We start from the raw sequence: 86,434 nt of genomic DNA on the forward strand, positions 1-86,434 counted from the left end.
TCGCGGAGTCCGGTTGCCAGATCTATCGGCCACAATTCCCCAACTCCACGGTGCAATGCCGTGGGGTTCTTTTTGTGCTGACTCAGACGAAGCCGCGGCGGATGCCGTACTGGTCGAGCTTGCGATAAAGCGTCGGCCGCGAAATGCCGAGCCTGCGCGCAACACGGCTGAGATTGCCACCCTCCGCTGCCAGCGCGTTCTTCATCGCCTGGCGCTCTGCGTCAACGAGTGTGCTGCCGAGCTGCTCGGTCCCGGTGGTTGGACGATCGGCAGGCATGTTGGTGCGCTCAGGAACGGGCGTCGTGATTTCCTTGGGGAGGTCCCGGAGCCCAACGTTTCGGCCCCGCGCCAGCACATGCAGCCTTTCGATGAGGTTCTTCAGTTCGCGCACATTGCCCGGCCAACGATAGGCGAGCAGGGCATCGAGCGCATCGTGCGAGAATTCCAGCGGGTCTTCGCCTGCTGCAGCCGCGATCTGCCGGTTGAAATGCTCGGTCAGCAACAGCACGTCCTCGCCCCGGTCTCGCAACGGCGGGACATGGATAGAGACAGCACCGATGCGGTAGTAGAGGTCGCTGCGGAAGCGTCCGGCCGCGACTTCCTGTTTCAGGTCGCGGTTTGTCGAGGCGATGAGGCGGACGTCCACCGGGCGGCCCCTTGCGTCGCCGATGCGATGGACCACGCGCTCTTCCAGAATGCGCAGCAGGAACGGCTGAATCTCGAGCGGCAGCTCACCGATCTCATCGAGGCTGAGCACGCCGCCATTGGCAAGTTCGAAGACACCCGGCTTGCCTTCGCGTGAAGCACCGGTAAAGGCGCCGGCCACGTGACCGAACAACTCGCTTCCGAACAGCTCCTTGGTGATCGCTCCGCAATTTATCGCGATGAAAGGGTCGTTCGAAGTGCGCCGGCTGCCGGCATGAACGAGCCGCGCAAACAGCTCCTTGCCTACACCCGTTTCGCCCTCGATCAACAACGATGTGACGCCGCTCGACCGCGCAACGCGAGAAGCGATATCGACGGCTGCCAGCAGCTCTTCGCTTTCGCCGACGATCTTCGTCGTGGCCGCTTGCAGGTGCCTGTTCACCTCCCTGTCTATGACGGCTACGGTTGAGATGGCCGGTCCCGAGGGGAAGACAAGGGCTGCGCCGCGGAGATTTCCGTCCAGCTTCAGCGGCGTGATGTGGCAGGATCGCAGATGCGGCGGCAGCGCCTTGGCGAGCTCGTCTTCGGAGCCGCTCGGCGGCAGGTTCATGAGCCAGCGGCCGCGACCCGGTTCCATCGGGCCATCCCGCATTTCGGTTGTCTCGCCATCGGGCACGTTGTTGCAGAAGATCGCTCGTCCCCGGTGATCCATGATCACCAATCCGTCTTTGCTGCGATAGCTGGGGGCTGATGAAATGAAGGCTTCGAGCAGGCGAGTGCGTTGTTCCTGCTGTTGTTCGGCGAGCGCCTTTTCGATCTGCCTTGCCGTCGCGGCGACGAGCGCGGTGTTGTGCGGGCGGAAGATCGGCGAATAGCCCGACAGGTCGACAACGCCGATGATCTTTCCATCCAGCGGATCACGGATCGGCGCGCCGGCGCAGGTCCAGGATTTGATGCCAGCGCAGAAATGTTCGGCTGCATGCACGAAAATCGGCTTGCCCGTCCAGAGCGCGGTGCCGATGCCGTTGGTACCGACGGCGTCCTCGTTCCATTTGCCGCCGATGCCAAGATGAATATCCATGCCGTCATGGAGGGTTTTCTTGTCGCCGATGGCGTCGATCAGCACACCGTCGCTGTCAGCGAGGACCAGCATTGCGCCCGTCCCGTCGAGCAATTGTCCGAGCGACGCGAATGATCGCTGCGCTGCCGAAAGCAGTTCGGCGTTTGTGCGGGTCAGATATTCGATCTCGTCGCGGTCACTGCTTAACGGCGCTTCTATGCTCTGGGCGTTGATGCCGCCGGTGGCGCTGCGATACCAGGATTCATGGATCAGGGAGCGGACGTGAACCGGATCGCGGGCGCATTTTGGCTCGTCGGCCAGAAAATTTTCCCAGGCGCGCATCGTGGCACGCTCGTCATAGTCCGCGTCGTTCAGAGCCAACTGGCCGGTGCCAATCGATGTACGGGCCGGAAGGGTATCGGTCTTGATCTGGTTGGGGCCGCTCGCGTGTTTCATTCAGTCATCACAGAACCTTTGAGGTATGCCATTTCTGTATGCTGTCGGATTGGGCGTGCAGAAGGACGACCAGATGTGCGATCGTCAATCGATGCCGAGTTTCGCGCCGATGTCGGCGGCAAGCTGCTCTTCGGTGTAAGCCGCGGTCAGGCGGGATCCGTCCATGCCGGCGAGCGCTTCGGCGACGGTTGCGTCGACCGGCGAGAAAAATCCATTCTGCTTCGTTGCCATGACGAAGACATGGTCCCCATCACGGTTGCGGATATCGCCGATATGATGAAGTTGGCGTCCCGTGTTCTGATCTTTCGAGATCACACGGCCGTTCAAGGTGACGTGGATGGACGGCATGGCTTCAGCCGCAGGTGCCGATCCTCCGCCGACATGGATGATCAGGCCTTCGGCCTTCGGTTCCTGGCGTGGTTTCCTTGATGCCGAGTAACCGCCGCCGCTGATCTGGTCGGCAAGCTTGACGATGGTCGAACGGTTCTGCTCGATCAGTCGCTTGACCTGAACATCCTCGCGTCGCGGGCCGTCCCGCTTGGAGATGATCTCGACCATGAATCCTCCCAGATTCGCTCGGCAGTGACCTTGGTGCGGCTCAATTTCTTACTTTGAGTGAACTCTACACCGCCTCGGTGAACTTCGCCATTTATATCAGATAGCGTCAAAATTCGTGGCGTAGGTAGCAGGTGGCTGCTACACGGAATTTCGTGCGGCTCTGTCGCGGACCGGAGAGAGCGCCGGCTCGCATGTCTCCACGATTCGGGACCACCCGACTAACCTATGTAACTGCTCAAACGCACGCTCAGCCTTGGATGCCAGAGACAAGAGCGGCAGCGGCTGAAATGGCGTCCTGCTGCCATGGCCGCAGGTCTTGCCCGCGATAATTCTGGAAGACCGGCAGGAAGGGGTCGTCGATATGGGTCTTGATGCCGGACAGCTGCTCCATGACGGCGAGGCCGCAATAGGGCACGTAGGCTGCGGAATAGCCGCCTTCGTGTGACATCACGAGACGTCCGCCGCACAGTTCGTCCGCCGTTTCCATCAGCATGCGTGTCATCTCGCGATAGGTATCGCTGTGCAGCATCATGCGGCCGAGCGGATCGGCGCCCGACCCGTCGAAACCGGAGGGCACGACGATGAGGTCCGGTTTGTAGGCTTTCAGCGCCGGCAACACCACCTGTTCAAACGCTGCAACATAGGCGCCATGGCCGCAGCCGGCCGGTAGAGGGATGTTGAGATTGTAGCCGTAGCCGGCATCAGCACCCCGTTCCTCGCGGTCGCCGCTGTCGTGCGGATAGAGCCGTTCCTGGTGCAGTGAGATGGTCAGAACGCTGGGGTCCATCCAGAAGGCGGCCTGCGTGCCGTTGCCGTGGTGCACGTCCCAGTCGACTGTCGCGACACGCTCGAAGCCATGCTTCTTGCGGTTCTTCAGGATCGCCACCGGGACGTTGCCGAAGAGGCAGAAGCCCATGCCCTTGTCGCTTTCGGCATGATGGCCCGGCGGGCGCACGAGCGCATAGCCGTTATCGATCTCGCCGGAGAGAACCTCGTCCATCAGCGCCGAGGTGCCGCCGGCGGCAAGGCAGGCGATCTCGTAGCTGCCGCGGCCGAAGGGCGTGAGATAACTCGCATCGCCGCCGCGATCATCGCTCAGCGCCTTGATGCGGCGGATGTAGTCGCGCGTGTGGAAGAGGGCGAGATCGTCCTCGTCCACGGGGATGGACTTGACGCTGACAAGCTGCTCCGTGAGGCCGGAGACCTCCATGAGATTGCGGAAGCGCCGTTTGGTCTCGGCGTTTTCCGCATGCTCTCCGGGCTCAACGGTAAGCCCCGCCGGAAAGAACTGCGCGGCGGCACCCGTATCGTGCCATAGATAGAGCTCGTGGAAGTTCCAGCCCGTTTTCATTGTCTGCTCCATATCAATATCAATTGCCGCCGGCGAGGATCATCCGGGCCGCGCGCTCGGCAACCATGATCGTCGGTGCGTTGAGGTTGCCGGAAACCATTTTCGGGATGACGGATGCGTCGGCGACACGGATGCCTTCGAGGCCGTGGACCTTCAGCGTCGCGGGATCGGTGACGGCCATCGCGTCGTTGCCCATGCGGCAGCTCGACGACGGGTGGTAGAGCGTCGTCATATGGCCACGGACATAATTGGCGATCTCGTCGTCCGTCCTGCACTCTGCGCTGGGGCTTACTTCATAGTCGACGAGCTCCCGGATCGGCGACTGGTCCATGATGCGGCGGTTGATCTTGATGCCTTCCACCATGGTGGCGAGGTCGAGGCCTTCCGGATCGCTGACGAAATATTTCGGGTCGATCGACGGATATTCGATCGGGTTCGCCGAGCGCAATTTGATCTCGCCGCGGCTGTTTGGCCGCTGGAGAGTGGAATGCGTCGTGATGCCCGACTGGCCACCGAGAAAGCGGGCGTAGTCGCGATGCGGGCTGATTGCGCCGTAGAGCTGGAGGTCGGGCTCGATGCCGGGGCGGCTGCACACATGGCCGCCGGACGCGACCCAGGGCGAGGTACGGATCCCAGTGCGCCGGTCGCGCCATTCCGTAAAACTGTCGGCGATAATCTCATCCGTCCAGGCGCCGATGCCGAGCGCTTCCTTCGTGTAGAAGGTGATCGGGATGTTGAGGTGGTCCTGCAAATCCTTGCCGACGCCCGGAAGGTCGTGAACGGGATTGACGCCGACGGCCTTCAGCTCGTCGGCAGGGCCGATGCCCGATAGCATGAGGAGCTGGCACGACCCGATGGCGCCGGAGGAGAGAACGACCTCATTGTCCGCATAAGCCGTTTCCGGCACGCCGTCGACGAGATACCTGACGCCCTTGACGCGGCCGTTCTCGACGATGAGCCCGGTGACGAGCACGCCGGGCTTCATCGTCAGGTTGGGGCGTTCCAGTGCCGGGCGCAGATAGGCCTTCCCCGTGCCCCAGCGTTCTCCGTTTTTGATGGTGAACTGAAAGAGGCCGACGCCTTCCTGCGTCTCGCCATTGTAGTCGGGATTGTGGGGATAGCCTGCGGCTTCCGCCGCCTCGATCCACATCCGCTCGTACTTATCGACGTAGGGCACGTTGCCGATGTGCAGCGGGCCGTCATTGCCGTGATAGGGACTGTCCTTGATATCGGCATTGGCTTCCGACTGGAGGAAGACAGGAAAGACGTCTTTCCAGCCCCACCCGGCGCACCCCATCGCTTCCCATGCTTCATAGTCGGAGGCCAGGCCGCGAATATAGATCATCGCGTTGAGGGCGCCCGAGCCGCCGATCATCTTGCCGCGCGGCCAGAAGATGCGGCGCCCCCGGCAGCCGGCCTGCGGCTCCGTGTAATAGCCCCAGTCCGAGCCCGTGTTGAACATGGTCACCCAGTCGGACGGGATGTCGGAGGCTATGGGTGCCGCCCGTCCCGCCTCGAGCACGAGGACCTTGCGGTCAGGGTCGGCACTCAGCCGGTTTGCGAGCACGCAGCCGGCCGAGCCGGCGCCGATGATGATCGTGTCGAACATAATACTCCTCACTCCCCGGCCGCGGCCCGATTTTCCTGAAGCTTGGTCTTGGGCCCCGCAGCATTGCGATGACGCAGCCAGCGCACGAGATCGCCGACCCGGCCGACGAGGCCCTTCGGCATGAGCAGAATCGACAACGCTATGATGAGACCGAGGCCGAGCGTGCGGAACTCGCCCATTTCGCGCATCAACTCATCCGCGCCGACCAGCACGATGGTGCCGACGAGCGGTCCCCAGAACGTGCCCACGCCGCCGACGACCGTGATCGCGATGATGAACATTAGCTGCGACATCGAAAGGATGCCCGGGCCGATGGCCTGGAAATGCGCTGCGTAGAAGCCGCCGGCAAGGCCGGTGAAGAAGGCCGAGATGCCGAACACCAGAAGCTGCGCCTGGAAGCGGTTGACGCCGCGCGCTACCGCATAGCCTGGATTGTCCTTCAATGCCTTGAAGGCGAGCCCGATTGGGCTTTTGACGATGACGTAGGTGACGATCATCGTAACTGTGAAGAGGGTGGCGATGATCGCGTAGTTGCCGACCAGCCATTGGCCTTTCAAAAGCGCCCTTGTGCCGAGATCACCGAAGCGCGCGAAGCCGACCGCGCCGCCGGTGAACTGCCGGCATATCGAACCCACCATGGTGAAGCATTCGGTATCGGTGACGATCAGCAGATACATGGTCTGCGCGATCGCAAGGGTGAGCAGCGCGACGTAGACGCCAGTGAGACGAAGGCAGGCAAGCCCGACGACCAGAGAGAAGACGACGGTCGCAAGCGCGCCCGGCAGCAGTGCCGCCCAAACATTCCAGCCGAAGTAGAAGCAGATCATCGCGGTGACGTAGCCGCCGAAAGCGAACATCGCCATCTGGGCAAGCGAGAAGACGCCGGCAAAGCCGAACAGCAGGTTCCACTGCGAGGCGATGGTGGCATAGAACAGCGCCAGCACGATCTGGCCGAGCACGTAGCGGCTGTCGACCATGAAGGGCAGCGCTATCGCCGCCGCGATCAGCAGCAGGCTGACGAGAAGGTCGAGACGGGCGGAACCGGAAATGCCTTTGGATCTTGAAATCTGAGTCATGGCGGCCTCACATACGACGGATCTGGACCCGGCCGAAGAGGCCGGCGGGCCGCCAGATCAGGACGGCGATGACGACGAAGAGCAGTGTCGGGAAACCCCAGCGCGCGCCCGCGACATACTGGACGAAGGCTTCGAACAGCGCGAGGCCGAAGGCGGCGGCCACCGCACCCGGCAGGTTGCCGAGACCGGCCACCACGCACATGATGAAGGCCTTCAGCATCGGGTCGTTGCCAAGCGGCGGCGACAGTTGGGTCATGGAACTCACCATCACGCCGCACACACCTGCGATGGCGCCCGACAGCACGAGCACCTGGAAATAGACGCGGTTGACGGCGACGCCCATCAGCTGCGCGGCTTCGCGGTTCTGCGCCGTCGCGCGGATGGCGCGGCCCATGCGCGTTCGGCCCAAAAGCAGCGCAATGACCGCCATCAGCACGATGACGACGAAGACGATCAGCATGTTCTGGTAGGGCAGGCTGAGCGGCCCGAGGACGAGCGATCCGGTTGCCGAGATCGGCTGCTTCAGCGGCTGGCCGCCATAGGTGAGCAGGATGGTGTTTTCGAGCGCGATGCCGATGCCGACGGTGGCGATCATCACATTGGATTCGAACGTCGCCTTGTCGTTCTTCAACAGGTTGCGCACGATCAGGATGTAGAGCAGTCCGCCGGCAATGGCGCCGACGACGATGGCGCCGAGGAACCCGACAAAGGCTGGCAGACCAAGGGCCGTGGAGAATGTATAGGCCGAATAGCCTCCGAGCGTCAGCATGGCAGCATGCGCCATGTTCAGCATGCCCATCGAGCCCCAGACGAGGGAGAGGCCGACGGTGGCGAGCGCATAGAGCGCGCCGGTCGTGAGGCCGGCGATGAGGATGGCGGTCAGGATGTCGAGCATGATCGTCAGCCTCCGAGATAGGTTGCGAGGAGCTCGTCACGGGCGAGAAGCTCGGCGGGCGGGCCGGACCACACGATCACGCCATCGTCGAGCAGGTGGAGGTGGTTCGCGAGATCGGCGACGCGGGCGGGGTTTTCCTCCACGAGTAGGATGGTCCGCCCGCTCCTCGAGAGTTCCGCGATGACGCCGTAGATCTGCTCGATGATGAGGGGGGCGAGCCCCAGCGAGGGTTCGTCGATGAGCAGGATCTGCCCGCCCATCATCAGGCCGCGCCCGATGCCGACCATGCGGCGCTCGCCGCCGGATAGCGACGAGGCAACCTGGTTGCGCCGGTCGGATAGCTTGGGGAGCAGCGTGAAGACTTCATCGAGCCGGCGGTCGATCTCTGCCTTCGATGGCGCGAGGTAAGCACCCATCAGCAGGTTTTCCAGCACGCTCATTTCCGGGAACAGCATGTCGCCTTGCGGCACATGGGCAATGCCGAGCGCGGCGATCGCGTGCGGCTTGGCGAGCGTCGGCCCGCCATTGATGCTGATCGTGCCGGAGGTCAGCGGCACGAGGCCGGAAATCGTCTTGAGCAGCGTCGACTTGCCATGCCCGTTGGGGCCGACCACGGTAATGAAATCGCCGGCTTCAATGTCGAAGGAGATGCCCTTGAGGACTTTCAGCTCACTGTAGCCGGAGACCACGTTGGCGAGCCTGAGAAGGGGCGGTTTGGCGGCATTGTTCATGCCTGCACCTCGCCTTCCGAGAAAAACGTCTTGAGGCGTTTGCGCGTGCCCTCGCCGAGATAGGTCTCGACGACGACCGCGTCTTCCGCAACCTCGTTCGGAAGCCCTTCGAAGATCTTCTTGCCGTGATGCATGATGAGGACGCGGCTGGAGAGTGCGAGCAGGAAGCGCATGACATGTTCGATGAGCACGACGGTGAGGCCGCCTGCCTTCAGCCGTTCTACGAGGCCGATGATATGGTCGATCTCGGTCGTGTTGAGACCGCCGACCGGCTCGTCGAGGAAGAGCAGCTTCGGCTTGGTGGCGATCGCGCCGGCAATCATCAGCAGCTTGCGGTCGAGCACCGGCAGCTGTGCCACTGTCGCATCCGCCTTGTCGGCAAGCCCGACAAAGGCGAGCGCCTCATCCGTCTGCTCGCGCACGTCCTTGCCGAGTTTCAGGCCGGGAATTGTGCGGCGGCTGCGGCCGAAATAAGCGGCGATGTCGATATTCTCGCGGACCGTCAGGCTTTCGAAGGCTGCGTTGAGCTGGAAGGTGCGGGCGATGCCGTACTGGCATATCCTGTCCGCCCCGAGCCCGGAAATATCGTGGCCATCGAAGACGATCCGGCCTTCCGTAGCCGGCGTCACGCCCGTCACCACGTCGAAGAAGGTCGTCTTGCCGGCGCCGTTCGGGCCGCCGATGCCAACGATCTCGCCTGGGGTTACCGTCAGCGACATGCCGTCGACCGCCGAAAGCGAGCCGAAGCGCTTCACGACGTTTTCGCATTCCAGCAAGGGTGTCCTGCCGTTTTCCATGATCCGCTCCTTCCGTCGTCGGCATCGGCCGGTTGTTCAGGCCGATGCGCAGATCCAGCGTCCTGGTTGTCCGCCTACTTGATCCAGGGCGGCAGCAGGAACTCGTCGGTCGCATAGAGCACCGGGGCGATGAGCTTGGGATCGGTCTTGTAGTCCTGGTGCTGCAGGAACTGGTGCGGCATGCCGAGCGACGGGTCGGCGACCTGCGTCGGGTAGCAATAGGCCGACTGGCCCGCCGGGTCGGCGCGGTAGGTGCCGTTGACGCCGCGATAGACATTGCGCCGCATCACGGCGGCAACCTTGCCCACCTGCTCCTTGTTGAAGGGCTCGCCAGGACCGCCGGCGATCGCCGCAGCGGTAGCCCACATCCAGAGACCGTCATAGGTCTGTGAGCCGGTGATGTAGGCCGAATTCGGTCCGAATTTCGCGCGATAGGATTCGCGATACGGCTTCGAAAACTCGTCCGGCAGGCAGCCGACAACGGTCGAATATATGACGCCATTGATATTCTGGCCGCCGATCTCGCGGAAGGCGGGAAGCGACGGGCCGTACTGCATGTAGACGAGGCTGTTTGTCGGCTGCGCGAGGAACTGCACCATGAACTGGGCCAAATCCTGCGGCAGGAAGTGGGTGACGATAATCGCGGCCGGCGGGTCCTGGCGCAGCTTTGCGAGCGTTGGGCCCCATTGGTTCGTCGGGAAGGGCACGGTCTCGAACAGGCTCACTTCGAAGCCGAAATCCTTGGCCTGATCGCGGATCGCGTTGGCGATCACGATCGAATATTCGTTGGCCGAGGGAATGATGGCGATCTTCTTGTTCGGCGCGGTCCACTTGCCGCCTTCCGAAAGCGTCTTGAGGAAGTTGAGGCAGCCGGGGCCATACCAGAACTCCGGCGGATCGCCCTGGAAGGAGCCGTAGTACCGCTCCGGATCGGTCTTGAACTTCTCATTGTGTGAGATGAGCGTGTTGTAGTGCATCATGATGATGTCGTTGTCGGCAGCGACATCCATCTCGATCATGTTGGTGCCGAGGTTGTAGCCGTTGATGATCGCCGGCGTGTTGTAGCGATCGATCAGGCGCTGCATCGCCTGCGAAACCAGGTCGGCGCCTTGCTCCTTGGTGTCCTCGATGTGAAGCTCTATCTGTCGGCCGAGAATGCCGCCCGCGGCGTTGATTTCAGCTGCGGCCAGTTCGAGCCCGTTCTTGAATTCGATGCCGTCTGCAGCGGCGAACCCGGACATCGGCAGCGCCGCGCCGACATGGATGGTCTCGCCGCCCTGCGCCATGGCGGACTTGTTCATGTCTGCAAGGAGCATCCCGCCGGCTGCGCCGGCTCCCAGAGCTCCCTGAAGCATTGCACGTCTATTCATCATAACGGTTACCCCTTTTATGGTTGGTTGTTGTTCGTCATGCGTCGATCGGTGCTTACCTGGAGAAAATTACCTCCAGGCTGGCAGCTGCTGAAAGAACGCGGGCGTCATCGCCGCGCGCTCCAATGATCTGGAAGCCGATAGGAAGGCCCGCTGCGGTGAGGCCGCAGGGCACGACGCAGGCTGGTTGCTGGCTGAGGTTGATAGGGAAGGCGAACCCGGCCCATTCCGTCCAGCGGCCGAACGCGCTTTCTGCCGGAACCTCAAGCCCCGCATCGAACGCCGGCAGTGCCGTTCCGGGCGAAACGAGGAAATCGTATTCGGCGAGCAGGAGATCCATTGCCGCGCCGTATTCCCCTCGTCTTAGCTGCGCCAGAACGAGATCCGTCGAGCTGTAGGCGGCACCGGCGCGAGCAACCTCCAGAAAACCGGGATCGATGGCCGAGCGGTCGGCGTTGGGGATCGAGGAGAGGCGAGCGGCCGCCCCCGTAAACCAATGATGGTGAAAGAGGTCGAGAAGATTGTCCGCCGGCAGGTCGACCGGCTCCACGATTGCGCCTGTGGCCGACAATCTGGCGACTGCGGCATCGACGACGCCAGCAACCTCCGGATCGAGCGCTCCGGAGGCCGGCTTCGACCAGTAGCCGATACGCTTGCCTGAGAGGTTGATCGGCGCTTCGTGGTCAAGTGGTGCCAGTTTTCCAGCACCTTGGCTCCAGTCCCGCAGATCCCGACCGGACATGGTCTTCAGCATGGCCGCGGCATCGGCCGCACTTCTAGCCATCGGCCCGATATGGGCGACCGTGCCGAAGGCGCTCAGTGGGTGGGCCGGAACCCGGCCGAAGGTCGGCTTGTGGCCAACAATGCCGGTAAAGGACGCCGGAATGCGGATCGATCCGCCGCCATCTGTGCCGAGATGAAAAACACCGGCGCCGACGGCAGCGGCAACAGCCGCCCCACCGGAGGAACCGCCTGGTGTCTTCGCCTTATTCCAGGGATTGCGGGTTACGCCGAAGAGCGCGCTGTCGGTGATTGCCTTCCAGCCGAATTCCGGAGTGGTGGTCTGCGCGATGAAGACCGCGCCCGCCTTGCGCAGGCGGGCGACGGAGGGTGCGTCTTCCGCGTAAGGCTGCGCCGGCGTGGTGGTGCTGCCGTAGCGCACGCTCCAGCCTTCCACCCAGACGATATCCTTCAGTGTGGTCGGAACGCCGTCGACCTCGGAAAGGGATGCGCCATCCTTCCAGCGCCGTTCGGAGGCGGCAGCGGCGGCAAGCGCGCCATCGCGGTCGATATGGGTAAAGGCGTTGAGATCGGTATTGATCTCTTCCGCGCGGTCCATAGCGGCCTTGGCGACCTCGACCGGCGAAAGGGAGCGCGTGCGATAGGCCTTTGCCAGCGCAGCGGCATCCATACGGCACAGCTCGCCCGCTCCTTCGAGAGGGTTGTGAAAAGGCATTCTGTCGTTCCCCTGGCCTTGCCCGATCTGCGGCAGGCCTTCTTTGTTGGGGAGCAGACTGGACCTTTCCTTCGCTTTCACAAAATGTATTCTCTCACATAAGTTTCTACATTTTATGGAAAAAATGCCGATGAACCTGACGATCCGGCAACTGCGCTATGTCTGCGAAGTGGCAAGTCTCGGCAGCGTGCAGGCCGCGTCGAAGGCGCTGCACATCTCCCAGTCGTCGATCCTTGCCGCCATCACGCTTGCCGAAGGAGAAATGGGTGCACGCATCTTCGAGCGGCGGCCGGCGCGCGGCGTCCAGATCACACCTGCCGGCGAACGCTTCATCAGCGCCGCCCGCATCATGCTGTCAGCTTCCACGGAATTCGACCGGGCGATCGGTGACCTTGCGGACCGCGTGCCAAAGGTTCTGCGCATCGGCTGTTTCGAGCCGTTCGGCGCACTCTTCATGCCCGAAATGCTGCGCATGTATGTCGACAATGTCGGCGACGTCGAGATCGACCTTCTCGAGGGCGATCAGGTGCGGTTACAGGCGTGGCTTGCGGAAGGCATCATCGATCTTGCGATCCTCTACGACATCGGCGCGATCACCACCGGCACGATGACGAAGATATGCAAGGTTCCGGCCCATGCAGTGCTGCATGTCGACGATCCGCTCGCGACGCGGGAGGCGGTCTGGCTTTCCGACATCGCGACACGGCCCTTCGTGCTGCTCGACATGCCGCAGACGGCGACATACCTGCTCACGCTCTTCGATATCCTTGCAAAGCGGCCCGAGGTGCGCTTTCACACACGGTCCTATGAAACCGTACGCTCGGCAGTCGCCTCCGGCTTCGGCATGTCCATCCTCAACATGCGCCCCATTGGTCGGGCGACCGTGGACGGTCAGACGATCATTCGCCGCCCGATCCTCGATGAATTGCCACCGCCGACATTGATTGTCCTCGATCTGTACGGAAACTCCAAACCCCTTTTCGTTCGACTTTTTATTGAAATATTCCGTCGATTTTTCAAAGAGGTTGGGCCATCGCGCTTTTCCGTGACGATAAAGGAACGCGAAGGCGCGTTGTTGTTCGGCTAGCTGTGAACGACGGTAGGTCGTCAGTTTGAGCGCACGAGACGCTGCAAAAGCTCTGGATCGGATGGCAGGTTTTCGAGATTGATCAACATGATCGTATCTACCCAAACTGCTATGGCTTCCACTTCATGCCAGCTCGCAATCCGGACAAAGGTATCTCAGCCATTGGGCCGGCCCTCAATACATGACTGTGTTGAGTGTGACATAGACGGGCGAGCCCACCTCGAGCTGTGCGCTGCCCCGCGCGACCAGCCAGCCATCCACGCGCTCCAGGCGCGCAACGATCTGTAGCTTTGGCGAAGCAGCCGAGCTTTCAGGCAAGGACAAGGAGAACGTTATCGTCTTTGAGCTGCCGTCGCTTTTAACGAGCGTTTTGGCGGCGCGACGTAGCGCCTTGTCCTGAATGGCAGCGTCCTCGAGATAAATCTCGAGTTGACCTTTCGGAATAACCGCGCCGCCCTCGAACGTGACTGCGCCGCGAATATCTGTCGATTGCGCAGAGACCCTCCCGGCGGCCGCGGCGACAGCTGCAGCTCCGGCGGCTATTAATATTGTGCGGCGGTCGGTCGGGCGCTTCATCACACACTCTCCCTTGTCGTTGCGGTGTCCATGCCGGCTCCGATGCATGGGTGACCCAGCGCCGTACCAGGAGGGGCGCCTGAAAGCGCCCCTCCTGTAACCAGCTAGGCAATAATGAAGTCCGCTGCCGAAAGGTTCAGATTTGTGCTTAGTCGCGCAAACTGAATAGCTGCAGTTTGTCCGGAGCCATCGGCATCATAAGACAATGTTCCATTATCGGTGTCATAGATGATGCGGTCGTCGGCATCATGAGCAACACCGGCTGCACTCTTGAAAAATGCGCTCAGGGCGAGATTGCCTTCGCCGCCCACGTTGGCAAAGATGAGGTTGTCCAGCAGGATTGAATCGTCGGCGACGTTGAAGTCCTTGATCCAGTCAATATTGCCGTTTCCAAGCGCCGTCGAGAAGCGGAAGGAATCCTCGCCTGAGCCGCCGGTCAGCGTGTCGGCGGCCAGCCCGCCGTCCAGCAGGTCGCTGCCGCGGCCACCGTCAAGCGTATCGGCCCCCGCAACGCCCGGCTGAGCCGGGGCGGGCGGGAATTCGACCGATACGTTCACCTCATATGTCGAGCCTTCCGGCACGGCTTCCGCCCAGCCGTCGCCCGGAGCGGTCTCCGACCAGCTGCCTTCCAGAATATAGTAGGTTCCGGTTTCCTGGACGACGAAGACCGCGCTCGAATCCCGGCTGCTTGTGGAGCCGGGGTCGCCGCCGCCATCGTCGTTCTGGGCAACGATATTGCCGTCGCTGTCCAGCAGCCTGACCCAGCTGTCATGGACGTTGGGATCGGCAATTCCATCGATGTCGACCGTGATGACGGTGCCGGCCGCCAGGTTGACGCTGTAATATCCGCCCTGGCCGTTTCCGGTGGCGTTGACGGTCGTGTGAAGGACGGTCGTCGAATCGAAGATGTCCGGGTCGGCGGCCAGCGAGAAGTTGTTAGAGATGTCAAAGGCGGTCGCGATCGAATTGTTCGTCGCATCCGGTCCGAGCGTGGCGTAGCCGGTGCCCATGCCCGGTCGTGGTGGAGCATCGCCCTGATAGGCGAAATCGCCCAGCAGGATGTCATCGCCGCCACCGCCGTCGATCCTGTCGTTCCCGCCCTGGCCGGTCAGGACATTGGCCGCGCCGTTGCCGGTCAGTCGGTCACTGAATCCCGAACCTGCAAGGTTTTCGATGGAGACATATGTATCTCCGCCGGATTTGCCTCCAGTGAGCGCAAGCCTGACGCCGCTTGTTGCGTCGGCGTAGTCTGCGGTGTCACTGCCGGCGCCGCCGTTCAATCTGTCTGCGCCGCCTCCGCCGGTCAGCGTGTCGTCGCCCGCGCCGCCGGAGAGTTCGTTGGCTTTGGCGTCGCCGATGAGATGATCATCGAAAGATGATCCGATGGCGTTTTCGAAGCCAGCGAGGATGTCGTGCCGGATAGCAGTGCCGCGTCCGACGATCTGCACGGGGCCATCACCGTCGCCGCCGTTGGCCGTGCCGTTGGCGAGATCGATCGTCACACCGCCGGAGCTGCCGGCGTAGACGACCGTATCGGTACCGGCTCCGCCGTCCAGATAGTCTTGGCCAGCACCGCCGATGATGGTGTCGTTGCCGCCCTCACCGTAAAGGATGTCGCCATCGTTGCCGCCATCCAGTATGTCGTTGCCGCCGCCACCATTGAAATAATCACCGCCGCCCTGGCCCCAGAAATGATTTGCTGCGGAGGTGCCGATGAAACGGTCGATGCGGTCATCTGACCCGATCAGGTTCTCGATGCTGTAGAAGGTGTCACCCGAGGCGGTGCCGCCGCTGGCGACGTTCGTGGCGAGGTTTACCAGCAGCTGGAAGGGGCTTTCCTTGCTGTAGTCGACCGTATCGATTCCCGCACCGCCTCTGAAAATATCTACTCCGTCCTGGCCGCTCAACGTATCGTCGCCGCTTCCGCCATCGAGAATATCGTTGCCCTGGCCGCCAAGAATGGTGTCGTTTCCGGCACCGCCATAGAGCGTGTCGTTGCCGTCATCGCTTTCGGTCTGGTCTTCAAGATCCGCGACATCGATCGTGTTGTTAATGTCGCGGCTGGCAAGCGAGTCGCGGCCGCCGACGATCAGGTCGTCACCGCCCTGGCCGAAGATCGTGTCGTTTCCGGCACCGCCGTCAAGCGTATTATTTCCGTTGTCGCCGAAGATGATGCTGGTCATCGTGTTGTCGCCGACACTGGGCGCGGTTCCGCCGCCGCCACCTCCCGGTTGGAGTGTCGACTCGTCGGCGTAGATGATGTGCTCGACGTTGGCGATTTTCCGGATATTCAGGTCTCTGGACAGCAGGACGACCGTGTCGTTCCCGCCGTTCGCTAGTTCGCGCACGATATCGTCGCGGGAATCGACGAAGTAGATATCGTCGCCGCCGTTACCAGCCATGCGGTCGTCGCCGCCCCGGCCGTCAAGGACGTTGGCTCCGTCATTGCCGATCAGGATGTCGTCATAGCTGCTGCCGATGCCGTTCTCGATGTAATAGTCGGTTCCATCGGCGTTATGCCCGTCGAAGATCGACACATTGTTGCTATGGCCGTTGACGCTGGAGAACTGCCCGGGGCGCAGGTCAAGGATTGTGCCTGCCGTGGAGCCGGAGAAGTCAACCGTGTCGGTTCCGCCAGTGTCATGGATCACAAAGCCGATATCGTGCTGCATGCCCGAGGAGGTGAGCTGGTAGCCATACTTCGTGCTGCCGAAGCCATAGACATCATCGCCTGTGTTGAGGTCGATATGCTGATAGGTGCGCACGCCATTATCGTCGAGCGTCGAGAAAAAGCGGCGGATGACCGCCTCGATATCGGCCATGAGCGGCGTCGACGCCGACCAGCGGCTGGTTTCGCCCACGTCGATCCCGTCGAAATAGGACATGACGCTGTATTGCTGGCGGTCGTAGGTCCAGGTCGCATTGTTCAGATAGTTGATCTGCACACCGCCGGGGCCGCTGTAATTGTAGAGACCGGGATGGTTCAGGCCGAACTCATGGCCGAATTCATGGATGAAGGAATCGAACACATAGCCGCCAATATCGGTCTTGTTCGGCTCCGTGTCGTGGAAACGCTGGCCTATGCTGACATAACGATTGCTTGAATAAGCGCTGCCATCGTCCTCCTCGCCGAGTTCAGGGCTGACAACCTCCATCCAGTCCGTATCGGGATTGAATGGCGCATCGTCGACGATTTCGAACTTCAGCGGCGTGACAGACGACCACATCTCCAGAGCGCCGATCGCGGCGGCCTTGTATTCGGGGTGGTCATTGAGGTCAGAAACGTTGATCCTCAGCGTTCCCGCCGCGATCTCCGGCGTCAGGCTGCGGCCCAGCGCTCCGAGATAGTCGAGGAAGGCATCATAATCTTCGCTTTTGCCGTACGGATTGTCCGGCGTCTGGTCGTTGATCCACCATTGGTCGCTAGTTTGGCTTGGGTTCGGCATCGTTGGGACTCCTCTTCTACAACCGTGGATAAGTACGGCCGTACGGTTTGCTGTTTCCAACTACCAACAGGCATCGCTTGTTTGCCTGTTAAGCCCCGTCACCTTCACCAATAATGCTATTGGAATTTTCGACTTGTCTACCCTATCGGGCAGTGTTTTCGATCTTGGCGTGCCCGAGCAGATTTGCACGCGCGGAGATTGCCGGTCGCGATGATCAAAAAACAGGCAACAAGAATGTCGCTGTCAGGAAAAGACAATGTTTCAACAGATAGTGGATTTCAGCTAGGCCTCGGCGGGCGGCGCCCTCAGACTGCGTTATGACCTCTTCATGCGCCTCAGACCGCTTCAACCGTGAGCGGCGCGTCCAGAGAGAGGCAGACCGCAGCGCTTGAGAAGATCGATCGCGCCATTGCCGGCATCATGGCGGCTATCGAGCATGGCATGGATCAGCCGTTCATGAAGGCGCGCATGGAGGAACTGGAACGACAGAAGACGGAGATCGCTGCACGCTTGACTGGCTCCTGCCGACGTGCATCCGAACGTCGCGAATATCTACCGGACTCGAGTCGTCACCTTCACGGAGGCGCTCAATGATCTCGACGGCAGCCGGGAAGTGACCGAAACTCTACGTTCAGTACCTGTGGGGGCGGAGCGTATTGCATTGTCCGAAGGCAACGCCGCCAGTTCGTCATTGAGTGCGCTCGATTATTCCAAAGGCCGACTTATATCTGACCAGCGGTAAGATGAGTACAGTATCTGGAAAATGATGAATCCAGATTCTGGAATCTGCTCTCCCCCCGATAACAAGGCATCACCGCCAATCGGCTTGGGCGGAGCCCCGAATGCGGAATTAAGTCATTGTTATATCTTGAATATTCCGATGGTCCCGAAAATTTCCATTATTGGCACGCATCTTGCGCCGGCATTTGCATGATCCCTCATGCCTTTGCGGAGAACATAATTGTCACTGCCCCTCCTGCTGATCCCGCCACTCGAACTGCTGTTGCGATTTAGCATCGACATTATCGCCGTGCTTTTGCTGGTCTTTGGCATGTATTACCGCCGCCGTTACGACAAGGAACTCGCGACGACGGCGGTGATGTTCAACGTCGCGACATTTTCAGTCCTCATCATCCTGTCCTCGGTCGAGTTCGGCGTCGCCGCCGCCGGCTTTGGCCTCTTTGCGATCCTGGCGTTGTTCCGGCTGCGGTCGGAGCAGTTCGACAAAGTCGAAATAAGCTATTTCTTCGCATCCATCGCCATCGCGCTGGTCTGATCGGTAACGGGTACGACGCTCTGGCTGGTTGGCGCTGTGGTGGTGTTTCTGCTGCTCAGCGCGTTCATTCTCGATCATCCGCGCTTCCTGCATGCCATCAGCGGCGTCAAGATAGTGCTCGACGAAATCGACCATCGCGCTCTCACAGACGAACCGGCGATGCGGGCGGACCTCGGCAAACGCCTCGGCGTGGAGGTGATCTACTATGAAACCAAGGCGTTCGACTATGTCAACGAAACGGCATTGATCAACGTCTTCTTCCGTAACAAGTGACATTCCGGCCGCGTCGATCGTCGTCTACCTCGCGACGTGCGCTCCACTCAATCAGCGCTGACGGCCGATCGCGTGCGAATCCAGTTTGCGCCGCCAGTCACTCCAGCTGCGACTGCCATGGCCGCAAGAAGCAGGGCGGTGCCACGGAACAGCCCTTCATAGTCGTGGTTTGCAATCAAGGGCGTGCTGACAAGGGGCGAGCAGAATTGCCCAATGAAGATGGAGGCGGTCAAAACACCTCCGCTCAGCCCCCTGTATTGCTGCGGCGTGAGGTTTAAGGCGAGGGCGATGAAGCTCGGTGACACGAGTGCGTAGCCAGCGCCGATTGCCGCGGCTGCCGCAAACAAGAGTAGCGTCGTCGCAGCGAAAACCAGCAACACAAATCCGAGCGCCATCGCTGCATAGCCCAGGAAGAAGATGCCCGCGTAACCGGTTGCTCGCTGGATTCGAGGATAGAGGAGCGCGAAGCCACCCCCCGAGAGCATCAGGATGCCGAGGACCGCGCCTGTCATGACAGTGCTTTCAAATCCCCTGGCCTCCAGGAAGAACGACATCTGGGTCGGCATCACGAAAAAGATCATGTTGGTGGTCGCTTGGAGAAACACCAGCAGCAGCATCGGGATGGCCCAAGAATGCCATTCACCGCCACCCGCCGGATTTGCATCAGACGCCGGGGAACGTCGGGGCAGATCGACGATCGCCTTCCACATCAAAGGCAGGAAGACGGCGGCGAGCCCATAAATGGCAAAGGGCAAACGAGGCGAGATTGCCGCTATCCATCCAGCGAGCGAGATAAAGATCAAGCCGCCGAAATTCCGGGCCGAAATCTGCAGCCCTGTCAGCGCGTTCCGGTCGTTGCCAGTGAAGTAGTCCCCGATCAGGGCGGTCTGCGCCGTCATGATGAGAGCGACGGCGACCCCGAGGACGAGACGACTGGCGAAAATCGCGGGAAGGTTCGGAAGAAAGAGCCCGGCGCATCCAGCGATTACGAACAGGATCACACCGGCGAGCAGCGGCAGGCGCCGTCCATACCTGTCTATCACGAGCCCGGCGAGAGGGGCGCACAGGGCGACGCTGAGCGAGGGTGCCGGAACCAAAAGGCGTGTCAGCATCGCTGCGTTCGGATCGTCCGCGAACAGCCGCTCGAGTCCGGGAAGCGCTGGGCTGATCGTTGCATTCGCCATAGTGGTGAGGGACGCGGCCATCAGGAGTGCGACTGCCCGCCCGTCCAACCAGACCGGTCTTACTCTTGTATCGTGCACGCTCTTCATGACTTTTCCCTTGCTGAAATCGGCAGTTCGGAAGAGCATACGAATTCAAGTCAACTTGAGGTCAAGCATGAAATTCCTGGATATTGGAAAGGTCGCGGAACACTCGGGCGTGCCGCCGTCGACATTGCGCTATTACGAGGAGATCGGTCTGATCCGTTCCCTTTGGCGACACGGTCTGCGGCGGCAGTTCGACGGAGACGTTCTCTTGAAGTTGTCGCTCATCAGCCTCGGGAAGGCGGCTGGCTTCTCCCTGACTGAGATCGCAGGCATGTTCGGCCGTGACGGCCGGCCTGATATTCCTCGTGCGCAGTTGCACGCCAGGGCCGACGAGCTGGAACGGCAAATCCTGGATTTGCGGATGCTGCGAGACGCCCTCCGCCACGTTGCCGATTGTCCCGCTTCGACGCATCTGGAATGCCCAAGCTTCCGTAAGCTTCTGAAGTCGACGACGCGCAGCCGCGCTGTTGATCATTCCCGTAGCCACGCGGCAACCACAGCCGTCACACGGAAGCGGTCGGTTCGAGGACCACTATGAGATTTTGATACAGCAGGCTTTTGGGTCCTCTCAATTCTCCTGACCGGCTTTGCCGCGACAGCCATCGTGCCAGCCTAGCTGAACCTTGCCGTCAGTTTTGAGACCCAAATATCACGCCTGGAATACAGAAAGGCTCTGTCCTTCAAAGCATTACCTTGAAACTTTTCGACACCCCGCCTATCTCCCAGAGGCGGACCGGGCCCTCTGGCTGTTGCCCAAGCAATAGTGATGTCGGATCGCATCAAGGGCCCGACTATGCATTCTGGAGCGGGTCCAGTTTCCTTGGGTCTGTCCGGAGGTTCCGCATGAATTCCCCCGTCGCCGGTTTGAATTGTCCATCCTGCCGAGTGGCTCTGTTACGGGCGAACGGCAGGGCATCGAGATCGGCTGTTGTCCGCAATGTCGAGGCTCCTGTTCTCACGGCCAGGGCTACCCCAAGCAAGAAATCGTCCTTTGAGGGCATGTTCGACTGATCGTTCGGACAACTGCAAGAATAACCAAGGCGCCTCCAGCGCAACCAACACCAATGCCTTTGGAGCAAGTTTCATGTTGAATTCCCGCGCGAGCCGACTCTACGTCCTGATTGCAGGTCTGTTCCTGACTTTTTCGATCGTTGCGATCGACCACGCGGAAGCGCGCCGTGGCGGTAGCTTCGGCAGCCGCGGTGCTCGCACACTCCAGGCGCCGCCGGCGACCCGCACGGCGCCAGAGACGGCAGCGCCGATCGAACGCTCCATGACGCCCAACGCCGGAACGAGTGCTTCCGCCCGGCAGCCTCAATCCGGCCTTCAACGCCCGGGCTTCATGAATGGGTTTGGTGGCTCCATGATGAAGGGCCTGTTGCTGGGCGGCCTGATCGGCCTGTTTCTGGGGCAGGGGTTCGGCGGTCTGGCAGGCATGCTTGGCCTTCTGCTTCAGGTCGTATTGATCGGGGGTGCGGTCATGCTGGCAATTCGTTTCTTTCGTTCCCAGTCTACGCGTGCCCATGCGCCGGCGACGGCCGGTGGCCCACGCGATGCAAGCAGCTTCAAGTATGACGAGGCGGAACGGCGCGACGGAAACACAAGCAGGTCGTTCAATTTTCCGGGGATCGGGTCGGGCAGTGGGGCAAAGACCCAGGCTTCTGGTTCTGACGAGATTTCCTTGACGCAGACGGATGTCGATACCTTCCAGCAGCTTTTGAGCGATGTGCAGGAGGCTTTCGGACGAGAAGACCACGCTGCCTTGCGCAAACTGGTCACGCCCGAGATCGTTTCATACCTGTCTGAAGAACTTGCGGACAACGCAAAGAACGGGGTCAGGAATGATGTTTCCGACATTGTGCTGCTGCAAGCCGATGTTGCGGAATCGTGGCGCGAAGGCGACCGCGATTATGCGACGGCCGCCCTGCGCTATGAATCGCTCGATGTAACCCGAGAACGCAACAGCGGCCGCGTTGTCGAAGGCACTCCCGACCAGCCGACTGAAACAACGGAGCTTTGGACCTTCACGCGCCAGCGAGGCGCCGACTGGCAGCTAGCCGCGATCCAGGAGGCGCGCCAGTAACGTTGGATCTCATTCCAGCGATTGCCTGGATGGCAGCAGACAGGTCACTTTCTGCTCCGTCAGGCCGGCTTTTCGGCGCAGATCGCGTAGCGGTGCTGGATACCACGGGCGAGACCTTTCAGCACATTCCAGTGTTTGGCCTGAGTCCTATGTATCGTGCGAAGATCGGTATCGACGATGATGCGTTCAAACCCCGTTTCCCGAAGCATCGCCGCGACAGCCTCGGCCCGCGCGCCGTCGGAAAAATAGACTCTCGAGACAATGCTGTTATGCGCCGCCATAAGTTCTTTCGGCGCATGCAGCGGATCCGGTTTGAGCAGGCCGATTTTCTGCAGCCTGTCGGCTAGACCCTTCAGCAGCTTCTCTGCGAGGCCAACATTGACGAAATCGCCGTCGATGATCAACAACCGTCCGCCCGGTTTCAAGACGCGCATCCACTCGGCGAAGGCCGCCTTCGGATCGACCAGCGTCCACACCAGATGACGGTTTACGATCACGTCATAGGCGTTGTCATTTTCCATCGTGTTTTCAGCATCGCCCAGCCGGAAGCTGATCGAACGCTGGCGCTGCCCGACTTTCGCTTTCGCCCGTTCAAGCATAGGCTCCGCCCAGTCGAGACCGGTCACGCGGTAACCGAGATCGTCCAGCAGATGGGAGACGACGCCGGTGCCGCTGGCGAGATCGAGGGCGCTGCGTCCCGCTCCGTCGCCGAGATGCTTCAATACCAGTTCGTGCCATGCCTCCCGCTCGTCCTCGGAAAAAATCTCATGCCCCGGAGACAGATCGAAGGTTGCGGCACGCGCGGACCAATAGGCCTTGATCTCGTCGCGCAGACCGTAGTTGTTCCCGTTTTCATTGATGTCGGCCATCGCCTTCAACCCTTGATGCTTTTCACCTTGGAACAGCTCTAAAAGATAAAACTTGACTGTTCTACTCACAAAATCATAGAGCGCTTCCACTTCCCACTGGAGAGAAACTGCGATGCGCTTTACCGGCAGATCAGCCGTCCTTGCAATGGCCCTTGTTGTCTCGGCGGCCTGGCCCGCGCTGGCGGACAAAATCACGGTCAAGGACGTGACCGGCCGTGACGTTCAGGTCGAAGCGCCAGTGCAGCACATCATCCTCGGCGAAGGGCGGCAGATTTATTTCCTTGCCGCCCTCGAGAAGGACGCGCCCTTCAAGCACGTCGTCGGCTGGCGCGACGATCTGCCGAAAGCCGACCCTGAGTCCTATGCGGCCTATCTCGCGAAATATCCGGACATCGCCAAGCTGCCGACCTTCGGCGGCATGAAGGACGGCACCTTCGACATCGAACAGGCCGTGGCGCTCAAGCCCGACGTCATCCTGATGAACATCGATGCCAAGACGGCAACCGAAGAGGGCGGCTATATCGAAAAGCTCGCCAAGGTTGGCATTCCGCTGGTCTATGTCGACTTCCGCGAAAAGCCGATGGAAAATACCGAGCCGAGCATGCGCATCATGGGCAAGCTGATGGGCAAGGAGGATGTGGCTGAAGACTTCATCAAGTTCCGCGCCGACAGCATCAAGCGCGTGAGCGATGTTCTGGAAAAGGAGAACCCCAGCAGGCCGCTCGTCTTTGTCGAGCGCGCGGGCGGCTACTCGGACGATTGCTGCATGTCCTTTGGCAACGAGAACTTCGGCAAGATGGTTGAGCTTGCCGGCGGCATCAACATGGCCAAGGACATCATTCCCGGTACCTTCGGTACCGTCAATCCCGAGCAGGTCATCGCTTCAAACCCGGATCAGATCATAATCACCGGGGGCAATTGGGACGGCTATGTTCCCGGCGGCGATTGGGTCGGCGTCGGTTATGGCGCTGATATCAAGGAGGCGCGCCGCAAGCTCGAGAATCTCACCAAGCGTCCGGCCTTTACCGGCGTGAAAGCAGTGAAGGACGGCAACGTCCACGCCATCTGGCACCAGTTCTACAACAACCCTTATCAGTTCGTCGCGATCCAGGAGATCGCCAAGTGGCTGCATCCGGAGTTGTTCAGGGATCTCGACCCGGAAGCGACATTCAAGGAACTGCATGCCCGGTTCCTGCCGCTGGAATACAAGCCGGGATATTTCGTCTCCCTGAAGGACGAATAGGGCATGGCCGCAGAGGTCACTCTCCCGACGGTAACAGGGCGCGATCAATATCGCGCCCTTGCCTTTAAGCGCATCCTGATTCTTGCGGCGCTGACCGTCGCGCTGGCGGTCAGCATTGCCGTCGACATGGCTCTGGGGCCAGCCAATTACCGGTTGACTGAGGTCCTGTCCGCGCTGATGGATCCGGCCGCTGCCGGCGATCAGCTCAGGGTCGTCATCTGGGACATCCGCATGCCGATCGCGCTCATGGCCGTTACCGTGGGAGCGTCGCTCTCCGTTGCCGGCGCGCAGATGCAGACCATCCTCTCCAACCCGCTCGCCAGCCCCTTCACGCTCGGCATTTCCGCCGCAGCAAGCTTCGGTGCAGCGCTGGCCCTCGTGGGAGGAGTCGCGCTCTTTCCCGGCGCCGTGCAGTATATGGTGCCGATCAACGCCTTCTTGATGGCGATGGCGGCGGCGATGTTCATCCATTTTGCCTCCACCATGCGGGGTGTCAGCGTCGAGACCATCGTGCTGCTCGGCATCGCCCTCGTCTTCACCTTCAATGCAGCACTTTCCCTGCTCGAATATCTCGCTTCCGAACAGGCGCTGGCCGCCGTCGTGTTCTGGACCATGGGCAGCCTTACCAAGGCGACCTGGCCGAAGGTCTGGATCACCGGCGCAATCCTCGTCGTGGTGGTGCCGCTGTTCATGCGCAATGCCTGGGCCTTGACCGCGCTTCGCCTGGGTGACGACAAGGCTGCCAGCATGGGTGTGAAGGTTCGCCGCCTGCGGCTCGAAACAATGCTTTTTGTTTCGCTGCTGGCCGCAATCCCGGTGTCATTCGTCGGAACCATCGGCTTTGTCGGCCTCGTCGGCCCGCATATCGCCCGCATGGTGGTTGGCGAGGACCAGCGCTTCTTCCTGCCGGGTTCCGTCATCTGTGGGGCACTTCTGCTGTCGACGACTTCAGTCGTCAGCAAGATGCTGATACCGGGCGCTATTCTGCCGATCGGCGTTATCACGGCGCTTGTCGGCGTGCCTTTCTTCTTCATCTTGATCTTCTCCAGCAGGAGGCGGGCATGGTAGCGCTTGCCCTGAAGGATGTTGGCGCCAGCTATGGCCGCGTCACGGTCCTTGCCAATGTCAGCGTGGATATGCTGATGGCCGGCAGCATCACCGCCGTCGTCGGGCCGAATGCCGCGGGGAAGTCGACCCTTTTCAAGCGTATTGCCGGACTGATCTCCGGACCCGGTATCGTTACGCTTTCGCAGACAGAGCAGGGGCCACGCACCATCTGCTATATGCCGCAGGACACCGGCGCCAATGCGGTACTGACGGTCTATGAATCGGTTCTCCTGTCAGCCAAGCAGGGCAGCAGCTGGAAGGTTCGCGACGAAGAACTGGCTGAAATAGACGATATCCTGAAGGTGCTGCGCATCGAGGACCTTGCCTTTCGCGGCCTCGGCGAACTTTCGGGCGGACAGCGGCAATTGGTGTCTCTCGCGCAGGCGCTGGTTCGCAAGCCGGAAGTTCTGCTGATGGACGAACCAACTTCCGCGCTCGATCTGCATCGCCAGGTCGAGGTTCTCGACTTCGTCTCGAAGCTGGCGCGCCGGCAGCACATGATCGTACTGATCGCCTTGCACGACCTCAATCACGCCCTGCGCTACTGCGAAAACACCATAGTCATCGCCGATGGCGCGATGATCACCAGCGGTCCGAGCGGAACGGTGATCACGCCTGACATGCTGCGTGACATCTACAAGGTGAGCGCTCGCATCGAGACCTGTTCCAGGGGCAATCCCTTCATCCTTGTCGATGGGACTGCCTGAAGCGGCTTGGCTTTCGGTAGCAAGAGGCGTTCGTCCCCCGGTGCTGCTGGCCTTTGGCGGAACTGCGTTCCCGACATATGGAATGACTGCTTTGCGCACCTGCTGGCCTTTGGCGCAAGAAACCTTGCCGATCAAGAATTGCTGGCCAATCGCCTGAAAAGGCTGCAACCAACGCCTCAGCTGCGCGCGATACATCATCGTGGTCGGTCAAATATGCGAACGCCTGTGGAGCATTTGCCGTGTCGCGCCACGGCTGCACACCGGCATGTCCTTCATTGGAGGAGCTCAACTTCTTTCTGAGGCGCGGCGTCGTGCGGCCTGATCTTCGCAACGATGCCGAACTGGAACAGCTTCACTGGTCGACAAACAGGCACGGCGACTGGCCGGAAATGCGGGTCTTTGCCTTTGACCACCGGATGCAGCTCGAGGCGATGGCAGGGTACACGCTTTCCAAAGGCGGAGTATTCAAGGACCTATGCCTTCAGGCGGCATTGCGTGTGCAGAACGGGCAGCCGGGCTATGGAATCTTGTGCAATGACCGGATCGGAAGACGGGCGCTACGCGGCCTCGCGCCGAAACAGGATGGAGTTCCTGCTGGAGATCATTCCTTCAAAAGTAGGGACCGTTTCAACAGACATAGTCACCTTGTTGATACGGCGTTTCTATGCGGAGGGTATCTATCCCGATTGGTGGAAACTGGAGCCGATGGAAGAGGAACGCGCATGGGCGCAGACCTGTGCCGCCATTATCGAGCATGACCCCTCACGATACGCCCGACTCTGCGCCGTATGGGATGAACTATCTCGAAAACCTGATCGAGCTGAACAAGTCTGCGCGATGAGCTGGCATTGGGACGAGACCACGCTTGCGGCCCTTGAGAGATTTCTGAGGGAAAGAGCCTGTTCGAACGGACGCCTGAACCGCACGTGGTCACCGATACCTTGCCTACCAGCTTCGATGCAGGCCGCGATGGCGAAGCCATGGCGTTCGCACTGGTCGACGGCCTGGCACGCCTCCATGCTGTCGACTGGCAGGTCTGCGGGCTCGGCGATTTCGGTCAGCCGCTGAATTTCAATGCGCGTCATCTCAAGCGTCTCGAAACATTGATGACCTTGCGCGATGACGCTGTTCCGTCCTTTCTTGCCGACATGGCAGCGCATCTGAAGGCGCATCTACCCAGGGAAAGTGGCGCGGCCATCGTCCACAACGACTATCGCCCGGGGAATGTGATCTGGTCGCAAAAAGGGCCGCCACGCCTGCTCGCGATCCTTGACTGGGAACTTGCGACGATCGGCGATCCGCTTCTCGATCTTGGTTACATGGCCTGCTGCTATCCGGTGAAGGGTGAGGAATTGACGCCGACACAGGAGCTTTCGGCAGCATTGCTTGCCGAGGGCTTCCCCTCGCGCGAAGCGATGATCGCGCGCTATGCCGAAGTTACCAAGCGCGATATTTCCGGCCTCGGCTGGTATGCTGCAATGGCCTCCTGGAAGCTTGCGGTATTGTACGACTATCAGCACAGGCTCGGCCGCGATGGCTATTACGAAGACGCAACGCAGGCGCCACGCTTCATCGCAGCGGCGGAACGATTTACCCGCTGGAACTGACCGGTTCGGGGAGGAAAAGTTGGACGACAAACCGCTGCTGATCGAGATTGCTGACGGCGTCGCCATACTGAGGCTCAATCGGCCTGCAGCACTGAATTCACTCAACCGGACGCTGCGGGCGATGTTGATCGAGGCGTTGGCTGAAATGGACGCTCGCAATGACGTCTCAGCCATCATCCTTACGGGCACGGGCAGGGCGTTCTGTGCCGGGCTCGACGTCAAGGAACTTGGCGCCTCGGGCAGTACGGTGGCGGAGAATATCGACAATGACGATCTGGGTTCGGCACTTTCGCGCGTGAAGACCCCGCTGATTGCCGCGATCAACGGCCTCGCGGTGACTGGTGGCTTTGAGATTACGTTGGCATGCGACATCGTGCTTGCCGCCGAATCGGCCTGGTTCCAGGACACCCATGCCAAGATCGGTCTTCTGCCCGGATGGGGACTGTCACAGCGTCTGCCCCGCGTCGTAGGACCCTATCGCGCAAAAGAGATTTCGCTGTCGGCGCGCAAAGTTACTGCCGAAGAGGCCACACACCTCGGCTTCGTCAACAGCGTCGTGCCGGATATACAGCTTATGCCTGAGGCGCTTGGGCTCGCACGCTCGATCGCTCAATGGCCGGGTGAACACACGCGGCGTATCAAGACACTCATCGACGACGGCTATGCCATAACGCTTGCCGACGCACTGAAATTCGAAGCGCGGGAAGCACATGCGCTGAATGTGCAGGTTCAGATCGAAGCAAAGAACTCGTGAGGACAGGCTATTGCGCTGTGACTGGCCTAAGAGAAGTGTTTGAGAATTAAGGATTTTGGCGTTTCTTGTCGACTGGTTTGAAAATCGGCTGGACCGGTTGGAGCATGTTTTGATCAGTGAGAGATCGTGCGATCAACGGGCGCCAGATTCGCTCGGCTCTAGCATGGCGCGTTGTAAAGGTACGCCGGTTGTTACGACCTGCCTTCCTTCGAAGCGTCTTCCCTTGATTGTTAGATGGGCCACCTCAACACTGCCTGCTGACGTTGCGTGTTGGTTGCGCCGAGATTCTCCAAAAGATGCGTGCGTAGAAGATAGAGATGTGCGTCGCATTCAGCACTGAAGCCGATACCGCCATGCACCTGAATGCTGCTGCGGCAGTTTTCCAGAGTATAGCGGCATGCCAGCAGCCAGCATGCCTCAATCTGGAAGAGGGCGTCTGGCCAGCCGTCACGTTCGGCAATCGCAGCGAACAGGAGCTGGGCCGAGAGGACATCGGCATTGATCGCCATATTTGCGCAGCGATGCTTGACCGCCTGAAACGAGCCGATCGGTTGACCGAATTGGGTCCGCACCTTCGCGTATTCGACGGACATATCGCGGACCGCTTCGCACATGCCGAGCAGCTGCGCCGAAATGAGCAGCCTTGCCATGCGTGCGGCAGATGAGGTGGTGGCATCGCGGAACTCGAGCGCGTGATCTGTCCCCAGGACAGCGCGCGAAAGACTTATCGTGCGATCGGTTGAGGCGACGTGCGTATGAGTGATCGAAGACACGTCTAGAAGCGCTACCCCGCGCGGTCCCAACACGAGAGCAAGGTCCGCATCGCCCACATCATAGAGGTGAAGATGCTCGCCATTAGCGCTTCCCGTCTGAGATTGGGCGGATTCGCCAAGGTGATTTGCCAGACACGCCTTTCTCGTTCCATCGAGAAGTGCTGCAACAAGCTCTGTCTGTCCGGTCTCGCCTGCAAATCGGACCGCGATCGTCCTTGCCAGGGCGGAGGGCGAAACGATATGCCGCCCAAGTTCCGTATGAAGCAACACATCCTCGACCACGGAAAGTCCCGCCCCGCCATCATCTTCGGGGAGCGACATTGTGAAGCCGCCGAATTGTGCAATCACGTCGAGATTGTCGACTGCAGATCTGCTGCCTTCCCGGAGCCGGGCAACAGGATAGGACTCTGCCAGCATCGCGCGAACCGAATCCACGATCTGTGTCTGCTCGACCGAGTTGTTAAGATCGATCATCGGGCACCTCCGCGCGGAAGACCGAGAATCCGCTCGCCTATGATGTTGCGCTGGATCTCGGCGGTCCCACCGGCGATGGTTTCGCTGAACGCCTCCAGATAGGAATACACCCACTCCTGATCCTGCTCTGCCTCGGCATTGCGGGGGCCAAGCACCTCCATCGCTATGCCGTAAATTCTCTGGCTGAGTTCGGCAAAGAATAGACGGACGATCGAGCCGTCGAATGCAGTAGCAGGGTCCTTGAAGAGGGTCCGGTAGGTCAGTGCGCGCAATGCTGCAGCTTCCGCGCGTGCGATCGCTATGTCGCGGCCAATCGACGAGCAGGCTGCGTCGCCGCCTCGCGAAAGAAACAGGGTGGCGAGAGACTCGATCTTCTGCTCCATCATCAATTGCAAGGTGATCGCAGCGGTCCGGCGTTCGAAGCCCAGCGTGGTCATCGCCACGTTCCAGCCGTCATGCAGGGCTCCGACAACATTCGACAAGGGGATGCGAACGTTGTCGTAGAAGACCTCGGCGAAATGCGTGGCGCCGGCAAGGTTCTTGATGGGGCGCACGGTGATGCCTGGCAGGGTCATGTCGCAGATGACCCAGCTCAAACCCTTGTGACGCTGAGAGCCGGGGTCGGTGCGGATCAGCAGTTCCTGATAGTCGGCGATATCGGCGAAACTCGTCCATATCTTCTGGCCATTCACGACGAGGTCCTCGCCGTCGATCCTGCCGCTGGTCCTGATGCCGGCAAGATCGGAGCCGGCACCCGGCTCGGAAAAGCCCTGGCACCAGATGGAGTTGCCCGAGAGGATGCGCGGGAGATGAAAGGTCTTCTGCTCTTCGGTCCCGCATTCCATCACCGTCGGTCCGGCATGGTTCAGCGCCACGAATGTCGAGTCGAGCGGCGTCGGCGCACCGGAGCGTACATACTCTTCGTGCCAGATGATCTGCCGTTCGAACGAAAGCCCGCGCCCGCCGAATTCCGCCGGCCAGGAGATGCCGGACCACCCGCCGGCATGGCGCTTGCGTAGCCATGCGAGGGCGAATTCGCGCGCTTCGATACCGCTGTGAGGAGGTGTTTCAGTGGGCACATTCTCAAGCAGCCATCGCCTGGCCGACTTCCGGAACGACACGTCCTCTTCGGAGAATTCAAACTGCATATCCGATGTTCCGTTTAAGTCTCGATGCTGCTGGTGTTCATCGCTGCGATCAGAGCGGCTTGAATATTGCCGCGAGTTTTTCCAGCGCCATGGCGCTGGAAAGGACCATCGCATCCGTGCCGGCGCGCTTGCCGATCTCGTCGGAGACGGATTTCAGGTCGTCGGTCTCGATCTCATAGATGGCGAGATAGCGGTAGGGCAGGGGCAACGCACTGCGCTGAACTTCGGCCAGTTCGAACCGCTCAGCTTTCACGATACCCGGAACCGCCAGAACGTCGGGAACGTGGGTGCTGGAATACCAATCGTTGAACTCGCCATCCCTGCCTTCAACGGCGTTGGTCAGGACGACGAATTTATAGGCTTTCTTTTCCATGGATCGCTCCTCCCCTGTGAACGTCAGGCCTGAGACATCAGAGCCCGGCCAATGACCATCCGCTGAATGTCGCTGGTGCCTTCGTAGATCTGGCAGACGCGAACATCGCGGTAGATCTTCTCGACTGGGTAGTCCGCCACATAGCCGTATCCGCCATGGATCTGGATCGCATCGGAGCAGATTTTTTCGGCCATCTCGGAAGCGAACAGTTTGGCCATCGAGGCCTCTTTCAGGACAGGTTGCCCCGCTTCCTTCAGCGCTGCGGCGTGCAGAACCAATTGCCGTGCTGCCTCAAGCCGCGTCGCCATGTCGGCAAGCCGGAAGGAGACGGCCTGGTGCTCGGCGATCCTGACGCCAAAACTGCGCCGCTCTCCGGCGTAAGCTATCGCAGCGTCCAGTGCTGCCCGCGCCATCCCGACAGACTGGGCGGCAATCCCGATGCGCCCGCTCTCCAGATTGGACAGCGCGATTCTGTAGCCCTGGCCTTCTTCGCCCAGCAGCAGATCCGGCGTCAGTTCCATATCGTCAAAGGCGATCTGGGCAGTATCCGAAAGGTGTTGGCCAAGCTTGTGCTCGATGCTGGCTACACGATATCCGGGCGTGTTCGTGGGAACGATGAAGGCGCTGATGCCCTTCTTTCCCGCAGCAGGATCGGTGACGGCGAAGACGATCGCCACGTCGGCATTCTTTCCGGACGTGATGAACTGCTTGACGCCGTTGACGATGTATCGATCGCCAATCTTTTTCGCGCGCGTCGTGATTGCGGAAGCGTCCGATCCAGCCTGTGGTTCGGTCAGGCAGAACGCACCCAGCCATTCGCCGCGCGCCATGGGCTGTAGGAAGCGCTCTTGCTGGGCCGGAGTTCCAAAACTCAGGATCGGTCCGCAGCCGACCGAATTATGAACGCTCATCACCGTTGATAAAGCGCCGTCGCCTGCAGCGATTTCCTCGATTGCCAAGGCATAGGATACGAAATCTGTCTTCGAGCCGCCCAGCGTTTCGGGCACGAGCATGCCCATCAGGCCAAGCTCGCCCATCTCCTGTATGCGGTCGCGCGGAAATGTCTTCGTACGATCCCATTCGGCGGAGAATGGCTTCAGCCTCTCCTGCGCGAAACGGCGCGCCATATCGCGCACCATGGCTTGTTCTTCCGTTAGCAGCATCGCAACGATCTCCGGTTCTTCAAATCAGTTCGACTGCAATGGTTCGGGTGGAGGCAGTAATGGCGAGATCCATATCGAGACGCATGTGAAGGCCTGTCGAGAAATTCGCCGACGGCGATTGACGGTTATTTACTTCTCAGTATATGACCTACTGACAAGAAGAAATCAATCTTGCCTTTTCACGACAGAACCAATGAACGCAAGCCCGCAGAAATCGCCCTGGCCAAATGCCGCCGACCGCGAACGCGAGCGTGGCGAGAAACGCAATGCGCTTCTCAGTGCGGCAGTCCGTTCCTTCAACGAGCGTGGTTTCCATGCCACCTCGCTCGACGATGTGGCGGCTTCGCTGAACGTCACGAAGCCGACAATCTATTATTACTTCGCCAACAAGGATGAGATCCTCTTCGAGTGCGTCCGGCTCGGGCTGGATGGGATTCGGCAGATCGCCGAGGCGGTCGAAAATGCCGGCGGCAGCGGGCTGGACCGGCTTACGGCTTTGATGCGCGGGTATGCAGTCATCATGACAAAGGATTTCGGCATGTGCGTGACCCGCACTGCCGATCACGAACTGTCCGAGGAAAGCCGGTCCCGCTTCCGTGCGCTCAAGCGCGAAATCGACATCACCGTTCGGCGCGTCGTTGAGGATGGAATTGCCGACGGCTCGATCGCATCCGACGATGCGCGTCTCACGACATTTACGCTGGCGGGCGCATTGAATTGGATCGCCAGATGGTACGAGCCGAACGGGCCTTTGACCGCTGAGCAGATCGCCGATTCATGCGTAAAGACCCTTGTGCAGGGCCTGGCTCCGCGATCCTAAGGACAGTCTCATGCCGGTTCCCCAGAATTTCGAAGGCCGCCTCAAGCTTCCCGCAATCGCGGCGCCGATGTTCCTGGCTTCCGGGCCCGATCTCGTGGTGGAAGTCTGCCGCTCGGGTCTGGTCGGCACCTTTCCAGCGTTGAACCAGCGCAGCAGCGCCGGCTACGCGGAATGGCTCGAAGAGATTGAAGCGCGGCTGGCTCCGGCCCCGCACGCCGCGCCGCATGGCGTCAATCTCATCGTTCACAAATCAAATCCACGCCTTGCCGCCGACCTTGAGGTGACCATCCGCCACAAGGTGCCGCTGGTGATCACGTCGTTGGGCGCGGTGAAGGATATTGTCGAGGCAGTGCATTCCTATGGCGGGTTGGTGTTCCACGACGTCGTCAACCTGCGGCACGCGCAAAAGGCGGCGGAAGCGGGTGTCGATGGCATAATCGCCGTCAGCGCCGGTGCGGGCGGCCATGCCGGAACGCTAAGTCCTTTCGCCCTGGTGTCGGAGATTGCGTCGTTCTTCGACGGCACCATCATTCTTTCGGGCGCATTGAGCAATGGCAGGCAGATCGCGGCGGTGCGCGCTATGGGCGCCGACATGGCATATCTGGGCACGCGGTTCCTTGCCACCAAGGAGTCGATGACAGCTGATGCGCAGAAGCAGATGATGGTCGAAAGCCGGGCGAGCGACATCCTGTACACGCCAAACATTTCAGGCATTCACGCCAATTTCCTGCGGCAGAGCATCGTTTCCGCTGGCCTGGATCCTGACAATCTGCCCGCGCATGGAAAGCTCGACATGAGCAATGAAGCCAGAGCCTGGAAGACTGTCTGGTCTGCCGGGCAGGGTGTCGGCGGCGTTGCCGACATTCCGGGGGCAGCCGATCTCTGCGAGCGGCTCATCGCGGAGTACGATGCCGCAATCGGCCAGTTCCGCAACGACCCCTTTTCACGCCGTCGCGAAAAAATGGCTATCGGCTGAATGGAGCTGAAATGACAAAGCCTGTCCTGCTGTCGGTCGAAGCCGGAATCGCCGAGATACGTTTCAACCGTCCCGAGCGGTTGAATGCACTGGACCGGGATTTGGCAGACGGTTTTGCCGATGCGGTCATTGCGACGCTTGCCGAGCCGTCGGTGCGTGTCATCGTCGTATCGGCGGAAGGCCGCGGCTTCGTCGCAGGCGGAGACCTGGGCCATTTCCAAGCCGCGGATGACAAGAGCAGGGCGGCTGATGAACTTATCAGCTCCATGCACGGGGCGATCAAGATGTTGGCGGCGGCCCCACAGATCGTCATCGGCAGTCTGAAAGGCGCGGTCGCGGGCGGCGGCATGTCTCTGGCACTCAGTCTCGATCTGCTCGTAGCCGCCGACGATACGGCGTTCAATCTTGCCTATGCGCGGCTCGGAACATCACCGGACTGCGGGGGGTCATGGAGTTTGCCCCGGCTGATAGGGTATCGGCGCGCGTTGGAAATCGCGCTGCTGTCTGAAACCATCAGTGCCGACGAGGCGCTAAGGCTCGGCCTCGTGAACCGCGTTATGCCCCGCGCAGAGCTCGAAACCGCGACCAGGCAGCTGGCGGAAAAACTGGCGGCAGGCGCACCAGCGGCGCAGGCGCATATCAAGCGGCTGTTCCGTTCAAGCCTGGAAAGCAGTTTTGCCGAACAACTCGATGCCGAGGCGGACGCATTCGCGGCTTGCGCATCGACGGCGGATTTCGCCGAAGGAATCGATGCGTTTTTCGCAAAGCGCAAGCCTGTCTTTACCGGACGCTAGCACACGGGATCAAATTCATGACCAAACACGCCTTTATCGCCGGCTATGTCCGCACGCCCTTCACTTTTGCAAACAAGGGCGCGCTTTCGTCGGTGCGCCCGGACGATCTCGGTGCGCATGCCGTTCGCGAATTGCTGAAACGAACCGGTGCGCCCGGCGAAGAGATCGAGGATGTGATTTGGGGCTGCGCCTTTCCCGAGGGCGAACAGGGCCTGAATATGGGCCGGATCGTCGGTATGCTCGCGGGCTTACCCGAACAGGTCGCCGGCGCGACCGTCAACCGCTGGTGCGGCTCGTCGATCCAGGCGGTGCAGATGGCTGCCGGCATGCTGGCAATGAATGCGGGTGAGGCCTTCATCTGCGGAGGCTCGGAAAGCATGTCGCGCGTGCCGATGATGGGTTTCAACCCACAGCCTCACCCGAGCTGGGATCAGCAAGCGACAGAAGCCTACATGAATGTCGGCCTCACGGCCGAGCGCGTGGCGCGGCAATTCGCGGTGTCGCGTGAACAGCAGGACAGCTTCGCCTTTGCGAGCCATTCCAAGGCGCTCGCGGCGCAGCGGGACGGGCGGCTTGCTGCAGAGATTTCTGCGGTGGGCGAGGTCACGCAGGACGGTTGCGTGCGCGAAACATCGATGGAGCGCCTTGCTCAACTCAAGACGGTGTTCATGGAAGAGGGGAGTGTAACCGCAGGTTCGTCTTCGCCAATGACCGATGGCGCTACGGCGGTGCTCGTCTGCAGCGAGGAATTCGCGCTGCGGCATGGTCTTGAGTTGCTGGCGCGCGTCGAAGCATTCGCGGTTTCGGGCTGCGCGCCTGGCATCATGGGGATGGGGCCTGTCGAATCCTCGCGCAAGGCGATGGCACGCGCCGGCATTTCAATGCGCGATATCGATCTCGTTGAGATGAACGAGGCGTTTGCCGCGCAGGCCGAAGCCTGCCGCCGTGAACTCGGCATAGCCGAGGAAAAGCTCAACATCGATGGCGGGGCCATTGCGCTCGGCCATCCGCTCGGTGCGACGGGAGGTCGGCTGGTGGGCAAATCCGCGATGCTGCTGAAGCGCGAGAAGGCAAAGCGCGCGCTTGCCACGCAATGTATCGGCGGCGGCATGGGGATCGCGATGATCCTGGAAGCTGCCTAGTCGCCGGTTTCGCGTTCTCAGGCTCGCAAAAGCACTTTTATATCCGGGGTTGAGAGCTCCGGGGGACGCCTGTGTTCGCCCGCAGGAAGGATGTTCATATAGTGGGACAATTGGAGCGCTGTAACTTCTTCTCTTGGCCGTGAGATCGCGCGTTCGAGGCATGATTCGGCAAAATACCGTTGACGGAATAGATGAATTGATGCAGATTTGCTTTTCAGTCGTACCATATATTGGAACAAACTGACGCTACGACTTTTGGGAGGGAGTGCAGGTGAAGTTATCTCGTCGGTCTTTTATCGCGACGTCAGTCGGGGCCTTGGCAGTCGCGCGCGGGTTTCCTGCGATCGCGCAATCCGGGCCCATTCGTATCGGCTGCATAACCACGCTTTCGGGTGCTGCCAGCATTCTCGGCAAGCCCCAGCATATGGGCATGGAGATTGCCGCCAGGAAGTTGAATGAGGCGGGCGGCATTCTCGGACGCCAGGTCGAGATCGTCGTTCGTGACGATCAGTCGAAGCCGGATATTGCGGTTGCAGCCGTTCGTGAACTCGCTGGCGATGGCGTCAACATCTTCGCCGGTGTTCTGGCAAGTCCGGTGGCTTTGGCCATTAGCGGCATCGCTGAAGAGCTGGACGTCGTGTTCCTCAACGCGGCCTCTCACGGAAACAACCTTACGCATGAGAATTTCCGCAAGAATTACTTCCGCGTGACCGATTATTCGGCAATGCGCATCTCCGCTGCATCGCGCCTCATGGCGGAGAAATATCCCCATGTGACGAAATGGGGTGCGATCATCCCGGACGCCGAGATCGGACGTTCGACGATGGCTACCTTCCAATATGGATTGCCGAAATATCACAAGGAACTGAACAACCAGGAGGTCTCGATCAACGACCCTGTGGTGGTCAAGTTCGGAGCGACGGATTTCCGCAACGCCGTTTCCACGCTGATGAGTTCCGATGTCGACGGAATTTTCATTGGTGTCGGCGGGGGTGACGAGGTCGGCTTCCTTCAGCAGGCCGGGCAGCTTGGCCTGTCGAAGAAGGTAAAGGTCTACGTGAGCTCCGGCAGCGATTTTCAGGTTGCCAAGGCCTTGGGCAAGCGCACTCCGGAAAACTACTGGAGCGGGCACCATTGGTATTTCGGTGCGTATCAGGACAACCCTGTTTCCAAGGCTCTCTACGATCAGTATGTGGCCGACACCGGCGACAAATTCCCCGACGGCTTCATCGGCATGGGTCATACCGCGATCACGGCGGTCGCTACCGCTGCTGCCAAGGCCAAAGATCTTTCCACCAAAGCACTGGTCGGTGCGCTAGAAGGGCTGACCTTCGAGGGCGTCAAAGGCAAGGTGACGCTTCGTGCCGAGGATCACCAGGCGCTCTGTGATGTCAACTATGTCAAGCTCGGCCCGGATGACGGCGAATTGGGTTGGAAAGTGTCCGACTTCTACAAGACGGACGGCACCGATCTCGCAGGTCCGGCGACGCCGGGTGTGGCAATCAAGTTCCAATAGACAGAGCTGGATAGCGGGCCTTGACCAGGCCTGCTATCCGTCCTGCACACGGGTAAGTGACCCTTCATGCTGAGACGAACCGATACTGGCTGGGTGCTGCCGGAGGCTGGCGCGCGTGCGCAGGAATATCTCTCTTCCGGCGAATGGAGTTCTGAAAGCCTCCATGACATCGTGCTCAGGCGCCTCGGTGAAGATCCCGATCATCTGGCGGTGATCGACGATCGCGTCAGAATGACCAGAAGCGCGCTCTATTCCGATGCACTTCGTCTTGGCAGCGCTCTTGTCGGGCGGGGGCTCGGGCCTGGCTCGGTGGTGTCGTTTCAGCTGCCGAACTGGCACGAGGCCTGCGTTATCGGCCTGGCGAGCGCACTTTACGGGTTTGTTCTCAACCCCTTGCTGCCAATGTATCGCGAGCACGAGTTGAGCTTCATCCTGTCGCAATGCCGTTGCGACGCGCTTTTTATTCCGGCCAGTTTTCGAAACACGGATTTCGAAGCGCTGTTAGCGCGGGTCGATTTCGAGACGAAGCGCGAGGATCGCATATTCCGGGTCAGGAGCGGGCGGGAGGACGTCCCCACCTTCGAGGCTCTGCTGAGCGAAGGTGATGATATTATCGAGCCGCCCGCAGTGGACAATGCGGATGTGAAGATAGTCATCTACACATCCGGCAGCACCGGCCGGCCGAAAGGCGTGCTGCACAGTCACCATACGCTGCACGCGTTCGTGCAGGAGGGCGCGCGCTTCTGGGGCATCGATGGCAACGATCGCATGTTCATACCTTCGCCGGTGGGCCATGTCGGCGGATCGATCTACGCTTTCGAAATGCCGTGGTTCACCGGAGCAACCGCCATACTGGCGGATACGTGGGACGCGGACCAAGCGGTCGATGTCATCGACGCTGAAGGTGCGACTTTCTTTGCTGGGGCCACGCCCTTCCTGCAAGGATTGCTGGATGCCGCGTCATCTCGGGGCAGCCATCTTCCCACTCTCAGGCGTTTCGTCTGCGGCGGCGCGAGCGTGCCGGTTTCCCTGATCGCCCGCGCGCAGGACCACTTCCGCAATGCGGTCATCTCGCGCGCCTACGGCTCGTCCGAAGTCCCCATCATCTGCCCGGGCATATTTACGCGTAACGATGCGGTCCATGGCCAAACAACGGATGGAGAGATCAGGGTCGAGCTGGTGATCGTGGACTCCGACGGCAGGCCTGTCAAGGCGGGCGACAGCGGCGACATTCTCGCGCGATCGTCGCGGATGTTTCTCGGATATATCGATACCGACGATGAGGCGGGACAGTTCACCCCGGACGGTTATTTCGTCATGGGCGATGTCGGGCGCAGGATCGACGGCCGGTTTCTCGAGATCACCGGCCGCAAGAAAGAAATCATCATTCGGCACGGCGAGAACATCAGCCCTCGCGAAATCGAAAACGCGCTGCTCTCACATGAGGCGATCTCAAGTGCTGCCGTCGTCGGCGTGCCGGATGCCAGAACCGGCGAGCGCGCCGTGGCGTTCGTTGCGCTTAAGCCGGAGAAGGCGTTTTCGATGGAAGCGATGCGGTCGTTTCTTTCCGAGTTTGGCATGGCCCGCCAGAAATTCCCGGAGGAACTTCACATCATGGATCGCCTGCCGACGAATTCGATTGGAAAGATCCTCAAGGAGCAGTTGAAGGCGAGTCTGGTCCGGCCTGCTCGGCCTGATGTGGGCAGCTGGGAGGCATCACAGTGACTGCGCAGATCGCGTTCGCCGCAGCCAACGGCATTGTCCTTGGCATGGCGGTATTCCTCGTCGCCGCCGGCCTCACGCTGGTCTTCGGAATTCTGAAGGTCTTCAATTTCGCTCATGGAAGCTTTTTCATGATTGGTGCCTATATCGCACATGCGATTACCGGCCAGGATCCTTCCTCGCTACCGTATTTTCTTTTTGCGGCTTTCGTTGCAGCGCTTGCCGTTGGTGCGATGGGGATCGCTACCGACACCTTGGTGCTGCGCCGCCTCTCCAGCGTCGCGAACGACTATACGCTGATTGCGACCTTCGCCATTCTTCTTCTGTGCGACGGCGCCACGAAAATGGTCTTCGGCCAGGATATCTATGCTGTCTATCCCCCAGCGGTACTCGATCAGACGATGGATGTCGGAATCCTGCTGACCTATTATTCCGTATTCATCGTCGCCTGCGGGATAATCGTGTTCGTGCTGCTGGAACTGGGGCTCAACAGGCTGTGGTTCGGCAAGCTCGTTCAGACGGTGGCGCGAGACCCGTGGATGGCTGGTGTGATCGGGCTGCGCGTGCAGCGCCTGAAGCTCGTCAGCGTCGGCGTCAGCTTTGCGCTGGCCGGTCTTGCCGGTGGTCTTCTGGTAGCCAACCAGAGCCTTTCGCTTAGCCTTGGACACTCATACCTTCTGCTCGCCTTCAACTCGGTCATCGTCGGCGGGCTTGGAAGCATACGCGGCGCCTTTGTTGCCGCACTGATTTTCGGCCTGTTCGAAAGCTTCAACTCGCTCCTTCTTCCGTCGATGCCGGGAACCGTGTCCTACATGGTTCTCATCGCGGTGATCCTGTTGAAGCCCGAAGGCCTTTTCCCGGAGCGGACATAATGAACGGCAGCTCATTCATGCGTCCAGCCGTTATCTTGCTCTTCGTTGCCGCTCTCGCTGCCGCCCCATTTGCGGTTAATCAGGGGCTATTGTTCCTCATTGGCATCGCGATGCTGCAGGCGATGTTTGCGCTCTCGTGGAATCTCATGTTCCGCTATGCCGGCCTGGCATCGTTCGGGCATGCGATGTTCTATGGCATCGGTGGCTATGCGGTCGCGGCCATCATCTTTCATGGGTTCCCGCTGCCGTTTCTTCTCGCAATCCTGCTCTCGACGGCAATCGGGGCCGTCGTTGCGTTTGTTGTCGCGCTGATCGTTCTCCAGCGAGCGGCGGGAATTCAGCTCGCGGTTCTTACATTGGCGCTGTCGCAGCTGGTACTTCTCTTCGTCAGCTACACCGACTTCCTCGGACGCGATGACGGCCTTTCGGGCCTTGCGCGCCCGGTTCTCGATTTCGGTTTTTTCACTCTCGATCTCCGGTCCCCGACCGCATTCTACTACTTCATCATGGTTGCATTCGCCCTGGTGACTGCCGGCCTGTTGTGGTTCGTCTCGGGGCGCTTCGGGCGCGTTCTGCTTGCCGTTCGCATCGACAGCGAGCGCGCCGCATTCCTGGGCGTGGATGTTCGGCGCAAACGTATTTTCGTCTTTACACTGGCAGGCGCCATCGCCTCCTTTGCCGGCGCGCTGGCCGCTCCGTGGGCGCAGATCATATCCACCGACAGCATGTCGTGGTTCAATTCCGCGCAGCCCATGCTCGCCACGCTGCTTGGTGGCGCTGGCTCCTATTGGGGGCCGGTGATAGGGGCCTTCGGCCTGATCCTCGTGAACTACTTCACGAGGACTTTTGTCGGCCTGTCCGAGTTCATGGTCGGTGGCATTCTTCTCTTCGTCGTGTTGCTCGCCCCGTCGGGTATTGCCGGGTTCTTTGAAATGCTCCGCAGGATGCGCAATCGAACCCGCACCGCCAGTGCCCGGGAGCACAACCAATGAGCGTTCTGGTCGCGAAGGGCATTCGCAAGACCTATGGCAGTCTGGAAGTGCTCAAGGGTGTCGATCTTTCGGTCGGGGCCGGGGAAACCTTTGCCATCATCGGGCCAAACGGTGCCGGCAAGACGACCTTGTTCAAGGTGCTGACGGGAGAGGTCAGCGCGCAGGGTGGATCGGTCAGTTTTGACGGCAAGGATGTCACCAGGCTGCCGGCATTCGTTCGCGCCCGCATGGGGTTTGGCCGGACGTTTCAGGTCGCTCGCGTGTTCGGGGAGCTGTCGATCTTTACCAACGTCGTACTGGCCATCGAAGCGCGCAAGGTGAACGGCGGCGAGTCGTGCGGCCGCTGGTGGGATTGGCGCCCATCGGCAGATACAAGCGACGAAGCACGTTCACTGCTTGAGAGTGTCGGCCTGGGTCGTCAGGGCGACGAGGAAGCGGGCCTGCTGTCACATGGCGATAAAAAGCGCCTCGAATTTGCCGTCACTCTTGCCGGCAAGCCGCGCATTCTCATGCTTGATGAGCCCACGGCGGGCATGTCGGCTGCTGATCGCAAAAGCACGACCAATCTGCTTCGCGACCTGAAGGCGAAGGGGATAACGATCATTATGACCGAGCATGACATGGACGTCATTTTCGATCTCGCCGACCGTCTCATGGTCTTGAACTACGGTGCGGTGGTCAGCCAGGGCGATCCGGTCACGGTGCGCGAGGACGAGATGGTCAAGCAGGTCTACCTCGGGAAAGGTGTCGGGCATGCTTGAACTGGAAGGCGTGAACGCATTCTACGACCAGAGCCATATTCTGCACGACATCGGTTTCTCGATGGAGGAGGGCGGCCGCGTTGCCATTCTCGGCCGCAATGGCGCCGGCAAGACCACGCTTCTGAAGAGCATCATGAATGCCGGGCCTCGGGTGCAGGGGGGAATCCGCTTCAAGTCCAGGGCGCTGGCGAATGCTTCGCCGGATGAGCGGGCGCGTCTCGGGCTGGCTTTCGTTCCGGAAGATCGGCGCGTGTTCGGACACCTGACCTCCTACGAAAACCTGAAGATCGCGCAGTATGGTGCATCGCCCGAACGCGAGAAGGTGCCGATCGACGATTTGATTGGCCGCTTCCCCATGCTTGTGCCGCTCAGGAATCGCCCAGGATCGCAGATGAGTGGCGGGCAACAGCAGATGCTTGCGGTTGCGCGGGGAATTGCGGCACGTCCGCACATAATGCTACTGGATGAGCCTACGGAAGGGTTGGCGCCTGTTATCGTGGCGGAACTTGCACATGAGGTGGCCGCCTGTTGCCGGGACTACGGAATTGGTCTCCTGCTCGCTGAACAGAGTATCTGGTTTTCGCGGCAATGTACCGAGCGGGTTTTGGTTATAGACACGGGGCGGATTGTCTTTTCGGGCAGCTGGCAGGACTTCGATGAAAATGCAGAGAGGGTGCAGCGGCATCTTGCGATTTAGCGCAGACAACAAGAGCAATCATGTTCATTGCGCCGGCATGGCAGTGTGGTGCGACCGGTGACCAAAACGGATGTCCCTAATGATGGCACGCAGGCGATACGCCGCGCTGCCTCGATCCTGAAGCAGATTGCCAAAACGCCCCAGACCGGGTCCACCCTGCGCGAGCTTTCGGAAGCGATGGAACTCTCGCGTTCGACGACGCACCGAATTCTGAAATGTCTTGTCAGCGAAAAGCTCGTAGCCCAGAGCGACGACGCCAAGCGTTACTCGATCGGTGAATTGGCGGCCGAGCTTGGCCTGGCCGTGAGGGGACGAAAAGACGTTATCCTGACGTGGCGGCCCGCCATTGAAGCGCTGGCAAGAGATACCGGGGCGACCACCTATCTCATGGGACGCAGCGGCAGCGAGTCCGTGTGCCTGGACAAGGCGGAAGGCTCTTCGGTGATAAGGGTCATTCCGGTCGAGGTCGGCCAGCGCCGCCCGCTCGGCCTCGGTGCCGGCGCGACGGCCATTCTGGCGGCAATGCCCGAAGCCGAATGCGAAGCCACGATCGCCGCAATCGAGCCCCATCTGCATCGATATGGGCGTGCCACTGCCGACGATTTGCGAAAGGCCGTCGCAGACGCGCGGGCCAGCGGTGTCGCAGAGAGCTGGGGAAAGGTGGTCGAAGGGGTCTATGGCCTCGGCATCGCCGTACCGTCGGACAAAGGCGGCATGCTGGCTCTCAGCATCGCCACCCATCAGTCGCTTGCTACGGAAGAGAATATCCAGAAGTGGAAGCGCCTTCTGAAAGCCGCTGCTTCCCTTCAGTGATCAGGTTCCTCATCGGGATTTGATGTCAACCGTGAACCACGGGCTTTCCCGAATGGCTGAAATCCGGCTGCACTTCGGTGCGGGTGGCAACGAGCGCCGTCTCTGAAAGAAACTTGGTAGCCGACCAGCCTCCGTCGATTGCGATGCACTGACCGTTGATCCAGCCGGCGGCGTCCGAACACAGGAAGGCAATCGTGTTGGCGACGTCATCGGCAGTGCCCAGGCGCGGCGACGGCGTCATATCGTTGTTCATGCGCTTGAACCGCTCGTCCTCGAAGCGGCCTTCCGTCATTTCCGTCGGAATGACTCCCGGGGCGATGGCGTTGCAGCGAATACCGCTGCTGCCATACTGGCAGGCGACATGCGACGTCAGGCCAAGCAGACCTGCCTTGGCAGCCGAATAGGCTCCACCCCGAAGCCCGCCGACCAAAGCGTATGTCGAGGATACGTTCACGATAGCCGAGCCCGGCTGCATGACGGTCAAGGCTTCGCGAATGAACCGGAACGGCGCGCGCAGCATCAGGTTCAGGCTGGCGTCGAGCGTAGCGTCGTCGGTTTCATGCACCGGCTTTGGCCGGCCACTGCCTGCATTGTTGACGAGGTAGTCGAGGCGGCCGAAGCGCGACATGGCCAGCTGAACGGCGCGGGATGGAGTGTCGTCCAGGGTGGCGTCTGCGGCCAGCACAGCGACCAGGTCGCGCCGTTCGCCGGCGGCCGAAACCAGCGCGTCAAGCTTCTCGCTGCGACGGCCCAAACCAACGACGGCAATGCCGGAATTCACAAAGGCCAGCGCGGTTGTCAGGCCAATGCCGCTTCCCGCTCCCGTTATGAGTGCCACTTTCATATTCCAGAACCTCCCTCTTGAAGCTGTCTGTCTAACGCTGGTTGCTTCGCACCGCCAACTTGTAGCGCTTTGTATGGATCATCCCGTATAGTAGGACAAATATATGATGATTGTTTTCGCCTGATTGATATTGCTAGCAGAAGTTCTATTGACATAGAAGCAAATTATGCTGATTTTCGAGTTCAATCCGTTGATTGGCGATGTACCATTATATGAGACAGGTTTTGAGTTATGGACTTTTCCTGGTCTGGTCCGCAAAGCGCATTTCGCGCGCGTGTCGTTGACTTTCTGAAGTCGGAACTGCCCGACGACTGGAGCGAGATCGCGCGGCACGGACCGGGATCGCGTCAGCAGACGGATTTCTCCCTCCGCTTCTGCCCCAAGCTTGCCGAGGCCGGCTTGCTGGTTCCGCACTGGCCAAAGGAATTCGGCGGTGAAGGCGCAACCGTTTGGGAGCACTTCATTCTTGGCGAAGAGATGTGGGCGGCCGGCGAGCCGCGCGGGCCGCAATATATGAACGTCAACTGGATCGGCCCGACGATCATGCGCTTCGGTACCGATGAGCAGAAAGAGTTGCATCTGCCGCGTGCGGCCAAGGGTCAAGCCATCTGGTGTCAGGGCTTCTCGGAACCTTCGGCGGGATCCGACCTCGTGTCGCTGCGAACATCAGCCGAGCGCGACGGGGACAACTTCGTCGTCAACGGCTCGAAGATCTGGACGTCTTATGCGGGCCTGGCGGATCACTGCTTCCTGCTCGCGCGTACATCGGGCAAGCGCAAGGACGGCATCTGCATCTTCATCGTGCCGATGGACACGCCTGGCATTTCCGTACGGCCGATCCCCAGTCTCGTCGGCGAAGGCGATATCCATGAGGTGTTCTTCAACGATGTGACTGTTCCGGCATCGGCGATGCTCGGCGAAGAGGGCAAGGCCTGGTCGATCATCACCTACTCTTTGGGCAATGAGCGCGTCGGCATTCCTCGTTATGAGTTTTCACGCCGCACCCTCGACGCGCTTGTCGCGCGATTGAAGGAAGAAGGTCGGTGGAACGACGAATATATCCGCTACCGCGCGGGGCAGGCGCTTTCGGCATGCGAAGCAGCACGCCTGCTTGTCTACCGGGTGGTGGATGAGCGGTCCCGGGGCGCGCCGCCGAGCGCGGAGTCGAGCCTCGCCCGCTTTGCCGTCATTACCGCCGATCATGCCGTCTCGAATTTCGGTCTCGAGTTCCTGCCGGCTTCATATTCGAACGACGACATACCCTCGCTGAAGCCCCACCATGAACGCGCGATCGCATCGGGGATCGCCTCGGGGGCAGCGGAAATCCAGCTTGGCATTGTCGCTCAATCTTACCTGGAACTTCCTTGGGAGCCTCGCGCGTGAATTTTGCTGTCCCGGAGGAGTGTACCGCGCTCATCAGCGCTCTTGAGAAGCTGCTTATGCAGGCGGAAGCGACAGCTGCGCCTGTCGACGGAAGCAGGTCGTTCTTTAGTCGCGATCTTGATTCGGCACTTGAGGACTCAGGCTTCCTCGATGCGGCGGGGCTCGAAGAGTTCGGGCCGATGGCCGCCGCCATGGTCGTTCAGGAGATTTCCTCAAGGCCTGTGATTGTCGAGGCCGCCCATTCTTCGTTCTTGCGGGCGCTGGCATTGCCCGAGTGGCCGCGTCCGGTCGCCGTGTTGACGGGTAAGTTCGACCAGGCGACCAGATTTCTCGGTGTGGCGCGATCGGTCGTCCTGCTCGGCGAAAACGAGGCGCGGGTTTGCCGGATCGAAGGCAAGGACACGATCGCCACCGCGCCGTTCTTCGCATACCCGATGGCGCGGCTGGCGGACCCTGCCGCATGCCTGGCGCGGTCCGAGGTGGTGGCGGACGCAGCGCTCGTGCGGCGGTTGCTGCTTGTGGCGACGGCATGCGAACTGAGTGGCATCCTCAAAGGCGCTTTGTTCAGTGTCACAGACTACGTCAAGAACCGCCGCCAGTTCGGTCGCGCGATCGGGTCGTTTCAGGCAGTCCAGCATCGGCTTGCAATGTGTGCGAGCACGATTGCGGCAGGCGAGTGGCTCGCACGCAGGGCCGCTGTTTCCGGTTCCTTGGAGGATGCTGTCATGGCCGCCGGCTATCTTCAGGAAAGCACCAGCCGCATACTCTACGATCTGCATCAGTTCATGGGAGCAATGGGGCTGACGCTTGAACACCCACTATACCGGTGGTCGTATCGGGCAAAGCTGCTTCTGTCCGATCTGGGTGGGGCATCGCGGCAGTTGCGTGATGTCGCGGCAATAACCTGGCCAGAGACCGCCTAGTCAATCGCACGGCTGGTTGAATACATTTTTGAGCAGGAGCATTGTATGTCGGAGAACTGGCAGGACAAGTACGCCGCGATTGCATTTTCGCGTCGCGGCCGGATCCTCACCATACAGTTGAACAATCCGGACAGCCTGAACGCCGTCGGCAAGCAGATGCACGATGAACTCGGTTGCGTGTTTGCCGACGCGGCGGCTGACGAGGAAAGTGATATCATCGTCTTGACCGGAGCGGGCCGCGCATTCTCCGCCGGAGGGGACATCGCCCATATGCAGGCCGTCGTCGATAAGCCAGAGCTCTTTCTCCACGAGGCCGAAATTGCCAAGCGGATCATCTTTTCGCTGCTCGACCTGGAGAAGCCGATCATAGCGAAGATCAACGGCCACGCCGTCGGTCTCGGCGCCACGCTTGCCTTGATGTGCGATGTAACCTTCATGTCGCGAAAAGCCAAAATCGGCGACCCTCACGTCGGCATTGGCCTCGTGGCAGGCGACGGCGGGGCCGTCGTCTGGCCTCATCTTGTCGGGTTTTCGCGCGCCAAGGAATTCCTGATGACCGGTGATCTGCTTGACGCTGCGCGCGCTGCCGAGATCGGTCTCGTCAATCATGCGGTGGACGCTGACAGGTTGGATGAAGCGATCGACACCTTCTGCGACCGTCTCGCCGCCGGTTCTACCCAAGCCATTCGCTGGACGAAGACCATCGTCAACATCGAACTCAAGCGGATTGCCGCCGCGGTGATGCAGGCCGGCATGGCCTATGAGACGGTCACGGCCTACTCCGCCGATCACGCCGCCGCCGTTGCCGCCTTCCGGGAGAAGCGGCCTCCTGTGTTCAAGTGAATGGCATTGATAGCGTCCTTCTCAGGCCTACACCCGGCCTGGTGGAAACGCCTCGAACGTCTTGCCGACATTTCCCGTCTCGCTCAACGGCTTGACAGCCACGCTCAATTGGATCTGGACCTTTAACGCGATCGACGCGACTATTGTCCCTTACCGGGCGAACTGCCTTCCCCCTCGATCCGCCCTCAGGACGCCCTTCCATCCGCGTTGCCCGCAGACAATGACGCGCTGCCGGGAGGTTGTCCCAGTACTGAAATAAACTGCTCCGGATCGTTGGTCGGCTTGTCATCTGAACGAGGCAGCCTGATCCATGACGAACGATCTGTCTTTCGAAGAGGCCGCCGCCTATCTAGCGAGACAGCATCGTTCCGGAATCGCCAATCCCGACGTGGGATTTAAGATTAATTCATCTCGAGTTGCATAATATGCAGGATGGAGATGTGAGAATAGAGTCTCTAAAAGTCGAATTTTTATTTCCAGAACAGCGATTCAATATTGGGCTGACATTTCTTGTCATCGGCGTATCCAAAGGAGCCATATCAGATAGGGACCACCAATAAAGGTCGTAACGAGTCCGAGAGGTATCTGGTATGGAAACATCAAATACCGGCCAAACCAGTCGGCGAGTACCATAATCATCATGCCGACGGCAGCCGACCCGGCAAGTTGCTGGAGAGACCCTCGTAATCCAAGAAGGCGCGCGATCTGAGGCGCCATCAGCCCAATGAAGCTGATCGGGCCGACCAGCAAGGTAGCGCCCGTGGACAGTACCGACGAAATAAGAAGAATAGCGATCCGGGTCCCTGAGATTCTCACTCCCAGGGCGGAAGCGGTCGGCACGCCAAGCGGCAGGATATCCAGCCAGCGAAAGCAAAGGACAACGCCGAACATTGCGGGGAAAGCCACCGCCGATACCGCAAGAAGCTGATCCCATGTCGTCTGATAGGTCGAGCCGGCCAACAAGCCTCTGATCGACCACAATCGTGGATCACCGGAAGCCATGAGGGCTGTGAGCACAGCGCCGCACACTGTCGTTGTGGCAACCCCTGCGAGCAGCATGCGCTCCGGAGCGAATTTGCTGCGCGCACCGAGAAGGAGCATCATCGCCAAGGGAATGACCGCACCGGCTACGCCGCCGCCAAGCTGTAATTGGTATTCCGCCGAGGGAACCAGCAGCAGGACCAGCACCATGCCCATAGCGGCGCCTGACGACACACCAAGAAGCTCGGGGCTGGCCATGGAGTTGCTGAACAAGCGCTGTAGCGCGGTGCCGGCGAAAGGCAGCAGCATTCCGGCCAGCAGTGCCGCGAACAAGCGTGGCGCACGCCATTCGAAAAGATCGCCGAAGACCGGGTCGAAGACAAACCCGAAACTTGCAGGCACCCAATTTGCCGACAGGCCGAACAGAATCGCAGGAACGAGCAGGGTGAGGATGCTCGCGATCCATAGCCAAGGATGGGGCAGCTTTCTGACGAGATTCGAACCTTCGCTTTCGACGGACTGCTCCCTCTTGAGCCTCGACAGGAGAACGAGAAGGATCGGTGCGCCCAGAAAGGCGGTAATAATGCCGGTAGGAACTTCGTAGTGCCCACCGCCGGCCAGTTGGGCGGCCTGATCGGCAACCCACAAGAATACTGCACCGATAGCAGGAGACCAGAGCAACTGGCTCGACGCCGTCCGGGCTCCGGTCAGACGGGCGAGCCAGGGCGCGAGCAGCCCGACAAAACCGACCACGCCGACGACACTGACCACCAGCCCGGTGAGCACCGTTGCGACAAGCAGCAGGGCGAGCCGGACTGTCCGGACCGAGATGCCGAGGCTATGCGCGCTGTCATCCCCAAGCCCGATCAGCGCTAGTGGACGAAGGAATATCGCAGTGACAAGAGCGGCAACGAGAAAAGCCGGTGTCAGAATGATTGCTCCCGACCAACCATTCTGAAGGAGAGAACCGGCGCTCCAGATATAGACGCTCAACGCTTCCTCTTGCCGGAACAAGCTAAGGGCATATTGAGCCGAACCGCAGTACAAGTTGATGAGAAGCCCTGCCAGGATCAATACGACAGGGGAGAAACCTCGACGTGAGGCCAGCCCAAAGGCAAGCGCGGTCGCGGCGGCCGCGCCGGCGAATGCAATCAACGGGCTGCCATAGGAAAGGGCGGAAGGCGCGAATGTGAATGCAAGGGTGAGAGCTAGTTGCGCGCCGGAGGCCGTCCCGAGCGTTGTCGGAGAGGCCAGCGGATTTCGCAAGGCCATCTGAGAAATCGCACCGGCTAAAGCAAGCGATGCGCCGGCAAGCAAGCTGACGAAAAACCGTGGGAGATCGCTATAATAAAACAAGACCCGCTCATACTCGCCTTGCACGGCTGTTCCAGCGGCCCAGTTCGCTAAATTTGGCCCGTTGAGAGTGGTAAGAAACGCCGCCAATCCGCCGAAAAATACGGTGAGAAAAGCTGGCCCTCCAAACCCGAAGCTTCGCCATTGGGCCCGTTGCCGGTACGCCACCTCACCCGGCATGGGGAATGCCCCGCAAAATATCTGTCAGCGACCAGGAAAAGCGAACTGCACTTGGAAGCGCCCCAAAAGTCCAGAGCGACGGGATGGTATGAAACTGTCCTCTTCGATTGAAAGGAAGGCTGCTCCACAATCGGCTGGATTTCAGCGCGATCTGAACATGGGCCGGAACCGGTCCCAGATTGATGACCAGTGCGTCCGGTTCGCTCTTTAGCCGCTCGATGCCGGCGTTGGAGTAGCCCCAGATATTTCCCGCCTGGTCCCATGCATTGCGCAAACCCGCGACATCAAGGACATGCTGAAACAGCCCGTTGTTGCCATGGATCATTAAGTGGCGTTCGTCGATCATCGTGACAAGATATACCGGCCGACCCCTAAAATCGTTGGCGGAAGCCTTCAGTTGTTCAAGCGCAACTGTCGTCTCCTCTAGATAGAGCCGCGCCTGCTCGGACCGTCCGGTAACGGTGGCTATTTGCACAAGCGCCTTGCGGGCGTTGTCGAATGGCTTTCCGCTCCCGTCAAAGATCGAATAGGTTTCGACAGAGGCAATGCGGCCCAGAATGTCTGCGATACCGGCATAACCGGGATTAACGAGGATAAGGTCCGGATCGAGCCGGCGCATCAGTTCGAGGTTGGGCTCCGTACGCAGGCCGATATCCTGAACTGTCTCCGGCAGGTCTGGATCGACGAGGTTCCGATAGCCACGGACCTCGGGGATCGCCAGTGGTTTGACACCCAGTGCGAGCAGCGTTTCCGCGAGCCCCCAATCGAGCGCGATGATACGCTGTGGACCGCTCGCCTGCTCGACGCAAAACCCGGATGCGGGTGCAAGAACGGCGGAGGCTGCCATGATACCTGCAGCGATGAAATCGCGGCGGGTCTGCGTTGATGACATGGCGTGCCCGCTATGTTTGCCGGCCTTCATACCGCTACCAGCGACGTGTCAGCGTGCCCAGAATGGTGCGTCCCTCCTGCCAGTAGCAATAGCCAAAGGAGCAGGTGGCCACTTGCTTGTCGAAGAGATTGGTTGCGTTAACAGCCAATCGCAGTCCGTCGCGCTCGTAGTGGATCGACGCATCGACGAATGCCGAGGAGTCGTTCTTCTGGGTGTTTTGTGCATCCGCGTAGGTCTTGCCGGTAAACCGTACGCCGGCACCAAAGCCAAGGCCGTCGAACATGCCTTCGTTCACCGTGTAATCGGCCCAGAGCGATGCCTGATTGGCGGGAACGCTGACCGGCCATTTTCCGACATCGCCGTCCGTGCTCTCGACAACCTTCATGTCCTGGTAGGTGTACGACGCCTTGAGCCGCAGATTTTCTGTCAGGTTGGCTGCTCCTTCGAGCTCAACGCCGCGCGAACGTACCTTTCCTGTCTGGATTTTCTGATTGGCATCATCTGGGTCGGACGACAGCATGTTGCCTTGCGTCAAAGAGAATACCGAAAGTGTCACGAGACTATCGGCTGTCGGCTCATACTTGATGCCGGCCTCGTACTGTTCTCCCGTCGTCGGCTCGAACGGCTTGCTGCCCCGGGCGGCAGATGTCGTTCCGACCTGGGGCAGGAACGAGGTCGAGTAGCTGACGTAAGGTGCCAGTCCGATATCGGACAGATAGGTAAGGCCAACGCGGCCGGTAAACGCGCTGTCTGTCGTTTTCAAAGTCTCGGATGTGAGAAAATTGCTGGTGTCGAGATCGGCCCAGTCATGACGGCCGCCCAGCGTCAGCACCCAACGATCCTGGTATTTGATCTGATCCTGCAAATAGATGCCGACTTGACTCAGCTTCTGCCGGGTATTTGCCATCTCGATCGAGAAGTCGGTTGAGACCGGTTGTCCGTAAACCGGATTGTCCAGATCAAGCGACGGCCCATAGCCATTATGGACATTCGATTTTCCATCCATCCGCTGGTAGTCGAGACCCAGAAGAACTTTGTGGCTGAGACTTGCGGTATCGAAGGTGGCGATCGCCTGATTATCGACCGTGAAGGAGGTAAGGTTCTCCTCGCGGTGCTCCCAGAAGCGGTTGAGCGTGTGCCCGTCGCTTGCGAGCGGGCCGGGAACTACATACCGGCCGTCGAAATCTATGCGTCCCCATCGCAGATTCTGTTTGACTTGCCAGACCTCACTGAACCGGTGTTCAAACTCATATCCACCGGAGTATTGTTCCTGGGCGTATCGGTCGAATGACGGTTCGCCCACAAATATGTGCGTTGGCGTTCCGTCCGGTCGCGTATGATAAAAATTCCAGCCGACATTATCCTTCATGTAGTCGCCAAGAATCGTCAGTTTCGTATCGCTGGAAGGCTGCCACGAAAGTGAAGGCGCGATGTAACGGCGGTCATCGGGCATATCGCCGTGTTGAAAACTATCGGCATCTCGCAAGACGCCTGTCAGCCGGTAGAGGAACTCCTTGTTCGCGTCGACCGGGCCGCTGAAATCAAATGCCCCCTGATACCGGTCGTTGCTGCCGATCTGCCCCTGCACTTCGCGGATCACCTCTTCAGTCGGCTTCTTGGTGACGCGGTCAACGACGCCGCCGGGAGCACCTTGCCCGTAGAGGACAGAGGATGGGCCTTTCAGGACGTCGATGCGTTCAAGCCCGTAGGCTTCGGTCTTGAAATAGGAGAAGGAATAGGTTGGCTGCCGCAAACCGTTCTTGAAATCGCCTGAAGGATGCGAATTGAAACCGCGCAGCATCATCTGGTCGAAACGCGGGTCGGTTCCAAACAATCCGGTTGTCACACCGGCCGTATAGCGCAGTGCTTCCGAAACCGTCTGTGCTCCCTGGTCGCGAATCTGGTCCTTGGTAACGATGGAAATCGCTTGCGGCACCTCGACCAAAGGGGTGTCCGTCTTGCTGCCGGTCGAACTGCTGCCTGCGACATAACCGTTTGTTCCCGAACCCTGCCCGCTGATCGTGACCGCATCGAGCAGTATCGAGCCATCTTGGCTGATGCCGGCGCCGCTCTCTTGCGCCCGGCTGGTAATTGTTACCGTGTTGTCGTTGACAAAGGAGTAACTGAGGTTCGTGCCTGCAAGAAGCGTAGCGATAGCCTGTCCGGTAGTCATTGAACCGCGCACCGGTTTGCCCGTCGACGATGCTGCGGAGGTTTCCGGGAAAACAACATCGATGCCGGAAATGCGGACGATATCGTTCATTGCCTGACGAACCGGTTTTGCCGGAATATTGAAATTATGGGTCTTCTGTTTGGCGGTCTGGGCGAATGCTTTCTGGCCAATGCCCCTGTCGCCAGCGATCCCCACAAACACCGTTGTTGCCAGCAGAAAAACCATTCTGCCGCTCATAAGCCTGCCCTTCATCGGACGCCCCTTTTTCCTCGAAAACCTGTGGAAGGAACCGTTCCGAAGAAGCGTCCTTGCCCTCTCACTTTCCTTATCGTTCGAGGAACGGGGCTACCCTCACATCGCCGGTAAAAATTTATGCAATGACGGTTTCAAGGGCCGATGACGGTCACCATCCCGCCGATTGCCGTCATCCGAAACCCAACGGAGGATTGTACCGCGGCCAGGGCGGCATCGGTATTTTCGAGAGAGATATTTCCGCTGACGCGCGTTTCGCCGACGGAAGAACCTAGAACGACGATGCGCCCGCTGCGATACCTTCCGATCTTCGCCAGAACGTCCCCTAAGCGGGCATTGGTGAAAATCAGCCGGCCTGAGTGCCAGGCGGTGCTCTCGTCTATGCTGACCGAACGGATTTCCCCCAACCCGGTTCGACCATAATCGACGCTTTCTCCCGGCTTGAGAACGGTCTCCTGTTGCTTGTTGAGGAGACTGACTTCAAGACTGCCGCTGGCAAGAGTGATCGTAACCTCGCGTTCGCCGCCAAGGGCGACATCGAACTCGGTTCCGAGCACGCGAGCTTCGCCATTTTCGGCTTCGACGATGAATGGGACGTCCGCTCGATTGACGCGGAAATAGGCCGTTCCCCGCAAGAGATGCACCCGGCGTTCGCTCCCGGTCATCTCGACTTCAAGAGCGGTGTCGGCGTCCATAAGCACCTCGGAGCCGTCCGAAAGCGCGATGCTGCGTCTTTCAGCGCGTGCCGTTACATAGTCCGCTTCCAGGTCCTCAAGTATATGCGGGTGCTCCAGCCAGACCCAGGACCCAACGAGAAGCGTGGCAAGACCGACAACGACCGCCGCACCGGCCTTGTTTACCCGGTGTCCTTCCCGCAATTTTCTGATTTTTTCGAGCGGTTCAGCCAAATTGTCATCCGGCCTGCGCCCAACGATATCGGCGACAGGCCCGAGAGCCGACCAAAGCGTCCGAACCTCTTCGAACGCTTGTTCGTGCTGTGTCGAGGCCTTGATCCATGTCCTGAAATCACGCTCCTCGCGGCCCGACGGCTTGCCGTTCAGGCGAGTGAACCAAGCCACCGCTTCCTTTTCGATGAGCGCCTTGTCTCGCGATGCGGGTTCGCCGCCGGTCATCATTCGGATCGTTCCGGATATGCGATAAAATGAACTCTCAATGGTGTGAAGCGGTTACTGGCAAGCTTTGCACGCGACAATCGCCCGGGCTATTTCGCGCTCGACTGTACTATAAGACAGGCCAAGACTTTCAGCGATCTCGTCATAGGTGCAATTGTGCAATCGGTTCAGAATGAAAATCTGGCGCGTGCGTGCCGGCAATGTGTGGATGGTCTCTGCAAGCCGCTGCAAATCCTGCCGCGCAGACACTATCTGGTCGGGCGTTGCCACAGGCACTGAATATTGCTCTTCGGTAATCGCACCAAAGAACTTCCTTTTCCGCTGCTCGGCTCGAAAGTGGCTTATGGCGCCATATTTTGTCGCTCGGGAAAGATAGGCGGGCGTTAGTGTGATGTGCTCGACCGCACGCGACCAAAGAGCGGCAAAGACGTCCTGAACGATATCCGCCGCGTGGGCTTCGCCGACCCTGCGAAGGGCGACGCGTTCAAGGCGACTTCGCTCCGAAATATATAGATGCTCGATATCTTCACGGCTGCTGGTCAACGGTGCTGGCTCCATGCACCCGTCTTTCGTAGAGGTGCCGATTCCCGTTTAGTGACCCCGGCGCGCTCCTTCAACTGCTATCTTTTGGAAGAATTCTAATGATTTCAATCCCCTATGATAAACTTGTGTTAAATACTCAGCAATTATGTGAAATCGCTCACGTTTCTGATTTTGACCGGAGCGGAGCGCACCACGAGACACTCGAGCCGGGTGAATTATCAAGCGGAGTGTTGCATTTGGGAGACGCCTTCCTTTGCCGCAAGTGCACGCGTTGATCCGAGCGGTAGATGGTGGAGCCTTCCACACGGTAAGTAGAAGAATGCCAGCAAGCGCAAGGGCAAAATCGTGCGGTCCAAGGACGGCGCTGGTCCAGACCGAATAAAGCGTCCCGGCGCTGAGCTTGTAACCATGCCGCGCAAGTTCCTCTATCATCCACTGGCCGTAGAGTTCTTCTTGCGCCGTCGGCGGATGTGTCAAATGTCTCCTCCCACTCGTCTGATGCATATCAGAAGGTCTCAGTCACGCATCCGCAAGCTTCCCATTTGGAGCGTGCATCACGCTGCGTAGAGAGCCTTGGCAAGTTCGTCGGGAAAGCGACCGCCGGGAGATTGCCCCTCCAGGCCCGCATTGGTGAAGGCCACCATCGTAAGCTTCCGGTCTGGATCGACAAACCATGAGTGGCCATAGGCCCCGCCGAGACGCCACGTCCCCGCGGTTTCCGCCGAGTGCGCGATCCCTGGGTTGCGCAGGATTGTGAAACCGAGACCGAAGCCGCGTCCGGGCCAGGGCAACAGGTCCATTCCAACTGTGTGATCGGTTGTCATCTCATCGATCAGCGCACCAGTCAGCAAAGGCTCGCCGCCGGTGCGAAGCACTTCAAGCAAAAGCAGCAGATCGCCGGCCGTGCCGATCATTCCGGCTCCACCCGAAGGGAAAGCCTTGCTATCGAACGCCCGGTCGAGAGCCATCCGCAGCCCCTCGGCTTCCGGCATGAAGGGTAGCGGAACGATCTCCATGCCCGCCATTCGGCGCGGTCTCGAAGGTTCGCTGACATAGCCGGTCGCCAGCCGGGTGGGATCGGCAGCCGTGAAGCCGGTATCCGCAATGCCGAGCGGTCCGGTGACGAGAATTTTGACCGCCTCGTCGAGCGGCAGGCCGCTGACGCGCTCCACCAGGGCCCCGAGCACATCCGTTGCAAGCGAATAGCCCCAGGATGTCCCCGGTTCGAACAGCAGCGGCACTGTGCCGATGCGCCGGACATTCTCGGCTAGCGTGACTTCGGCTCGATCCATGCCATCCGAAACGCCAGCGCGATGATAAGGGCCGTCGGCGGGCTCGAGAAAGCCATAGCCGAGACCGGCAGTGTGACTGAGCAGATGGCGCACAGTGATTGAAGGCACAGTGCCGCTCGGTCCCTCGGGCGTGAACTCCGGAAGCCAGGCCGTGACGGGCGCGTCCAATGTGAGGCGCCCCTGCCGGACGAGTACCAGAGCGGCGACAGAGACATACACTTTCGATACCGAGGACAGCCTGAACAGGGTGTCGAGACGCATGGGACGTTGCTCTTCCCGGTCGGCAAGGCCGGCCGCGCGGGCATAGATACTCTGGCTGTCGAGAGCCACGAGGACAGTCGCTCCGACGATCCGCTGTTCCGCCAACGCTGCGTCGATTACAGCATTTATACGCTCCGAAATGGGCTGCGGATCGCTAGTCGGGTTGAGGAGGGCAAGCGTCTTTGCGTCGTGAGACATGAGGGTTTCCTTCTGGTCATTGTTGGAGTTGCGGTGATTACTTCGGCATTGCTGCTGGAGAACCGTGGCCGCTCGCGGCCCACGCAACCACGAGCGTTGCAGCCAGCAACGTCAGCAGCGCCCACGGGAAGGAAGCGACGCCGAGGGTTTCAAGGAGAACGCCGCCAACCAGACCGCCACCGGCAATCGCAGTATTCCAGGCAGTAACGAGCATGGACTGTGCCACATCGGCTGCATCGCCCGCAGTCTTGGCCGAAGCAGTCTGGAATAGTGTTGCAGCGCCGCCGAATGCGAGACCCCATACACCCACCGCGCCATAGACGACTGCTGGGACGGTATTCCAAAACCCCAGCGCCAGCGCCGCGAGCCCAAAGAGAAGCGTACTGACCAGCACCAGCTCGCGCAGCCAACGATCGATAAGTACACCGACACCCCAGATGCCGAGTAACGCCGTCACGCCGAAGACAAGCAGGACTGCGTCGACCCTGTCTGCGAGACCGGCCGGAACGAGAAAGGGGGCGATGTAGGTGTAGAGGATGTTGTGTGCGAGCACGAAGGCCAGCGTGACGAACAGCACTGGCCGGATACCCGGCAGGGTGAAGGCTTTGCCGAGCGACCAGCGCTTGTTTTTCGCCTGTCCGGGGAAGTCCGGCACCTTCGCCAACACCCAGACGATAAGCACCGCGGTCAGGACACTCATGATGCCGAAGGTGAGGCGCCAGCCGACGGTGCCGCCGAGCAACGTGCCCGCTGGGATGCCGAGCGACAGGGCCATCGGCGTCCCGACCATTGCAACCGCGATGGCGCGTCCCTTCAGGTGGTCCGCAACCATGCGGCTTGCGTAACCAGCCAGTAGTGCCCAAAGCAGGCCAGCGAAGACGCCGGCGAAGAAGCGTGCGACTAGAGTCAGCACATAGCTGTCGGATATCGTCGTTACCGTATTTACAACGGCAAAACCACCGATAGCAATCAACAGGAGGGGGCGCCGCCGCCACCCTTGCGTGGCTGCAGTCAATGGGATTGCCGCCACCAGCGATCCAGTCGCGTATATCGTGATGAGTTGACCGACCAGCGCCTCCGAGACTTGGAGATCCGCGCTCATCATCGGAAGCAGTCCGGCCGGAAGGGCCTCTGTCAGGATGGTGATGAACCCAGCCATCGCCAGCGCAAGGAGGCCCGACATCGGTAGGCGTTCGGTTACCGCCGGACCGGAGGATTTAGCGGGCCCAAGTGATGGAGAATTGGCGCAAATCGGGTCGCTGGTAGAAGTCATGAGGCCGTCCAGGATAAAGGTGAATGTTCGCCTGCAACCGAAATTCCACATCACTCAACGATGAGAGAGTTCCGGCTACAGCATTGACCGGCAGGATAAATTCACTATCGATGAAAGAGAATTGTGCTAGAATTCATAACTAGCTGGACATTTTTGACCATAATCTGAGGTGTAAATTGGAGAGCCTGGGCTCACTGAGAGCGTTCGTGCTCACAGCCGAAGCGCGCAGTTTCACCATCGCCGGCCGGCATCTCGGCATCTCGCCCTCAGCGGCCGGAAAGGCCGTCGCGCGGCTGGAGGAACATCTCGGCGTTCGGCTGTTCCACCGCAGCACCCGATCGATCGCGCTTACACCGGAGGGCAGCCTCTTCCTGGAACGTTGCCGGCGGATCTTCGGCGAGATCGAGGCTGCCGAACTCGAACTTTCACAGACCCGAGGTGCGCCAAAGGGCAAGCTGCGCGTCAGCCTGCCCATCGTGGGAATGTTGATGATGCCGACGATCAGCGCTTTCGTACGGACTTATACCGAGATCGAACTCGATCTCGACTTCAACGATCGTCTGGTGAACGTTGTTGAGGAAGGCTTCGATGCGGTCGTGCGGACCGGTGACGCCACTGACTCGCGCTTAATGACACGCGTTCTCGGGGCCTCGCCCTATCTGTTGGCGGGCTCGCCCGGCTATTTCGATCAACGTGGCTTTCCCGCAAATCCGGCCGATCTTAAGAATCACATCGGCTTGCGGCACCGTTATCCGAGCACCGGGCTCATCGAGCCGTGGCCGTTGGGAAGCAAACGGCGGAAGGCGGAGGTCGAGATATCGACGGCCGCCGTCTCAAGCGGTCTCGAGCCTCTGATCTTTATGGCCGAGCAGGACCTGGGCCTGATCTATGTTCCCGAGTTTGCGATCCACCGCCAGCTTGCCGACGGCACGCTCGTGAGTGTGCTGGAGGATTATATCGACCACTCCGTCACGTTCCGGATGCTATGGCCGTCAACAAGGCAGCTTTCTCCCAAGCTTCGCGTATTCGTCGACTTCCTGGCCGATAATCTTTTTTCGCTGCCAAGCGCCGTGGCTGACATGGAGGTCGCCCACATATAAGCCGGTTTGCCATCAATCGGCCGCGGCCGGACAGCATCAGCATCCGACTCTTACTCCACAATTTTCCAGTATGAGTCCTTGCGGATCACCTTGCCGTTTCGAAAGGTGTAGAAGTCACAACCTCGGACTTCCACCGTCGTCCCGTCGCGGGTCGTGCCGGTGAGGGTCCATTTCGAGATACCAGTATCGGCAGCCGAATCCACAAAATGCTCGTCAGTGCCATAATGGACATCAGGCAGGCCTTCAAAGCGTGCTGCCAGCGCTTCCCGTACGGTGCGTTTGCCCTCGAACCGAGATCCCCAAGGCTTGTTTCCCCTCGGCATCTCGAGGACACAATCGTCGGAAAAGAACGCCATAATACGATCAAGATCGTGCGCGTTGAAGGCCTCACTTAGCTCCTTCAGTGTCGATCGAATGTCCATTTGCGCTGTCCAGCCATTGTCCGTGAGCGTTCGATCTCCGAAATAGGTCAAAGTCGAAGCTTCCTGTAAAGGGGTCCGCTGTCATGCGGGCATGCCGCTGGGTCGCAACGGTCTGACCTGGATTGGCGGTCTTAGTGCAAGTAGTCGAGATGAAGGGCGTCGTTCTCCCGTCGGTCGAATCCGAAAAATCGTCAGACCTTGATGAAACGCCACGATTTCCCCTTTCACGGTTGAGCGAAAGTCAGAACAGCTTCGGCGTAAGTGCTTATTGGGCCAGATTGCTCAATGGCGAGGAGCCTCCGTCCGAAAAGCCCCTATACCGGAGGTGGCTGCGGTTCAGATGCGCGCGCATCGCTTCGCGCGCCTCGCCGGAATTTCCACTGCTGATCGCTTCACAGATGGCCCTGTGCTCTCTTACCGTGTTCTGAATGTATTCGGGGGTGATGAGCGCTGGATTGAGCTCTTTCGAGAAGGCGGGCTGGGGAATTATCTGAAGGCTCATCAAGTTGAAGAACTCGATGAAGGCGCCGTTATTCGTCGCTTCTGCGATCGCGCGATGAAAGACAAAGTCGAGATGGTCAAGCGCAGCTTCGTCATCGATCGATGCTTCGAACTGGCGAGCGGCGTTCCAGATATTCGATTCCTGCGCCCAAGAGCGCCGGGTCGCGGCAAGACCGGCGGCGTGCACCTCGAACGCCATCCGCAGCTCCAGGAGGTCCATGAACGAAGTCTTCAGCTGGCGTAGCGGTGCCAGCGTAAGCTCGGAATCATAACCGCTCGAATCTTCCGGCTGCGGCACATCGTGTACGAACACGCCAACGCCATGGCGTGCTTCGACGACCCCATCGGACCGCAGTGCGGAGATTGCCTCGCGAATAACAGTACGGCTCACGCCGAACTGCTGGGATAATTCATTCAGCGACCCAAGCTTGTGTCCCTTGTCGAGTTGACCCTCGATAATAAGGGCTTTCAGTGCCTGTATTGTCCGGCTTGTCAGTGTGTCCAAGGTTCACCCGTTTAACTAGTGCCGCCGTCTCCTTGACCTTCATTCGATTGATAAGGATTCGCGACTTCTCTGACAAGGTATCACTACCTGGATAAGAGATGCTACCTCTGATATGTGGATTTTTCCCACGTGTGCGCACACCTGTTGAGATCGCCTCTCTGACGGCACGCACACTTCAGATTTTTTACACTAAGCCGCAAATTAATTTTTTTCCGTAAGGAGGCGTTTAGTTCTGTCGGCGCCGATCTACTTTCGTACATATAATTGAAAATAAAGGGGTTTTTCAGATGGCGACTCTTGGTAATCTCAAGAGGTAGTATCTCTAAATTTCATATTGACAAGAGATACTATTTCAATAATCTTTGGTGTCAGAAAAGAGGGCCTGTGACGCAGTTCGACCGGTAGGGCGACTGTGATGAATGGTTCCGGGAACGATATTTGCGCCGTGTCGCGCGCACAAAACAGGTGGAAAACTGCTATGGGTGTCGTCTCTGCGCGCCTCTCCGAGCTCGGCATCGTGTTGCCTTCGATTGCCCCGGCCTCTGGCAACTACATTGCTCACCGGATCGCCGGGTCCCTTCTGTTCGTATCGGGCCAGATCCCGCGTATCGATGGCGTCGAGCATTTCGTCGGCGTGGTCGGGCAGGACGTGTCGCCCGAAGACGGCTACCGAGCTGCACGCCTTTGCGCATTGAATCTGGTGGCACGGGTGAATGCGGCGCTCGACGGAAACCTCGATCGAGTGCTCGCCTGCGTGCAGCTTCGCGGTTTCGTGAATGCGCTGCCGGATTTTAAGGGGCATCCGGCGGTAATTGACGGCGCTTCCGATCTGCTCGTCGAAATCTTTGGAGAAAGCGGTCGCCATGTGCGCACGGCGCTCGGCGCCGGGTCACTCCCACGCGGCTCATCCGTAGAGGTCGACGGCGTGTTTGAAGTCGCAACGCAATCCTGATGATAACAGGAAGGGGAACTGGCCATGAGCGAGATCGCGAAGTCCGAAAAAGCCATCGATATGATCGGCGTCAACAAGTGGTATGGCTCCCTGCAGGTATTGAAGGGCATAAACCTGAACGTCGCGCGCGGCGAGCATATCGTTTTGTGTGGTCCGTCGGGTTCCGGAAAGTCGACGCTGATCCGGTGCATCAATCACCTGGAGGAAATTCAGGAAGGCACCATCTTCGTCAATGGCACGCAGCTCAGCCAGAGCGGCGCGAATGCCGACCATATCCGGCGCGACGTCGGCATGGTGTTTCAGCAGTTCAACCTCTTTCCCCATCTGACCGTACTCGAAAACTGCATGCTGGCTCAGCGGCGTGTGCGCAAGGTCTCCGTCGCCGAGGCCAGGGAAAAGGCGATGCGCCACCTGGAGCGCGTCCATATCGCCGAACAGGCCTTGAAATATCCCGCGCAACTCTCCGGTGGTCAGCAGCAGCGCGTGGCGATTGCGCGGGCGCTCTGCATGGATCCGAAGATCATGCTGTTCGATGAGCCCACCTCGGCGCTTGATCCGGAAATGGTCAAGGAGGTGTTGGACACCATGATCTCCCTTGCCGACGACGGGATCACTATGATCTGCGTCACGCACGAAATGGGTTTCGCCCGTGCGGTGGCCCACCGTGTCATTTTCATGGACCGTGGCGAGATCATCGAAAGCGCCGAGCCCGCCGCGTTCTTCGGCAATCCGAGCCATGAACGCACCAGGGCGTTCCTCAGCCAGATCCTCGATCATTGAGGAGCGGGCGATGAACTACACATTCGACTTCAGCCCGGTTCTTGCTGCATGGCCAACACTTCTGGAAGGCGTCATCGGGACGCTGAGGATGTCGTCGCTCTCCATGGTCTTTGGATTGAGCCTCGGTATCGTGTTCATGCTGATGCGCCTGAGCAATCAGAAAGTCCTGCGCATCATTGCCATCGGTTACATCGAGCTGATCCGCAACACGCCGATCCTCGTCCAGGTCTTTTTCGTCTTCTTCGGCATGCCGGCGATAGGCATCCGGCTCAGCGGAGAGCAAGCGGCGATCCTTGCAATGACGCTGAACTGCGCGGCCTACGCGGCGGAGATCGTGCGCGGCGGGGTTCAATCCATCCGGCCCGGCCAGATCGAAGCGGGCAGGGCACTCGGCATGCATACGGCCGACATCTACCGCTTCATCGTTTTCAGGCCGGCGATCCGGGCCGTTTATCCCGCGCTTTGCAGCCAGTTCATCCTGATGATGCTGAATTCCAGCCTCGTCTCATCGGTCTCCGCGGAAGAGTTGACCTACTTTGCTCAAACCCTGGATTCACAGACCTTCCGAAGCTTCGAGATCTATCTCACGCTCGGTGTCATCTATCTCGTTCTGTCCCAGTTCTTCTCTGCCGCTCTGAGCATGATCGGCAGGGTCTATTTCTCCTACCCGGCAAAGTGAGGCACTGCGATGATCCGTCAATTTGGTTGGGGAGAATTCGTCTTCCTGCTCGAAGGAGCGCGGTGGACCATCGTTCTCTCGCTTCTCGCCTTTACCGTCGGCGGCGCGCTCGGGCTGGCCGTGGCGCTCGGCCGCACCAGCAAGTGGAAGATATTGCGCGTCCTGATGGCGACGTACATTCAGATTTTCCAGGGCACGCCGCTGCTGGTCCAGCTGTTCTTCGTCTATTTCGGGCTGCCCATGCTGGGCATGAAGGTGGATGTCTGGGTGGCGCTGACCATCGGTCTGTCGCTCCATACCAGCGCGTTTCTCGGCGAGATCTGGCGCGGCAGCATCCAGGCGGTGCCAGACGGCCAAAGCGAAGCTGCCCGCGCTCTGGGCATCGGTTATGTGCACAGGATGGTCGATGTCGTTCTGCCGCAAGCCTTCCGTATTGGTCTTCCGGCGACCATCAGCTTCCTCGTCAACCTGATCAAGGGCACCGCACTCGCCGCTCTGCTTGGCCTGACGGAACTCACGCGCTCCGGTCAGTTGATGGCGAACATCACGTTTCAGCCGCTGCAGGTCTACGGCGCAGTTGCGCTCATCTACTTCTTCATCTGCCTGCCCCTGACCTACTGCAGTGCACGCATCGAACGGCGCCTCCACGCCGTGCGGTAAACAAGAACGCATCACAAAAACCAACCAGAGGTGACTACATGTTGAATACAGCATTGATCCTTTCGCGTTCGAAAGTGCTGGGCGGGTTTGCCGCCGTGCTTCTCGCGGCGTCCTCCTTCGTAACGACGGCGCTGGCCGTAACGCCCGAAGAACTCAAGGCCAAGGGTACCGCCACCATCGGCGTGCAGATGGATCAGTTTCCATGGGGCTTCATCGACCAGAACGGTCAGAATGACGGCTTCGACATCGAGATCGCCAGGATGATCGCCAAGGAGCTCGGCGTTGACGCGAAGTTCGAGCGCATCACCGGCCAGAACCGCATTCCTCTCCTCATCAACGGCAATGTCGATTTCCTGGTGCCGTCGATGACGATCACCGAAGAGCGTGCCAAGGTCATCCAGTATGTCATTCCCTATTCGTCGAACGATATCACGGTCTGGGGCAAGACGGATGCCGCCATCAAGGGGAACGACGATCTTGAGAAATATGTCATCGGCGTCAATCGCGGCAGTGCCTTCGAACCGCTGCTCGTGAAGGTCGCGCCGCCGAACACGAAGATCAAGCGGTTCGACGACGATGCGACGACCGTCCAGGCGCTTCTTTCCGGCCAGGTCGATGCGATCCTGGGCAGTGTGACCTACGGGCTCGTCATCAAGCAGACCGGAAACGATGCCCAGTTCGAGCGCAAGTACAAGGTTGCCGACAATTTCCAAGGCATGGCAGTGCGCAAGGGCGATCAGGAGATGCTCGACCTTCTCACGGATTTCGTGACCCGTCATACCGCTGATGGTTCGCTGGACGCGCTCTACAAGAAGTGGATCGGTGTCGACCGCGCGAAGCTTCCCACCACGCTGCCGGGGGTCGATTTCACCGGCAAGCAGTAACGCTGGAGCCCTGCGCGACCGCGAGGACTGCCGCGCAGGGCACCAGATACATCAACCACTGAAGAGTTTTTGGCCCCCGCCTGTTGGTGCGGGCGGGGGTAGGCCGCTGCACGTCGAAACTAAGCCTTCACGGGCGCGGCGCAACAAAAGCTCGCTTACGGAGCATGAGCAAGAAAATGGCGAAAGATGGCAAGCAGATCAGGGTCGGTGTCGATATCGGCGGCACCTTCACCGACGTTGCAATGGAGGTAGGCGTCACGCTCCATTCGATCAAAGTGCTGACGGACTATTCCTTCCCTGAAAATGCGATCGTCAAGGGGATACATCAGGTTGCCGAGGTCGCGGGAGTGGAGCTCTCCGAAATCGACACGATCATCCACGGCACGACGCTCGCCACCAATGCTCTGATAGAGCGGCGCGGCGCCAGGACCGCCTTCATCACCACCAAGGGTTTTCGCGACGTCATCGAGATGCGGACCGAAAGCCGCTTCGAGCAGTACGACCTCAACATCGTCCTGCCGGCGCCTCTGGTTTCGCGAGATGAGCGCTTCGTGCTCGACGAGCGTATCGGGGCCGACGGATCAGTGTTGAAGGCACTGGACCTCCTCGAGGTCGATGCCCTTTGCGACCGCATCATCGCCGCCGGCTACGAAAGCGTGGCGATCGGTTTCATCCATTCTTACCTCAACGGCGCTCACGAAAAGGTGGTGCGCGAGCGGCTGCTGGCCAGGAAACCGGACATTTCCGTCTCCATCTCCTCGGAAGTCTCGCCGCAGATGCGCGAATTCCAGCGTTTCAACACGGTCTGCGCTAACGCCTTCGTCAAGCCGTTGATGGCATCTTACCTCAATCGCCTCGTCGGGCGGTTGACCGAAGAAGGCACGCGCTGCCAGGTCTTCATGATCCATTCCGGTGGCGGCATCATCAGTATCGAGAGCGCTGTCGAATTTCCGGTTCGCCTGCTCGAATCCGGCCCGGCCGGCGGCGCGATCTTCGCGGCCCACATCGCTAACAGCTATGGTCTCGACCAGGTGCTCTCCTATGACATGGGCGGAACGACCGCCAAGATCTGCCTGATCGAGAAGCAGACGCCGAAGACATCGAAGACGTTTGAGGTCGCCCGAACCTGGCGCTTCAAGAAGGGCAGCGGTATGCCGATCTCCATCCCGGTCATCGAGATGGTCGAGATCGGCGCTGGTGGAGGCTCGATCGCGACGGTCGACAGCATGCGCCAGATCCGCGTCGGTCCACACAGCGCTGGCTCCGAACCGGGCCCCGCCTGCTATGGCCGCGGCGGTGCGAACCCGACGGTTACCGATGCGGACCTGATCCTCGGCCGTCTTGATGCCGAGGAATTTGCCGGTGGCGCAATGAAGCTCGACCGGCCCGCTTCCGACCAGGCCATGCGCGCTGGCCTGGCGGTCAAACTCGACATGGATGAGGTGACGGCCGCTTACGGCCTCAGCGAGGTGGTCGACGAGAACATGAGCAATGCCGCCCGCATGCATGCGGTGGAAAACGGCAAGGAACTCTCCGAATTCACCATGATTGCTTTCGGCGGTGCCGCACCCATTCATGCCGCCCGCCTTTGCGAAAAGCTCGGCATATCGGAACTGCTGATCCCGCCGGGCGCAGGCGTGGGTTCCGCAATCGGCTTCCTGCGTGCCCCCTTCGGTTTCGAATCCGTCCGCAGCGCCTATAGCCGCCTTAGCCGTTTCGATGCGGCAGGTATCAACCAGACGATCGCGGACCTGATTGCGGAAGCAACATCCTTCGTGCGCTCCGGCGCGCCGGATGCCGATCCCGATCTCGAATGCACGGCCTACATGCGTTACGTCGGGCAGGGCTGGGAGGTGCCGGTCACGATCGCGGTGCGTGACTACGTAGATGGCGACGGCGCATTGTTCCGCGAGCTGTTCGATGAACAGTACGAACATTTCTTCGGCCGCGTTATCGATGGTCTCGACGTCGAAATCGTCAGCTGGTCGCTGCGCGCGGCCTCCAAGGTGACCGCGCCGCAACGGATCGGCAAGACTGCCGGGAGAGCCGCGGCGGCCGTCCGCGGCAACCGTGAAATCTTCGATGTCCAGGAGGGCAAGTTCCAGAAGGCCTCGATCGTCTCCCGTAACGAAATGCAGCCGGGCGACTGGGTCTCGGGTCCCGCCGTCATCACCGAACGCGAGACCTCGACCATCATCACGGCGAGCCGCGAAGTCATCATGCAGGCCGATGGCTGCCTGCTGTTACGCGTCAAGCAGACAGCTTGAACGGAGGATTACCCATGAAAACCAACGTACTTTCCGACGTTCACATGCAGATCATGTGGAACCGGTTGATCTCCGTGGTCGAGGAGCAGGCCGTCACCCTCATCCGCACCGCCTTCAGCACCAGCGTGCGTGAATCGGGGGATCTTTCGGCCGGCGTCTTCAACCGCGGCGGCAAGATGATCGCCCAAGCCGTGACCGGCACGCCCGGCCACGTCAACGCCATGGCCGAGGCAGTCGGCCACTTCATCCGTGACATCGGCCCTGAAAACATCTTCGAAGGTGACGTCTACATCACCAACGACCCTTGGAAGGGCACCGGCCACCTGCACGACTTCACCGTCGTCTCGCCCAGCTTCCGCAATGGAGCGCTGGTCGGCTACTTCGCCTGCACGGCGCATGTCGTCGATGTCGGTGGCCGTGGTTTCGGCCCGGATGCCAACGAGGTGTATGAAGAGGGCATCTTCGTTCCGATTATGAAGTTCGCGGAGCGCGGCAAGGTCAACAAGGACCTGGTCAACATCCTGCGCAACAATGTGCGCGAGAGCCACCAGGTGGTCGGCGACGTCTATTCGCTCGCTGCCTGCAACGAGATCGGCCATCGCCGCTTGATGGACATGATGGGCGAGTTCGATCTTGCGGATCTGGAGACGCTGGGCGAATTTATCTTCAAGCGCAGCTACGATGCCACGCTGGAACTGATCGCAGCGCTGCCGAAGGGCACCTATTCGAACGTCATGCGCGTCGACGGCTACGGTTCGCCGATCGATATCGCGGTTCGCCTCGACGTGGCAGAGGACCACATCCTCGCCGATTTCGAGGGAACCTCGCCGCCAAGCCCGAAGGGTATCAACTGCCCGATCATCTATTCCGCGGCCTATGCCTGCTATGGCCTGAAGTGCTCGATCGCACCGGAAATCCCGAACAACCACGCGTCCTTGCTGCCGTTTCGCGTAACCGCGCCTGAAAACTGCATTCTGAACGCGCAGCATCCGGCACCGGTGTCGGTGCGCCACGTGCTCGGTCACCTCGTTCCCGACGCCGTGCTGGGCGCCGTGCACAAGATGCTGCCCGGTCGCGTGCCGGCGGAAGGGGCGGGCGCGCTCTGGAACCTGCATGTCAGCGTTCGCCCGCTGCATGGCGAGCAGGCGCCGGCCGACGGCGGCCAGCGCGCAGAGGTCCTGTTGTTCAACAGCGGCGGCGCGGGTGCCCGTCCGGCGCTCGACGGTCTGAGCGCCACGGCTTTCCCTAGCGGCGTGCATTCGATGTCGATCGAAGCGACGGAGCATGTCGGCCCGGTCATCTTCTGGCGCAAGGAGCTGCGTGACGGTTCCGGTGGCGCCGGCCAGTTCCGCGGTGGGCTCGGCCAGGTGGTGGAAATCTCGCCGACCAAAGGCCACGAAATGCATTTCAATGCCATGTTCGACCGCGTCGAGCATCCGGCATGCGGTCGCGAGGGCGGAGAAAGCGGCGCAGCCGGTGCCGTACTGCTTGACGACGGGACCCGTCTTGCATCCAAGGGGCGCCAGCATGTGCCCGCCGGACGCAGGCTGATCCTGCAGCTGCCGGGTGGCGGCGGCTATGGCCCAGCCGAAAAGCGCGATCCGGATGCTGCCCGGCGTGACAGAGATTTCGACTACGTCATCGCCAAGTAAGACCTTCCGGAGGCCGGGAGGAGCGCAGGCTTCGCCCGGTCCCAGATACCGGAATAACTAGGGGAACCGGAGATGAAATTCGAGAACAAGCGTGCAGCGGGCATAAAGTCGTCGCCAAGCATGGCAATCGCCATGGCCGCCAAGAAACTGGCGGCTGAAGGCCACGACATTATCGATCTGTCTCTGGGCGAGCCGGATTTCGAGCCGCCGGTCCATGTTACCGAAGCAGCCTGCGAAGCCATTCGCAGGGGCAGGGTGCGCTACGGCGCGCCGGCAGGCATGGAGAGCCTGCGCCAGGCGATCGTCGGTAAATTCAAGACCGAGAATGACCTTGATTACACGGTCGACGAGGTCACGGTGGCTAACGGTGCCAAGCAGATACTGTTTGACGTGTTTCTGGCCACGCTGGAGCCGGGCGACGAGGTCATCATTCCCACGCCGTGCTGGGTATCCTACGGCGACATCGTCTCCCTGCATGGTGGCGAGCCGGTCTATATCAATTGCGGACCTGATGCCGGCTTCAAGCTCACCGCCGAGAAACTCGACGCAGCGATCACGCCAAAGACCCGCTGGCTGATGCTGAATTCGCCGTCCAACCCGACCGGTGCGATCTATACGGCTGATGAATACCGGGCACTTGCCGGCGTTCTGGAACGCCATCCTCAGGTGCTGGTGGTCTCGGATGAGATATACGAGCACATCCTTCTCAAGGACGTCCCGTTCGTTTCTTTCGGCCAAGCCTGCCCGGAGTTGCGGGAACGTACGCTGATCGTCAACGGCGTTTCCAAGGCCTATGCGATGACCGGATGGCGCGTCGGCTATGCCGCAGGCCCGAAGGCCTTGATCGCAGCGCTCAACAAGATGCAATCGCAGAGCGTCTCATCGGTTTCGACCGTAGCGCAGGCGGCTGCCCTGGCGGCGATCACCGGTGATCAGGCATTTGTCGGCAAGGCCGCAGAAACCTTCGCCAAACGGGCGAAAATCATTGTCGGACATCTAAGCAAGATCGAAGAGCTCGACTTTACCCCGCCGGACGGTGCCTTTTACGCTTTCATCGGCGTCGAAAGGCTGCTCGGCAAGAAGACGGCGAATGGAGAGATCATCGCCGACGACACGGCGTTCGCCTCGCATCTTCTGCATCGTTTCGGCCTGTCGAGCGTGCCCGGTGCCGCGTTCGGCGCACCGGGGTTCATACGCCTCTCGATCGCGGCCTCCGACCCTGAATTGGAGAGCGCCTGCGCGCGCCTTGCCACCATGGTGCGTTCACTCGAGGGCTGAGCAAAGTCGACAACAACCAGTTTCAATCAGGCCGCATCGGCATTCTTCGCTGCGGCCTCTAACGGAGGGTTACATCCATGAAAACCGAAGACCTGAAGCACGCGCTGGGCGCCGGCCTTCTCTCATTCCCGGTAACGCATTTCGATGCCGAGGGAAACTTCAACGCCAAAAGCTATGCGGAGCATGTCAATTGGCTTTCCGGCTTCGAGGCGGCCACGCTGTTTGCCGCCGGCGGGACGGGCGAGTTCTTTTCGCTGACGCCGGAGGAAATTCCGCAGATCGTACGTGTCGCCAAGGAAGCAGCCGGCAAGACGCCAATCGTATCCGGCTGTGGCTACGGCACCAATATTGCTGTCTCGATTGCCAAATCCGTCGAAAAGGCGGGTGCAGATGGCATCTTGCTGCTGCCGCACTATCTCATCGATGCGCCGCAAGAAGGTCTTTACCGGCATATCAAGGCGGTGTGCCAGGCCACCGGCATGGGTGTGATGGTCTACAACCGCGACAATTCCGTTCTTCAGGCCGATACCCTTGCTCGGCTTTGCGATGAATGCCCGAACCTCGTCGGCTTCAAAGACGGCACTGGCGACATCGGCCTCGTCCGCCAGATTACCGCGAAGATGGGTGATCGCCTGACCTATCTGGGCGGCATGCCGACGGCTGAACTCTTTGCCGAAGCCTATCTCGGAGCCGGCTTCACCACTTATTCTTCCGCCGTCTTCAACTTCGTCCCGGGCCTGGCGCTGGAATTCTACAAGGCACTGCGTGCCGGTGAGCGCGCCAGATGCGAGGAAATCTTGAACGGCTTCTTCTACCCGTTTATGGCGATCCGCAACCGTGCGAAGGGTTATGCCGTGTCCGCCATCAAGGCCGGCGTACGCCTTCAGGGCTTTGATGCAGGTCCCGTTCGCTCGCCGCTGCAGGATCTGACAGCCGAGGAAATTTCGATGATGGAAGCCTTGATTGAGCAACACAAGCGCTAGCCAGGAAAGGGCCATCCATGTCATTGACAGGGGCGGCTCGGCCTGCCGCTATGCGCCAGTTCACCCAGCAGTCGGAGATAACATGACGATCCACCAGAACCTGATTGCCGGCGAATGGGTCGGCAGCGATGCGACCAAAAACATCAACCCGTCCAATACCGGCGACGTAGTGGGCGAGTACGCTCGGGGCTCTGTTGAAGATACCAAGGCGGCAATCGCGGCGGCCAAGGCTGCCTTCCCATCCTGGTCGCGCTCCGGCATCCTCGAGCGCCATGCCATCCTGCGCAAGACCGCCGACGAGATTCTCGCTCGCAGGGACGAAATCGGTCGCCTGCTGTCGCGAGAAGAAGGCAAGACGCTCGCTGAAGGAATCGGCGAGACCGTGCGCGCCGGCCAGATCTTTGATTTTTTCGCAGGCGAGTGCCTGCGCCTTGCCGGCGAGTTGCTGCCCTCGGTGCGCCCGAACATCGGCGTCGAGATTACCCGTGAGCCGGTCGGCGTCGTCGGCGTCATTACGCCGTGGAACTTCCCGATCGCCATCCCCGCCTGGAAGATCGCGCCCGCGCTCTGCTACGGCAACACGGTCGTCTTCAAGCCGGCTGAACTCGTCCCGGGCTGCTCTTGGGCGATCGTCGACATTTTGGTCCGCGCCGGCCTGCCGAAGGGGGTGCTGAACCTTGTCATGGGCAAGGGCTCCGTCGTCGGCCAGACGATGCTCGACAGTCCAGACGTCCATGCCGTCACGTTCACCGGCTCTACCGGTACCGGCAAGCGCGTCGCCACTGCCTCCGTAGAACATAACCGCAAGTACCAGCTCGAAATGGGCGGCAAGAATCCTTTCGTCGTGCTCGACGATGCGGATCTCAATGTCGCGGTCGAAGCTGCCGTCAACTCGGCCTTTTTCTCGACCGGCCAGCGTTGCACGGCCTCCTCGCGAATCATCGTCACGGAAGCTATCCATGACCGGTTCGTTGCCGCCGCGGGCGAGCGCCTGAAAAGCGTCGTAATCGACGATGCCCTGAAGGCAGGCACCCATATCGGTCCGGTCGTCGATGAGACGCAGTTGAAACAGGACACGGATTACATCGAAATCGGCAGACAAGAAGGCGCAAAGCTTGCCTTCGGCGGCGAGCTTCTGAAGCGCGATACGCCTGGCTTCTACCTTCAGCCGGCACTCTTCACTGAGGCGACGAACGACATGCGTATCTCGCGCGAAGAGATTTTTGGCCCAGTTGCCGCGGTCATCCGCGTCAAGGATTATGAGGAGGCGCTGGCCGTCGCCAACGACACGCCATTCGGCCTTTCCTCCGGCATCGCCACGACGAGCCTCAAGCATGCGACGCATTTCAAACGCAATGCGGAAGCCGGCATGGTGATGGTTAACCTGCCGACGGCGGGGGTCGACTTCCATGTGCCGTTCGGGGGCCGCAAAGGCTCGTCGTACGGGTCGCGCGAGCAGGGCAAAAACGCCAACGAGTTCTATACAACCATCAAGACCGCCTACACTTTGGCGTGAAGCCTGAGCAGGCGCAGAAGCAGAGCAAAAGCGAAACTCGCTTAGCCATCCCGGTGCCAAGTAATCCTAGTGGCCGTTCGATTCCGTTGAAGGTGCTAGGCCCGCTTGGCTGCTGTCGGGCTCCAAGCTAACTTAAGTGGCGAATTGGAATCCAACCCATCACGCCTTCCGTGCTCGTGATTTGCACTCGAAAGTCGCATAAAATGCAGTGTGGAAGGCAATCTTCGCTACAGAAATCTCCCGCGATCTGATCAGCATGCTGGGTGCGCCGCAGTTCGCAGCCAAGCATCTTTTCTCTATTTCCCGACGCGAGGTCAGTAAGCTGTATGGCTTTTTGGTGCGGTATCAGCTCTCTGCGAAAATCAACATCGAAAGGCCCCGCCGATGGATGGGGCCTCCGATCTTTAGAACCCGTATTTCGGCGGTGTCGATCCTTCCTTGTAGATCACTGCGGCGTCCGTGGCGCCGTAGGCTGTGTCGGTTTTCTCAAGGATTTTCGTATAGTCGCTTGTCTTGATGAGGTGATCGTAGGCTGCTTTGAGAGCTTCGAGCATCTTTTCCGAATCGAGATTATCCCGATGGCTACTGCTACTCAGAAAATCGTCCTGCCGTCCTCGCGCGACATCCGCTTCAACCAGCAGCCCCGTTACGATGCGTCCGAACCGCTTGAAGCAGTTCTTGCGATAGCGCTGCATCATTTGAGGTGCGGGACAGCAAGACCGCGCCTACCATCTCAGAGAGGGTCCGGAGGGCTTGTGAACGACTGTCCTTTGTCTGCTCTTCGGATGGCGCGTCCAGCAAGCTGGCATAGGCTTGAATCGCCTGCGTGAATACACTGCGGATGTTTTCCGGCTGTCGGGCTGCCTCGCCTGCCAGCGCCGGCAGAAGACATCCCTGAGCTACATTGTCGCGGTGCCTGTCCGACAGGTAAGCGTGGATGAACGCGGCGCGACGATCCGCAGTGTCCTCCAGATAGTCTTCCCAGAAGCCAAATGTCTGCGCAAGCGCAGCCGTACAAGCCTCCTCAACGAGTTGCGCTTTGGAATTGAACTGCTTGTAGAAGCCGCCATGGGTCAGTCCGGCCTCGCTCATCAGATCATTGATAGCCACGCCATCCATGCCCTTCTCGCGAAAGAGGGCGCTGGACATAGATACAACTCGTTCCCGGTTCTGGCGGGCTTGTTCACGGCTCACGCGCATGGCCTTGCTCCAAAAAGATGTTGACTGACATCTAACAGATATTTAGATGTCAAACAACATCTTTAAGGATGCTTGTGGTCCCCGCAGGTGCTGAAGCGGGGCACCCATTCAACATGCGTGGAGAACGAGAATGCCACTTTGGAAAGTTTATCATCCGGTCGGCGCCTATTCGCAGAAAGACAAGAAGGCGATCTCGCAGTCGCTGTCTGACCTCTATGGCCGCATGATGCCGCGCTTCTATGTCGGCGTGATCTTCCAGGAGGTCAATGCCGACAATTTCTACATTGGGGGAGAGCCTAACGCACAGTTTGTCCGTATCTGGGTCGATCATGTTGCCCGGACCTTCACATCCGATGCAATGAAGGTCGGCTTCTTCAACAGGATCAACGAAATCCTGGCTCCCTGGATCTCGCAACGCGGTTACGACTGGGAAATCCACATCGATGAAACGCCGTTCGATCTCTGGACCATCCAGGGGCATTTTCCACCACGGGAAGGCACCGAAGATGAAAAGCGCTGGATGAGCGAGAACCGCGCTTCTCCCCGCACCCACGCATAGTTCTTCTGGGAGACACAGATGTCTATCATACCAAAAGACGGTCGCATTCTCATCACCGGCGCATCTTCCGGGATCGGAGAAGCGTACGCCATAAAACTTGCCGGACGCGGGCACAAACTGAGCCTTCTCGCGCGGAGAAAGGATCGCCTTGAAGCGCTGGCACAAAGGCTGAGGTCCGATTTCAGCGCTGATGCGGAAACCATTGTCGCTGACCTCGAAGACGCCGTTCATCTCGGCCGCCTAGAAGAGCGCCTTACCCGCGACGACTTCTCTGGCGTTATAAACAATGCCGGTGCTGGTGGTCTCGGTTTCCTTGCAGACTCGTCCACGCAAAGTGTCGAGCGAACCGTTACGTTGAATATCGTTGCTCTTACGCGGTTGTCACGGGCCGCTCTGATTGCTTTCAAACGCAAGAACGCAGGGTTGCTCGTAAATATCGGCTCAGTGCTTGCGCATGCGCCGTCTCCAGGCGGTGCCATCTACAGCGGCTCGAAAGCATTTGTGCTGAACTTCACACGTTCCCTGCAAATGGAATTTGCCGAGACGGATGTGAGTATCCAGCTTGTCATGCCGGGGCCTGTCCGGACTGAATTCTTTTCCAGTCAGGGAATGGACGGATCTGTCTTTCCCGCCGCCGCCTACCTCAGTGCTGATGAACTCGTCGAAGCGGCGTTGGCGGGTCTGGAGAATCGGGAGCTTGTTACCGTACCGTCTCTTCCTGACCTGCAAAGCTGGGAACGCCTGGAGACCATTCGACGGGAATTCCTGGCCGCGACGATGTCAGGCAAAGTCGCTGACCGATATGGGGCTGGAGACCCAGCTTTGGAATAAGTGACAGTTAGCTTGCAAAACGATCGCTACGGGTTTGAGTGGCGACAAACCCGCCCCGGCGGCCCGGTGCTCGGATGCGCAACTTCGAAAGCGCTCTGAAACTCTATTGTATAGGCGCAGGGCGTTATCCGACCACGAGCAGAGGATATTTTGGGGTGCACGGCTTTTTCGTCGTTCCCTCGCTGCGAACGTCAGGACAGTCGTCGCACGCGGCCGGATCGTCCTTTGCTCCTGGAATCGTGCCTCAAACTACGCATTCGCAAGCCGACTGTGGTCTGCGAAGCGTCCTTACTGAATCGATCAGTCCATCTTGTCGTCGAAATTCGTACTATGACCCAAATGCCGCAGTGATATTTTCACTCAGACGATCTCGTAAGGTATTGCACCTCGACTGTGTGGAGTGACCATGATCTTGCGTTTCAATGGTGGTACGGCACGCTGCTGGCAGTTGGTGCGCTCGCAGATGCGGCAGGAGATGCCGATCGGATCGAACGCTGCCCGGTTTCCGAGGTCGATCTTGTCGGCGTAGACGAAGGCGCCGGCATAGGCGATCTCGCATCCGAGCGCGATGGCGTAGCGGCGCTGCGGCGCGTTGAAGCCGCCACCGGCCTTGGCCAGTTCGGTCGCGACGCTGAGATAGCGCACGCCGTCCGGGGTCTCGGCCAATTGACGGATGAGGCGGCCCGGAGTTTCGAATGCCTGATGGACATTCCATAGGGGACAGGCTCCGCCGAAACGGGCGAACTGCAATTTCGCAGCACTGTGACGCTTGGTTATGTTGCCGGCCCGGTCGATGCGGGCGAAGAAGACCGGAACGCCTTTCAGTTCCGGTCGCTGCAGGGTCGAAAGGCGATGTGCGACCTGTTCGATGCTTGCGCCGAAGCGCGCGGCCAGAAGTTCCAGATCATGACGCAGTTCCTTGGCCTCAGAAAGGAACAACTGGTATGGCAGGATCAGTGCGCCGGCAAAATAGTTGTAGAGGCCAATCCTGCATATCTCGAAAGCTTCAGCGGAGCGGAAGTTCGCCTTTCGCGCTAATGCCGTCACTTCTTCACCCATTTCCAACTCGGCGATCTGGAAAGCTATTTGGAAATTGCGGGTTGCAGTTGGCGAATAAGGGTTCAGGAAGAGCAGCTTTGACCTGGCATCGAAGCGCCGGATGATATCCTCGTCTGCCGCCGCGCGTGCCACACGTACCCCGTGCCGGCTTTCAAGATGGGCGCCAAGGGCAGCTCCGGTCTCCCGTTCGCCGATGCCCAATTCGCCGGCCAGCCGCTCGGCTGCGATATCGAGCTCGTGAATATAATTGTCGACGAAATGGAAGAAGTCGCGCACCTCCTCGTAAGGGGTCGGCTCGTTGAATGCGCTCGATTGGCCGAAACGATCATCGAGGCTTGCAAGCTGCTCGCTGCTTCGCCGAAAGGCCTGATGACAGGCAATCAGCGCGCGCGCCAACCCCGGCGCATTCTGGGTGATCAGCTTCAATTCCTGGAGATTGGGCTTGTAGTTGTCGAATACGGGATCGGCCAGCGCCTCGGTGACTGCCGAAAGCAGCCGGTCGTCGTCTCCCAGTGAGATGGCGCCGATATCGATCTGGAAGTTCTCGGCTAAAGCTAGGAGCACTGCCGCCGAAACCGGCCGCTGATTATTCTCGATCTGGTTGAGGTAGCTGGTCGAGATGCCGATGCGCTCGGCAAAGACGGCTTGCGTAACCTTATGAGATTCGCGGATTTCCCGGATCTTGCGGCCTACATAAAGTTTTCGAGTCGCCATGTTTGCAATTTCGCAATTTACAATTTTCAAAACTTTACATTACACAAGCATACCTCTTCAACCATTTCCGCCTAGCCGACCGCGATTTATGGAAGCCACTCGGTGGCCAATCCTATCTCGGGGAGCGAAACGATGACCCTCTACACCGCAATCACGGCGAAATCCGGCGCCCGCCTCACTGCGACCAATGTTCTTGTCGTTGTGGCGGGATCGCTTCTCCTTGCGCTTTCAGCCAAGATTCAGGTGCCGTTCTATCCAATCCCCATGTCCATGCAGACATTCGTCGTCATCGGCCTTGGTTTGGCTCTTGGTTCAAGCCTGGGGTGGTGCACCGTGCTGCTCTATCTTGCCGAAGGTGCGGCTGGTCTGCCGGTTTTCGCCGGCACACCGGAGAAAGGTCTGGGCCTTGCCTATATGACGGGACCGACAGGCGGCTTCCTGATCGGTTTTCTGCTGGCAGCCGCCCTGGCCGGCTGGCTTGCTGAGCGGGGATGGGATCGCAACCCTTTGACCGCAATGGCTGCTGCTCTTCTGGCTGCCGCTGTCATCTATGTGCCGGGCCTGATCTGGCTGGGCAGTGTAATCGGTTTCGACAGGCCGGTTATGCAATTCGGCCTTATCCCTTTCATCCCCGGCGACATCGCCAAGGCATTGCTGGCAGCTCTCGTATTTCCGGTCGCCTGGAAGTGGCTCGACGCGCGGGGCAACCGCTGATGCGCGCCGTTCTCGAACAGCTTGAAGACCGCCGTTCAGAAGCCCGGTTCGGCGGCGGGCAAAAGCGAATCGATGCACAGCATGCCAAGGGCAAGCTGACCGCACGCGAACGCCTCGACGTTCTCCTCGATGAGGGATCGTTCGAGGAATACGACATGTACGTCACCCACCGCGCCACCGATTTCGGCATGGCCGGCCAGAAGGTCGCCGGCGACGGTGTGGTCACCGGCTGGGGAACGATCAACGGCCGTCTGGTCTATGTCTTCTCCCAGGATTTCACCGTTCTCGGCGGCTCGCTGTCGGAAACCCACGCCCAGAAGATATGCAAGATCATGGACATGGCCGTGCGCAACGGCGCGCCGGTGATCGGACTGAACGACAGCGGCGGCGCCCGCATCCAGGAAGGCGTGGCTTCGCTCGCCGGCTATGCCGACGTGTTCAAGCGCAATGTCGATGCCTCGGGCGTCGTGCCGCAGATCTCGGTCATCATGGGACCATGTGCGGGCGGTGCGGTCTACTCGCCCGCCATGACCGATTTCATCTTCATGGTGCGTGACAGTTCCTACATGTTCGTCACCGGTCCGGACGTGGTGAAGACGGTCACCAACGAGATCGTGACGGCCGAAGAGCTCGGCGGCGCACGCACCCATACGGCAAAATCGTCGGTCGCCGACGGCGCCTACGACAACGACATCGAGGCGCTGGAGCAGGTGCGCGCGCTGTTCGATTTCCTGCCGCTCAACAACCGTGAAAAGCCGCCGCTTCGCCCATTCTACGACGACCCGTCGCGGCTGGAAATGCGGCTCGATACGCTCGTGCCGGACAGCGCCAACAAGCCTTACGACATGCGCGAGCTTATTCTGGCGCTGGCCGACGAGAGCGATTTCTTCGAAATCCAGGAAGCATTCGCCAGAAACATCATCACCGGCTTCCTGCGCATCGAAGGCCAGACGGTCGGCGTTGTCGCCAACCAGCCGATGGTACTCGCCGGTTGCCTCGACATCGACAGTTCGCGCAAGGCAGCACGCTTCGTGCGCTTTTGCGACGCCTTCTCCATCCCGATCCTGACGCTGGTCGACGTGCCGGGTTTCCTGCCGGGAACGGCACAGGAATATGGCGGCGTCATAAAGCATGGGGCGAAGCTGCTCTTCGCTTATAGCCAAGCGACCGTGCCGATGGTGACGCTGATCACGCGCAAAGCCTATGGCGGCGCTTACGACGTCATGGCCTCGAAACACATCGGCGCCGACGTCAACTACGCCTGGCCAACCGCAGAAATCGCGGTGATGGGCGCCAAGGGCGCGACCGAAATCCTCTATCGCTCCGAACTTGGCGACAAGGACAAGATCGCCGCCCGTACCAGGGAATATGAAGAGCGTTTCGCCAATCCTTTCGTCGCCGCCGAACGCGGCTTCATCGATGAGGTGATCATGCCGCATTCCTCGCGCCGACGCATCGCCCGCGCCTTTGCTGCGCTACGCGGCAAAAGCGTCGAGACGCGCTGGAAGAAGCACGACACGATACCGCTGTGAGGCCGCAGATGTTCAAGAAAATCCTCATCGCCAATCGCGGCGAAATCGCCTGCCGGGTCATCAAGACGGCGCAGAAGCTCGGCATCGCCACCGTCGCCGTCTATTCGGATGCCGACCGCGAGGCGCTGCATGTGAAGATGGCCGACGAGGCCGTGCATATCGGCCCGCCGCCGTCCAACCAATCCTACATCGTCATCGGCAAGATCCTTGATGCGGTGAAGGCAACCGGGGCGGATGCCGTGCATCCGGGCTACGGCTTCCTGTCGGAGAACGCCAATTTCGCCGAGGCACTGAAGGCTGAAGGCGTTGCCTTCATCGGCCCGCCGCCGGTGGCGATCGAGGCGATGGGCGACAAGATCACCTCCAAGAAGATCGCCGCATCGGCCGGTGTCTCGACGGTGCCCGGCCATATGGGCCTGATCGCGGACGCCGATGAAGCCGTGAAGATCGCCGGCAAGATCGGCTATCCCGTGATGATCAAGGCCTCCGCCGGCGGCGGCGGCAAGGGCATGCGTATTGCCTGGAACGACGCCGAGGCCCGTGAAGGTTTCCAGTCGTCGAAAAATGAGGCGAAATCTTCCTTCGGCGACGATCGCATCTTCATCGAAAAGTTCGTCACCCAGCCGCGCCATATCGAGATTCAGGTGTTGGGCGACCAGCATGGTAATCTCATCTATCTCGGCGAGCGTGAATGCTCGATCCAGCGGCGCAACCAGAAGGTCATCGAGGAAGCTCCCTCGCCATTTCTGGATGCTGCAACACGCAAAGCCATGGGCGAGCAGGCGGTGGCGCTGGCCAAGGCTGTCGGCTATTTCTCGGCAGGCACGGTCGAGTTCATCGTCGATGCCGATAAGAAATTCTACTTCCTCGAAATGAACACACGGCTTCAGGTCGAGCATCCGGTGACGGAGCTGATCACCGGCATCGATCTGGTCGAAGAGATGATCCGCGTTGCCGCTGGCGAAAAGCTGCGCCTCACCCAGTCTGATGTGAAGCTGAATGGCTGGGCGATGGAAAGCCGGCTCTATGCGGAGGATCCCTATCGCAATTTCCTGCCGTCGATCGGACGGCTGAGCCGCTATCGTCCGCCTGCGGAGGGTATTCGCGAAAATAGCATCGTCGTGCGCAACGACACCGGCGTCTTCGAAGGCGGCGAGATATCGATGTACTACGACCCGATGATCGCCAAGCTGTGCACATGGGCGCCCGACAGGCTGACAGCCATCAACGCCATGGGCAAGGCTCTCGACGATTTCGAGGTCGAAGGCATCGGCCACAATCTGCCATTCCTGTCGGCAGTCATGGACCATCCGCGTTTTCGCGAAGGCCGGCTCACCACCGCCTTCATCGCCGAGGAATATCCGGACGGCTTTGCAGGCGTCGAGCCGTCATCGGACGATGCAAGGAAGCTCGCGGCAATCGCTGCTTTCATCAATCTCAGGGCTCAGAAGCGCAGCGTGCTGATTTCCGGGTCAATGGATAATCACCGCCGCATCATTGGCAGCGACTGGGTGGCGACGCTGGCCGGCGACAGCTTTGCAATCACGGTCAGGGAAGAAGGCGGCAAGACCATCGTCAGTTTCGGCGACGGCCCTTCGATCTCGGTCGCCAGCGATTGGCTTCCCGGCCGCAGCCACGCGCAATTCACCGTCGATAATGAGACGATCGGTGTGAAGACCGTGCCTGCTGCAACAGGTATGCGCCTGCGCTGGCGCGGCATGGATGTCGTGGCCTATGTGCGCACCCCGCGCGTTGCCGAACTGGCGTTGCTGATGCCGGAAAAGCTGCCGCCGGATACGTCGAAGATGCTGCTTTGTCCGATGCCCGGCGTGATCACCGCAGTCACCGTAAAGGCTGGAGACCAGGTCGAGGCCGGGCAAGCACTTGCCACTGTGGAAGCCATGAAAATGGAGAACGTGCTGCGCGCCGAGCGTCGGGGCGTCGTGGCGCGCATTGCGGCGGAGGCCGGCGCCAGCCTGGCGGTTGACGAACTCATCATGGAATTCGAGTGAGAGCAAATCGATGAGCGACCGCGTAACCTATGATGACTGGCAGAAACTCGCCGAGCGCGAGTTGAAAGCCTCGCCGGAGAGCATTGTCTGGCAGACGCCGGAAGGCATCGCGGTCAAGCCGCTCTACACGGCCGACGATCTCGAAGGCATAAACCAGCTTGACTCCCTGCCCGGCCTGAAGCCGTTCCTGCGCGGCCCGCGTGCCACCATGTATGCCGGCCGCCCGTGGACGATCCGGCAATATGCCGGCTTTTCGACAGCCGAAGAATCCAATGCCTTCTACCGCAAGGCGCTCGCTGCCGGACAGAAGGGCCTCTCCGTCGCCTTCGATCTCGCCACTCACCGCGGCTACGATTCGGACCATCCGCGCGTCGAAGGCGATGTTGGCAAGGCAGGTGTCGCGATCGACTCGGTCGAGGATATGAAGATCCTGTTCGACGGCATTCCGCTCGAGGAGATGTCGGTTTCGATGACAATGAACGGCGCGGTGATCCCGATCCTCGCCAGTTTCATTGTCGCCGGCGAAGAACAGGGCGTGCCACGCGCTCAACTGTCGGGAACCATCCAGAACGACATTCTCAAGGAGTTCATGGTCCGCAACACCTACATCTACCCGCCTGAGCCCTCGATGCGGATCATCGCCGACATTATCGAATATACAGCCAGGGAGATGCCGAAGTTCAACTCCATCTCCATCTCCGGCTATCACATGCAGGAAGCGGGCTCGACGCTGGTACAGGAACTGGCTTTCACGCTGGCCGACGGGCGCGAATATGTGCGGGCGGCCATCGCCAAGGGCCTGAATGTCGATGAATTCGCCGGCCGACTTTCCTTCTTCTTCGCCATCGGCATGAACTTCTTCATGGAAGCTGCCAAGCTGCGGGCGGCTAGGTTGCTGTGGTCGCGCATCATGGAAGAATTCCAGCCGAAGAAACAGTCGTCGCTGATGCTGCGCACGCATTGCCAGACCTCCGGCGTATCCCTGCAGGAGCAGGACCCATACAACAACATCGTGCGCACCGCCTTCGAGGCCATGTCGGCGGCCCTTGGCGGCACGCAGTCGCTGCACACCAATTCCTTTGACGAGGCGATTGCGCTGCCAACGGAGTTTTCCGCCCGCATCGCCCGCAACACACAGCTCATCCTCCAGCATGAGACTGGCGTCACCAAGGTCGTCGATCCCCTCGCCGGTTCCTACTATGTCGAAAGCCTGACCCATGAGCTGGCTGAAAAGGCCTGGGCGCTGATCGAGGACGTCCAGGCGATGGGCGGCATGACCAAGGCCGTTGCCACCGGCCTGCCCAAGCGCATGATCGAGGAAGCTGCGACCCGCCGACAGGCCGCCGTCGACAAAGGCGAGGAAGTCATCGTCGGCGTCAACAAATACCGCCTCGAGACCGAAGACCAGATCGACATTCTCGACATCGACAACGCCGCCGTACGGCTGTCGCAGATTGCCCGCATCGAGCGGACGAAACGGCAGCGCGATCCCAATCGAGTAGCCGAAACGCTCGCTGCACTTGGCGAAGTTGCGGCCAGCGGCCAAGGGAATATCCTAGAAGCGGCAGTGGAGGCAGTGCGTGCCCGAGCCACAGTCGGGGAAATTTCCGACGCCATGCGCAAGGTCTTCGGCGACCATACCGCCGTTCCGGAAGTGGTCCGCAAGGTCTATGGCAAGGCCTATGACAGCGAACCGGAGTTCAAGACGCTGGTTTCCCGTCTCGAAAATTTTTCAAACTCGCTCGGTGGCAAGCCGAAGATCATGGTCGCAAAGCTCGGTCAGGACGGACATGACCGCGGCGCCAAGATCATCGCCTCCGCCTTCGGCGATATCGGCTTCGACGTCGTTGCAGGGCCGCTGTTCCAGACGCCGATTGAGGCAGCCGATCTGGCCATCGCCTCGAAAGTGCATGTCGTCGGCGTCTCTTCGCTGGCGGCCGGCCACAAGACGCTGCTGCCGCAACTGGTCGACGCGTTGAAGCAGAAGGGCGCTGAGAACGTCATCGTGATCTGCGGCGGTGTCGTGCCGCGCCAGGACTATCAGTTCCTGCTCGACCATGGCGTAGTGGCGGTGTTCGGGCCTGGCACCAATGTGCTCGACGCTGCGCGCGCCGTACTTGATCTTATGGAGGGTAAGCGTCGGAACACCTGACCTGGAAGCATTCGGGAAAAGAACGGTTAGCGTTCTCGGCGAGATGGAAGACACGAATATGCGCTGTAAGGCCGCCTAACGGTGGCAAGTCTCGCGGACTTTTTTCGTCAATCCCGAAGAACCGGTATGGATGGCTCGGCTGCTGGTCCTCTGCCCGCCTCGCCGTTCGCGCAAACTCACCCCTCGACATGAAGGATCGTCTGAAGGACAGGGGATGTCGCTGGTTGGGCGGTAGCGACGGACGGCATGCTGGGTCGAAATCGACAAGGCCCTCTACGACGACGAGCTCCGCTATCTCCGTACGGATATCTACGCTTGGGAGGACACAGGGCCTTTCTCACCTTTCCTGCGCTAATGCTTAGGATTCGCCAAGCTCCGCATGCAACTTGGCTGGCGTTCTTCTATTGCAAATCCTGCTGGTGGTCATGAGATGGTGCATTTGCGACAGATCCGGTTTCGATCGTGAGCGCAGCGGACATCCTCGTGGTTGCCGTTGGGCGCCCTGAAATGATTCCGGGCAATTGGGTGAAGCCGGGTGCCACGGTAATCGATGTCGGTATCAATCGCATAGAGCGCGATGGAAAGCCGAAGCTGGTCGGCGACGTTGATTTCGAGAGTGCCGCCGCTGTGGCAGGTGCGATCACCCCGGTGCCCGGTGGGGTGGGTCCCATGACCATCGCTTGCCTGCTGGTTAACACCCTCACTGCCTGCTGCCGTGCCCATGGTCTCGGCGAGCCGGATATCCTTTCAGCTTGAAAGTGCTGCTACGCCGTTCTAGGACGTGCCCGATGACCTTCCAGGAGATTTCATGACTCAGTTTGCCCTAGCCGTGACTTGCCCGTCCACACGCGGGATCGTTGCCGCTATCACCACCTACCTGACTGAGAATGGATGCAACATAACCGACAGTTCGCAATTCGATGACAGCGAGAGCGGCAATTTCTTCATGCGGACCAGCTTCAAGTCGGAAACTGGCGCCGATCTCGCTGGCTTACGCGCCGGATTTGCAGCGACCGCCAAGTCGTTCGGCATGACCTATGCCTTCCATGACGAGACCGAGAGGATGAAGGTCGTGATCATGGTTTCGCGCTTTGGCCATTGCCTGAACGATCTGCTCTACCGCTGGCGGATCGGCGCATTACCGATCGACATCGTGGCGGTGATCTCCAACCATATGGATTACCAGAAAGTGGTCGTGAACCACGATATTCCGTTTCACTGCATCAAGGTGACGAAGGCCAACAAGACCGAAGCCGAGATGATGCAGATGCGCATTGTCGAGGAAGTCGGTGCGGAATTGATCGTTCTCGCGCGCTACATGCAGGTGCTGTCGGATGAGATGTGCCGGAAGATGTCGGGGCGGATCATCAATATCCACCATTCTTTCCTGCCGAGCTTCAAGGGAGCCAATCCCTACAAGCAGGCCCATGATCGGGGCGTGAAGCTGATCGGCGCCACGTCGCATTACGTCACCGCAGATCTCGACGAGGGTCCGATCATCGATCAGGACACTGTCCGGGTGACGCATGCCCAGAGCCCAAGCGATTATGTTTCGCTTGGTCGCGATGTGGAAAGCCAGGTGTTGGCCCGTGCGATCCATGCACATATTCATCGCCGCGTCTTCCTCAACGGTGATCGAACCGTCGTTTTTCCGGCCTCACCCGGATCCTATGCTTCCGAGCGGATGGGGTAAGGGCTGTCGGCAAGCGCTACGGCAGACTTTTGACAGCCGAATAAAAAAATGCGCCGTACTTGTCAGGTACGGCGCATTTTTTTAGAAAACATACGCTCGGCGTAGTCGCGAATAGCCGGCCTATACCGCTGCAACCAGTTGCACTTCCACGGGGGAATTGCCCGGCAGCGTCGCGACGCCGACTGCTGCGCGGCTGCCTATTCCCCGCTCGCCAAGCCTGGATTTCAGAAACTCGGACGCGAAGTCCGCCAGCTTCGAGTGTGCCGTAAAACCGGGCTCGGCAGCGATGTAGACCGTGAGGCTCAGGATGGCGGAAAGGCTTTCGCCCTCCGCAAGCTGCGCTTCGGCTGCCGCCAGCGCGTTGCTGCAGGCCAGGATCATCGCGTCCTTATGTAGGCCTGGGTCTGCATCGGCGAGCACTGGTCCGGTAAATTGCAGTACGCCATCCTTGCGCGGGGTCATTCCGGCCGTGAATATCATGCTGCCGTGCCGTGTCGCGGGGAGGTACAACCCCTGCGGCACCGGGTTCTTTTTATCCGCCGCGTTGCCGATCATGCGCGGTACCGGTCGACAAGGGTTACGAGACGCTTGGAGGCTGCAACGGCAGCGGCGTGGTCCTGCGAGAAGTTCAGGCGCACACTGCTTTCGGAAAACGGGCTGAACTCTGTTCCCGGTGTCACTATGACACCTGCTTGCAGGCGCAGGATACGGACAAAATCGTTGCCCGCCACGGACAGATGCGGCAGTGCCGGAAAAATGTAGCTACCTGCTTCGGTCGTACGGACTTGAATGCCTGAAGTCGCGCGGAAAACCTTCAACAGATCATCGCGGATCGCCTGGTGCTTGCGAATGCGCTCGTCCATCCATCCAGCCGGTTCGTTGAACCAGGTGCGCAAAACGGCCTGGCTATAGCCGCCGGCACGCAGCGATACGATTGCCTGCAGTTTCTCCATTCGGGAGATGATTTCCTTTGAGCCAAAGGCTACCCCCAGCCGATAGCCGCTGAGCGATTCCGTCTTTGACGGGCCCATGATGGTCACGACATTTTCCGCATCCACCTGCTGTGCGCGTAGGTGCGTATAATTCACGCCAGAATACAGAAGGCGCGAATAGAGCTGATCGACGATGACTGTCGCGTTGTATCGGCTCGCCAGAACAGCAATCTCTTCAATCTCTTCGCGAGAATAGACGACGCCGACCGGATTGTTGGGGTTCGAGAACAGAAACACCTTTGCCCCCGATTTGAACGCGTCTTCCAACTGGCCAAGATCGAGACCCGCAGCACCCTCGGTCGTCGCATAATCCATTCGAACGGGGATCATTTTTCCTTCGCAGAATTCCACCAGTTTGCGGTTGGCAAAATAATCGGGCTGGACGATCGCCACCTTGTCGCCCTGCGATACGGTCGAGGCGACGGCCAGGAATAGCGCGCCCTGGGTGCCGGGGGTAATGATCATGCCATCGCGGGCATCGACAGGCGCTCCGGTGAAGCTGGCCAGCCGCTCGGCGAGTTCTTCGCGGATGCCCAGATCACCGCGGTATTCCGTGTAGGCCTGCTTGCCGCCGGCTTCGACGCCCGCTGAGAAGACCTCGAATGAGTGGGGTGTTGGGGTGAACGCGTCCACATCACCGTGCGAGAAGTCCACCGGCCGCCCGGCGATCGTGTCACCACGCAACACTGAGTCGAGGCTGCCGGACAGCTGGCGCACCTCTTGTCCGGGCGCTGCGTCAGTGCCGAGGCGGCTGAATTTACTCTGGATGGTCATGGAAACTCCCGATTGACAGCCCTTCGGCTGCTGGAACGCGACGCCACTCTATGGCCTATATGAAACAATAAAATATGCTTGCCTCTTTCTTTAGAAGATAGAAAAAGTAAGGGGCTGTCCTAGGAGATTTGTTCTCTTAGGATGGCATGATGCGGTTAAAGCG

Annotated in this window: 73 protein-coding genes and 3 pseudogenes; 43 read left to right on the forward strand and 33 right to left on the reverse strand. The window is 59.9% G+C overall.

Features of this window, described 5'->3' with window-relative positions:
• Window positions 1-82 precede the first annotated feature (82 nt).
• The 10 genes from G6N74_RS18265 to G6N74_RS18310 all read right to left on the reverse strand — a co-directional run bounded on the left by G6N74_RS18265 (window position 83) and on the right by G6N74_RS18310 (window position 12,004).
• On the reverse strand, window positions 83-2,161 hold the full coding sequence (locus G6N74_RS18265) for a sigma-54-dependent Fis family transcriptional regulator (protein ID WP_165119378.1): 2,079 nt from the start codon (window positions 2,159-2,161) through the stop codon (window positions 83-85).
• A gap of 84 nt (window positions 2,162-2,245) precedes the next feature.
• Complete coding sequence (locus G6N74_RS18270) at window positions 2,246-2,719, reverse strand: hypothetical protein (protein ID WP_165119379.1); 474 nt, start codon at window positions 2,717-2,719, stop codon at window positions 2,246-2,248.
• Between the two features lie 247 nt (window positions 2,720-2,966).
• Window positions 2,967-4,070: a histone deacetylase-like amidohydrolase gene (locus G6N74_RS18275; protein WP_165119380.1), complete on the reverse strand. Its 1,104-nt coding sequence runs from the start codon at window positions 4,068-4,070 to the stop codon at window positions 2,967-2,969.
• A 19-nt stretch (window positions 4,071-4,089) separates the two neighbouring features.
• Complete coding sequence (locus G6N74_RS18280) at window positions 4,090-5,679, reverse strand: GMC family oxidoreductase (protein ID WP_165119381.1); 1,590 nt, start codon at window positions 5,677-5,679, stop codon at window positions 4,090-4,092.
• 8 nt (window positions 5,680-5,687) lie between these two features.
• Window positions 5,688-6,755 (reverse strand): branched-chain amino acid ABC transporter permease, encoded by a 1,068-nt coding sequence (locus G6N74_RS18285; protein WP_165119382.1) that lies wholly within the window; start codon window positions 6,753-6,755, stop codon window positions 5,688-5,690.
• Between the two features lie 7 nt (window positions 6,756-6,762).
• The gene (locus G6N74_RS18290) at window positions 6,763-7,650 is read right to left on the reverse strand and encodes a branched-chain amino acid ABC transporter permease (RefSeq protein WP_165119383.1); all 888 of its coding nucleotides are present in this window, start codon (window positions 7,648-7,650) and stop codon (window positions 6,763-6,765) included.
• A gap of 5 nt (window positions 7,651-7,655) precedes the next feature.
• Complete coding sequence (locus tag G6N74_RS18295; protein ID WP_165119384.1) at window positions 7,656-8,381, reverse strand: ABC transporter ATP-binding protein; 726 nt, start codon at window positions 8,379-8,381, stop codon at window positions 7,656-7,658.
• The gene (locus G6N74_RS18300) at window positions 8,378-9,178 is read right to left on the reverse strand and encodes an ABC transporter ATP-binding protein (protein WP_165119385.1); all 801 of its coding nucleotides are present in this window, start codon (window positions 9,176-9,178) and stop codon (window positions 8,378-8,380) included. The genes G6N74_RS18295 and G6N74_RS18300 overlap by 4 nt, the downstream gene beginning before the upstream one ends.
• Before the next feature lie 74 nt (window positions 9,179-9,252).
• Complete coding sequence (locus G6N74_RS18305) at window positions 9,253-10,479, reverse strand: ABC transporter substrate-binding protein (RefSeq protein ID WP_246245801.1); 1,227 nt, start codon at window positions 10,477-10,479, stop codon at window positions 9,253-9,255.
• Between the two features lie 124 nt (window positions 10,480-10,603).
• Window positions 10,604-12,004 carry an amidase gene (locus G6N74_RS18310; RefSeq protein ID WP_165119387.1) on the reverse strand — a complete coding sequence of 467 codons (1,401 nt, stop codon included), beginning with the start codon at window positions 12,002-12,004 and terminating at the stop codon, window positions 10,604-10,606.
• 130 nt (window positions 12,005-12,134) lie between these two features.
• Here G6N74_RS18310 and G6N74_RS18315 point away from each other — a divergent pair, with 130 nt between their 5' ends.
• Complete coding sequence (locus tag G6N74_RS18315; RefSeq protein WP_165119388.1) at window positions 12,135-13,091, forward strand: LysR family transcriptional regulator; 957 nt, start codon at window positions 12,135-12,137, stop codon at window positions 13,089-13,091.
• A 174-nt stretch (window positions 13,092-13,265) separates the two neighbouring features.
• On the opposite strand, the gene G6N74_RS18320 is transcribed toward G6N74_RS18315, so the two are convergent.
• On the reverse strand, window positions 13,266-13,667 hold the full coding sequence (locus G6N74_RS18320; protein WP_165119389.1) for a hypothetical protein: 402 nt from the start codon (window positions 13,665-13,667) through the stop codon (window positions 13,266-13,268).
• Between the two features lie 104 nt (window positions 13,668-13,771).
• Window positions 13,772-17,113 (reverse strand): M10 family metallopeptidase C-terminal domain-containing protein, encoded by a 3,342-nt coding sequence (locus G6N74_RS18325; protein ID WP_165119390.1) that lies wholly within the window; start codon window positions 17,111-17,113, stop codon window positions 13,772-13,774.
• A 1,030-nt stretch (window positions 17,114-18,143) separates the two neighbouring features.
• On the opposite strand from G6N74_RS18325, the pseudogene G6N74_RS18330 reads away from it, so the two are divergent.
• Window positions 18,144-18,662: pseudogene (locus tag G6N74_RS18330) on the forward strand (DUF4956 domain-containing protein).
• 47 nt (window positions 18,663-18,709) lie between these two features.
• Here G6N74_RS18330 and G6N74_RS18335 read toward each other — a convergent pair.
• Window positions 18,710-19,867 carry an MFS transporter gene (locus tag G6N74_RS18335; RefSeq protein ID WP_246245802.1) on the reverse strand — a complete coding sequence of 386 codons (1,158 nt, stop codon included), beginning with the start codon at window positions 19,865-19,867 and terminating at the stop codon, window positions 18,710-18,712.
• A 133-nt stretch (window positions 19,868-20,000) separates the two neighbouring features.
• Between G6N74_RS18335 and G6N74_RS18340 the strand changes: the two genes are divergently transcribed.
• Entirely contained in the window at window positions 20,001-20,468 is a 468-nt protein-coding gene (locus G6N74_RS18340) for a helix-turn-helix domain-containing protein (RefSeq protein WP_165119392.1), read from the forward strand.
• Between the two features lie 549 nt (window positions 20,469-21,017).
• Window positions 21,018-22,013, forward strand: a complete 996-nt coding sequence (locus G6N74_RS18345; protein ID WP_165119460.1) for a Tim44 domain-containing protein — start codon at window positions 21,018-21,020, stop codon at window positions 22,011-22,013.
• 59 nt (window positions 22,014-22,072) lie between these two features.
• On the opposite strand, the gene G6N74_RS18350 is transcribed toward G6N74_RS18345, so the two are convergent.
• Window positions 22,073-22,882: a class I SAM-dependent methyltransferase gene (locus G6N74_RS18350; RefSeq protein ID WP_165119461.1), complete on the reverse strand. Its 810-nt coding sequence runs from the start codon at window positions 22,880-22,882 to the stop codon at window positions 22,073-22,075.
• A gap of 112 nt (window positions 22,883-22,994) precedes the next feature.
• Here G6N74_RS18350 and G6N74_RS18355 point away from each other — a divergent pair, with 112 nt between their 5' ends.
• From G6N74_RS18355 to G6N74_RS18380, 6 genes and pseudogenes are all read left to right on the forward strand, one after another.
• Complete coding sequence (locus G6N74_RS18355) at window positions 22,995-24,125, forward strand: ABC transporter substrate-binding protein (protein ID WP_165119393.1); 1,131 nt, start codon at window positions 22,995-22,997, stop codon at window positions 24,123-24,125.
• Between the two features lie 3 nt (window positions 24,126-24,128).
• The gene (locus G6N74_RS18360; RefSeq protein ID WP_165119394.1) at window positions 24,129-25,193 is read left to right on the forward strand and encodes a FecCD family ABC transporter permease; all 1,065 of its coding nucleotides are present in this window, start codon (window positions 24,129-24,131) and stop codon (window positions 25,191-25,193) included.
• On the forward strand, window positions 25,187-25,939 hold the full coding sequence (locus G6N74_RS18365; protein ID WP_165119395.1) for an ABC transporter ATP-binding protein: 753 nt from the start codon (window positions 25,187-25,189) through the stop codon (window positions 25,937-25,939). The genes G6N74_RS18360 and G6N74_RS18365 overlap by 7 nt, the downstream gene beginning before the upstream one ends.
• Window positions 25,940-26,127: 188 nt before the next feature.
• Window positions 26,128-26,701 (forward strand): annotated as a pseudogene (locus G6N74_RS31540) (2-deoxy-5-keto-D-gluconate 6-phosphate aldolase domain-containing protein); the annotation flags it as partial.
• Between the two features lie 218 nt (window positions 26,702-26,919).
• Window positions 26,920-27,546 carry a phosphotransferase family protein gene (locus tag G6N74_RS18375; RefSeq protein ID WP_165119396.1) on the forward strand — a complete coding sequence of 209 codons (627 nt, stop codon included), beginning with the start codon at window positions 26,920-26,922 and terminating at the stop codon, window positions 27,544-27,546.
• A gap of 19 nt (window positions 27,547-27,565) precedes the next feature.
• Window positions 27,566-28,300, forward strand: a complete 735-nt coding sequence (locus G6N74_RS18380) for an enoyl-CoA hydratase (protein ID WP_165119397.1) — start codon at window positions 27,566-27,568, stop codon at window positions 28,298-28,300.
• Window positions 28,301-28,530: 230 nt separating this feature from the next.
• Here the strand turns inward: G6N74_RS18380 and G6N74_RS18385 are convergent, their stop codons facing one another.
• Genes G6N74_RS18385 through G6N74_RS18400 form a run of 4 tightly spaced genes read right to left on the reverse strand, consistent with a single transcriptional unit; the run spans window position 28,531 to window position 32,231 of the window.
• Window positions 28,531-29,547, reverse strand: coding sequence for an acyl-CoA dehydrogenase family protein (locus G6N74_RS18385; protein WP_165119398.1), 1,017 nt, complete (start codon window positions 29,545-29,547; stop codon window positions 28,531-28,533).
• Complete coding sequence (locus tag G6N74_RS18390) at window positions 29,544-30,695, reverse strand: acyl-CoA dehydrogenase family protein (protein WP_165119399.1); 1,152 nt, start codon at window positions 30,693-30,695, stop codon at window positions 29,544-29,546. The genes G6N74_RS18385 and G6N74_RS18390 overlap by 4 nt, the downstream gene beginning before the upstream one ends.
• Before the next feature lie 49 nt (window positions 30,696-30,744).
• Window positions 30,745-31,068: a DUF4286 family protein gene (locus tag G6N74_RS18395; RefSeq protein WP_165119400.1), complete on the reverse strand. Its 324-nt coding sequence runs from the start codon at window positions 31,066-31,068 to the stop codon at window positions 30,745-30,747.
• A gap of 23 nt (window positions 31,069-31,091) precedes the next feature.
• Complete coding sequence (locus G6N74_RS18400; protein WP_165119401.1) at window positions 31,092-32,231, reverse strand: acyl-CoA dehydrogenase family protein; 1,140 nt, start codon at window positions 32,229-32,231, stop codon at window positions 31,092-31,094.
• Between the two features lie 193 nt (window positions 32,232-32,424).
• Here G6N74_RS18400 and G6N74_RS18405 point away from each other — a divergent pair, with 193 nt between their 5' ends.
• The 11 genes from G6N74_RS18405 to G6N74_RS18455 all read left to right on the forward strand — a co-directional run bounded on the left by G6N74_RS18405 (window position 32,425) and on the right by G6N74_RS18455 (window position 43,336).
• Entirely contained in the window at window positions 32,425-33,051 is a 627-nt protein-coding gene (locus G6N74_RS18405) for a TetR/AcrR family transcriptional regulator (protein WP_165119402.1), read from the forward strand.
• A 10-nt stretch (window positions 33,052-33,061) separates the two neighbouring features.
• Window positions 33,062-34,027 carry an NAD(P)H-dependent flavin oxidoreductase gene (locus G6N74_RS18410; RefSeq protein ID WP_165119403.1) on the forward strand — a complete coding sequence of 322 codons (966 nt, stop codon included), beginning with the start codon at window positions 33,062-33,064 and terminating at the stop codon, window positions 34,025-34,027.
• A gap of 11 nt (window positions 34,028-34,038) precedes the next feature.
• Window positions 34,039-34,821: an enoyl-CoA hydratase/isomerase family protein gene (locus G6N74_RS18415; protein ID WP_165119404.1), complete on the forward strand. Its 783-nt coding sequence runs from the start codon at window positions 34,039-34,041 to the stop codon at window positions 34,819-34,821.
• A 17-nt stretch (window positions 34,822-34,838) separates the two neighbouring features.
• Entirely contained in the window at window positions 34,839-35,963 is a 1,125-nt protein-coding gene (locus tag G6N74_RS18420; protein ID WP_165119405.1) for a thiolase family protein, read from the forward strand.
• Window positions 35,964-36,279: 316 nt separating this feature from the next.
• Entirely contained in the window at window positions 36,280-37,479 is a 1,200-nt protein-coding gene (locus tag G6N74_RS18425; RefSeq protein ID WP_165119406.1) for an ABC transporter substrate-binding protein, read from the forward strand.
• A 66-nt stretch (window positions 37,480-37,545) separates the two neighbouring features.
• Window positions 37,546-39,204 carry an AMP-binding protein gene (locus G6N74_RS18430; protein ID WP_165119407.1) on the forward strand — a complete coding sequence of 553 codons (1,659 nt, stop codon included), beginning with the start codon at window positions 37,546-37,548 and terminating at the stop codon, window positions 39,202-39,204.
• A complete protein-coding gene (locus G6N74_RS18435) occupies window positions 39,201-40,073 on the forward strand; it encodes a branched-chain amino acid ABC transporter permease (RefSeq protein WP_165119408.1) in 873 nt (290 codons plus the stop codon). Before G6N74_RS18430 ends, G6N74_RS18435 begins: the two co-directional genes overlap by 4 nt.
• A complete protein-coding gene (locus G6N74_RS18440; RefSeq protein WP_165119409.1) occupies window positions 40,073-41,065 on the forward strand; it encodes a branched-chain amino acid ABC transporter permease in 993 nt (330 codons plus the stop codon). Before G6N74_RS18435 ends, G6N74_RS18440 begins: the two co-directional genes overlap by 1 nt.
• Window positions 41,062-41,826, forward strand: a complete 765-nt coding sequence (locus G6N74_RS18445) for an ABC transporter ATP-binding protein (protein WP_165119410.1) — start codon at window positions 41,062-41,064, stop codon at window positions 41,824-41,826. The genes G6N74_RS18440 and G6N74_RS18445 overlap by 4 nt, the downstream gene beginning before the upstream one ends.
• Window positions 41,819-42,523: an ABC transporter ATP-binding protein gene (locus G6N74_RS18450; RefSeq protein ID WP_165119411.1), complete on the forward strand. Its 705-nt coding sequence runs from the start codon at window positions 41,819-41,821 to the stop codon at window positions 42,521-42,523. The genes G6N74_RS18445 and G6N74_RS18450 overlap by 8 nt, the downstream gene beginning before the upstream one ends.
• A gap of 57 nt (window positions 42,524-42,580) precedes the next feature.
• Window positions 42,581-43,336, forward strand: coding sequence for an IclR family transcriptional regulator (locus G6N74_RS18455; protein WP_165119412.1), 756 nt, complete (start codon window positions 42,581-42,583; stop codon window positions 43,334-43,336).
• Window positions 43,337-43,361: 25 nt separating this feature from the next.
• On the opposite strand, the gene G6N74_RS18460 is transcribed toward G6N74_RS18455, so the two are convergent.
• Complete coding sequence (locus G6N74_RS18460) at window positions 43,362-44,180, reverse strand: SDR family NAD(P)-dependent oxidoreductase (protein WP_165119413.1); 819 nt, start codon at window positions 44,178-44,180, stop codon at window positions 43,362-43,364.
• Window positions 44,181-44,411: 231 nt separating this feature from the next.
• On the opposite strand from G6N74_RS18460, the gene G6N74_RS18465 reads away from it, so the two are divergent.
• The 3 genes from G6N74_RS18465 to G6N74_RS18475 are packed head-to-tail and all read left to right on the forward strand — an operon-like array spanning window position 44,412 to window position 47,329.
• Window positions 44,412-45,563, forward strand: a complete 1,152-nt coding sequence (locus G6N74_RS18465) for an acyl-CoA dehydrogenase family protein (protein ID WP_165119414.1) — start codon at window positions 44,412-44,414, stop codon at window positions 45,561-45,563.
• Window positions 45,560-46,486: an acyl-CoA dehydrogenase family protein gene (locus G6N74_RS31390; protein ID WP_165119415.1), complete on the forward strand. Its 927-nt coding sequence runs from the start codon at window positions 45,560-45,562 to the stop codon at window positions 46,484-46,486. The genes G6N74_RS18465 and G6N74_RS31390 overlap by 4 nt, the downstream gene beginning before the upstream one ends.
• A gap of 45 nt (window positions 46,487-46,531) precedes the next feature.
• Complete coding sequence (locus G6N74_RS18475; protein ID WP_165119416.1) at window positions 46,532-47,329, forward strand: enoyl-CoA hydratase/isomerase family protein; 798 nt, start codon at window positions 46,532-46,534, stop codon at window positions 47,327-47,329.
• Between the two features lie 513 nt (window positions 47,330-47,842).
• On the opposite strand, the gene fhuB is transcribed toward G6N74_RS18475, so the two are convergent.
• The 7 genes from fhuB to G6N74_RS18510 form a co-directional block, all read right to left on the reverse strand.
• Window positions 47,843-49,843, reverse strand: coding sequence for a Fe(3+)-hydroxamate ABC transporter permease FhuB (gene fhuB, locus G6N74_RS18480; protein ID WP_165119417.1), 2,001 nt, complete (start codon window positions 49,841-49,843; stop codon window positions 47,843-47,845).
• Complete coding sequence (locus G6N74_RS18485) at window positions 49,833-50,765, reverse strand: ABC transporter substrate-binding protein (RefSeq protein ID WP_165119418.1); 933 nt, start codon at window positions 50,763-50,765, stop codon at window positions 49,833-49,835. The genes fhuB and G6N74_RS18485 overlap by 11 nt, the downstream gene beginning before the upstream one ends.
• A 4-nt stretch (window positions 50,766-50,769) precedes the next feature.
• Entirely contained in the window at window positions 50,770-53,133 is a 2,364-nt protein-coding gene (locus G6N74_RS18490) for a TonB-dependent siderophore receptor (RefSeq protein ID WP_165119419.1), read from the reverse strand.
• Window positions 53,134-53,294: 161 nt separating this feature from the next.
• Window positions 53,295-54,296, reverse strand: a complete 1,002-nt coding sequence (locus G6N74_RS18495; RefSeq protein WP_165119420.1) for a FecR family protein — start codon at window positions 54,294-54,296, stop codon at window positions 53,295-53,297.
• A gap of 51 nt (window positions 54,297-54,347) precedes the next feature.
• Window positions 54,348-54,836: an RNA polymerase sigma factor gene (locus G6N74_RS18500; RefSeq protein WP_165119421.1), complete on the reverse strand. Its 489-nt coding sequence runs from the start codon at window positions 54,834-54,836 to the stop codon at window positions 54,348-54,350.
• Window positions 54,837-55,390: 554 nt separating this feature from the next.
• Window positions 55,391-56,587 (reverse strand): serine hydrolase domain-containing protein, encoded by a 1,197-nt coding sequence (locus G6N74_RS18505; protein ID WP_165119422.1) that lies wholly within the window; start codon window positions 56,585-56,587, stop codon window positions 55,391-55,393.
• Between the two features lie 37 nt (window positions 56,588-56,624).
• Window positions 56,625-57,770 (reverse strand): MFS transporter, encoded by a 1,146-nt coding sequence (locus G6N74_RS18510; protein WP_205826744.1) that lies wholly within the window; start codon window positions 57,768-57,770, stop codon window positions 56,625-56,627.
• Between the two features lie 266 nt (window positions 57,771-58,036).
• On the opposite strand from G6N74_RS18510, the gene G6N74_RS18515 reads away from it, so the two are divergent.
• Window positions 58,037-58,960, forward strand: a complete 924-nt coding sequence (locus G6N74_RS18515) for a LysR family transcriptional regulator (RefSeq protein ID WP_165119424.1) — start codon at window positions 58,037-58,039, stop codon at window positions 58,958-58,960.
• A gap of 50 nt (window positions 58,961-59,010) precedes the next feature.
• On the opposite strand, the gene G6N74_RS18520 is transcribed toward G6N74_RS18515, so the two are convergent.
• Complete coding sequence (locus G6N74_RS18520; protein ID WP_246245805.1) at window positions 59,011-59,433, reverse strand: nuclear transport factor 2 family protein; 423 nt, start codon at window positions 59,431-59,433, stop codon at window positions 59,011-59,013.
• 214 nt (window positions 59,434-59,647) lie between these two features.
• A complete protein-coding gene (locus tag G6N74_RS18525) occupies window positions 59,648-60,388 on the reverse strand; it encodes a FadR/GntR family transcriptional regulator (RefSeq protein WP_165119425.1) in 741 nt (246 codons plus the stop codon).
• A 478-nt stretch (window positions 60,389-60,866) separates the two neighbouring features.
• Between G6N74_RS18525 and G6N74_RS18530 the strand changes: the two genes are divergently transcribed.
• From G6N74_RS18530 to G6N74_RS18575, 10 genes are all read left to right on the forward strand, one after another.
• The gene (locus G6N74_RS18530; protein WP_165119426.1) at window positions 60,867-61,340 is read left to right on the forward strand and encodes a RidA family protein; all 474 of its coding nucleotides are present in this window, start codon (window positions 60,867-60,869) and stop codon (window positions 61,338-61,340) included.
• Between the two features lie 24 nt (window positions 61,341-61,364).
• Window positions 61,365-62,120, forward strand: coding sequence for an amino acid ABC transporter ATP-binding protein (locus tag G6N74_RS18535; RefSeq protein ID WP_165119427.1), 756 nt, complete (start codon window positions 61,365-61,367; stop codon window positions 62,118-62,120).
• A gap of 10 nt (window positions 62,121-62,130) precedes the next feature.
• Window positions 62,131-62,799 carry an amino acid ABC transporter permease gene (locus tag G6N74_RS18540; protein WP_165119428.1) on the forward strand — a complete coding sequence of 223 codons (669 nt, stop codon included), beginning with the start codon at window positions 62,131-62,133 and terminating at the stop codon, window positions 62,797-62,799.
• Between the two features lie 9 nt (window positions 62,800-62,808).
• Complete coding sequence (locus tag G6N74_RS18545) at window positions 62,809-63,459, forward strand: amino acid ABC transporter permease (protein ID WP_165119429.1); 651 nt, start codon at window positions 62,809-62,811, stop codon at window positions 63,457-63,459.
• Between the two features lie 38 nt (window positions 63,460-63,497).
• The gene (locus G6N74_RS18550) at window positions 63,498-64,343 is read left to right on the forward strand and encodes a transporter substrate-binding domain-containing protein (protein WP_165119430.1); all 846 of its coding nucleotides are present in this window, start codon (window positions 63,498-63,500) and stop codon (window positions 64,341-64,343) included.
• Window positions 64,344-64,519: 176 nt separating this feature from the next.
• Window positions 64,520-66,610 (forward strand): hydantoinase/oxoprolinase family protein, encoded by a 2,091-nt coding sequence (locus G6N74_RS18555; protein WP_165119431.1) that lies wholly within the window; start codon window positions 64,520-64,522, stop codon window positions 66,608-66,610.
• A gap of 14 nt (window positions 66,611-66,624) precedes the next feature.
• Entirely contained in the window at window positions 66,625-68,262 is a 1,638-nt protein-coding gene (locus G6N74_RS18560; protein ID WP_165119432.1) for a hydantoinase B/oxoprolinase family protein, read from the forward strand.
• A gap of 72 nt (window positions 68,263-68,334) precedes the next feature.
• The gene (locus G6N74_RS18565; RefSeq protein WP_165119433.1) at window positions 68,335-69,540 is read left to right on the forward strand and encodes a pyridoxal phosphate-dependent aminotransferase; all 1,206 of its coding nucleotides are present in this window, start codon (window positions 68,335-68,337) and stop codon (window positions 69,538-69,540) included.
• Window positions 69,541-69,617: 77 nt separating this feature from the next.
• Entirely contained in the window at window positions 69,618-70,523 is a 906-nt protein-coding gene (gene kdgD / locus G6N74_RS18570; protein ID WP_165119434.1) for a 5-dehydro-4-deoxyglucarate dehydratase, read from the forward strand.
• A gap of 82 nt (window positions 70,524-70,605) precedes the next feature.
• Window positions 70,606-72,039 carry an aldehyde dehydrogenase family protein gene (locus G6N74_RS18575; RefSeq protein ID WP_165119435.1) on the forward strand — a complete coding sequence of 478 codons (1,434 nt, stop codon included), beginning with the start codon at window positions 70,606-70,608 and terminating at the stop codon, window positions 72,037-72,039.
• A gap of 404 nt (window positions 72,040-72,443) precedes the next feature.
• On the opposite strand, the gene G6N74_RS18580 is transcribed toward G6N74_RS18575, so the two are convergent.
• A complete protein-coding gene (locus tag G6N74_RS18580; RefSeq protein ID WP_165119436.1) occupies window positions 72,444-72,593 on the reverse strand; it encodes a hypothetical protein in 150 nt (49 codons plus the stop codon).
• Between the two features lie 76 nt (window positions 72,594-72,669).
• Window positions 72,670-73,239 carry a TetR/AcrR family transcriptional regulator gene (locus G6N74_RS18585; protein WP_165119437.1) on the reverse strand — a complete coding sequence of 190 codons (570 nt, stop codon included), beginning with the start codon at window positions 73,237-73,239 and terminating at the stop codon, window positions 72,670-72,672.
• A gap of 130 nt (window positions 73,240-73,369) precedes the next feature.
• On the opposite strand from G6N74_RS18585, the gene G6N74_RS18590 reads away from it, so the two are divergent.
• Together G6N74_RS18590 and G6N74_RS18595 are read left to right on the forward strand one after the other, a co-directional pair.
• Window positions 73,370-73,798 carry a tautomerase family protein gene (locus G6N74_RS18590; protein ID WP_165119438.1) on the forward strand — a complete coding sequence of 143 codons (429 nt, stop codon included), beginning with the start codon at window positions 73,370-73,372 and terminating at the stop codon, window positions 73,796-73,798.
• 18 nt (window positions 73,799-73,816) lie between these two features.
• Window positions 73,817-74,629, forward strand: a complete 813-nt coding sequence (locus G6N74_RS18595; protein ID WP_165119439.1) for an SDR family NAD(P)-dependent oxidoreductase — start codon at window positions 73,817-73,819, stop codon at window positions 74,627-74,629.
• A 360-nt stretch (window positions 74,630-74,989) separates the two neighbouring features.
• Here G6N74_RS18595 and G6N74_RS18600 read toward each other — a convergent pair whose 3' ends face one another.
• Complete coding sequence (locus tag G6N74_RS18600; protein ID WP_165119440.1) at window positions 74,990-76,402, reverse strand: helix-turn-helix domain-containing protein; 1,413 nt, start codon at window positions 76,400-76,402, stop codon at window positions 74,990-74,992.
• A 132-nt stretch (window positions 76,403-76,534) separates the two neighbouring features.
• Between G6N74_RS18600 and G6N74_RS18605 the strand changes: the two genes are divergently transcribed.
• From G6N74_RS18605 to purU, 6 genes and pseudogenes are all read left to right on the forward strand, one after another.
• Complete coding sequence (locus tag G6N74_RS18605) at window positions 76,535-77,116, forward strand: biotin transporter BioY (protein ID WP_165119441.1); 582 nt, start codon at window positions 76,535-76,537, stop codon at window positions 77,114-77,116.
• Window positions 77,116-78,648 (forward strand): acyl-CoA carboxylase subunit beta, encoded by a 1,533-nt coding sequence (locus tag G6N74_RS18610; protein ID WP_165119442.1) that lies wholly within the window; start codon window positions 77,116-77,118, stop codon window positions 78,646-78,648. Before G6N74_RS18605 ends, G6N74_RS18610 begins: the two co-directional genes overlap by 1 nt.
• Window positions 78,649-78,656: 8 nt before the next feature.
• Window positions 78,657-80,660, forward strand: coding sequence for an acetyl-CoA carboxylase biotin carboxylase subunit (locus tag G6N74_RS18615; RefSeq protein ID WP_165119443.1), 2,004 nt, complete (start codon window positions 78,657-78,659; stop codon window positions 80,658-80,660).
• A 10-nt stretch (window positions 80,661-80,670) separates the two neighbouring features.
• Window positions 80,671-82,812 (forward strand): methylmalonyl-CoA mutase, encoded by a 2,142-nt coding sequence (gene scpA / locus G6N74_RS18620; protein WP_165119444.1) that lies wholly within the window; start codon window positions 80,671-80,673, stop codon window positions 82,810-82,812.
• Between the two features lie 459 nt (window positions 82,813-83,271).
• A pseudogene (locus tag G6N74_RS18625) lies at window positions 83,272-83,568 on the forward strand (bifunctional methylenetetrahydrofolate dehydrogenase/methenyltetrahydrofolate cyclohydrolase); the annotation flags it as partial.
• 52 nt (window positions 83,569-83,620) lie between these two features.
• Window positions 83,621-84,505 (forward strand): formyltetrahydrofolate deformylase, encoded by an 885-nt coding sequence (purU, locus tag G6N74_RS18630; protein WP_165119445.1) that lies wholly within the window; start codon window positions 83,621-83,623, stop codon window positions 84,503-84,505.
• A gap of 120 nt (window positions 84,506-84,625) precedes the next feature.
• On the opposite strand, the gene G6N74_RS18635 is transcribed toward purU, so the two are convergent.
• Window positions 84,626-85,060, reverse strand: a complete 435-nt coding sequence (locus G6N74_RS18635; RefSeq protein ID WP_165119446.1) for a RidA family protein — start codon at window positions 85,058-85,060, stop codon at window positions 84,626-84,628.
• Window positions 85,057-86,271, reverse strand: a complete 1,215-nt coding sequence (locus G6N74_RS18640) for a pyridoxal phosphate-dependent aminotransferase (protein ID WP_165119447.1) — start codon at window positions 86,269-86,271, stop codon at window positions 85,057-85,059. Before G6N74_RS18640 ends, G6N74_RS18635 begins: the two co-directional genes overlap by 4 nt.
• Between the last annotated feature and the right edge of the window lie 163 nt (window positions 86,272-86,434).

It is taken from the genome of Mesorhizobium zhangyense (genome assembly GCF_011045115.1).
GTDB classification, from domain to species: domain Bacteria; phylum Pseudomonadota; class Alphaproteobacteria; order Rhizobiales; family Rhizobiaceae; genus Mesorhizobium_M; species Mesorhizobium_M zhangyense.

Coding starts and splice junctions, on each gene's coding strand:
- G6N74_RS18265 (WP_165119378.1), bottom strand. CDS start 2,161: ATGAAACACGCGAGCGGCCCCAACCAGATCAAGACCGATACCCTTCCG.
- G6N74_RS18270 (WP_165119379.1), bottom strand. CDS start 2,719: ATGGTCGAGATCATCTCCAAGCGGGACGGCCCGCGACGCGAGGATGTT.
- G6N74_RS18275 (WP_165119380.1), bottom strand. CDS start 4,070: ATGAAAACGGGCTGGAACTTCCACGAGCTCTATCTATGGCACGATACG.
- G6N74_RS18280 (WP_165119381.1), bottom strand. CDS start 5,679: ATGTTCGACACGATCATCATCGGCGCCGGCTCGGCCGGCTGCGTGCTC.
- G6N74_RS18285 (WP_165119382.1), bottom strand. CDS start 6,755: ATGACTCAGATTTCAAGATCCAAAGGCATTTCCGGTTCCGCCCGTCTC.
- G6N74_RS18290 (WP_165119383.1), bottom strand. CDS start 7,650: ATGCTCGACATCCTGACCGCCATCCTCATCGCCGGCCTCACGACCGGC.
- G6N74_RS18295 (WP_165119384.1), bottom strand. CDS start 8,381: ATGAACAATGCCGCCAAACCGCCCCTTCTCAGGCTCGCCAACGTGGTC.
- G6N74_RS18300 (WP_165119385.1), bottom strand. CDS start 9,178: ATGGAAAACGGCAGGACACCCTTGCTGGAATGCGAAAACGTCGTGAAG.
- G6N74_RS18305 (WP_246245801.1), bottom strand. CDS start 10,479: ATGAACAAGTCCGCCATGGCGCAGGGCGGCGAGACCATCCATGTCGGC.
- G6N74_RS18310 (WP_165119387.1), bottom strand. CDS start 12,004: ATGCCTTTTCACAACCCTCTCGAAGGAGCGGGCGAGCTGTGCCGTATG.
- G6N74_RS18315 (WP_165119388.1), top strand. CDS start 12,135: ATGAACCTGACGATCCGGCAACTGCGCTATGTCTGCGAAGTGGCAAGT.
- G6N74_RS18320 (WP_165119389.1), bottom strand. CDS start 13,667: ATGAAGCGCCCGACCGACCGCCGCACAATATTAATAGCCGCCGGAGCT.
- G6N74_RS18325 (WP_165119390.1), bottom strand. CDS start 17,113: ATGCCGAACCCAAGCCAAACTAGCGACCAATGGTGGATCAACGACCAG.
- G6N74_RS18335 (WP_246245802.1), bottom strand. CDS start 19,867: ATGGCCGCGTCCCTCACCACTATGGCGAATGCAACGATCAGCCCAGCG.
- G6N74_RS18340 (WP_165119392.1), top strand. CDS start 20,001: ATGAAATTCCTGGATATTGGAAAGGTCGCGGAACACTCGGGCGTGCCG.
- G6N74_RS18350 (WP_165119461.1), bottom strand. CDS start 22,882: ATGGCCGACATCAATGAAAACGGGAACAACTACGGTCTGCGCGACGAG.
- G6N74_RS18355 (WP_165119393.1), top strand. CDS start 22,995: ATGCGCTTTACCGGCAGATCAGCCGTCCTTGCAATGGCCCTTGTTGTC.
- G6N74_RS18360 (WP_165119394.1), top strand. CDS start 24,129: ATGGCCGCAGAGGTCACTCTCCCGACGGTAACAGGGCGCGATCAATAT.
- G6N74_RS18365 (WP_165119395.1), top strand. CDS start 25,187: ATGGTAGCGCTTGCCCTGAAGGATGTTGGCGCCAGCTATGGCCGCGTC.
- G6N74_RS18375 (WP_165119396.1), top strand. CDS start 26,920: ATGGCGTTCGCACTGGTCGACGGCCTGGCACGCCTCCATGCTGTCGAC.
- G6N74_RS18385 (WP_165119398.1), bottom strand. CDS start 29,547: ATGATCGATCTTAACAACTCGGTCGAGCAGACACAGATCGTGGATTCG.
- G6N74_RS18390 (WP_165119399.1), bottom strand. CDS start 30,695: ATGCAGTTTGAATTCTCCGAAGAGGACGTGTCGTTCCGGAAGTCGGCC.
- G6N74_RS18395 (WP_165119400.1), bottom strand. CDS start 31,068: ATGGAAAAGAAAGCCTATAAATTCGTCGTCCTGACCAACGCCGTTGAA.
- G6N74_RS18400 (WP_165119401.1), bottom strand. CDS start 32,231: ATGCTGCTAACGGAAGAACAAGCCATGGTGCGCGATATGGCGCGCCGT.
- G6N74_RS18405 (WP_165119402.1), top strand. CDS start 32,425: ATGAACGCAAGCCCGCAGAAATCGCCCTGGCCAAATGCCGCCGACCGC.
- G6N74_RS18410 (WP_165119403.1), top strand. CDS start 33,062: ATGCCGGTTCCCCAGAATTTCGAAGGCCGCCTCAAGCTTCCCGCAATC.
- G6N74_RS18415 (WP_165119404.1), top strand. CDS start 34,039: ATGACAAAGCCTGTCCTGCTGTCGGTCGAAGCCGGAATCGCCGAGATA.
- G6N74_RS18420 (WP_165119405.1), top strand. CDS start 34,839: ATGACCAAACACGCCTTTATCGCCGGCTATGTCCGCACGCCCTTCACT.
- G6N74_RS18430 (WP_165119407.1), top strand. CDS start 37,546: ATGCTGAGACGAACCGATACTGGCTGGGTGCTGCCGGAGGCTGGCGCG.
- G6N74_RS18440 (WP_165119409.1), top strand. CDS start 40,073: ATGAACGGCAGCTCATTCATGCGTCCAGCCGTTATCTTGCTCTTCGTT.
- G6N74_RS18445 (WP_165119410.1), top strand. CDS start 41,062: ATGAGCGTTCTGGTCGCGAAGGGCATTCGCAAGACCTATGGCAGTCTG.
- G6N74_RS18450 (WP_165119411.1), top strand. CDS start 41,819: ATGCTTGAACTGGAAGGCGTGAACGCATTCTACGACCAGAGCCATATT.
- G6N74_RS18460 (WP_165119413.1), bottom strand. CDS start 44,180: ATGAAAGTGGCACTCATAACGGGAGCGGGAAGCGGCATTGGCCTGACA.
- G6N74_RS18465 (WP_165119414.1), top strand. CDS start 44,412: ATGGACTTTTCCTGGTCTGGTCCGCAAAGCGCATTTCGCGCGCGTGTC.
- G6N74_RS18475 (WP_165119416.1), top strand. CDS start 46,532: ATGTCGGAGAACTGGCAGGACAAGTACGCCGCGATTGCATTTTCGCGT.
- fhuB (WP_165119417.1), bottom strand. CDS start 49,843: ATGCCGGGTGAGGTGGCGTACCGGCAACGGGCCCAATGGCGAAGCTTC.
- G6N74_RS18485 (WP_165119418.1), bottom strand. CDS start 50,765: ATGAAGGCCGGCAAACATAGCGGGCACGCCATGTCATCAACGCAGACC.
- G6N74_RS18490 (WP_165119419.1), bottom strand. CDS start 53,133: ATGGTTTTTCTGCTGGCAACAACGGTGTTTGTGGGGATCGCTGGCGAC.
- G6N74_RS18495 (WP_165119420.1), bottom strand. CDS start 54,296: ATGATGACCGGCGGCGAACCCGCATCGCGAGACAAGGCGCTCATCGAA.
- G6N74_RS18505 (WP_165119422.1), bottom strand. CDS start 56,587: ATGTCTCACGACGCAAAGACGCTTGCCCTCCTCAACCCGACTAGCGAT.
- G6N74_RS18510 (WP_205826744.1), bottom strand. CDS start 57,770: ATGTCGGGCCTCCTTGCGCTGGCGATGGCTGGGTTCATCACCATCCTG.
- G6N74_RS18530 (WP_165119426.1), top strand. CDS start 60,867: ATGGGTGTCGTCTCTGCGCGCCTCTCCGAGCTCGGCATCGTGTTGCCT.
- G6N74_RS18535 (WP_165119427.1), top strand. CDS start 61,365: ATGAGCGAGATCGCGAAGTCCGAAAAAGCCATCGATATGATCGGCGTC.
- G6N74_RS18540 (WP_165119428.1), top strand. CDS start 62,131: ATGAACTACACATTCGACTTCAGCCCGGTTCTTGCTGCATGGCCAACA.
- G6N74_RS18545 (WP_165119429.1), top strand. CDS start 62,809: ATGATCCGTCAATTTGGTTGGGGAGAATTCGTCTTCCTGCTCGAAGGA.
- G6N74_RS18550 (WP_165119430.1), top strand. CDS start 63,498: ATGTTGAATACAGCATTGATCCTTTCGCGTTCGAAAGTGCTGGGCGGG.
- G6N74_RS18555 (WP_165119431.1), top strand. CDS start 64,520: ATGGCGAAAGATGGCAAGCAGATCAGGGTCGGTGTCGATATCGGCGGC.
- G6N74_RS18560 (WP_165119432.1), top strand. CDS start 66,625: ATGAAAACCAACGTACTTTCCGACGTTCACATGCAGATCATGTGGAAC.
- G6N74_RS18565 (WP_165119433.1), top strand. CDS start 68,335: ATGAAATTCGAGAACAAGCGTGCAGCGGGCATAAAGTCGTCGCCAAGC.
- kdgD (WP_165119434.1), top strand. CDS start 69,618: ATGAAAACCGAAGACCTGAAGCACGCGCTGGGCGCCGGCCTTCTCTCA.
- G6N74_RS18575 (WP_165119435.1), top strand. CDS start 70,606: ATGACGATCCACCAGAACCTGATTGCCGGCGAATGGGTCGGCAGCGAT.
- G6N74_RS18580 (WP_165119436.1), bottom strand. CDS start 72,593: ATGCTCGAAGCTCTCAAAGCAGCCTACGATCACCTCATCAAGACAAGC.
- G6N74_RS18585 (WP_165119437.1), bottom strand. CDS start 73,239: ATGCGCGTGAGCCGTGAACAAGCCCGCCAGAACCGGGAACGAGTTGTA.
- G6N74_RS18590 (WP_165119438.1), top strand. CDS start 73,370: ATGCCACTTTGGAAAGTTTATCATCCGGTCGGCGCCTATTCGCAGAAA.
- G6N74_RS18595 (WP_165119439.1), top strand. CDS start 73,817: ATGTCTATCATACCAAAAGACGGTCGCATTCTCATCACCGGCGCATCT.
- G6N74_RS18600 (WP_165119440.1), bottom strand. CDS start 76,402: ATGGCGACTCGAAAACTTTATGTAGGCCGCAAGATCCGGGAAATCCGC.
- G6N74_RS18605 (WP_165119441.1), top strand. CDS start 76,535: ATGACCCTCTACACCGCAATCACGGCGAAATCCGGCGCCCGCCTCACT.
- G6N74_RS18610 (WP_165119442.1), top strand. CDS start 77,116: ATGCGCGCCGTTCTCGAACAGCTTGAAGACCGCCGTTCAGAAGCCCGG.
- G6N74_RS18615 (WP_165119443.1), top strand. CDS start 78,657: ATGTTCAAGAAAATCCTCATCGCCAATCGCGGCGAAATCGCCTGCCGG.
- scpA (WP_165119444.1), top strand. CDS start 80,671: ATGAGCGACCGCGTAACCTATGATGACTGGCAGAAACTCGCCGAGCGC.
- purU (WP_165119445.1), top strand. CDS start 83,621: ATGACTCAGTTTGCCCTAGCCGTGACTTGCCCGTCCACACGCGGGATC.
- G6N74_RS18635 (WP_165119446.1), bottom strand. CDS start 85,060: ATGATCGGCAACGCGGCGGATAAAAAGAACCCGGTGCCGCAGGGGTTG.
- G6N74_RS18640 (WP_165119447.1), bottom strand. CDS start 86,271: ATGACCATCCAGAGTAAATTCAGCCGCCTCGGCACTGACGCAGCGCCC.